The following is a 103,324-nucleotide window of genomic DNA, read 5'->3' as shown; positions in this document are numbered from 1 at the left end:
CACGACTGCGCCGCCCACGACTGCGCCGCCCACGACTGCGCCGCCCACGACTGCGCCGCCCACGACTGCGCCGCCCACGACTGCGCCGCCCACTCCTGGGGCCGGGGCCTGCGCGGTCACCTACCGCAAGACCGGTGACTGGGGTACGGGCGCCCAGTTCGACGTGACACTTGGCAACACCTCGACCGTCCCGGTCGACGGTTGGACACTTACCTGGTCCCTGCCCGGCAGCCAGCGGATCACGCAGTCCTGGAACTCCACGGTCACCCAGTCCGGTGCCGCGGCCACGGCGGTGAACGCCTCCTGGAACGCGGTGATCCCGGCCGCCGGTTCGACGAGCTTCGGATTTGTCACCGACAGCCCGCTCGGCGGAGCGACAGGTTTCGCCCTCAACGGCTCCCCGTGCACCGTCGCCACGTGATGCCGAGCGTCTCCGATCAAGGCAGGAGTAACCCGATGAAGGTTCGCCGATCGCGTCTCGTGGTCCTGGCGGCAACGGCCCTGACCGTCGCGGCCAGCGGGCTCGGCATCGCCACCGCCCAGGCCGCCACCCCGGCGTGCGGTGTCGCCTACCGGGTCACCAGCCAGTGGGCCGGCGGTTTCGGAGCCGACGTCGTCGTCACAAACCTCGGTGACGCGGTGACCAGCTGGGCCGTGGGGTGGAGCCTCGCCCCCGGGCAGGGCGTGACGCAGGCGTGGAACGCCGCCGTCACGGTCACCGGCACGGCGGTGACCGCCACAAACGTGAGCTACAACGGTGCCGTCGGCTCTGGCGCATCTGTCAACTTCGGCTTCACCGGCTCGTGGAGCGGCAGCAACCCGGTGCCGTCGTCGTTCTCGTTCAACGGCACCACGTGTGCCGGCCCACCGGCAGCGACCCCCACCGCGCCGACGCCGACTTCGACGCCGACGCCAATGCCAACGCAAACACCGACGTCGACACCAACGCCGACGGCAACGCCGTGCCCCAGCCCGAGCACGCCGTCGCCGACCCCTTCCACGTCGCCGGCACCCGAGCCGATCAAAGTGTGGATGGCCGGCGACTCCACGATGATGAATGCCAGCTCCTGTCCGATCGGCTGGGGCAGCCAGTTCGCGTCCTATCTCACGTCGGACGTCACCGTGCAGAACAGCGCCGTCGGCGGTCGCAGCATCCAGACGTGGCTGTACGAGGGCAATGTGACCTCCACCAAGAACTCGGCCGGCGAGTGCACGCTCAGCTCGACCGCCTACAGCGCCCGGTGGTCGGCGATGCTGAACACCGACAGCGGCTTCAAGTCCGGTGACTATCTGATCATCCAGTTCGGCATCAACGACGGTGACTCGGCCTGCCCGCGACACGTCGGCGCCAACCGATTCAAGGAACTGCTCGGCGTCATGGCGACGGCTGCCAAAGCCAGAGGCGTGAAGCCGATCTTCGTCACCCCGGTCGCGGCAATCACCTGCAGCGGCAGCACCGCCGTCGGCAATCGCGGTTTCGTCGCCGAGACGACGGCTGCGGCCGCCGCGAACGGCGTACCGGTCATCGACCTGCACGCGAGGAGCGTGGCGCTCTACAACACGCTCAGGCTGTGCCCGAACAACGGCAACTACTCGACGGGCGCGGTCGGTGCGTTCTTCTGCGACGACCACACCCACTTCGAGGCCGCCGGCGCCAGACAGATCGCCGGCCTGATCGCCACCGCCCTCAGGGCGCAGAACATCCCGCTCGCCGCCCACCTGAGGTGACAGCCATCCCGCCGGCGGCGGGTACGGCCGGATCCTGGGCCGCCCAGGCGGGCAACGTGCCCGCCTGGGCGGCCGGTCCCGGCGAGAACACGTCGTCGTCGACCATCTAGAACAGCTTGTCGAGGCGTCCCCGCCAGTCGGCGAGCACCGGGCCCGGGTCGGTGTCCAGCACCCGTTCCAGCAGGGTGGCGTAGACGTCCCGGAAGTCGGTGGTGAACTTCAGGTCGCCGTCGTCGAGATCGGTGAGGCTCGACGGCGCGCCGTGCCAGCCGCCGCGTACGCCGGCGCCCAGCAGCAGGACGTCCGAGGCGGTGCCGTGGTCGGTGCCGTCCGAGGCGTTGGCCCGGACGCGGCGGCCGAACTCGGAGTAGACCGCCACCACCACCTTCCGGCCCGCCTCGGTGCGACTCATCCGGTCGGCGAACCCGGTCAGCGCCCGGTCCAGCTGACCCAGCAGCACGGCCTGCAACTGCTTCTCGTCGGCGTGCGTGTCGAAGCCGCCGAGCGACACCGAGAAGGCCCGGGTGGACACTCCCGCCTCGACGCACTGCGCGACCAGGTCCAACTGCGCGTCCAGCGGCGTGCGTGCCCCACCGGTCGCCGTCGCGGGCGCCTGCTCGCCGTCCGGGTCCGCCGCGTCCGGGTCGGCGGAGTCGCGTACCTGGCGGATCATCTCGTCCACCGACCGCAGGTCGGCGAAGCAGGCGGCGGCCCGGCCGCGGGCCGCCGACTCACCCGCCTCGGCGGCGGCGAGCGCGGTGAGTGTCTCCGCGGGCAGCCCCTTGGCGGCCTTCCGGTCGGTCACCGGCACGGCGGCGCCCGCGCTGCCCGCCCCGGCCAGCAGCGGCGGCAGCGCCGGTTCGAAGGAGACCGCCAGCCGGGGGTCGCCACCTGCGGAGTCCAGCCAACGGCCCAGCCAACCGGTGTTGCCCGGCCGGTCCGGCTGCGCGGTGTGCCAGATGTCCATCGACCGGAAGTGACTGCGGTCCGGCTTCGGGTAGCCGACCCCGCGCACGATCGCCAGCCCGCCGTCGGACCAGCGCCGGTGCAGGCCGGCCAGTGCCGGGTTGAGGCCGAAGCCGTCGTCCAACCGCAGCACCTCGGAGTCCGGGTACGCCAGCTCGGGACGGGCCGCGCGGTAGGCCGGATCGGCGTACGGGATGACCGTGTTGAGCCCGTCGTTGCCGCCGTAAAGGGTCACCAGCACCAGCGTGCGAGCCTGTGGATCACGGTCGCCGCTGGTGTCCAGCAGGTCCCGCAGGCGGTACGCGCCGGCGCCGGCGGCCAGCGCGCCCGCGCCGACCACCCCGCTGGTCAGCAGGAACCTGCGTCGAGTCTGGGTGTCCATGTCGACTCCTCCGCTCAGCTGACTGTGTATTCGGGGCTGACCAGGCCGGCGGCCAGCAGCTTGCGGGGCTCGCCGGCCAGCGGGGTGAGGGCGGCGCGGGTACGTGCGCTCCAGCCGTCCACCACCAGCAGTCGCGCCAGCGCGTCCGGTCGGCCGGCGGTGGGCGCGGCGGTCAGCCGGGTCAGCACCGCCGGGTTCACCGCGGCGGCGAGCGCCCCGGCCGTCCGCAGCCGCGCCTGCAACGACGAGGTGGTCAGCCAGGCGGCTCCGGCCGGCCAGCCGCCGACGCTCGGTGGTCGCAGCGGCACCTGGTCCAGCGCGTTCAGGCCGGCCAGCAGTTGTTTGTGTTGCTGCTCGGGGAGGGCGGAGGGTCGGATGCCGAGCTGTCGCAGCGCGCCGACCAGCCACTCCACCGGCTGTTTGACAAGCGTGCCCCGGGTCTGGGCGAAGGCCGGCGCCGAGAAGATCGCCCGCAGGGTCGCGACGGTGTCCCCTCCGGGCAGTCCCTCCGGCGCCGGGACGTCGGTGCCGGCGTAACGGAACCAGAGCCGCCCGGCCACGAACGTCGCCGCCGCGGGTTGGGCGGCCAGCAGCCCGGCGTACGCCTCGGCGTCGAACCGGCCGTTCTGCCCGAGGATCGTCTTCTCGCCGGGGTCGTGCCGTTTGGCCTCGAAGCGGGCCACCCCGGTACGCCTGTCGACCACCCAGCCGGTCAGGGCGCGCGCGCCGGCCTTCACGTCGGCCTCGGAGTAGGCGCCGATGCCGAGGGTGAACAACTCCATCAGCTCGCGGGCCAGGTTCTCGTTCGGCGCCTTGCGGGTGTTCTTCTGCCCGTCCAGCCAGATGATCAGGGCGGGGTCGCGCACCATCGCGGCGACGAGTGGGGCGAGTGGCCCGCGTCCGTGCCGGCGCAGCGTGTCCAGTTGGCCCTGCATCACACGTGCCGACTTGACCTTCTGCGCGCTCGTCGCCCAGTGCCCGTGCCAGAAGAAGAGCAGCTTCTCGGTCAGCCCGTCCTCGGCGGCCACCATCCGGTCCAGCCACCAGCCGGTGACCTGCTGGAGCTGCTTGCGCCGCTCCGCGTTGGCCTGCTGCCGCTGCTCGCGGGTGGAGTCCTTGGTCAGCTGGGCGTACGGATCCGGGGCCAGCGCCGGCGGCGGGGTGGCCGCCGCGCCACGGTCGGCCCGGGTGGGGGTGAGCAGGTTGTCCAGGGTGGCCGCCGGTCCGGCGCGCTCGGCGGCGTCCACCTCGTCTGCGGTCGGCCCGAAGGTGGCCCGGCGCAGCAGGTGCGCCACCGCTTCACGATCGCTCATGGACGCCGACGCTAGGCGTCAGGTGTTCGAGGACGGTAAGGGTGGCGTGCGAATTGCGTTCAGCGTCCCTCGAAGACCGGTTTCTGCTTGCCGACGAAGGCGAACGTGGCCGCCCGGTGGTCGGCGGTGGCGCCGCAGATCGACTGGGCCTGCGCCTCGGCCGCGAGGGCGTCGGCGAGGGTGCCGGCGTCGGCGATGGAGAGCTGCCGCTTGATCGCCCCGTAGGCGACCGTCGGACCGGCGGCGAGGCGCGCGGCCAGCTCCTGTGCGGTCGGCAACACCAGCTCGTCGTCCTCCACCAGGCGGTTGAGCAGGCCGATCCGGCAGGCCTCCTCGGCGCGTACGGGCTCGGCCAGCATCAGCAGCTCCACCGCCTTGGCGTGGCCGACCAGCCGGGGCAGGGTCCAGGAGGCGCCGGTGTCGGCGGCGAGGCCGACCTTGGCGAAGGCCATCAGGAAGCTGGTGGTCGGGCCACCGATGCGGATGTCGGCGAGGAAGGCGAGCGACGCGCCCGCGCCGGCGGCCATGCCACGGACCGCGGCGACCACCGGCTTGGGCAGGTTGGCGAGCCGGGCGGCGATCGGGTTGTAGTGGGTCCGCACGGTGCCCAGGGGGTCACTCGCGGAGTTTTCCAGGGTCGACACGTGCTCGCGCAGGTCCTGTCCGGCGCTGAACGATCCGCCCGCCCCGGCCAGCACGACAGCCCGGCAGGACCTGTCGGTCTCCAACTCCGCCAGGGCGTCCCGCAGGGCCTCCTTCAGCGCCACGTCGAGCGCGTTCATCGCGTTCGCCCGGTTCAGCGTGAGGGTGACGACGGCGTCGGTCCGGTCGACCAGCAGCGGCTCGGTCACGTGTCTAACGACCCTTCTGTCGGACGAGGCGGTTGCCGGCGTCGAGGCACTGTTCGACGTACCGGTCCGCGGCCGGACGCAGGCGGGCCGCGTGCCGGTCGAAGAAGCTGGCCGCGGCGGTGCCGGGCCAGCGTTCGGGCAGCAGCGCCGGGGGTAGCTGCGGGTCCCGGAAGAGGAACGTACGCCACGCGTGCACCAGCCGGAACCGGGTCGCGTACGCCTCCTCGTCGCTGCTGCGCACGGTGACGGCGGAGAGCAGTGGGCGCTGGTCCGCGACGAACTGCTCGTAGGCGCGGCCGATCTCGGTCAGGTTCCAGGCTCGCCGGACCACGCCCATCGCGCCGGGGGTGCCGGCGAAGTGCGACGCGGTGAACCGCTCGAACCGGATGCCGGCCTCGGCGAGGATCAGGTCGACGTCATCGGCGGGACGGGTGGCGACCCAGGTCTGCTCGTCGAGCGTGCCGTAGCCGAGGAAGCTCAGGTTCGAGGCGAGCCGCTGCCGGTCCCGTCGGGAGCCCGGGGCCTCCAACACCAGCAGATCGAACCGGCCGTCCCAGGTGACCCGGCCGGTCCGGTAGATCCGGGACGCCGCCTCGTCGAGTCGCCGGGCGGCTTTCGGTGTGATCGAATATCCCGGCCCGGAGATCAACCGGAGCGGTTCGAGCCAGCCCTGTCGCACCATCCGGGACACGGCGGTGCGAACTGCTGGCGGTGCGATTCCCAGCGGCGCCAGCAGCTTGACCAGGGCAGCAACCGGTGCGCGGCCACCCCTCGGCCGGAGGTGGTCGCCGTACAGGTCGAAGAGTGCCGACCGTGCCTGCATGACCGCACATTGTGACAGGCCTTCTCAAGATAAGCTAGATGCTGTTACATCAATGCTGCTCCGGTTTGGGTCCGGCGGTGTTCATCAGGGAAAATCGTCAGTCGACACCCCCGCGACCGTTGCGGGTGGTCGTGACGAAGTGGCTGTGGGGCAACCCACCGACCCTGGTGTAGGTCTGAGGGGAGACAACATGGCGGCGATGAAGCCGCGGACGGGCGACGGTCCGCTGGAAGTCACCAAGGAGGGGCGGGGCATCGTCATGCGGGTCCCGCTGGAGGGCGGTGGCCGGCTCGTCGTCGAGATGACTCCCGACGAGGCCAACGCGCTCGGTGACGCGTTGAAGGCGGCGGCCGGCTGAGTAAGGAGTGGTCCGGGCGGCTTCCGCCGCCCGGAGCGTTCTGCGGCCCTGAGCCACCGGTGGTACCGGTGGCTCAGGGTCTTCATCACTGCGGGCAGGCGGCCTGAGTTCCGCTCCGCGACACTTTCCTGGAGGTACGGTTCCGCGTGCTCGCCATCCGTCTGATCGCCGAGCCCGACCGGCTCGACGTCCTCGTCCTGCCTGTCCGTCCCGCCGGTCCGGCAGCCGGAGATGACGCCCCGGCCGAGCCCGTGTCGACCGCCGCGGCCCCGCCGGACGAGACGGCCGACGAGGCGGCCGCGCTGGTGTCGGCGGCGCGACTGAACGGCCGAGCAGGCGAGATCCACACCCAGCTGCGCCCCGGGCGTACCCCCGGCCGGCTCCTGCTGCTCGGCATCGGCGACGGCGGCGAGGCGGCCTGGCGGACGGCCGGAGCAGCCCTGGCCCGCTCCGCCGCGAATGAGACGCATATCACCGTCGCATTGCCGACCGACCTGACCCCGGCCGCGGTGCGCGGGTTGACCGAGGGGCTGCTGCTCGCTCCGTACCGGTACCGGCTGACCGAGGCCGGCGACACGCCGACGCTCGACGGCGTCGACCTGCTGCTCGCCGACCCGGCCACGTTCGAGGCCACGGTCGCCACGGCCCGCACCACGGCGGCGATGACCCACCTCGCCCGTGACCTGACCAACACCCCGTCCTCGGTGAAGACCCCGCAGTGGTTCGCCGACCAGGTGGCGTCCGCCGCGGCCGACCTGCCGGACCTGCGACTGCGGGTCCGCGGCCCGGCCGAGTTGGCCGCCGAGGGCTTCGGCGGGATCCTCGCCGTGGGCGCTGGCTCGGCCAGTGGCCCCCGGCTGGTCGAGCTGGACTGGCACCCCGCCGACGCGCGTACCCACGTGGTGCTGGTCGGCAAGGGCATCACCTTCGACACCGGCGGCATCTCGATCAAGCCGGTGCCGGCGATGAAGCTGATGCGCAAGGACATGGCCGGCGCGGCCGCGGTCGTCGCCGCCACCCTCGGCGCCGCCGCCCTGCGGCTCCCGGTCCGGATCACCACGCTCGCCCCGCTCGCCGAGAACATGGTCAGCGGCTCGGCGTTCCGCCCCGGCGACGTCATCCGGCACTACGGCGGAACGACGAGCGAGACGACCAACTCCGACGCCGAGGGCCGGCTGGTCCTCGCCGACGCCCTGGCGTACGCGGTGCAGCAGCTCAAACCGGACCTGCTGCTCGACCTCGCCACCCTCACCGGCGCCAACGCCGTGGCGCTGGGCAAGCGCACCGCCGCCCTGTACAGCGAGAACGACCAACTGGCCGCAGACGTGCTGGCCGCGACCGAGGCGGCCGGCGAGTCGGCCTGGCGGATGCCACTGCACAACGACTACGCGGAATACCTGGGCAGCGACATCGCCGATCTCTACAGCGCGCCGGCACAGGGCGCCGGCTCGGTGCTGGCCGCGCTCTACCTGCGCGAGTTCACCGGCGAACTACGGGACCGCTGGCTGCACCTGGACATGTCGGCCCCGTCCTGGGCGGACGGCGACCAGGACGAGGTCAGCCGCGGCGCCACCGGCTGGGGCGTGCGCTGGCTGCTGCGCTGGCTGGCCAGCGTCGACTAGCCCAGGTCAGCACTTCACCGCGGCGAGCACCCCGTGCCCGACCGGAAGCAGCGCGGGGATCCAGTGCTCCGACTCCCGGACCGCTTTGATCGTCTCGCGGACCGTCACCGTCTCCGCGTCCCGGGCGGCCGGGTCGCCGATCCGGCCGCCGGCCAACACGCCGTTGAGCGCGAGCACACCGCCCGGGCGCAACAGCCGCAGTGCGGCTTCCACGCAGGCATGGAAGCCGGTCGCCTCCGCGTCCACGAAGACCAGGTCGTACGCGCCGTCGGCGAGCCGGGGCAGCACGTCGAGCGCGCGCCCGGTGATGATCCGCGTACGGCCGGCCGCGAAGCCCGCCTCGGCGAAGATCCGCCGGGCGATCCGCTGATGCTCCACCTCCACGTCGATTGTGGTGAGCACACCGTCGGCGCGCATGCCGCGCAGCAACCACACCCCGCTCACTCCGGTGCCGGTGCCGATCTCCACCACCGCACGGGCGTTGCCGGCGGCGGCCAGCAGCCGCAACGCCGCTCCCGCGCCGGGGGTGACCGCGTCGAGGCCCACCTCCAGGGCCAGGCTACGGGCGGTGCGCAGGACGAGATCCTCGGTGACGTACGACTCGGCGAACTGCTGAGCCTGTGCCGTCGAACTGCCGGTACCGGCGACCGTGGCGATGGGGCACCTCCGGGGGCGGTGCGTGGTGCGGGGGCGGGTGGGCACTGTGAGCGTAGAGGCGACCGCCAGGGGGCGCAGCCGGGCCTCCGCCGGAAGCGATCACCGGGGCAACCGCTGACTCCACCGCGCGCATCCGTGCAATCCTGGAAGCGGTATCCCGTCAGCCGCGACCGAACCGGCCCGTGGCCGGGCGACGCGGCGCGGGATCCGGGGACGGACTGGGAGGCACCGACGTGACCGACGGTTGGGACTGGCGCCGGGGCGGTGAGACTCCGGCTCCGGCGCGACCGCCCGGGGCAGAGGTCCCGCCGGTGGGATCGCCAACCATGCCGGGAGCCGGCAACTCGCCTGCTGTGGTGCCGCCGGGCGGTACGCCCGCTGTGGTGCCGCTGGGTGGCGTACCGCCCGCCGGTTATCCGCAGGCGCCGCCCGTGGCGGGTGTGCCGCTGCGGCCGTCGCCGAGTTGGCCGGCACCGGTAGCGGGTGGGCCCGGCACCGCCGGAGCGTCGCCCTGGTGGTCGGATGCGCTCGCCGATCCCTGGCGGGACCCGGCTGCGCCGACCGCGGTGGTGGTGCCGGGGGTCGTGGCGGCCGGTTCCGAGCCCGAGCCGGTCACCGATCCGGACGCGCCGGGTCGGCCGACGCTTCGCCAACTGTTGCTCATTCCCGTACTCACCGCGCTGCTGGCCGGCACCCTCGGTGGGGCGATGGGGTACGCGTTCGCGGTCCGCGGCGGGGCTGGTGGGGTGGTGCTCGGCGGTGCGCCAGCGGAGGCGCCTGCGCTGGCCCAGCGCAAACCGGAGTCGCTGGCCGGGGTCGCCGAACGTGTCCTGCCCAGCGTGGTCACCGTCCGGGTGAGCAGCCTCGGCGGGACCAGCGAGGGCTCCGGCTTCGTCGCCACCGCCGACGGCCATGTGATCACCAACGACCACGTGGTGGCCGGCGGCGCCGGCAAGGCCTCGGTGGTCTTCAACGACGGCAGCACCGCGCCGGCGACAATCGTCGGTCAGGATCCGGAGTCGGACATCGCGGTGATCAAGGTGAGTCGTAGCGGGCTGCGGCCTGTGGAGTTCGGCGATTCCGACGCCCTGGCCGTCGGTGACCCGGTGCTCGCCATCGGCTCGCCGCTGTCGCTGGCCAACACGGTCACCGCCGGCATCGTGAGTGCCCTGGACCGGACGATGCAGGCCGGTGAGCCGGGTGGACCGATCCGCTACTACGCGGCCATCCAGACCGACGCGGCCGTCAACCACGGCAACTCGGGCGGGCCGTTGGTCGACGGCGACGGACGGGTGGTCGGCGTGAACTCGACGATCAAGTCACTTGTCGCCGAGGGGCAGGAGGCGGGCAACATCGGGCTCGCCTTCGCCATCCCGATAAACCAGGCCAAACGGGTGACCCAGGACATCATCGGCACCGGCAAGGCCCGGCGTACGGTGATCGGCGCCCGGGCGGACGGCCCGGCGGGTGTCGTCGGCGGTGGCCTGCGGCTGGCGGAGGTGGAGCCATCCGGCCCGGCGGACAGCGCCGGGTTGAAGGTCGGTGACGTCATCCTCAAGATCAATGGGCGGCCGATGACCGAGCCGACAGACCTGACCGCGCTGGTCCGCAAGTTCGCGCCCGGCTCGGTGGTATCTGTCGAGTTTCGACGGGGCTCCACCCGGCAGAACACCTCGGTAACTCTCGCGGCGGACGCGAAGTGAACATCGCTCACCCCTTGCCCGGACGCCGTCCGACGTGCGTAGTCTTGCTGCTGACGCGGAGAGGAGGCCTGCGGGATGCTCGACAACCTGAACTGGTGGGAGATCGGTGCGCTGCTGCTCCTGGCGCTGTTGATCTTCGGTGACAAGCTGCCGACAGTCATCAACGACGGCCTGCGGCTGGTGCGCAACCTGCGCAACATGGCCCGTAACGCCACCGGTGACCTCAGTCGTGAGCTGGGCACCGACATCCAGCTGGAAGACCTGCACCCGAAGGCCTTCATCCGCAAGCACCTCCTCAGCGAGGAGGACGAGGCGGCGATCCGCAAGCCGCTGCAGGGCGTCTACGACAACCTGCGTGCGGACGTCGGCGGCGTGCACGACGAGCTGAAGGACGTGGCCAACGCCGCGGACCTGCGGTCGAACGGAACCCGGTCCGGCACCGCCCCCAGCAGTACGGCCACCAGTAGCACGGCCCCCAGCAGTACGGCCACCAGCAGCACCGCCGCCCCGGCGCCCCGCCCCAGCTACGACGACGCCACCTGACCAACCCGCCACCGGCTTGGTCCGCGCTCGCCTGGCTTGGTCCGCGCTCGCCTGGCTTGGTCCGCGCTCGCCGGGCTTGGTCCGCGCTCGCCGGGTCCTCGCTCGGCCCGGCACCTTCCTTGATCGACTCGGTTTCCAGGGAGTCGGCCTTTCAACCGGCCCAGGATGCCCCGACTTCCGGGAACCCGAGTTGACCACGCGGCTGCGCCGCTACGCGGCTGCGCCGCTACGCGGCTGCGCCGCTACGCGGCTGCGCCGCTACGCCGGCCCCGTCGGCTGTGCCGGCCGCGGCCACCCACCGACACGACTCAGCCCGTCGGCCAGCAGCGGCCGACGGGCTGACGGTGCTCGGGTGGTCAGCGGCCGGCGGGCTTGAGGCCGAGCGGCTTGCCGAGCAGCGACTCGCGGCGCAGCGCGAGCCGGTCGGCGACCGCGCCGAGGGCCTGCGCGGCCGGGGACTCCGGCTCGGCCAGCACGATCGGGTTGCCCGCGTCGCCGGCCTCGCGGACCCGGGTGTCCAGCGGGATCTGACCGAGCAGCGGCACCTGAGCGCCGATGGTCCGGCTCAGCGACTCGGCGACGGCCGTGCCACCGCCGGCACCGAAGATCTCCATCCGGGAGCCGTCCGGAAGCTCCAGCCAGGACATGTTCTCGATGACGCCCACCACCCGCTGGTGGGTCTGCAGGGCGATCGCGCCGGCCCGCTCGGCCACCTCGGCGGCGGCGGTCTGCGGGGTGGTGACGATCAGGATCTCCGAGTTGGGGAGCAGCTGGGCCAGCGAGATGGCCACGTCGCCCGTGCCCGGCGGCAGGTCGAGCAGGAGCACGTCCAGGTCGCCCCAGTAGACGTCGGCCAGGAACTGCTGCAACGCCCGGTGCAGCATCGGGCCGCGCCACACCACGGCGGCGTTGCCGGAGGTGAACATGCCGATGGAGATCACCTTCACGCCGTGCGACTGCGGCGGCATGATCATGTCCTCGACGCGGGTGGGCCGGGCCTCCGTGCCGAGCATCCGGGGCACCGAGTGGCCGTAGATGTCCGCGTCGACCACGCCGACGGCGAGCCCGCGCGCGGCGAGCGCCGCCGCCAGGTTGACCGTGACGCTGGACTTGCCGACGCCACCCTTGCCGCTGGCCACCGCGTAGACCCGGGTGCGCGAGCCGGGTTGTGCGAACGGGATGACCGGCTCCTCGGTGGCGCCCCCGCCGCGCAGCTGCGACTGCAACGACTGCCGCTGCTCGGGGGTCATCACCCCGAAATCGATCTCCACGCCGGTCACGCCGGGCACCGCGGCGACCGCGGTGGTGATGTCCGTACGCAGCTTGTCCTTGAGCGGGCAGCCGGCGACGGTGAGCAGCAGCTCGACACGGACGACGCCGCTGGCAGCGATCGTGGCGGAGCGGACCATGCCCAACTCGGTGATGGGCCGGCGGATCTCCGGGTCGTTGACGGTGGCCAGGGCGGCCTGGATCGCGTCCTCGACGGTGCTCACGGGTGCTGACATGCCCGCAATGCTACGTCGCGGGGCATCCGCTGCCGCTGCTGCCCGGGGCGGTGTGAGCCAATCGATGACTCACGGATCAGCTGTCCGGCAGGCGCGGCCCGGTGCCGTCCGGCCGGGCGTCCCGCACGAAGTCGCCGTCCAGGTCGTCACGTGGTTCGTCCAGGCCGACACCGTCGGTCGGCCGGTGGCTCCGCTTCTCCTGCCGGCTGTCCCGGTCCTGCTGGCGGCGTTCCAGGCGTTGCCGGCGCTGCCCCGCCTCGTCCAGCTCCTCGGCCAGCCGGGTCAGCTCGGAGCGGAGGAAGTCGCGGGTCGCCACCTCACCCAGCGCGATCCGCAGTGCCGCGATCTCCCGGGCCAGGTACTCGGTGTCCGCCTTCTGCGCGGTGGCGCGCCGCCGGTCCTCCTCCAGGGCCACCCGGTCCCGGTCGGCCTGCCGGTTCTGGGCCAACAGGATCAGCGGTGCCGCGTAGCTGGCCTGCAACGACAACACCAGGGTCAAGAACGTGAAGGTGTACGGGTCGAAGCGCAGGTCCGCCGGGGCCAACGTGTTCCAGACGAACCAGATCGCGATCACCACCGTCATGACGACGATGAAGTTCGCGGTGCCCATGCCCCGGGCGATGCCCTCCGACCACCTGCCGAACGCCTCCGCGTCGAACCGGGGCAGCTTGATGCCCCGGGGCTCGCGCGGTTGGTCGAGCCGAACGTTGCGCCGCCGCTCAGCCATCCGCGCCGTCCAGCGTGGCGTCGGTGGTGCCCGGGGCGACCAGGGCGTCGCGGTCCCGCCAGTCCCGGGGCAGCGAGTGGTCCAGCACGTCGTCCACCGTCACGGCGCCGACCAGCCGGTTGCTCCGGTCGATCACCGGCATGGCGACCAGGTCGTAGGTGGCCATCCGACGGGTGATCTCCGGCAGCGGGGTGGTCGGGCGCAGTGGGTCGATGTCGTTGACCACCACCTTGCCCAGCAGGTCGGCCGGCGGTTCGCGGAGCAGCGCCTGGAAGTGCACCATGCCCAGGTAGCGGCCGGTCGGGGTGTTCTGTGGCGCCCGGGTCACGAAGACCTGCGCGGCGACGGCGGGGGAGAGCTGCGGCTCCCGGATCCGGGCCAGCGCCTCGGCGACTGTGGCGTCCGGCGGGAGGATGACCGGCTCCGAGGTCATCACACTGCCCGCCGTTCCGGGCGTGTACTTCAGGAGCTGACGCACCGGGTCGGCCTCGTCCGGCTCCATCAGGTCCAGCAGCACGTCCTGCTCCGGTGGGGGCAGCTCGTTGAGTAGGTCCGCCGCGTCGTCCGGGTCCATCTCCTCCAGCACGTCCGCGGCCCGTTCCCGGTCCAGTGCGGCGAGGATCTCCACCTGGTCGTGCTCCGGCAGCTCGCTGAGCACGTCGGCCAGCCGCTCGTCGTCAAGCGCGGCAGCGACCTCGTTACGCCGTGCGTCGGGCAGGTCCTGAAGCGCGTTGGCCAGGTCGGCGGGGCGCATGTCCTCCAGGACGGCGAGCAGGTTCGCCGTACCCCGGTTGTCGGCGATGCCACTGAGCCCGCGCACCCGGTCCCACTCGACCTGGTGCAGGTGGCCGCGGCGGCTGAGCCGACCGGTCTGCTCGCGTACGGCGACACGGGTCAGCGTCCACTCGCCACCCCTGGTGCACTCCATCGCGACGTCCACGACCGCGCCGGGCTGGCCGCCCGGGTCGAGTTGCACCCGACGGTCGAGCAGTTCCTGGAGGACCAGCAGCTCGTTCGGGCGCTTCTCGAACCGGCGCAGGTTGAGGGTGCCGGAGCCGAGCACGACCGCGTCCGCGTCGATGGAGGTGATCCTGTTGATGGACAGGAAGATCCGGCGACGCATCGGCATCTCGGCGACGAGACCCACCACTTCCGGAGGACGCTTGGTCGCCCGGAGCCGGGCCACGGCGTCGCGAACCCGCCCCACCTGATCGCCGTTCGGGTCGAAGACGGCGACTCCGGCGAGACGGGCGATGTAGACCCGGGTCGGCGTGCTCACGGGCACCAGCCTAAGCGCCTAGTGTTTATCAACATGTCGACCTTGGCCTACGAGATCGTGGACGTCTTCACCGACCGCCCCTTCGCCGGCAACCCGCTGGCCGTGGTGTTCGGCGCGGAAGCGCTGGCCACCGAGCAGATGCAGGCGCTCGCGCTGGAGTTCAACCTCTCCGAGACCGTGTTCGTGCTGCCTCCCACCCAGGTCGGCGCCACCTACCGGGCCAGGATCTTCACGCCGGTCGAGGAGTTGCCGTTCGCCGGGCACCCGAGCGTCGGCGCGGCGGTCACCGCGAGCCGGCGGGGCATGTTCGGTGTGGGGCAGGTCACCCAGGAGTGTCACGCCGGGGTGCTGCCGATCGAGGTGACCGCGACCGGGGCGACGCTTACCGGTGGCAGCCCGACCCTCGGCCCGGAGTTGGACCCGGAGCCGTTGCTGGAGATCGCCGGGTTGACCGCGGACGACCACGCCGGGCCTGCCCCGCGCGTCGCGGGCTGCGGGCTGGAGTTCCCGTACCTGCCGGTGCGTCCGGAGTCGGTGGCCCGCGCCCGGGTGGACGCGGCGGCGGCGCAGCGGTATGGGGTGTCGCACGTGAGCGTCTTCTCCTGGGACGCCGCCGCGCAAACCGCGCACGCCCGGGTGTTCGTGCCGGGGATGGGTGTCCCGGAGGACCCGGCGACCGGCTCGGCGGCGCTCGGCCTCGGTGTCTGGCTGGTGGCGACCGGGCTGCTGCCCGGCGTGGGGTTGTCGGAGTACGCGGTGCGTCAGGGTGTGGAGATGCACCGCCCGTCCGCGCTGGCCTGCACGGTCACCGCGGTGAACGGGGTGGCGGTCGGGGCGACGGTCGCCGGTCAGGTGATGCCGGTGGCCCGGGGCGAGATCGCCGTCCCGCCCTTCGTGGGTTGAGCGGAGGTGCCGATGGGGGAGGATGCGGGTGTGACGGACGAGGACGCCCCCGGGGGCAGCACACCGCTTGTCGACGAGGCGATGAAGAAGGCCGCCGTGTGCTGGGTCAGCGTGTCCGGCGGGCCGGCGCTCGCGCTCTGGTGCGCCCCGTTGGAGGGCGCGTTGCTTGTGGTGTCCGGGCCGGGTGAGCAGGCCGCGCCGGGTCTGGCCGACGCGACCGAGGCGCAGGTCACCCTGCGCGGCGATCACGGTGGTCGGATCGTCACCTGGCCGGCCCGGGTGAGCCGGGTGCGGCCGGGCACCGAGGCGTGGGACACCGCCGCGCCGCTGGTGGCGGCGAAGCGCCTCAACGCGCCGGGTCCGACCGCCGACCTGGTGGCCCGCTGGGCGAGCGAGGGGTGCGCGGTGAACCGACTCACCCCGGCCGGTACGCCGCTGGCCGGCACGGACCTGCCCGCCGACGCGCAGACCGAGCCACCCCGGGCCACCCCGGCGGTCCGGGCCACCCGCAAACCGTTCCGCCTGCACCGGGTCCGCCGCCGCTGACGGCGACCGCCCGCGAGAGGGCCGCTCGTCGCTGCTGGGGTCAGCCGGCCGGGACCACGTCGACGTAGCCGTCGACAAGTGTGAGCACCTCACCCAGTGCGGCGAGCGTGGGGCCTCGCCAGTCCAGGTCGGCGTTGAACACCAGGTGTGTGGCCAGGTCCGGCGCGGCGAGTCGGACGGCGGTCATCCCGGCCCGCTCGGCGCCGGTCAGTTCCTGGCTGCCGCCGTCACCGACATAGAGGCAGTCGGCGGGCACGAGCCCGAGCCGCTGGCAGGCGGTCAGGTAGAGCACCGGATCCGGCTTGCAGTGCCCCACCTGCACCGAGAAGACCCGCACGTCGAGCAGCGGGGCGACGGCGAGTTGGGGCAGGAAGGCCGGCAACTCGTGCGTACAGTCGCTGATCACGCCGGTCCGCAGGCCGCGTTGGCGCAGGGCCGCCAGGACGGGCACGGCCTCGGCCCGCAGCCAGGTGTCGGCGCGTACCGCCCGGTGCCGGGACGCCACGGCGGCCCGCACCGCGTGGTCGCTGGGGTGTACGCCGGCCTGGGCGCACACCCAACGCAGGGTCGCCTCCGCGTTGCCGAGTCGGCCGGTGGCCCGCTCGTAGTAGGTGCGGTCCAGCACCTCGGTAAGGGTGTCGGTGTGGCACCCGAGCAACTCGGCGGTGCCGACATGCGCGACACCACGCTGCACCGGACGGGTCAGGGTGCCGAAGAAGTCGAACAACACCGCCTGGTAGCTGGGCATGGGGACGCCTCCGGGCGGTCGGGGGTCGCCGGCGGGACCCGCGTGATCGTAACGGAGCGATGACGGTCCGTGTTGTCCGTCATACGTGTGAGGATTACGTCCCGTGTCCCCACCTCCACACCGTCCGTCCCCGGACCTGCTGACCACCGGCGCGGTCGGCCTGGCCGTGGTCGCCGTGTCGTCGTCCGCGCCGCTGATCGCGTACGCGGCCGCTCCCGCGCTCGCCATCGCGTTCTGGCGCAACCTGCTCGCGGTGGCCGTGCTGAGCCCTTTCTCGCTGGCCCGGCGCCGCGCCGAGTTCCGCAGGCTGACCGTGGGGGCGGGGCGACGCGAGGGCCTGTTCTGCGTCCTGGCCGGGGTCGCCCTCGCCGGGCACTTCGCCACCTGGGTGCCGAGCGCCCAGCTCACCTCGGTCGCCACGTCCACGGCGCTGGTCGCCACGCAACCGGTCTGGCAGGGGCTGATCGCCCGCGTCCAGGGGCGTCGGTTGCCCCGGGTCGTGTGGATCGGCATCGCGGTGGCGGTCGGCGGCGCGGCGATCACCACCGGGACGGACGTGGGCGTCTCCGGCACGGCCGTCCTCGGTGACGTGCTGGCGCTGACCGGGGGCGTGTTCGCGGCCGGCTACACCGCCTTCGGCGAGCGGGCCCGTGCCAGCATCAGCACCACCACCTACACCACCATCTGCTACGGGATCTGCGCGCTGATCCTGCTGCTTGTGTGCCTGGTCGGCGGCGTACGACTGACCGGGTTCGACGGGCGAACCTGGCTGGCCATCCTGGCCCTGGTGGCCGGCGCCCAGTTGCTCGGGCACTCGATGTTCAACTACGCCCTGCGCAAGATCTCGGCGACCACTGTGAGCGTGCTGATCCTGCTGGAAGCCCCCGGCGCGGCCCTGCTCGGCTGGGCCTGGCTGGGTCAGCTACCCCGCCCGTACGCGCTGGTCGGGATGGCGCTGCTGCTGGTCGGTGTGGCGGTGGTGGTGCTCGGCGGTGGTCGGGCCGCTCGCCGGGTCGCGCCGACCGCGCTGCCGACCGACCCGACCCCGCTGCACGACTGACGGCCTCTACAGGTACGCGGCGAAGTGATCCGCGACCAGGTCGGTCAGCTGATCAGCGTCGAGGCCGCCGTCCACCTGGACAACCCGGACGCCCAGCCGCTCAGCCTGCGCCACCGAGTCCGCTGCCACCATTTCGTCCCTTGCCCACCTGTTACGGAGGGCCCGCTCGGGGTCACTGACCCCCGCTACGGCGACGCTGGCACGTGGCAGTCGGGCGATCTGCCGGGCGCGGAACTCGGCAGTGGGCACCAGCACCACCAGCTGCCGTACCGATTCGACGATCGGCGCCACCAACTCCGGTCGCAGCCCCCAGCCTTCGGCGACCACCCGGCGGGCGGGCACCAGTGCGCTGAGGTCGTCGAGCACCCACGCGAAGCGGCGGGGAAAACCTGCCAGTGTCTCGGCAGCCATTCGGGTTGGTTCGGTGCGGACCCAGGTCGTTTCCGGATCCGGGCCGGCCGGCGGCTCGCCGCGCCGGACCCGGTCGGCGATGCGCCGGTCGTCGTGCCCCCGGGCGTCGTGCCGATCGTAGAGGTACGCGGTCAGACCGAACCGTAGGGCCAGGTTGACGGCGACTGTCGACTTGCCGGCCCATTGCCCACCGCCGATCCAGAGGGCCTGGCGCGCGGTGGCGGTCGCATCGAAATCCATGCCTCGATGTTCGTCGTCGACCGCTGCAAGATCAAGTCTTGTTCTCACCCCCCACGCATGCTGAAGTGAGGAAAGGCGCAGGTCCGCACCTTCGAGGGCGCGTGTTGCTGAGGCAATCTTGGACACTTCCCGTTAGCTGGGCGGAAAGTGTCCAAGATTGCCGGAAAATCGGTGGCTCGTCTCGGTCGAGGCTCTGGCGCCGAACGCCGGGGCGACCGCCGCCGCCGAAGGTCAGACCTCGTGCACCTCGATGACCCGGGTGGCCGGGGCGGTGTCGCCGAGGGCGGCGCGCAGCGCGGCCCGGTCCGGGTCGGCGAGGAGGGACTCGTAGCCGGCCCGATCCTCGAAGGTGATCACGTGCACCTCGGTCTGCCCGTCGGTGCCGCGCAACCGGCGTTCCAGGCGGCCGCCGTGCCGCCCGAGCAGGGCCAACACGGCGTTCTCGTACCGCCGCCCGGCGTCCTCGCCCCCGACGGGAAACTCGACGAGCGCGACGAGTGTCAGCATGCCGGCCACGTTAGTCGAGACCGACGGCCTTGGCGCTCGCCTCCCACAGCCTGGCGGCCTTTTGTGGATCAGCTGCTTTCCGGTACGGGCGACGCACCCGGCGGTCGATGTAGTAGGCCCCGTCCACCAGCCGGGCACGGTCCTGGTTGGCCAACCACAGAAGGGTTTCGGCGGCCTTCTCCGGGCTGCGGAACGGCATGACCCGCATGCCGAACGCCACGATCCTGCTGTCGTTCGCGAACCGGGTGCGGACCACCCCCGGGTGGAAGCTGTACGCGGGAATGGCCGGCCAGCGCCGCGCCGCCTCGGCGGTGAACAGGATGTTCGCCTGCTTGCTGGTGCCGTACGCGCCCAGCGGGCGGTAACCGCGCAGCGGGGCGTTCAGGTCGCCCGGGTCGAGGCTGCCGAAGCGGTGTGCGCCGGAGGCGGTCACCACGATCCGGCCCAGCCGGTCGGCGAGCAGATTGGTGAGCAGGAACGGGGCCAGGTGGTTGGCCTGGATCGACATCTCGAAGCCGTCGACGGTGCTCAGTGGTTGCAACGCGATCGCGCCGGCGTTGTTGGCGAGCACGTCGATCCGGTCGTACGCGGCCCGGAGTTGCTCGGCCAGTCGGCGCACGTCGTCGAGGCTGGCGAAGTCGGCCCGGAACAGCTCCGGACGCGCGCCCGAGGTCTCCCGTACCCGCTCGGCGGCGGCCTGTAGGCGGGCCGGGTCCCGCCCGACCAGCACCACCTGGTCACCGCGGCAGGCCAGGTGCACGGCGGCGGCCAGGCCGATGCCGGAACTGGCCCCGGTCACCACCACCAGTCGACGCCCAGTGAGATCTTCCACAGGTCCATTCACCCCGGTCATGGCGCGAGGTTACCGTGGCGTCACAACGCCCTTTGGGATCGTTAAGTTTTCCGCGGGTGGCGTCGGCAGGCCCGCCGGACGCTGGAAGGAGCGCATCCATGGCCGCAGTCGGTCGTCCCCGTAGGTCGTGCCTCGCCGTGCCGGGTTCGAGTGTCAAGATGCTCGGCAAGGCGCAGGGGCTGCCTGCCGACCAGGTCTTCCTGGACCTGGAGGACGCCGTCGCGCCACTGGCCAAGCCGGACGCGCGCAAGAACATCGTGGCCGCGCTCAACGAGGGCGACTGGGCCGGCAAGACCCGGGTCGTCCGGGTCAACGACCTGACCACCCCGTGGACCTACCGGGACGTCATCGAGGTCGTCGAGGGCGCCGGCGCGAACCTGGACTGCGTCATGCTGCCGAAGGTGCAGACCGCCGAGCAGGTGCACTGGCTGGACCTGCTGCTCACCCAGATCGAGAAGACGCTCGGCCTGGAGGTCGGCCGGATCGGCATCGAGGCGCAGATCGAGAACGCCGCCGGTCTGGTCAACGTGGACGCGATCGCCGCCGCCTCGCCGCGCGTGGAGACCATCATCTTCGGCCCGGCCGACTTCATGGCATCGATAAACATGCGGTCGATGGTGGTCGGCGGCCTGATCCCGGACTATCCGGGCGACCCGTACCACTACATCCTGATGCGGATCCTGATGGCCGCGCGGATGCACGACCTGCAGGCCATCGACGGCCCCTTCCTGCAGATCCGGGACGTCGACGGGTTCCGCGCGGTGGCCAAGCGCTCGGCCGCGCTGGGCTTCGACGGCAAGTGGGTGCTGCACCCGGGTCAGATCGACGCCGCGAACGAGGTCTACCAGCCGGCGCAGGCCGACTACGACCACGCCGAGCTGATCCTCGACGCGTACGAGCACTACACCTCGGAGGCCGGCGGCAAGCTGGGCGCGGTGATGCTCGGCGACGAGATGATCGACGAGGCCTCCCGCAAGATGGCGCTCGTGATCGCCGCCAAGGGCCGGGCCGCCGGGATGAGCCGTACCTCGTCGTTCACCCCACCGGCCGAGTGACACCTCGGGCCGGGACGACCGCCGCCGACTGTCGGTCCGGCCCGACAGTCGGCGGTGCGCCGACCCCGCCCGTCGGTCAGTAGCTGTTGGTGCTGCTGCTGTTGTCGCTGTTCGCGATCGCGAAGATGATCGCGCCCACGTAGAAGAGGATCAACAGCCCGAGCAGCCCGGTGAGGATCCAGCCGACGATGATGGCGGCCTTCGCCATCCCCGCGCCGCCCTCGCCGCTGAGCCGGATCTGTTTCTGCGCCACGTGCCCGAGGATCGCGCCGACCGGCGCGGTGATGCAGGACGCGATGCCGACGAGCGCGAGCACAAGCGCCGCGATCGCCATCCCGTTGGTCTTCTGTGGGTAGCCGTAGCCGGGGTACTGCGGTGGATAGCCGGGCGGCGGGTAGCCGGGCGGGGCGTAACCGGGCATCGGCTGGCCCTTCAGCGGTTGCCCCCCGGCGTACGGATCGACCGGCGCGTAGGGGTCGACCGGCGCGTACGGGTCGACCGGGCCGGGTTGGGCGGGCACCGGCTGACCGGCCACGAGGGTCGGATCCGGTGCGGGGCTCGACGGCTGGGCCGACCAGGTGGGGTCGGACCAGTTGCCGGGCGGAGGGGGGTTGGTCATGCGAGCTCTCTCCGTCAGGTCGGGATGCGCTGTCAGGGTAGCCAGCACAACCCAAACCCGACGCCCCCACTACCGGGTGCCGCGTTGCTCGGACCGGTCCTAACGGGCAGGATCCTGGCATGGCATTCGACGCGCGCGCCGCGGACCGTTCCGGCAGCCGACCCAGACGGGACGTCAGCCGCCCGGGTGGGGCCCGGCGTGCCCGCGCGGCCACGCCCGCGGGCAGCCCCGGCCCGGACGAGCCGGTCGCGCTCGCCGACCCGGTGACCATGCGCCTCGACGGGCGGGTCGCCCTGGTGACCGGGGCGGGCAGCCCGGACGGCATCGGGTACGCCACCGCCCGGCGGCTCGCCGACCTGGGCGCGCGCGTGGCCATCGTCTCCACCACCCGGCGCATCCACGAGCGGGCGACCGAGTTGGGGGTGACCGGCTTCGTCGCGGACCTCACCGACGAGTCCGAGGTCGGCGCGCTGGCCGACGCGGTCGCCGAGCAGTTGGGCGACGTCGAGGTGCTTGTCAACAACGCCGGCCTGGCCAGTCGAGCCAGCCAGGGCGTGCTGCGGCCGGTCGCGCAGCTGACCTACGACGAGTGGCGCGGCGAGATCGACCGCAACCTGTCCACCGCGTTCCTGTGCAGTCGGGCGTTCATCGGGGGGATGGCCGAGCGGGGCTGGGGCCGGATCGTCAACCTGTCGGCCACCGCCGGCCCGGTCAACGCCCTGCCCACCGAGGCCGCGTACGCCGCGGCGAAGGCCGGGGTCGTCGGGCTGACCCGGGCGCTGGCCATGGAGATGATCGCGGACGGGGTGACGGTCAACGCGGTGGCGCCCGGCACCATCTACACCGCGGCGTCCACGATGGCCGAGATCAAGCAGGGGCTGGGCACCCCGGTCGGTCGACCGGGCACTCCGGACGAGGTCGCCGCCGCGATCAGCTTCCTCTGCTCGCCGGCCGCCTCGTACATCACCGGTCAGATGCTCGTGGTGGACGGCGGCAACAGCGTCCGCGAGGCCCGATTCCGCTGACCGGCGCGGCGGGTCAGTAGCTCCCGCTGTCGCCGGTGTTGCCGAGGGCCACCAGGGCCAGCCAGCCACAGCAGGCCAGCACGGTGAGTCCGGTGAACACGTACCCGAGGATCAGCCCCCAGGTGGCGAGCTGGTCGCCTTCCTCGCCGCTGGTGCGGATCTGCCGCTTCGCCAGGTGGCCGAGCACGGCGCCGGCCGGTGGAAACACGAAGGCGAAGACCAGCGACAGGATCGCCAGCACGTTCGTGGCCCGGCCCGGTCCGGACGGCGGCGGGCCGTACTGGGCGTAGGGGCCCTGCGGGGGATACGCCGGCTGCTGCGTCCAGTGTCCCGACTGGTGCGGCCCCTGCTGCTGCCCGTACGGCGATGGTTCGTCCGCCGGTGGTCCGTACGGTGAACGGTCCGACGGCAGCTCGAACGCCGGCTGGTCGGGCTGGGGCGCGTACGGCGGCTGGCCGGCCGGCGGTGGCGCGTAGGGCGACTGGTCCCGGGGTGGCTCGTAGGGTGACGGCGGTTGCTCGTCTGCTGGTGGTCCCGACGGCGGCGGGTGGCTCACGCGCTTGTCCTCCTCCTGCCGGTGCCGGAAAAGTCCCTCTTGCCGGACGCTACCCGCAGCGGTGAACCTTTTCACAGCGGTTGTGTGGACTGGTCACCTTGGCCTCGTCGGCCCGGGAGGCCGATACTGACCCAGCGTTCAGTTACCCACGAGTAGTGCGCGGATCCCCGGAGGCTGAGATGGCCCGACTCGCCCAGACGCCCGGCCTGACCGATGTGCAGACGTCGATCCTGGAGACCGTTCGGGACTTCGCCGACAAGGAGATCATCCCGCACGCGCAGCGGCTGGAGCACGCCGACGAGTACCCCACGGACATCCTCGACGGCATGCGCGAGATGGGGCTTTTCGGCCTGACCATCGACGAGGAACACGGTGGGCTGGGCGAGTCGCTGCTCACCTACGCGCTCGTGGTGGAGCAACTGTCCCGGGGCTGGATGTCGATCTCCGGCATCGTCAACACCCACTTCATCGTGGCGTACCTGATCTCCCAGCACGGCTCGACCGAGCAGAAGGCCCGGCTGTTGCCGAGAATGGCCACCGGCGAGGTGCGCGGCGCGTTCTCCATGTCCGAGCCGGAGACCGGCTCCGACGTCTCCGCGATCACGTCCCGCGCGGTGCGCGACGGCGACAACTACGTGCTCAACGGGCAGAAGATGTGGCTCACCAACGGGGCGTACTCCTCGGTGGTGGCCACCCTGGTCAAGACCGACACCGGCGCCGACTCCGTGTACGGCAACATGAGCACCTTCCTGCTCGAGAAGGAGCCGGGCTTCGGCGAGACCGCCCCGGGCCTCACCATCCCCGGCAAGATCGAAAAGATGGGCTACAAGGGCGTCGAGACCACCGAGATGATCCTCGACGGGGTGACCGTGCCCGACTCCGCCATCCTCGGCGGCGCCGACCAGGTGGGCCGGGGCTTCTATCAGATGATGGACGGCATCGAGGTGGGCCGGGTCAACGTGGCCGCCCGCGCCTGCGGCATCTCCATCCGCGCCTTCGAGCTGGCGGTCAGCTACGCCCAGCAGCGCAAGACGTTCGGCCAGCCGCTCGCCAAGCACCAGGCGATCGCCTTCAAGCTCGCCGAGATGGGCACGAAGATCGAGGCCGCGCACGCCCTCATGGTCAACGCGGCCCGACTCAAGGACGCCGGCCAGCGCAACGACGTCGAGGCCGGAATGGCCAAGCTGCTCGCCTCCGAATACTGCGCCGAGGTCGTCCAGGAGGCGTTCCGCATCCACGGCGGCTACGGCTACTCCAAGGAGTACGAGATCGAGCGGCTGATGCGGGAGGCCCCGTTCCTGCTCATCGGCGAGGGCACCTCGGAGATCCAGAAGACGATCATCTCCCGGGGTCTACTCAAGGAGTACAAGCTCTGATCCGCCGGCCAGGTCCTGAGGCCGGCACCGGTACTTCTCGATCGCGGCGATCAGCCGATCCTCCGGCACCGCCGTGTCCCTGCCGCCGACCACCGGGGCAGGTTGCAGCGACCGCCAGACCGCGGGCCGCAACCGGACACCGTTGAGCCGACCGTCGCGCCGATGCGGGCTGACCCGGTCGATGTTCGTCCACTCGAGAACCTGCCGGCCGTGCCGGATGGCGCTGGGCGTCAACGCGAGCTGACCCGTGAACCGCACCTGCGCGTACACCGTCCGACCCAACCAGGCCGCGACACCGACGGCGAGAATCGGCCGGACGACGTCGACCCACCGGCCCTGCTCAGGCAGGCTGAGCAGCAGGGCTACCGCGACCACGAGCAGCATGAACCACTCTGCCGCCAGATCAACCCAGCCGGCGAGCGAACGGCGGGCCACCAGGCCGGGTTCGACCGCGTCCAGGCCGGCGACCCGCTCCCGCCAGCGCAGGTGACCGTCCCGCGGCGGCCACCACCGTCCGGTCAGCCAGCGAACGCCGAGGCCCAGCCAGACGGCCATGCTCATCGAGGCGGAGTCCTCCCGCGGCACCCGGATCAACGCGCCGGCCACCGCCCACACCACCAGCGCCGCGACGGTCAGTGCCAGCAACCGACGAGGCCAGAGCCCGTCGTGCCGCGAAGGCACGCGACGCAGCGACAAAGACACACCCGCACGGTACGACCCCACCCCGCCAAACCCACCCCCGCCCCGCCCCGCCCCGTCTCGCCCCGTTGATCATGATGTTATTGCCACTCCCATCGGCGTGTCGTGGCAATAACATCATGATCAACGCCCGCGGGGCGGAGCGGGAGCGGGAGCGGAGCGGGGAGGGGTGGGGTGGGTTAGGTGAGGCGGGTCAGGTTGGCGGCGGCGCGTTCGACGATGAGGCAGCGGTCCTCGACGTAGTCCATGCCGGCCTCGTCGGCGATCCGCCGCGCCTCGGCCGAGACGATGCCCAGTTGCAGCCAGACCGCCGGGGCGCCGATTGCCGCCGCGTCCCGGACCACCTGCACGGCGTCGGCCGCCGGCCGGAACACGTCCACCAGGTCGACCGGGTGCGGGATGTCGGCAAGCGACTTGTACGCCCGTTCCCCGAACAGTTCGTCGGCCGTCGGGTTGACCGGGATGATGCGCCAGCCGTACCGCTGCATCTGCAACGGCACGCCGTGCGCGGCCTTCGACGGGTCGCGGGACGCGCCCACGACGGCGATCACGGCGGAGTCGGCGAGGATCTGCGAAGCGGTACGCACCCGCCGACTCTAGCTCCGCCCCGGGCTAAGGCCTGTTTCATGAGAACTGGCCGGACTCCGCCTCGGCTCGACCGCCCTCATGAAACAGGCCTTAGAGCAGCGTCAGCTGTTCGGTGGCTGGCGGTGCGGGTGGCTCGGGCAGGCTGCGATTGTCGCCTCGTTCGCCCCGGTGCAGCCCGTGCCTGCGGGACGCGATCCGCACCCGGGCGGTCAGCTCCCGTTGGTAGGCCTGCGGGGCGTACGCGCCGGCCCGGTAGAGCTCGCGATAGCGGGGCACGAGATGCGGATGCTCCCGGGCGAGCCAGTGCGCGTACCACTCCCGGGCCCCGGAGCGCAGGTGCAGGGGCAGTGCGGTCACGCTTGTCGCGCCGGCGGTGGCGATCGCGGACACGGTGGCGTCGATCGACTCGTCGCTGTCGCTGAGGCCGGGCAGGATCGGGGCCATCAGCACCCCGACGGAGAAGCCGGCGTCGGTGAGCGCCCGGACCGCGTCCAGCCGGCGGCGTGGATGCGGTGTGCCCGGCTCGACGGTGCGCCAGAGCTGCTCGTCGACGAACCCCACCGAGAAGGAGATGCCCACGGTGGTGACGTCGGCGGCCTGCCGCAGCAGGGGCAGGTCCCGCAGGATCAGCGTGCCCTTGGTGAGGATCGAGAACGGGTTGGCGAAATCCCGCAGGGCCGCGATGATCTGCGGCATTAGCCGGTAGCGCCCCTCGGCGCGCTGGTAGCAATCGACGTTGGTGCCCATCGCCACGTGCGCGCCCCGCCAGCGTGGCGCGGCCAACTCGCGCCGGACCAGCTCACCGGCGTTGACCTTGACGATCACCTGCCGGTCGAAGTCCGCACCGGCGTCAAGATCGAGATAAGTATGAGTATTTCTCGCGAAACAATAGCGGCAGGCATGAGAGCAGCCCCTATATGGGTTGATCGTCCACTCGAACGGGACGCGGGACTGCCCGGGCACCCGGTTGAGGATCGACTTGGCCTGCACCTCGTAGAAGGTCATCCCGGCGAACTCGGGAGTGTCGAAGGTGCGGGCGATGGCGCCGGGCAGCGCCAGCGGCAGGGGTGGCGTCGCTGGCGCTGCCCGCTCGGGGTCTCCCTCGACCGGGGGAGCGGTGAGGTTGTCCCAGCGCATGGCCACTATTCGAACACGCGTACGAGTGGAGTGCAAGTGACCCGCCGTACACCCGTGGTCGTTCGGGTGGTCGGAGAGAGGAGGATGGACGGCATGGAGACGTCGACCTTCGTCTACGACGGGGACTGCGCGTTCTGTACGCAGTGCGCCGAGTTCATCGCTCGCCGGATTCCCACGGGCGCGCGGGTGGTGCCCTGGCAGTTCTCCGACCTGGACGCGCTCGGCCTCACCGTGGCCCAGTGCGATGAGGCCGTGCAGTGGGTCGGGGCGGACGGCGTACGTGCCGCCGGCCCGGATGCCATCGCGAAGCTGCTCGCCGACAGCGGCCCGGTCTGGCGGATGGCCGGGGCGGGCCTGCGGTTTCCACCGGTGCGTGCGGCGGCGTGGCCGGTGTACCGCTGGGTGGCGCGCAACCGGCACCGCCTGCCGGGCGGCACGGCGGCGTGCTCGCTGCCGCAGGAGGCCCGCGAACGGCTCTACGGCCCGGCGGGACGTCCGACGACCGAGGCCTGATCGCTGGGTGGCGCTGGGTCTGCGCCCGCGCCGACCGGGTCCTGAGCAGGCAGTGTGTCGACATCCGCCGAGGTCGGTGCGGGGGTGCCACGGCCGATGGTCCGGCGCGCCCACACCAGCGGGCGGACCCGCTCCAGCGGCAGGAAGCTGGTCATCGCGGCCAGGTGCGGCGCGAACGAGATGGTGATGGTCGCGATGGTGACCACGTGGAACGAGTAGAAGAAGCCGACCATGGCCAGCCGCCAGCGGGCCGGCAGCAGGAACACCAGCGGGCTGAACAGTTCGAAGGCGACGATGCCGAACTGGGCGACGATCAGCAGGTACGGCACCTGGGCGATGAGGTCGGCCAGGTCGGTGCCGCGCCTGATGATCGCGCGGGCCAGCACCGAGCCGGTCAGCCAGTCCAGGCCGCCGAAGCGCAGCTTGGCCCAGGCGGCCAGGAAGTACGTGCAGATCACCGCGAGTTGGGTGACGCGCAGGGCCCACCCGCCGGCCTCGGTGCGGGTGGTGTCGCCGTGTCGGGCTCGACCGGCGGTGGGAAGGACGGCAAGCGCGACGAGCAACCCGAACCGGTCGTGGTCGACCTTCCCGTAGCTCATCGCGATGATCATCCACTCCAGGTACAGCGCGCAGACCGCCCAGCCGAGCAGTCGGGGCGCACGCCCGGTCGCGGCGAGGAGCGCGAGCAGCAGCAGCGACCAGAAGATGACCGCCACCAGCGCCGGGGTCGGCGTCGGTAGGGGGAGCAGGCGGCCGACCAGCAGCGGCTGGTACAGGTCGCCGGGCACGCTGACCCGGGTGCGCACCCAGGGGGTGAAGAGCACCAGGTCGGCGGCGACGAAGAGGTAGATCACGGTCCGGAACGCAGCGATGCGACCGCGCGGGACGGCCTCGGTCAGCCAGCGGCTCATCGGGGGGCCTGCCAGCGGACCACTGTCTCGTCGGTGTGCCTGCCGGTCGGTCGGCCCGCGCGGATGCCGTGCCGGCGGATGACGATGCGGATCTCGACGAGCGCGGCGGCATCCGGGTGGCGTTCGGCGTACGCGTCGGCGACCTCGGCGAGCAGCGTCGGGTCGGCGGCGTACCGGTCCTGCTGCCCCTCGATCTCGGCCCGGCGGATGCCTGTCGCGTCCTGGTCGAGGTCGACCACGGCGCCCGTGCCGGTCACCCCCTCGACCCGGGTGTCCGGCGCCGGCGCGTTCGGCGGGTTGGAGGTGGAGTACATCCGGAACGGGCCGAACGGAAAGTCGTCGTCGCTGCCCCAGAAGGTGCCGACAAGCAGCAGGACGCCAACGAGTGCGGTCGCGCCCAGCCGGGTCACGCGCCCGCGGGTGGTCAGGGTCTCCATCAGGTCGTGACGATACGGGATGTACCGGCCGCCTCGGGTCCCTCCGACGGTCAGTTGGGCCTGCCCAGGAAGGTGATCACGGAGGGGGTACGACGAAGGCCGGGCCCGCGTCGGGCCCGGCCATCGGATGCCGTCGTGGAGACGACTCAGTGGTTGTGCTCGGCGAGCTGCTTACGGACGTCGTCCATGTCCAGTGCCTCGACCTGCTCGATCAGGTTTTCCAGGGCGGACTCCGGAAGGGCGCCCGGCTGGGAGAAGACGATCACACCGTCGCGGATCGCCATGATCGTCGGGATCGACCGGATGTCGAACTTCGCGCCCAGCTCCTGCTGAGCCTCGGTGTCGACCTTGCCGAAGACGATGTTCTGGTGCTTCTCCGAGGAGCGCTCGTAGACCGGGGCGAACCGCTTGCACGGACCACACCAGTCGGCCCAGAAGTCGACCAGGACGATGCCGTCGTTGCCGGTCACCTCGTCGAAGTTCGTCGAGGTCAGCTCAACGGTTGCCATTGCACTCTCCGATCACCGCGGTTTGTCTGCGTCCCGTAGAACCAGGGCTGACCGTATCGAATTCCCGGGCGGTCGGACCCGAAACGTGCACAGCCTGCCGGGGGGTGCCGAGCGTCATCGACCCACGTCTGTTCATCTCGATCTGCGGAACGCAAATGCATGACGCACTTGCGTGACCTGCGGTGATGGGAGCGGTTCCAGGGAGATCCACCCGATCGCGCACTACGAATCGGTAACTTGGTGCCTGACAAGGAGGTATCCGGCCTGCGAAGATCGCCGATCAACCTCCGCTCCGTTACCGAGAGTAGTGTTACAAAAAGATAAATGTGACCTCGATCTCTGTCGGATCCACCCTTCCGTGGGGCAGAATTCTCCCCATCAGAGCGTGGGCGGCGGGTGCCGGGGAGGGCCCCGCCGCTCATTGCGTCTCCCCCCGGTTGAGTGACAGGCGTGACATTTCCGCCACTGCCGCTCCCGGTCGGTTTCCTTAACCATCGGTAAGGCATGCTGTGCCGAACTCCATCGCCGCCCGTCGAAGGGGACCAGGATGCAGTTCGGCCGCTACTACGAGGAGTTCGAGGTCGGCGCGGTCTACCGGCACTGGCCGGGCAAGACCGTGACCGAGTACGACGACCACCTCTTCTGCCTGCTCACCATGAACCACCACCCGCTGCACCTGGACGCGCACTACGCCGCGACATCCAGCCAGTTCGCGCGCAACGTCGTGGTCGGCAACTACATCTACTCCCTCCTGCTCGGCATGTCGGTGCCGGACGTGAGCGGGAAGGCGATCGCCAACCTTGAGGTCGAGTCGCTGCGGCACGTCGCGCCGACCTTCCACGGCGACACCATCTACGGCGAGACCACGGTGCTGGACAAGCGTGAGTCCGGTTCCAAGCCCGACCGGGGCGTGGTGTCGGTGGAGACCCGCGGCTACAACCAGGACGGCACGATGGTCTGCGTCTTCCGGCGCAAGGTCATGGTTCCCAAGCGGGAGTACGCGGCCGCCACAGTCCCCGAGGGCGTGGATCCGGAGCGGCCCAGCTTCCCCGAGCCACGCTGAGCGGCGCGCCGGGCCGAGGGCTGTCGCACGCCGGACCGCCTCACCCGGCAGCGGGTTCTGCGGTGAAGGGGCGTTGTCCGGGTCGCCTGGGACATATGCTGACGCCGGAGGTTCCGATGAGCCACTCCGTCGCCGGAGAGCCGCCCTCTGCCGGCCGTCGAGCCGCGCCCCTGACCACAGCTGTCTACTCCGCCGCCGAGTGGGACCTGCTCGTCAGCCTGCCGGGCCGGGTTCTCGTGGCCACCACGGCCCCCGACCCCGGTCGCCCGGAACGGGGGGTCAGGGCGGGTCTGGCCGGCCTGGATGCGGTGGCCGCGGGCCGAGCCTCGGACAGCGACCTGGTGCGTGCGGTGGTCGCGGCCATCTACGCCCGCCACGACGGCACCTCGCCGCCCGCCGAACGCCGCACCGATCTGGTGGACGTGCTCGCCGCCTGTCGGACGGCGGGCCGGGTCCTCGGGCGGCGCGCCGACCCCGCGGACTCGGCCGCGTACCGCCAGTGGGTGCAGTCGGTCGCGGCCCGGGTCTGCCGCGCGGTGCCCGGCCCCGGCGAACGCCGGGCGGACCAACCCGCAACCCCGGCGGACCGGCGCTTCCTGGACCGACTCGGTGCCGCGCTCGGGCTGGGCTGACTATGCGGCTGGCGGGGTCGGTCCGTACCCTCTGATGACCGTGACCGACGACCAGCCTGAGGTGGGCGTGGGCCCCTGGCCGGGGGACCCGCCGGACGACAGTCGTTACGACCCGCAGTTGCTGGCGGAGGGGGACCGGCGAAACGTCGTCGACCGCTACCGCTACTGGCGGCACGAGGCGATCGTGGCCGACCTGGACCGGCACCGGCACGGCTTCCACGTCGCGATCGAGAACTGGCAGCACGACTTCAACATCGGCACCGTGGTCCGCAACGCCAACGCGTTCAACGCCGCCGAGGTGCACATCGTCGGGCGGCGCCGGTGGAACCGGCGCGGCGCCATGGTGACCGATCGGTACCAACACGTGCGGCACCACGAGACCATCGAGGAGTTCGTCGCCTGGGCGGCCGAGCGGCGGCTGCCGGTGTACGGCATCGACAACCTGCCCGGCTCGCTCCCACTGGAGACCGGCACCCTGCCCCGGAACTGTGTGCTGCTGTTCGGCCAGGAGGGACCCGGCCTCTCCGCGCCGGCTCGCGCCGCGTGCGACCAGCTCTACTCCATCGCCCAGTACGGCTCGACGAGGTCGATCAACGCGGGCGTGGCCAGCGGTATCGCGATGCACGCCTGGATTCGTGCCCACGCCGGCGCGCCGCCGGACTGAGTCACGCCCGGGTGCCGAATCGGACGTTCCGGCTTGACGTGCCGCCGATGGGGGACGACGGTGGAGATGTGAGTGTCGCGGTGAGTTGTCCGAGATGCGGGAGCCCGGTACGGGCGCCGGATCTGATGCACACCGACTCCAGGTGCCTGCGGTGCGGCCCGGTGCCGCCGCTGCACGTGCCCGAGCACATCGGAGCGGAGATCGTGGCGAGCGTGGTGGAGCGGATCACCGCGACCACGGACCCGCCGGTGACGCCGTTGTGGTGCCCGTGGCCGCTGCCGGCCGGCTGGACGCTCACCGGCGTGGCGTACGCCGGGGACGAGCGGACGGGCGTGCGGGCGACCGCGGTGGCCTGCGCGGGCCCGGCGCCACTCGGCGGTGGCCCGGCGGATCTGGTCTTCGTGGCCGAGGAGCCGGGCGTCGGCCTGGGCACCCGCCTCGCCGGACTCGCCGGCCCGGATCCGGGACCGCAGTTGGCCGGCGCGCTGACCGACCCGGGGCCGGGCCACCCCGACCATGTGGGCCAGGCCAAAATCCGCGTCGGCGGGCATCCGACTCCACTGTGGTTGGTTAATTCTCCGATGGATCGAAGCGCGTACGCCGGCGAAGCTCGGGGAATGTGGCTCCATGCGATAGCCTGGCCGGCGAGTGCGGGTCATCTCCTCGCGGAAGACGTCGTGTTGCACGACCTGACCGAGTGGACTCCGCCCGAGCTCGTGTACGGCGCACCGTCTCCGTACCTACCCGGCAGGGCTTGACAAGCCTTCCGGATTGACGGAGAACGGACGCAGATCTTCACTGTACGACACCACACTGATACTCTGGGTGCCGCTGCGGTAATGGGACCCGGCGCCGCGCGAGAGGATGGCCCGCCATGGTCAAGAAGGTCCTCACCTGGGCCGGAATCGCATTCTTGATCTTCTTCGTCGCCTACCGGCCAAACTCTGCGGCGGACGTGTTCAAGTCGCTCGGCGGCGGGATCATGGATATCGCCCAGGGGTTCGGCGACTTCTTCACCAGCCTCGTCGCTTAACCGCCGATGGGCAGCCCTTCCGGTCCACCCTTCGACCCGGACGACCCCGACCGGGAACGTCGCGAGCGAGACACCGAGCCGATCCCACGGGTCGGGCCTGATGACGGCCCGGACTACGGGGCCGGTCCCGGCCTGTCCGACGGTCCGTCCCTTTCGGACGACGTCGGCTATGGCGACGGGCCCGGCTATGCCGGCCAGGGTCGTTCGGGTCGAACGTGGATGCGTGACCCGGAGGCCGGCTACCAGCAGCCGCAGATCTCCGAGGACGAGCTGGCCGGGTTGCGCGCCGACGCGACAGGCGCGACTCCTCGGCGGGTGCTGCCCCTGGAGGACGAGCCCAGCTCACTTGTCGCCCGCTACCTCTTCCCCACCGAGCGCTACCGGGGTGAGTGGAAGCGGCACTGGATCCACCTCACCAACCCGCTTCTCATCGGCGTCGCGGCGACCTTCGTGCTCGGCTACCTCTCCGGCTTCCTCGCCGGCAACGACGTGGGCGTGTTGACCACCATCGCCGTGCTGCTCTGGTTCGCCGTCATGGGGTGGGTGGCGTGGAAGGTCGCCGACTGGTGGTATGACCGTTTCATCCTGACCAACAAGCGGGTCATGGTGGTCAACGGCATCGTCACCCGCAAGGTGGCGATGATGCCACTGGTCCGGGTCACCGACATGAAGTACGAGCAGACGCCGACGGGGCGTGCCCTCAACTACGGCACCTTCGTGCTGGAGTCCGCCGGCCAGGAGCAGGCGCTCCGCGAGGTCAAGAACCTGCCCAACCCGAACGAGCTCTACCTGCGTGTGGTCGAGGAGATGTACGAGCCGCAGGCAGTCGAGGCACGGCTCGGCAAGGAGGCCGACGAGGCCAAGGCCGACGACGGGGCGTGAAGGTTTCCGACCGAACATCGGAGCAAGAGCGCACCTTTCGCCGTGGACCGGAACGCCTCTGACGTGGCACTCTGCCAGGACGGCTGGGGCGTGGAGGTGGGCGGTGGGGAGCAGGGACCCGTTGGAGGAGCAGTTCCGCGAGTTCGTCGCGGCCCGCTCCGCCGCGCTCCTGCGCACCGCATATCTGCTCACCGGAGACTGGGCCACCGCCGAGGATCTGCTCCAGACCGCGCTGACCAAGACGTACCTCGCATGGAAGCGGCTCGGAGGGATCGAGGCCGTCGAGTCGTACGCGCGACGTGTGATGGTCAACACGTCGACCAGTTGGTGGCGGCGACGCTGGCACGGTGAACGCCCCACCGAGGTGCTGCCGGAACGGGCCGGTGTCGACGAGATCGCGCAGCAACTCGACCGGGACCTGCTCTGGCGGCACCTGCGGGAGTTGCCCACCCGGCAGCGGGCGGTGCTGGTGCTGCGCTACTACGAGGACATGTCGGAGGCGCAGACCGCCGCGATGCTGAACATCTCACCGGGCACGGTGAAGAGCCAGGCGTCCCGGGCACTGGCCACGCTGCGCCGTCGAATGGGCGCCGCCGCACCGGACCTGACCGCCGCAGCCGGCGCTGCCGGTCGGGCGGCCACTGCCGGCGCTGCCGGTCGGCCGGCCACTGCCGGCGGGGCGGCTACTGCCGGCGGGGCGGCTACTGCCGGCGGGGCGGCTACTGCCGGTGCCGCCCGGTCCGGCGGCTCGGGCGTCCCGACCGGAGCGGTCCCGGCCGCCGGTGCCGCCGCCACGCTCAGAGGTCGGCAGGCGTCCGGCCGACCCGTGCCACGCCCGGCCGCCCCCCGCCCGGCCGCGCCGCAGCCGATCGGCCCGCAGGTTGTGCTCCCCTCCGCCCCGGCGCCCGTGCCCGTCGGCACCGGCCCCGGGGAGCAGCAGTGAGCGCATTGCCAGGCCGGCCCGACAACCTGACGGACGGCCCGCGGCGTTCTTATCAGGTGCGGCCTGACGAACTGGAAGGTGCGGTGCGGGAGACCCTCTCGCACCAGGTCGCCGTTGCCCGCCCGCTGGGCGTCGACCCGGCGGGCCAGGCCATCCGCCGCGCGAACCGGATCCGGCGTCGGCGTACCGCGGCCGGTCTCGCCGTCGGGGCGGTCGTCACCGTCGTGCTCAGCGCCGGCATGGCACAGCTCGGTGCCGAGACCGGACGCGACGGGACGCCCATCGTGGTGATCGGTGACCCGGACCCGTCCGGTCGGCCGATCCCGACGGCGAGCGTTCCCGGAGCCGATCCCTCGCCCGGACCGTCGGCGACGCTGCTCGGGACCGAGACTCTGGTCGGCGCCGACGGACGACGGCTGGTGCTGCCCGACGTCGGGGCGGCCGAACACGCCCAGCTCCTGCCCGGCGGCGGCGGTTGGCTGGTGATCAGTACGCAGACCAACTCGGGCCGCTCCCTGCGCGTGCTGCAGAACGACGGCCTGGCGCAGGTGCTGCTGGCCGGGGCGGGTCCGATCGTCCTGGCCCCGGACAGCCGTCAGGTCGCCTGGCGGGACGGCAACGATCTGCTGGTGGCGGGTGTGGTCGGCGGTCAGCTCATCGGTGCGGCGCGTACCCCGGCGCCCGCCGGCGCGGTGCCCGTCCGGTTCGTCGGCGACAGCGTGCTGGTCCGACCCGACCCGGCGGACGCCGGCCACGCCCTCTGGCGGCCCGGCGCGGGGCCGTTGACCGAGGCCGTCGACCAGGAAACCCTCAACTTCTACGGAGGGCTGCCCGACGGGCGGCTCGTCGGGCAGATCTCCACCGATTCGGGCGGGACCTGCCTGGCGGTGCTCGACCCGGCCCGTCACCTGAGCCCGGTCGAGACCGGTTGCGGACCGGACCTCAGCCAGGACGGCGTCGGCGGCATCTCCGCTGACGGGCGGTGGCTGCTGGTGAACGGGCGGATCGGCAAGGCCAGTCGGGCACTGCTGATCGACCTGCGGCGGCTCAAGTCGAGCCCGACCGCCGTTTCGGCCGGGCCACCGATGACCGGCGCGGTCGTCTGGACCGACGCCTCCCACGCCTCCTACCTCGACGCCGCCGGCGAACTGGTCCAGGTCGACGTCCACCGGGTGCGGGCCGGCCAACCCGCAAGCCCGGCCGCGGTTTCCGGCGTGCCGGCCGGGGACCGGCCGGTCCTGGTGGCCGGCCTCTGAGCCACGCGGTCGGGGTGACCTCCGTGAGTCGGGCTCGGTTGTTCCTCGGTAGCGTCGGGCGGTGACCTCGCGTACCGGCGCCGCCCCGCGCATCGACCTGCACACCCACTCGACGGCGAGCGACGGCACGCTGCCCCCGGCCGAGCTGGTACGGGCCGCCGCCGAGGCGGGACTCGACGTGCTGGCGATCACCGACCACGACACCACCGCCGGCTGGGCGCCGGCCGTTCGGGCGCTGCCGCCGGGACTACGCCTGATCCGGGGGGCGGAGCTGTCCTGTCGATGGTCCGGGACCCGGCCGGCGGTGCCGCTGCACCTGCTCGCGTACCTGTTCGACCCGGACCACCCGGAACTGGTCGCCGAGCTGGGCCGGGTGCGGGCCGCCCGGGAGGAGCGCGGCGAACGGATCGTCGGGCTGCTGCGTGCCGACGGCGTCGACGTGAGCTGGCCGGACATCCTGGCCGGTGCCGACGGGGGCACCGTGGGCCGCCCGCACATCGCGCAGGCGTTGATCCGGGCCGGCCTCGTCGGCAGCACCCGGGAGGCGTTCGGCCCGGACTGGCTGGGCGAACGCTACCGGCTGCCCAAGGACGACATCGACGTGTTCCGGGCGATCCACCTGGTCCGGTCGGCCGGCGGCGTGCCGGTCTTCGCCCACCCCCGGGCCACTCGACGCGGTCGGGTGGTGCCCGACGAGTTGATCGCCGAACTGGCCGTCGCGGGGCTGGCCGGGCTCGAGGCCGACCACGAGGACCACAGCCCGGCCGAACGGGAACACGTGCGGACGCTCGCCGCCGAGTCGGGCCTGTTCGTCACCGGCTCCTCGGACTTCCACGGCACCCACAAGACCGTCAAGCTCGGTGCCTTCAGCACGAGCGTCGACGCGTACGAGCGGATCGTGGCCGCCGGGGTGACCGAGGTCGCTTCGGGGTGATCCGGGTATTTTGCCCACTGCGGCGCGGCTAGGTTGATCACGTGGATCTGAAGCTGTTCGGCGAGGTTTTCGTGACCCTGCTGGTGATCACTGACCCGCCGGGCATGATGCCGATCTTCCTGGCGTTGACCGGCCCGCTGCCCGCCCGTGACCGCAACCGGGCCGCCTGGCAGGCCGTCACGCTGGCGTTGGGCGTGATCGTGGTCTTCGCGGTGGCGGGGCAGACTCTGCTGGACTATCTGCACGTCGACCTGCCGGCGTTGCAGGCGGCCGGTGGGCTGCTGCTCGTGCTCGTCGCCCTGGAGCTGCTCACCGGGAAGACCGACGGCCCGAGCTCGGACGCCACCTCGAACATCGCCCTGGTGCCGCTCGGCACCCCGCTGCTGGCCGGTCCGGGCGCCATCGTGGCGACAATGCTCTTCGTCCAACAGGCCGACGGGTGGGGCGACTTCACGGCCATCGCCGTGGCGATCCTCGCCGTGATGCTCGCGGTCTGGATCGTCCTCCGCTTCTCCGGCGGCATCGTGAAGATCCTCCGGCCGGGTGGCATCGAGGTGCTGACCAGGATCGCCGGCCTGCTGCTGGCCGCGATCGCCGTCCAGCTCATCGCCGACGCGGTGTTCGCCTTCGTCACGCAGTACGTCAACATGACCTGACCGGCGTACGCCAGGTGTCGGTGGTGGGTGGCAGGATCGCAGGCGTGCGACGATCCTCCTCAGCGGGACGGCCGGCGGCCGGTGGCCGGGCTCCCCGACAGCGCGCCGGCGATGCCGAGCAGCTTGGCTTCGAAGGCATGCCGGAGCGCCTGTTCGTCTGCACACCGAGCAGACTCGGCGCGTACGCGGACTGCCCGCGCCGCTACCGCTACTCCTACGTCGACCGGCCGGCCCCGCCCAAGGGCCCGCCCTGGGCGCACAACTCGCTCGGCGCCAGCGTGCACACCGCCCTGAAAAACTGGTATGCGCTGCCCGCCGACCGGCGTCGCCCCGAAGCCCTGGCCACCCTGCTCAAGGGCACCTGGGTCCGCGAGGGTTACCGCGACGACGAGCAGGAGCGGGCCGCCTACCGGCGGGCGTTGGGCTGGTTGGAGGCGTACGTCGAAACGCTTGAGGCCGACTCCGACCCGCTCGGCGTGGAGCGGGTGGTGGCGGTCAAGACCGCAGTGCTGGCCTTCAACGGTCGCGCCGACCGGATCGACTCGCGTCCCGGGCCGGACGGGCCCGAGCTGGTCATCGTCGACTACAAGACCGGTCGCACCGGGCTGGACGCCGACGACGCCCGGGGCTCACAGGCGTTGGCGCTCTACGCGTACGCGGCCGAGCGGGTGTTCCGCCGGCCGTGCCGCCGGGTGGAGCTGCACCACCTGCCGACCGGCACGGTCGCCGGCCACGACCACACAGTCGAATCGCTGGCCCGGCAGTTGACCCGCGCGGAGGAGACGGCCCGCGACATCATGGCCGCCGAACGGGCGGTCGCGGACGGCGCCGACGCGGACGAGACGTTCCCGGTGGCACCCGGCCCGCGCTGTGGGTGGTGTGACTTCCGGCGGCACTGCCCGACCGGGGCGCAGGTGCCCGGCAAGGAGCCGTGGGCGGCCATGGAGCGGCACGCCGACGGCTGACCTCCGGTGGCGGCGGCCGGGTCAGCCGGCCAGCGGGGTGGCGGCGTGCCGCGCGGCCCGCTCCTTGGCTGCCTGGATCAACGGCCCCTCCAGATAGCGACGGGGCACGGCGGCGAACGCGAGCCGCAGCGCGCGCACGCTCAGGTCCGCCGACACCGCGGTGGTGGGCAGACCGAGCCCGCCGTACATCCGGTGCGCCCAGGCCGGCAGCAGCGCGAAGGCGGTGCCGGCGATCCCCAGGTACGCCCACCGTGGCGGGCCGAGGGTGAGCCCCAACCGGGCCGGCAGGCTGAGCTTCCACGGCAGCGGCGGGGCGGTGAGGAAGAGCGCCGTCTCGGCGGCCTCCCTGGTCATCCGCAACTGCGGCCGTACGGCGCGGTAGTAGTCGGCGACCTCGGCCGCGGTGCCCGGCACGGTGGCCGGATCCAGACCGACCAGGGCCGCCGAGCGACGCTGCTCGGTGTAGTAGCCGTCCACCTCGTCGTCGGTGAGCGGCAGACCGGCCCGCCGAGCCGTGCTGAGGAACGACTCGACCTCGGTGACATGCACCCAGCGCAGCAGGTCCGGCTCGTCGATCCGGAACTCCTCGCCGGTGTGCGGGTCGGTGGCCCGCAGCCGGTCGTGCAGCCGGCGGAGCCGGGCTCCGGCCGCCTCCGCCTCGGCCGTGGTCCCGTAGACGGTGGTCGCGACGTAGGTGGCCGTGCGGAGCAGGCGGCCCCAGGCGTCGGTGCGGTAGTTGCTGTTCTGTGCGACCCCGGCCATCGCCCTGGGGTGCAACGCCTGGAGATAGAGCGAGCGCAGGCCGGCGACGATCAGGATCGGCTCCTCGTGCACCTTCCACGTGACCGAACCTGGACCGAAGAGGCCGAGGTCATCGGAGTCCACCGCCCAAGAGTGCCACGCGTGGGCCGACCGCGTCGGACACGTCCCGTCGATGCCGCCGGGTCACACGTCGGCGGAGCGGCGCGCCCGGCAGCCCGGGCAGAGACCCCAGAAGGTCACCTCCGCCTCGTCCACCTCGAACCCGTGCGACACGTTGGGCTCCAGACACGGTGCGCTGCCCACCGCGCAGTCGATGTCGGCGATCTCGCCGCAGCCCCGGCAGACCACGTGATGGTGGTTGTCGCCGACACGTGCCTCGTAGCGGGCGGGGCCGCCGGCCGGCTCGATCCGGCGGGACAATCCGGCCCGGGACAACGCGCCCAGCACGTCGTACACCGCCTGGGTGGAGACCGAGTCGAGGCGTTCCCGGACACGCCGGCTGATCTCGTCGACCTCCAGGTGGCCGCCGCCGGCCAGCACGTCGAGCACCGCGAGGCGGGGCCGCGTGACACGCAGGCCCTTCGATCGCAGCAGCTCCTCGGCAGCGGACATGAGCCAATGACAGCACGCGCGACCAGCATCGACAACCGTCGCCAGGTCCGGGTGGTCACCGACACAGCCGATGACAAGATCGGGTCCACGGCCCGCGACGGTGAACCCGATCGACGCGGCGCGCGTGTGACCGGTCGAGAGCCTCGGGACGGCCGGCGGACCGTACGCTGGCCCTCTCCTGACCATGATCCACCTGGAGGGTTCGATGTTCGAGGAGATCCTCGGTCTGCCGGGACACGTCCTGGTGGTCCACGCGGTCGTCGTGTTCGTGCCGCTGCTGGCGGTGCTGGCCATGGCGTACGTGGGGCTGCCACGGTGGCGGCACCGGCTGGACTGGGCCCTGGGCCTCCTCGCCGTGGCGGCGCCGGTGACCGCGTTCGTGGCCGTCAAGTCGGGCGAGGTGTTCACCGACGCGCTTGTCGCCCGGGGTTTCCAGGGACCGATCCTCGACCAGATCTTCGACCACTCCCGCTACGGCGACATCCTGTTCCGGATCGTGGTGCCGCTCGGGATCGCGGCCATCCTGCTGCTGGTGGCGACAAGTGGGCATCCCCGGGTGCCGCGGCTGCCGGCGCTTGTCACCCCCGTGCTGGCGGTGGCGGTCGTGGCGCTGTCCATCGCCGCCCTGGTCTACGTCTACCTGACCGGCCACAGCGGCGCCGAGGCCGTCTGGGGCACCACCCTCTGACCCGCTCGTCAGAAGATGATTCGCGAGCAGAGCAGGCAGACCACGACCACGAGCACCACGCCGGCCGCCACCCCGAAGCCGTAGGTGACCCGCTGCGAGCGCTGCTCGGCCACGTCCAGCTCGGCCATGTCCTGCGGCGGCAGCCGTCGTGGCGGTGCCGGCCGCAGATGGACGGGCGGACGCCAACCGGTCGGCGGCGGCACGCTCGGCGGCGGGCCGGCATAGCCGCTCGCGGGGGTGTTCGTGGACGGGGCGGAGGGCCGGTGCGCCACCGATTCGTCACCGGTGTCGGGCCGTCGCCAGTAGTCGTCCGGGGTGCTGCCACCGCTGGGGGTCGTCACGCCGTCCGACGCTACCAACGCGGCCGGCGGCCCGTCCGCTTCTGCGTGACGCGCCGCCGTCGGTGACCGGTCCGCAGCCCGTCCGCTGCGCTAGTCTTGCCGCTCGTGAGCACCATGGACCCCGGCACCCAGGCCGCGCCCGACGACGACCGCACCGTCGACCTGAGCGAAGACTTCGTGGTGCTGCCCGAGCAGACCTCCGACGACACCGACCGGGGCTGGGGCGAGCGGGCGCGTGGCAACGACGACTGGTTGCTCGCCGAACGCCCTCCGCACTGGGACTGACGCCGCGCGCGGCCGGCTCCCGTCGCTGTTCAGTCGCGTACGACGATCGCGAAGCGGGTGCCCTCCGGCAGCCCGACGGTGCGTTTCGCCTGGTCCGGGCGGAGCGCGAGGTAGAGCGCCGAGGACCCGTCGGTCGTGTCGGCGCCCAGCACGTCGAGCACCAGCGCGGCGGGCGCGAGTAACGCCGCTTCCGTGCCCACCCCGCCCGGCGCCGCGGCGAGCAGATCGACCCGGGCTCCTGGACGGACCACCGCCAGGGCGGCCGGCTCGGCCAACCGGACCGGCACCCCGACAGCGCCGCTCGGCAGCGGCAGTGGACCCGCCGTGCCGCCCCCGGTGGTGGCTCTCGATGGTGGTGGGCCGGCCGATGCGCCTGTGGCGGTGCGGCCTGCCTCGCCGTCGTCCGGTCTGCCGGGGGTGAGCGGGCTGCCGTCGGCGGCCGGTCCGGACGTGGCGACGGCTCCCGTCGGCCCTGCGGCGGCCGGTCCGGACGTGGGTGCGGCTCCCGTCGGCCCCGCGGCGGGCGGCGTCGGCGCGGCGGGCGGCGGGCAGCCGGTCGGAGTGTGGAGGACGGTGGCGGCCAGGCCGAGCAGGGCGGCGACCAGACCGGCCCGGAGCAGGGTGGGCCGGCCGGGCAGGGTGGGTCGGCGCAGCGGACGCAACGCCCGCGCGGAGTCTGGATCGCCCATCGCCTGTCGCCTCCCGCCCACGGGTGTCCTGGTGACGACCCGTGGGCGGCAGACTAGGCGGCGCTCGCTCTGGTCGGTCGGCCGTTCGCCGGCGCCTGTGGATAACCGGACGGCCTGTGGACAACGTCCGAATGCCCGCCCGATCTGCTAGGCGAGGGACGGGCCGAGCCGCGTGGTCTGCTGATCGACTCGGGATCACGGAGGTCGGGGTGTCCGGTCAAGCTGGACAGGCCGACTTCCGTGAATTCGAGGGGATCACCGGTCGCCGAGCGAGTCGGCGCTGGCGGATCAGGACGCGGAGCTGGCCGCCGGTGCCTTGCCGCCGCTCGACCCGCCGGACGAGGACGACCCCGACCCGGACGACCCCGACCCGGACGACCCCGACCCGGACGAGCCCGACGACCCGGAGGACGACCCCGACGACGACGAGCCCGACGACGAGGACGAGCCCGACGACCCGGAGTCCGCACCCGAGGACGACGAGTCGGACTTCCCCGGCTTGCCGCTTGTGCCGCCGGCCGACACCTCGGAGCCGGACGCCCGCGAGTCGGTGCGGTAGAAGCCCGAACCCTTGAAGACGATGCCGACCGAGTTGAAGACCTTGCGCAGCCGCCCCTGACACGCCGGGCACTCGGTCAGCGGCTCGTCAGAGAAGGATTGCACCGCCTCGAGCTGGTGACCGCACGTGGTGCAGGCGTACTGGTACGTGGGCACGTTCTCCTCCGGATCTGGGCTCAGCCAGTTGGCACTCGACGTATTCGAGTGCCAATGGTGCGTCATTCGCCCCGGGTTCGTCCAGCGGACGTGTGGGGCGCGACATCATGCGGCGTACCCGGGCCGGCGTCAAGCGTACGCACCCCGCCGGCGGGGGTGACGACCGCGCGGACACGACGGTCGTGCGGCTCCGCCGGCAGCGCCTCGACCAGCTCGCCGTCGTGCAGGGGCACCACCGTCAGCGTCGCCTCGGGCACCCGGGCGAGGGCCCGGTCGTACGACCCGCCGCCGCGTCCCAGCCGCCGACCGAGGCGGTCGACCGCGAGAGCCGGTACGAGCACCAGGTCCGCCCCCGCCACCGCGGCCACCCCGAGACGGACACCGTCCGGCTCTCGGATACCCCGACCGGCGGCGATCAAGGCCCCGGGCCCGGTATACGCCGCCCAGTCCAGATCCAGGTCGGGGAGGAGGACCGGCAACAGCAGCTCGGCGTCGGCCGCAAGGGCAGCTCGCAGCACCTCCGGCAGGTCCGCGCCGCCCGGTTCGGAGCCGACCGGCACGTACGCCGTCATCCGGCGCGGGCGCAGCCGGCGGACAAGTGTGACCAGCTCGGCCTGCACGCGCCCGGCGGCGGCGGCCCGGGTGGGGCCGCTCAGTGCCCGGCGGCGGGTGAGCAGCTCGACGCGGGCGTCCCGCTTGGCCCCACGGGTCACTTCCGCTTCATCAGAAAATTCCGCCACGCAACACTCCTGACGCAACGCCTCACTCGCGGTTGCACTGTGTCAGCATCGCAAGCAACGGAGGCGGAACTTCCGGGGGGACCGAGTGACGCTACGCGGACGGTTGACGGCAGCCTTCCTCGTGGTGGTGCTCGGCCCGGTCCTGCTCGGCGCGCTCTTCGTCGCCTCCACCGTCAGCGCCGTCGACCGCAGCCGCTCCACCGAGCGCCTGGCGGTGGCGGCGTCCACCGTGCGGACCTCGGTCGACGCGCTCTGCCAGCAGCTCCGCGCCACCGCCGACGTGGTGGCCCTCAGTGCCGATCCGGCCGTCGCCGCCGCCCAACTGATCGGCCGGGGCCTGGTCGCCGCGGTGCTGATCACCGATGTGCACGGCGAGGTCACCTATGTCTCGCCCGGTGCGCCGTCGACCCCGTGGCGGGACTGCTCCGGCGGCCCGACCACGGATGCGACAAGCCCCGTCCGCGCGCTCGCCGCCCACGTCGACCTGCACGACCGTGCCGGCGCGCCGCTGGGCACGGTGACCGCCGCGCACCTTGTCGACCCGGCCTTCGTGGCCCGGCTGGCGGCGGTGACCGGGGTGGCGGTCACCCTGCTCGACGGCGGAGCCAGCGCCGCCCGGGTCACCCACACGACCGAATCCCGCGAGGTACGCGACGCGGTGCTGGCCGCCGCCAGCGCCGTCAACGGTGAGCGGGTGACCGAGACCAGCCAGGGCCGGTACGTGCGCAGGATCGGGCCGTCCGACGCGCAGCCACTGCCGCTCGTGGTCTCCGTGCCCAGTGAGCGCCCGGCGGGGCTGCACGCCACGTTGGTCGGGGTGGTCGTGGTGGCCGCCTTGCTCGCCGTGCTGACCGCCTGGCGGCTGGCCCGGATGACCACCCGACCGCTGATGGAGTTGGCCGGCGCGGTCGACCGGGTGGCTCACGGCGACCTGACCGCCCGGGTCCCGGTCCGCAGCCGCGACGAGTTGGGCCGCCTGGCCGCCGCGTTCAACCGGATGACCCGGGAGACCGGGGCCTACGTCGCGGCGCTGACCAGCAACCGCGACCAGCTCCGCGGTCACCTCGCGGTGCTCGGCGACACCCTCGCCAGCACGCACGACCTGCAACGCATCCTGCGGGTGATCCTGCACAGCGCCATCGGCGCCACCGGCGCGCGTGCTGGCGCCGTGCTGCTCGTGGAGACCGGCGGGATGCTCGTCGCACAGTGCACCGAGGGGTTGGACGGGCGCTGGCCGGAGGCGGACGCGGACGGGCCGTCGACGCTCCGGGTGCCGGTCGGGGTCGGCGTGGTCGGCGCCGTCGCCGCCACCGGGGAGCCACAGCGGGGCAGGGCGGAGCCGACCGACACCCCGTCCATCGAGCCGCGCTGCCGCACGTATGTCGCGGTCCCGTTCGCCACCCCGGGCTCGACCGCGGCCACCCTCAGCGGATCCTCCGGCCCGACCGACGAGGCCGGCTCGGCGGCGGCGCTCGGCGTGCTGGCTCTCTACGACCGCCTGGGCGCCGACGAGTTCGACGACGACGACCTGGCCACCCTGCGCACCTTCGCCGGCCACGCGGCGGTGGCGGTCGACAACGTCCGGGTGCACGAGGAGGCCCAACGGCTCTCCCTCACCGACCCGCTCACCGGGCTGTGGAACTACCGCTACCTGCGCGAGTCGATCCGGCGTGAGGTGGAACGGGCCAGCCGCTTCGGGCGGATGCTCAGCGTCCTCGCCCTGGACCTCGACCGGTTCAAGGACGTCAACGACACGTACGGGCACGCTGCCGGGGACACCGTGCTCGCCGAGTTCGCCAGGCGGGTGCGTGGCGAGATCCGTGAGGTCGACCTCGCGTTCCGGCAGGGCGGTGAGGAGTTCGTGCTGCTGCTGCCGGAGACCGACGCGCGGGGCGCGGCGATCGTGGCCGAGCGGCTCGGCGCGGCGGTCCGCGAGACGCCGATCGCCGTCGAGGCGTACGCCGGGCCGGTGCTGGTGACGGTGTCGGTGGGCATCGCCGTCTATCCGGACAACGGCAGCACCGGGCGGGAGGTGCTGGAGGCCGCCGACGACGCGCTCTACGCGGCCAAGGCCGCCGGCCGCGACACCTACCGCGTCGCCGAGGTACGCCCGGACGTGGCCACCCGGGAGATACCGGTGCTCGCGGGTGCCGTGAGCCCACCCGACGGGCTGCCGCGCGCCGGCCAGCCCGTGCCTGTCAACCGGGAGCCGGGCGGGCCCGCCCGGTCGGGGCCGGCGGTGGGCGTACCGGACGGGTTGCCGCCGCACGCACGGCCGGATCCGACCGACGACCCGGCGGGCATCGACGCTGATGCGGCCCGCGCCGGCCCGGATGCCGCCCGGCCGGGGCCGGGTGGCGGCGCGTCTTCTGGGCCACACCCGCCGCGGCAGAGCCGTGGCCGATAGTCTCGCGGCATGTCGGAGCACTCAGCGAACCCCTCATCGGCGGCCGCCGCAACCGGCCGTCCCCTGGCGGTCAAGGCCGTCATCCCGGCCGCCGGACTGGCCACCCGGTTCCTGCCAGCCACCAAGGCGGTGCCCAAGGAGTTGCTGCCGGTGGTGGACCGGCCGGTTCTGCAGTACATCGTCGAAGAGGCCACCCAGGCCGGCATCGGTGACGTGTTGCTGATCACCGGTCGGGGTAAGACATCGATGGTGGACCACTTCGACCGTCGCCCGGACCTGGAGACCAGGTTGGAGGAGAAGGGCGACTCCGAGCGGTTGGCCGCCGTGCGTCGGCCCAGCGAGCTGGCCGAGATCTACACCGTGCGGCAGCCCGAGCAGCTCGGGCTCGGCCACGCCATCGGGTACGCCGAGTCGCACGTCGGCGACCAGCCCTTCGCGGTGCTGCTCGGCGACGAGTTCGTCAAGCCGTCGGAGCCGCTGCTGCCGGCGATGCTGGAGCTGCAGGCCCGCACCGGCGGTGTGGTGCTCGCCTTCTTCGAGGTCGACCAGTCCGAGACCAAGCGGTACGGCATCGCCTCCGTCGAACCCGCCGAGGCGGAGCTGACCGACATCGGTGAGGTCGTCAAGGTGACCGGGATGGTGGAGAAGCCGCAGCCCGAGGACGCTCCGAGCAACCTCGCGGTGCTCGGCCGGTACGTGCTGCCGGGCAAGATCTTCGACGCGATCCGGCGGACCAAGCCGGGCAGTGGCGGCGAGATCCAGTTGACCGACGCGATGGAGCTGCTGCGTACCGAGGGCACTCCGGTGCACGCGATCGTCTACCGGGGCACCCGTTACGACACCGGCATGCCGCTGGGCTACCTCCAGACGGTGGTGCAGATCGCCGCCGAGCGCGAGGATCTGGGCGCCGAGTTCCGCTCCTGGCTGGCCGACTTCGTCAAGGCCGACGCGGCAGGCGGATCTGGTACATGACCGCGACGGCCGACGCCGAGGCGGCCGCGAACGAGTTGACGCCGCTCGCCGACTACCTGGGCAGCGTGCTGCGCAGGTTGCGCGCGCTGCCGCCACTCGACCTCGACCTCACCCAGGCGCACGGCAACGTCCTCGCCGAGGACGTCGTCGCGCCGCACGCCTTCCCGGCCTTCGACCAGGCGGCCGTGGACGGCTACGCGGCCCGCTGGGAGGACATTTCCGGAGGGGGCCGGGGCCCGAGCTACGTCCCGGCCCCCTCCGGCACGCCCGGCGGGCGGACTATCCGGCTCAACGTCGTCGGCGATCTGGGGGCGGCGAGCTGGCGGCCGGTGCGACTCACCCCGGGCTCGTGCTTCTCGGTGGCCGCCGGGGCGCCGCTGCCGGTCGCCGCCGACGTGGTGGTCCCGGTGGAGTGGACCGACCAGGGCATGGCCGCGGTGGAGATCTTCCGCACCCCCAAGCGGGGGTACGGGGTCCGCCGCGCCGGTGCGGAACTGCCCGCCGGCACCCTGCTCGCCCGCGCCGGCACGTACGTCTCCCCGGCCCTGGTCGCGGTCTTCGCCGCCACCGGCATCGGGCACGTGGTGGTCCGGCCCAGCCCGCGGGTGGTCATCGTGGCCACCGGCGACGAACTTGTCGACGTGGGTCGGGGCAGTCAGCCGGGGCAGGTGGTGGACGCCAACTCGCACGCGCTGACCGCCGCGGCGGCCGAGGTGGGCGCACTCGCGTACCGGGTGGGGATCTGCGACGACGACCCGGAGGGGCTGCGCGGGCTGCTGGAGGACCAGACCCTGCGCGCCGACCTCATCATCACCACCGGGGGCACCGGCACCGGCCCCGGAGACATGGTGCGCCGAATCCTGTCCCGCCGCGAGGGTGGCCGGGTCGGGCCGGTCACGTTCACCGACGTGGCGCTCTATCCCGGCACCGCGCTCGGGTTCGGCACGGTCGGCGCCGAGGAGGTGCCGGTGGTCTGCCTGCCCGGCGACCCGGGTGCCGCGTTGATCGGGTTCGAGGTGCTGGCCCGTCCCGCCATCCAACTGCTCGCCGGCGCCGAGCCGGTCTTCCGCCCCAGCGTGCGGGCGCACCTGCTGGAGACCGTGTCGTCCCCGGCGGGGTTGCGCGAGTTCCGGCCGGCGCACGTCGCCGAGCGGCGCGGGGGCGGATACACGGTGCAGCCGCTCAGCGGTGGGCCGTTCACCCTCTCCGGGCTGGCCGAGGCGAACGGTCTGCTCGTGCTCGGTGAGCGGGTCAACACCGCCGCGGCCGGGTCCACCGTGGATGTCCTGTTGCTGGACCGCCGCCGGTGACGGTGTCCCGGTCGGACGGTTGGCGGGTCCTGGCGGGTCCACTTGCGCGCGTCACCGCCGCGCGCGGGAGACTGTAGGGGTGAGTCTCTTCGGACCCCCGCGGGCACCGGGCTGGCCGGTGGAGCTGGCGGACGGCCCGGTGTTGTTGCGGCCCTACCGACGCTCCGACGCGGCGCCGTGGTCGGAGATCCGGCGGGCCAACCGTGCCTGGTTGGCGCCCTGGGAGTCGTCGTTGCCCGGCGGTTGGGACGACCTGAACTCGCCTGCCGCGTTCCGCTGGGTGCTGCGTGACCAGCGGCGCTCGGCCCGCGAGGGTGACGGCATGCCCTTCGCGGTCTGCCTGCGCGAGGCCGACCGGGACCGGCTGGTCGGGCACATCAACGTGGGCAGCATCGTGCGACGGGCACTCTGCTCCGGCTACGTCGGCTACTGGGTGGACGCCCGGGTCGCCGGCCAGGGCGTGATCCCGACGGCGCTCGCCCTCGCCGTGGACCACGCGTTCGGCCCGGGTGGGCTGCACCGGGTGGAGGTCAACATCCGTCCGGAGAACCGGCCGTCGCGGCGGGTGGTGGAGAAGTTGGGTTTCCGCGAGGAGTCGTACCACGTGCGCTACATGCACATCGACGGCGCGTGGCGTGACCACATCGGATACGCGCTGACGAGTGAGGAGATCGCCGCCGAGGGCGGTCTGCTGGCCCGGTGGCACCGGGTACGCGCCTCCGCCCGCTGAGAGGCTGTCCCACGGACGGGATCGGCGCGGCGCGACGGCTTCCTGGTCGGCGCGCCGTAACCTCAAGTAACTGCAAGTTGCGGCGAGCGCTCTCCGGCCGGACGATCCACGCACCTAGGCGCGATCGGTGGAAGATCCTGCGGTGGGGTGGCGGTTGCTCCGAATTCGGTGACGGGAGGGGTGAGGGTGCCGACCTCGGTGCTCCTCGCCGTCCTCGCCGCCGCCGGCCTGCTCGCCCTGGCCCCGGCGTTGGTTCGCCGGTACGACGCCACCGAGCGGCTGGTGGCGGAGCGGGCGCAGTCGACGGCGCGGGTGCTCCAGCGCCGCCGGCGACGCCGTACTGTCCCGGGACGGCGGCCGGTCCACCCACCGCGCTCACTCGTCGTCACGCTCAGCGCGGATGCGACTACCGGAGCGTTGACCGCGCCGGTCTCCGCGCCTCCGGCCGGCCGCCGCTCCGGTCGCCTGCGCGCGGTGCCACCCGCACCGAAGCGGTCCCGTCGCCGCCCGCCGTCGCGCCGTCAGCACACCCCGGCCGTGTACCGGCGTCGCCGGGTGCTCGCCGCCCTACTGCTGCTCAACGTCGTCGAGCTGATCGGCGTGCTGTTCGCCAGCCCCGGCTTCTGGATCGGCTTCGCGGTCACCTTCCTGCTCCTGGCCGTGTACGTCGTCCACCTTCGCGGTCGCGCCCTCGCGGGACGTCGTCGCCGCCGCGCCCGCGCCCGCGAGGCCGCCTGGCTGGCCGCCCGGCAGGCCGAGGTGCGCCGGGAACAGGCCCGCCGCGCCGCGGCCCGTCGGGAGGCGCAGCGCCGCCTGGCCGCCCAGCGCGAGGGGGTACGCCGAGCCGCCATGGGCCTGGACCGCCCTGGCGACCTCCCGGCGGCGGTCAACGGGGGCTCGGTCTCGTACCGACGGGCCGGCGGGCTACGCGGCCGCCCCTACGAGGCCGGCCGAGGCGCGTAACCGCGTGCTGACCGGCGGCTCGGCCGGGCGCCTCGTGCCGGCGTCTCGGCCGGGCGTCTCGTGCCTGCGTCTCGGCCGGGGGGCCGACCGGCGCTTGATCGACTCGGGTTCCCGGAAGGTGGGGTGTCGAGGCGTCCCGGATGCCCCGGTTTCCCGGAAGCCGAGTGGATCTCCGGGCTCGGTGGAGCGCTGTACCGGGGGCGGATTCGCGGTACGGGCCGGCGACCTGTTAGCCTTGCTGCCGGCCCGCCCGGTGTTAGCCGGGTGGGACCGAAGCCGGTTCGCCGGCGGGGGGCTGTGGCGCAGACTGGTAGCGCACCTCGTTCGCATCGAGGGGGTCAGGGGTTCAAATCCCCTCAGCTCCACCAGCACGACGGTTTACCTGGGGAAACCCGCCGACCAAGATCGGCGGGCACAGATCCGGCACAGATCAGCGAGAACTCGGGGCCTTCGGGCCCCGTTTTCGTTTGGCGCTCGCGTCGCGCAGAGCCCCGCTGATGATGTTGCGGCGGCGGTCCTTCTTCGGCCACCAGTGGACGCAGGTTTCCAGCGTGATCCGCAGGCTGGAGTGCCGAAGCGCGTTGTGCACGTCGATGGGATCGGCACCCGAGGTGATCAGGTGGTAGCGAAGTAGTGCCGCAGAGAGTGGAAGGTGCCCTCGTTTCGCCCATCAGAGTGTGATCCGACAGCTGATGCGCGACACATCTGCGCCAAGTGATGCGGAACCGCGCGATGAAGCTAGGGCGCATCAGTGCCCTCGGGATGTGCGGATCTGTCGATGAGCACCTGCTCACGTGCGCCATGAATCGCTGGACGAGCATGGAGGTATCGCTGGTTTGAAGTCCCTACTGAAAGTCCTCGGCGTGGTCGATGGCCCATTGCGAAAACGGCAAGGCGGGTCGGCCGAGCACCTTCTCCACAGTGCGTTTGGGGCGAGGAGGCTTGTCAACCTGATCACGCGACACGATGAGTTGAATCTCTATGGAGTCCTCGTCGTAACCCAAGGCCCTCCACCGTGCGATGGCCTGATCCTCACTGAGTTGTTCGAGCCGCAGCGGTCGGCCGATCGCCTCCGCCAGATCACGAACCCGGTCGGCAGCGCTGATCGCGGCCGGGCCGGTGGTCAGGTACCGGGCGCCGTCGTGGCGTTGGTCTAGGAGGGCGGCGACCGCGACCGCGGCCACGTCCCACTCGTGCACGTACGGATACCGGGCGGTGGGGAAACCCTCCCGCACCACGCTGTCACTACGAATGTCCTCAGCCCACTGCCACGAGGCGGCCATGAGCCCTGCCGGCCGAATGTGCGTCCAGCCCAGGCCTGTTGCCTCCACCGCCTGCTCCCACGCGAGGAAGTGGCGACTAGCGCGAGGCTGGGCCCGTTCCCACGGTGCGGAGGCCGAGGACAGCACGATGATCCGCCGGAGTCCGGCGGTCCTGATTCGCTCGAGAACTTCGCGATTTGGTGCACCAGTAGGCATAAGCAGCATCGCGTCGATTTCGACCAGAGCCGCATCAAGCGACTCGGGGGCGGTGAGATCGCCGAACGCCACATCGACCGCGTCGGGCACACCAGCCGCTTCCGTCGGCGGCACGAGCGCCCGTGTTCGGACACCAACGTCGAGAAGGCAATCAATGGCAGCCCGGCCGACGACCTCGGTCGCCCCAGTGACGAGGACCCGCGGCCGGACTCCGCCGCTCCCAGTCATTGGTACTTGTCCCCTCGGTAGATTACCGACGTTGACGGATCACCTAATCGACACCGTACATACTGCCGACAGGTATGACACCTCTATACCGACCGCCCTCGTTTGCCGCGATCAGCGCGCGGAGGTGTCGCAGATCAGTTGGCGGACGAGTGTGCGGCCGAGCCAGGTGGCGGTCCGGCGATGTTCCTCGGTCTGCCGCCGCATACCGAACGCCACAGGCTCGCGTACCGAACATCGTCCAGCCGCGGATCGAAAGCGGACCTGCTCGCAAATCGAAACCCCGCCGGCTATCACGACTCGTGCCCCCACCGCACTTGATCCCCCGCCACGCCGCAGCGCAGGTCGACGCAGCACTTGCTGACACCCGGGTCGTGCTGATCAACGGAGCACGCCAAGTAGGCAAGAGCACCCTGGTTCGCATCGTCGCGGGCGACAGGCTCGCCGAGCGCCGCGATCTCGACCGGGCGCAGGACCGAGCCGCGGCGATCGCCGACCCGGTGGGTTTCGTGGACTCCTCCGAACTGCTGGTGATCGACGAGATCCAGCGCGCACCGGAACTGCTGCTGGCGATCAAGACGGCCGTTGACGAGGACAATCGGCCCGGCCGCTATCTGCTCACCGGCTCATCACGGCTGTTCGGCATGGTGGCTGCCCCGGACGCGCTGCCCGGCCGGATGGAAACCGTCGAGCTCTGGCCGTTCTCTCAAGGTGAACTCGGCGGCGAACCGGACGGGTTCGTCGACGCCGTCTTCGCACTCGGGCCCGAACTGCGACACGAGTCGGACGTGACCCGCGCCGAATACGCGGCCAGGATCGTGCGAGGCGGCCTGCCCGAGGCCACGAACCGTGCCGACCCGCGGCGCCGCCAACGGTTCCTCGACGCGTATGTCCAAGCGCTCATCGATCGCGATGTGCGACAACTGTCCGACATCCAGCACAAGGGCGAGCTGCGCAAACTGGTGCGCCTACTCGCCGCCAGATCGGCGACCATCATCGCCGCCAACGCCCTCGAATCCGCCCTCGGACTGAGTCGCCCGACGATCGCACGATACTTCCAGGCACTGGAAGAGATCTTCCTCATCAAGCGGATCCCCGGTTGGTCCCGAAATCTTGGCACCCGTCCAACTGCCGCGCCGAAACTGATCTTTGTCGACTCGGGCATCGCCGCCAACTAGATCGCGACCGACGCTCGCGCACTGCTCCGGCCGGGCGCATCGTTCGGCGCACTGCTCGAATCATTTGTCTTGTCCGAGCTGTCCCGCCAGCTCACCTGGTCGGAGCAGTCTGCCGACCTCTTCCACTACCGCGACCAGAGTAGGTATGAGGTCGACGCGGTGCTCGAGAACAGATCCGGGCATGTGGTCGGGATTCAGATCAAGGCAGCCACAACCGTCGGACCTGACGATTTCCGCGGGTTACGTCGACTCGCCGACCGCCTCGGCGACGACTTCATCGCCGGCATCGTCCTCTACACCGGGACCTCGACACTGCCGTTCGGCGCCAGGCTCCGCGCATTGCCGGTCAGTGCCTTGTGGCAGGTTGCCGGCCCACAAACAGGCTGACCGGGGCGCTCGCCGCTGGCGCGACGGCGCCAGTGCGAGCCGGGCCGAGGTCTGCCGTCGCCTTGTCCGTGGCGGCGCGGTGCAGCCCGTCATCTAGCGTCGGTCATAACATCGGTCGGCTTGACCACCCCTACGTGGCGTGGATGCTGTCGAGGCGGCCTGCGGCGATCGAGTAGCCGGTCCCCCTGTCGTGCTGGACCTTGCCCCTGGGTCAAGCCCCAGCATCGTCGGTGCCGGGCACAGCCGGCGTGAGCCGACTGGAGGTCAGGGCATGGGAGCGCCGACGACGACGGCGGCAACCACCAGCGTCGGGGGACGCAGACCGGGCGCGTATCTGGTGGACCGGCGTCCACTGGCCATCCCCGCGTACCGGCGGCTGTGGGTCGCGTCGTTGATCGCCGCGGTGGGTGGGTCGTTCGGTGTGCTCGCCATCCCCACGCAACTGTTCACGTTGACCGGCTCGTCCACGTCTGTTGGCGTCTCGGCGGCGGTGTCGCTGGTCGCGCTCGTGGTCTCGGCGTTGTGGTGTGGCGCCCTCGCCGACGTCACGGACCGGCGTCGGCTGCTACTCGTCGCACACGGGTGCCTGGCTCTGACGTACGCGGGGCTGTGGGCGCAGGCGGCACTGGACCTGCGGTCGGTGCCGGTGTTGATGGGACTTGTCGCCTGCCAGGGCCTCAGCTACGGCGCGGTCATGGTGACGATGGGGGCGGCGGTGCCGCGCGTGGTGCCGGCCGATCTGCTGGCCGCCGCGAACGGATTGAGCTCGCTGGTCCGGTATACCGGGTCGATCGTGGGCCCGCTGCTGGCCGGGGTGCTGATCCCGGTGCTGGGACTCGGTGCGTTGTACCTGTTGGACGCGCTGGCGCTGGTGGTCGTCCTGTGGTCGGCGTTCCGACTGCCCCGGCTCCCACCGCGATCGCCGGCGCCGGCGCCGACGCCGACGCCGACACCGACACCGACACCGACACCTGTCGCGGTCGGCGCGAGGGCCGCGCCGCGTCGGTCGACGGTTGGCCAACTGCTGGACGGCTTCCGGTATCTCTTCTCCCGGCCGCTGCTGGTGGGGCTGATCGGCGTGGACCTGGCGGCGATGGTGTTCGGGGCGCCGTGGGCGCTCTACCCGGAGCTTGCCCAGCGCGAGTTCGGCGGCCCGGCCGGGGGTGGGTTCGCGCTCGGGGTGCTGTACGCCAGCTACCCGGCAGGTGTGTTCGCGGTCGGGATGGTGTCGGGTGTGTTCACCCGTGCGCGGCGGCACGGCGTGCTGATGGTGTCCGCCGCTGCCGCCTGGGGTGTGACAGTCGTCCTGCTGGGGCTCGCGCCCCAGCTGTGGTTCGCCGTCGCGGCGCTGCTGGTGGGCGGTGGCGTGAACTTCGTGCTCAGCATGTTTCGGCGGGCCATCAGCCAGGCGAGTACCGACGACACGCTGCGCGGCAGGATCGAGGGCTCGATGATCGTCGTCACGATGGGCGGCCCACAGGTCGGCAATCTCCTGCACGGCGTGACGGGCGCGGCGTGGGGACCGCGCTTGGCGATTTCCGTGGGAGGAGTGCTGACCATCCTGTCCGTGGCAGGCATCGTCCGGGCGGTGCCGCAACTGTGGCGGTACGACGCGGCGCAGCGGCCCGAGCAGGGGCGACGCTCGGCCGGACCGCGCGACAGCTAACTGAACCGCTCGGTCGTCACGGGTATCAGACCGTGCCGTCGCAGGACTGTCGTCAGGTCGGAGAGGGTCGAACCCACCGCGTCGTCGGCGGCAGCGCCCAGCAGGACTGTCACGTCGAGGGCCCAGGCGCGGGTGTGGCCGACCCGCCGTAGCTCCCAGCTGAACCGGTCGCCGCCCTTTTCCAGGTGACCGCTCGCGGCTGATGCGCTCGTGGCGTCGACAGGCGTACGCCAGCACGCTCGGAGGCTCGTCACCTGGTCCGGGTGGAGGTCCTTGGCGAAGAGGACGCGGTAGACGCGCCGCTCGTGCCACCCGGCCGGCGGCTGTGCGGGGCCGAGCCGCAGCGGCGCGGCGGTCGCGATCGGCTGGTGGACGAGGAAGTACGAGCGCAGCACCGTGTCGTCGGGCAGTTGCCCGCCACCGAGGGTGCGGTAGTGCCCCTCGGCCTCGGCGCGAGAGGTGGGAACCACCCGCGCCACCATGTCCGGGACGGTGCGGATGCTTCGGCTGAGGGCCGCGGAACTCCACCAGCCGGCGGCCGGCGTCCAGCCCGCGCTGTCCAGACCCGTGCTGACGTGGTCGCGTTCCCGGGTGAACTCCTCGACGACGAGCCCCGCGACCGCGCTGGTCGGGTCGGTGTCGTCGGGTCGAGGCAGGACCAGGTAGTAGTCCAGTGAGGACGGTGACTGGTGCGCCGTGGTGACCGCCGGACGAGGCGCGGCGCGCACGGGGTTGGCAGCCATCGGTGACATCTTTCGTCGTGTTTCCGTCGCGGACCCGGCAACCGTAGCGCCTGGCGGCCGGGTCGTGCCCGGCCGCCAGGCCGGACGGGTCAGGAGCGGGTGAGCCGGACGGTCGAGGTGTCGGTCACGAAGACGTACTCGTCGTACGGGGTGTCGTAGCCGATGGCCCGGGTGATGGCCTCGGCCAGACCCTTGCCGAACGGGGTGGTGCCGGTCGGGACGGCCGCGGCCGTCCACGGGGTCGGGCTGCCCGGGGTGCAGGTCACTCCGGTGGAGAAGCTGCCACGAACAATCACCTTCCTGACGATCTGGGTGACCGTGCCGTCCAGCGACACCGAGACGGGCTTGTTGCAGGTCACCGTGCCGTGCAGGACCGCGTTGCCGTTCACCCGGTGGGCGATGCCGTCGGTCGCCACGGCGAGGGCGAGCTCCAGCCGCTCGGGCGGCGGCGGGTTGGCGATGTGCACCTCGCCGCGAGCAGCCGCGGTCGCGCCGTTGCAGTACTGCTCGAAGGTGGCGTCCAAGGTCTGCACGTAGCCGTTGAAGCCGAACACCGCGTTGCTGATCGTGAAGGTGCCGGTCGCATCGTCACAGCCCCGCCCGTTGCCGGACAGGTCGAGGCCGGGGCCGGCCCCGTTGTACGGGTATCGGTTCGTCGTCTCGTAGGTGCCGGGAACCAGCGCGGCGCTGCCGGGCGCGTCGAAGGTGAGGGACCACTGGTCGCCGTTGTAACCGCTGATGCTGACCGTCACGCGGCTGTTGTCGCGTGGGCTGTCCGCCGTGAGTTGGTCGCTGTCGTCGGTGGAGTACGAGTAGGAGCCGCCGCCGGTGATGTAGTCACCGGGGTCGCCGCTGAAGGAGACCGAACCGGATTCCACGGTCTGCGCCTGTGCGGGTGCCGCCAGGGCCATCCCGCCCGACACACCGACGATCGACAGGGCGGCTGCGAGTGCCGCCTTACGCCAGGATCCTTGCATCCCCGTTCCTCTCTGAAGCGTGACAGCCGCACGGGCGGTTGCCCGGCGGTTACTGTCAGCTCATTACGGCACGGATCGATTGTCACAACCGGCCGGTGCGACAAGCCGTACAAAGAGGAGTGTCCCGCCACCAGTCGCCGCGTACGGCCCGAATCCGGCGAGAGGTGCCCGGGTGACAGCGGCGGCACCAAATCCCCTGGCCGAGGTGTGTCCGGGCCATCGAAGCTTCGGTACGCAGCGGTCGTGGCCGCTCCCCAGCCGTGGGCACCGTAGGCCAGCCCGATTTTGCTGTTGTCTCTTCTCCGACACGCCGCAACCGGCCGGCCCGCTCAAGGGTGCCTCAAGTAGTAATCGGCGCCCGGGATCAGCCGGGCTCACACGGGGAGTGAAGATGACTCACACCGCTCGACGCACGCTGGCCGGCATCACGGCCGCCGGCCTGCTGACCACCGCTCTCGGCGTCGCTGTCTCCGCACCGGCGACCGCCGCGCCGAGGAGCACCGCCCTCGGCGCCTGCACGATCAGCACGCTGCCGTACCCGACCGACACCTATCGGGCCGACGCGTCCGTCATCGACCCGTCCGGCCGCTACATCGCCGGCGACGGGCTGCGCAAGACGGAAAGCGGCAACCAGTACCTGCTGCTGTTCTGGGACCGGAATCGGCTCACCGAGGTCGAGGCGCCGAGCATGGCGACCCCGGTCGACGTCAACGCGGACGGCGTCGCGATCGGCAACGGCTGGGGCAACAGCGGCCAGCCGTGGCGGTACCGCGACGGCAGGATCGAGCAACTGCCACTGGTGCCGTCCGCCTACGGCCTCTCCGTCACCGCCATCAACAAGGCCGGCGACATCGTCGGCCTCGGTAGTGACATCGACACCGGGGAGTTCTTCGCGGTGCGCTGGCCGGCGGCGCGGCCGGGCACGGTCGAGGTGCTCGACGCCCCGGCCAATGCCCAGCCGACCGGAATCACTGACAACGGGACCATCGTCGTCACCGCCGGTGACTTTGGGTCCTGGACCAGTTGGGTCCGCCGGCCGAGCGGCCGTTACGACGCACTCACGGTTCCCGGCGCCGAGGTGGCCCATGTCGACGCGGCGGCGGGTCGCTGGGCGATCGGCCATGTCGACCTGGTCGGCAGCGGCTGGGTCAAGGTGCGGTGGAACCTCCGGGACGGCTCGTACACGACGCTCGACCAGCAGTTGCCGTTGTCGGATGACGTCAACGCCAAGGGCGTCGTGGTGGGCGGCGACCGGGTCGCGCGCGGTACCACCTCCCGGGTGCTGCCGGGAGGCGGCGACGGGGTTGGCGTCGGCGCACGCTCCATCTCCGACACCGGCACCATCGTCGGGTTCCGCAACGGGGAGCGACTCACCCCGGTGCGCTGGACGGGCTGCTGACCCGGCCGGCAACGGCACCTGTTCGTCACTGAGGCGGGCGAGCATCCGAAACGGATGCTCGCCCGCTTCGCGTGCGGCTACGGGGGCGTTACGAGGTCCAGGAGCCGGTGGCTCCGATCGCGTTTGCGCTTGTGTGGTCGGGCCGGTTGGTGCCGATGACGACCGCCACGATGCCGCCCGCACAGCAGAGCAGGGTGAGCACCGCCGCGCTGACCGCGACGACCACGGCGGTCGTCTTGGCGGTGTTCGTCCGCTCGGTCGCGGGTGGGACGAGCGGATAACCCGGCATGCCCGTCACCGGGAACGCGCCGCCAGCCGTCGGGTACGCGGCGCCCGAGAACGGTGGCTGCGGTGTCGCCGCGAACGGATGGGTAGGCGCCGCGTTCGGCTGCTGGCGATGGTGCGGCCCGACGGAGGGCTGGGGGTGGGTCACCGTACTCCTTGACGCCTCGGTACGTGCGGTTCGAGAACTCCATCGACGCTACCGTGCGTGGCCGATGGCCCGGCCGTCGCGCCGGACCGTGCCGACCGGCGCCGACGGTGCGCCCCTCCGGCCAGCCTGGACGGAGACGGCCCGGCGGCGCGCCACCATGGACTGTCCGCCCACCCGCCGCGGTGGGTGACCTCGCAGGTCAGCGAAGCGGCAGCACGGCGGCGGTGCGGACCAACCCGTCGGCGACCACGAAACGGCCGCTTATCGATGCCGGCGGGTCGTCGACACCCGCCTCGTCCACGCGGGCCGGCGCGATCCGGGCCGTGAACGTGCCCGCGTCCGGATCGATGTCGAGCCGGGCGTCGTGGAAATCCAACCAACTCCCGACGACCGGATGCCAGACCTTGTAGACGGTCTCCTTGGCACTGAACAGCACGATCGGCCAGAGGATGTCGCCGGGCAACCGTGCCACGTCGGCCTCCTCCTCGGGCAGCAGCACGAGTCGGCGTACTCCCGGGCTTATCTCGCGGTGCTGCTCGGCATCCATGCCGACGGACCGGATGTCGGTCGCGTGCGCCGCCGCGGCGGCGCAGTAGCCGTCGGTGTGCGTGATGCTGCCGACCACCCCCGCCGGCCAGACCGGCGCGCGGTCGGCGGCGGCCGGCACGGCGGTGGGTGGCAGGCCAAGCTCGGTCAGTGCCCGGCGGGCGCAGACCCGCCCGGCGGTGAAGTCCCTCCGACGGGTCTGCACGGCCCGTTCGCTGAGGCACGCCCGCTCGGCGGCGAGCAGCTCGCCGACCCAGTCGTCGGGCCGGGCGACGGCGACGGCGACCGTCGCCGGCAACAGGTCACGCATCGCGCTGGATTACCCGTCGGTAGGAATGGCGCATCGGGTCAACAGTCAAATTTCCGACTCCCACAACCGGAGAAGGTACCGCAAGGATGTAACACCGGAGGGCCGCGCATCGCCCTCTCTGATGGCTCCGGGGGGACCACCATCGAACCCTGGCCGGGCACCGCTGCTGGCCAGACCCGTGGACATCTGGAAGGACGTGCGATGACCGACAGTGCCGAACGGTCGGGGGTGCGAGCCGATGATCACGCCCCGAAGACCCCCTGCTGGAGCTGCGTCTCGTGCGGTGACGAGTGGCCGTGTGCGACGAAACGCAGCCGGTTGTTGGCCGAGTACGGCAGTGACCGGGCAATGCTCAGCGTCTATCTGGGTTCCTGCCTCGCCGCCGCCACGGAGGATCTGCGTACCGCCCCGGGGATGTCTCTCCAGGACCGGTTCATCGGCTGGCTGCCCCGCGGCCCTCGACGCGGCTGAACCGCTGGTGGCCCCACCGTCGGGCGGGGCCACCAGCGGGGCCGGGCGTCGTTCAGCGGCGCCGGGGCCGCCGGGTCACCGTGAAACCCAGCACGCCGGCCACCGCGGCGAGCACGCCGCCGATTCCGGTCCAGACCCAACGCGAGCCGAGGTCCGGCAACCAGTCCGCGAGCGGGTCGCTCTCGTCGTCGGCATCCGGCCCGTCCGGCGGTACGGCGGTGAGCACCGTGCCCGCCTTGGTGTTCGGCACCAGCGGTGCGGCCAACTCGCCGTCGTCGGCCGAGGCGCCCCGATCGGCGGTCGTGCCGACCAGCAGGTCCACGTCGATCGGCGCGCCCAGATCCGGCTCCGGCAGGTCGATCACCGAGAGCCGGACGACGTACGTGCCGGGCAGCGGGTCGGCCGACCAGGGCTCGGCCCATGGCCGTACCTCGCGCAGCGTGCAGCCGAGCGCAACGTTCGTCGCCGCGGCGTCCACGGTCGGGGTCTGCGCTCCCGCCGTGCACGCCTGACGCCGACGCAGCCCGTCGAAGACGTCGACCGTCCAGGTGGATGCGCCGCTGCGCCCCTTCGGGAAGGTGACGGTGGCGCTGATCTCCTGCACCTGACCGGCGGTCGCCGGGAACGACCAGTAGAGGTGGTCGCCGATCGAGGCGTCCACCCGCACCGGTTGTCCGGCGGCGATCGGGGTAGCGCCGAGGAACGACGTGCCGGCCCGGTTCACCGGCGTGGCTCCGGGGGAGGGGCTCGGCGCGGCGACGGCCGCGGCCGGGAGCAGCGCGGCCCCGCCGGCGGCGAGCAGCGCCGCCAGCGAACGCGACAGTGGGGTACGCATCAGTTCTCCCTCCAGGTGGCGACCCACCAGCGGCTGAGCAGGCCGACGAGCAGGCCGGTGAGCAGCCCGGCGATGGTGAGCAGGGCGAGCAGGACCCAGCCCCGGCCGAGGTCCGGTCCGTTCGGCGTGGGCGCGGCGGCGACCACGTCGATGGTCAACTCCACGGGCATGCCCGGAGTCGCCGCGGTGCCGGGTCGCGGGGCGAACGAGTTGCTCACCACCAGGCAGACGGTGGTGGGCTCGACGACCGGGTTGGCGCTCTCCTCGGCTCTCGGTGCGTCCTCGTCGTCGGCGGTGGCCGACCAGCGAAGCCCGGCGGAGAGCACGTCGGCTCGCCCGCTGCCGGCGTCCGCGCCCCGGACCAGTTCCCGGCCGTCCGCCGCGGTGGCCCGCAGCAGCACCCCGTAGTCCCGGTTGACCGCTCGGTCCAGCGCCATGCTCACCGACGCCCGCAGCTCCTGCCCGGGGCGTACCGGCACCCGGTAGTAGCGGTGCTCGGAGAACGCCTCCCGGTCGGCGTAGACGCCGGGGGCGAGCAGTGGCGCCGAGGCGCAGGCGTTCGCGCCGCCGACGACTGTCGGTGCCCGGGTGTTTGTGGCGCCGGCCCGCTCGACGAGCTGCTTGATCCGGCCGGTCAGCTCCTCGGCGCTCTGAGCGGCGGTGTAGGTGCCGCCGGTCGCGCTGGCGATGCAGAGCAGTTGCCGGCGGACCTTCTCGTCGGGGGCCAGGCCGAGGGTGTCGACGACCAGGCTCGTGCCCTGGGCGGCCAGTTCGCGGGCCACCTCGCACGGGTCCGGCGGGGCGCAGGTGTCCTCCCCGTCGGTGATCAGCACGATCCGTCGGGTGGTGGCCCCGGTGCCCAGGTCCTGTGCGGCCGAGCGCAGTGCGAGGCCGACAGGTGTGAACCCGGTCGGTCGCAGCGTCGCCACCGCGGCCTTGGCCGCGGCGCGGTCCACCGGACCGACCGGGACGATCTGCTGGGTGTCCTGGCAGCCGACCTTCTTGTCCTTGCCGCGGTAGGTCGCGCCGAGCACCCGGATGCCGAGCTGGGTGTCCTCCGGCAGGGCGTCCACCACCTCGTTGAAGGCCTGCTGGGCGACCGAGATCCGGCTGCGTCCGTCGATGTCGGCGGCGCGCATGGAGCCGCTGACGTCGAGTACGAGCTCGACCCGGGGAGGCTCGGGCACCTGCTCCTCGTCGGCCTGCGCCGGGACCGGCCCGGCCAGCGCGGTGGTCGCCAACAGTCCGAGAAGGACAGCCGCCGATCGTTTGAAGTTGATCACGGCCCGCAGTGTAGTGAGATCCACTTTGGATGATCACTGGGGTTGGTGCGGGTTTTCCGGCCTGCCGTCCCCGGCCGAGTCGACAAGCACCGCTGGTCGGCCGCCTTCGCGCGCTGGGTCCACGCCAGGTCACCCTCGGTCAACTGCTCGATGGCAAGCATCGGTTCGGTCGCCATCGGTCGGAAATCTGACTTAAGTTGACCCGTTGTGCCGGTGGTGCACGGTGGTTAAGCTCTTCATGCGCGCCCCAATCGCCCGCTTCCCCCGTGGCAGGCGATCGGGGCGCGCGTCTATGTCAGAAGGGCCCGCACGCTTCGGCGTGCGGGCCCTTCTCCGTCGCGCTGTGCGGCGCGTCGCCTGTCGGTGCTTATATCCACCGGCCGTCGAGCCACATTCGGGACAACCAGTCCGAGTACGCGATGCTCTTGCCGACGAAGATCGGATAGAAGTACGCGAAGCAGAGCGCCACCAGCAGCACGTACGCCCCGGCCGCGATGCCGCCCACGAACCGGCGCTCGTAACTCGGGTCGCCGGGCACCAGCGGCGCCACCGTGCCCACCTCACTCCCGGCGGGGGCGATCAGCGCGCCGAGCACGTACACCACCGCCAGCACCAGGAAGGGCAGCGCCGGAGCGGCGTAGAACGAGAACATCGTCCGGCCGTCGAGGGCGAACCAGAACCACGGCAGCAGCCCGGCGGCCACGGTGAGCAGGATCGCGCCGGCCCGCCAGTCGCGACGGGCCACGCCCAGCCAGGCCAGCGCCGCCAGGGCGGGCAGGAACGACCACCAGAGCAGCGGAGTGCCCAGCAGCAGGATCTCCGAGGCCCAGTTCGTGCCGTCGCCGGCCCAGTGGAACGCCACCGGGCGACCGAGCAGCAGCCACTGCCACGGCCACGACTGGTACTTGTGCGCATCGTCGAGCTGGGCATGGAAGCCGTACGCCGCCTTGTGGTACTCGAAGAGGTTGATCAGCGGGCCGACCACCGGGCGGTCACTGAGGTGGGCGGCGGGGTAGGCGGACGCGAGCCGGTAGTAGCCGTCATCGGTGATCAGCCAACCCGACCAGGTGGCGACATAGGTGCCGATCATGAGCACGCCGGCCAGCAGCAGCCAGGGCAGCTCGTCGAGCAGGGCGTCCCGCCAGGGCCGGCGGGCCCCCGCCGAGCGGCGGACGCCGACCTCCCAGAGGACGACGAGCAGCGCGAAGGCCGGGACGAAATACAGTGCGCTCCACTTCACCGCGCAGGCGCAGCCGATCAGCACCCCGGCGGCCAGCCGCCACCACGGCCAGGTGCGCCAACCGGTCGGCGGTCGGCCGGCCCGACCCGGCTGACTCGGGTCGAGCCCGTCGTCCAGGGCCCGCGCCCAGCGGCGACGGCGGGCGTCCCGATCGAGCACCAGCGCGCCGAACGCGGCCAGCACGAAGAAGAGCAGGAAGATGTCGAGCAGGGCCGCCCGGGACAGCACCAGGTGGAAGCCGTCCAGGGCGAGCAGCAGGCCGGCGGCGCAGCCGAGCACCGTCGAGTGGAACATCCGCCGACCGATGCGCACCAGCAGCAACACCGACAGCGTGCCGATCACGGCCGCCGAGAACCGCCAGCCGAACTCCGGCGCGGTGGTCATCAGGTGCCCGGGGACCGAGACCTTCGAGTCGGCGTCCTGATAGCCGAAGGCCCACTCGCCGAGGCCGATCAGCCACTTGCCCAGCGGCGGGTGCACGACGTACGACGGGCCGTTGTCCTTGTAGTTCCATTCGACGCCCCGGCTGATCAGCCCGTAGCCGTCCTTGGCGTAGTACGTCTCGTCGAAGATCTTGCCCTTGATGTCGGAGAGACCGACGAAGCGCAGGATCGCCGCGATGGCCACGACCACAGCCGTGGCCGCCCAGGAGAACCGGTCCAGTTGGCTGTCGACGGTGGCGAACCGTCGTCGGATCTGGGCGGGCGCGCCGCCCGCACCGGCGGGCGGCGCCGTCGGCTCCTGGTTGGGGCTGGGCTCGCCCGTCACCTCGACCATCTTGGCAGGATCGGCGCTCGGGCTCTGCGCAGTCGACGCACTCGTCACCCGGCGATCGTAGGCTGCCAAGGTGCTCGGTGGCGCCCGTCGTCCCCGATACCGGTACTCGCTGTCGATGAAGGAGACGAATTCGTGGGTGAAATGTCCGAAGCTGGGCGCCTGATCCTGCTCGGTGCCCCGCTCGGCAACCCCGCCGACGCCTCGGCCCGACTCCGGGAGGTGCTGAGCACTGCCGACGTCGTCGCGGCCGAGGACACCCGCCGGCTCACCCGACTGGCCCGCGATCTCGACATCACCGTCGGCGGTCGCATCGTCTCCTACTTCGAGGGCAACGAGGAGCGGCGTACGCCCGAGCTGGTCGAGGTCATCCTCGGCGGGTACGTGGTGGCCCTGGTCACCGACGGGGGGATGCCGAGCGTCTCCGACCCCGGCTACCGGCTGGTCCGGGCCGCGTTGGACGTCGGGGCGCCGGTCACCGTCGCTCCCGGCCCGAGCGCCGTCACCACCGCCCTGGCGGTGTCCGGGCTGCCCTGCGACAGGTTCTGCTTCGAGGGCTTCCTGCCCCGCACCCCCGGCGCCCGCCGATCCCGGCTGCGCGCCCTCGCCGCCGAAGAGCGCACGCTCGTCTTCTTCGAGGCCCCGCACCGGATCGGCGCGGCGCTCACCGACCTGGCCGACACGTTCGGCGCGGACCGTCCGGCCGCGCTCTGCCGCGAGCTCACCAAGACCTACGAGGAGGTGCTCCGGCGTCCCCTCGGCGAGTTGGCCAGGTGGGCCGCCGAGGGCGACCCGCGCGGCGAGATCACCCTGGTGGTGGCCGGGGCGCCGGTGACCGCCCCGGAGCGCCCCGACGACGACACCCTGCGCGCGGCGGTCGCCGAGCGGGAGGCCGGCGGCAGGTCCCGCCGCGACGCCATCACCGACGTCGCCACCGAGTACGCGCTGCGCCGCCGGGACGTCTACACGATCGTGCACAGCTGACCGGAGCCGCGCTGCCGCGCACCGGACGGCGGGTTCACCAGGCGGCGGCCAGGAAGCCGACGGTGATCAGCACCGGGCCGGTGACGGCGACCGCCACGGCCCAACGGCGGTGCCGGCGACCGGGCAGCCGGGCCGACCCGGTCCACCGCACGATGCCGGCGACGCAGCCCAGCACCACAAGCAGGCCGGGCAGCCAGCGCAGGTGCTGAACCACCCCGGTGTCCGCGTACGCGGTGCCGCCGTCGGGGCCGGTCATCCGCGCCGGTAGCGGTGTGCCGGTCGCGTCCGCGCCGGCGGGCACGCCGCTGACCCGTACCCCGTGCGCGACGAACCGCCCGTCCTGCGCCGTGAAAATCCCTCGGCACCGCTGGGTGAGCCCGCTGCCGGTGCACTCGGCGATCACCACGGTGCCTGCCCGCGCGTGCCCGACCGCCAGCCAGAACGGGACGGCGCTGACCCAGGCGAAGAAGGCCGTGACCAGGGCCAGCGCCACGAGCGCGGCGAGCCCGGGCAGGGGATCCGGAGGTGGGACGGCACGGCTCGGAACGCGGCGCCCTGCCGCTCGTGAGCCGCGGTCGCGCTCCGGCGACGGGTCCTCCCGGACCGGGGTGCCGTCCCAGTGCACCTGCTCGATCGGCGCCCAGAAGGCGCCGTCGTCGTCCGGTTGGTCACCGCCGGGCCGGTGGCCCCGCTGCCTGCCGCTCTGCTGCCGGACGGGCACCCGACTCGGCACCGCGTCCACCGGCGCCCCGGTCGTCGGCTCCACCTCGACGGCCTCCGCGCCGACCGGCGGGACCGGCGGGCCGGGTCGGGCCGGGCTGGGTGTGGGCGCCGGGGTCGGACGGACGGGGGTGGGCCGGGCCGGTGCGGCGGCGAGACTCGCGGGGTCGTCGCGCCTCGGCGCGACCGCCCGTCCGGACGGCGGGGGCCGCTGGTCCGCCGGCCGGTCGGCGGCAGAGCCCGGTCGTGGGGCCGGGCTCGGTCGCGGCGCGAAACCCGGGTCGACGCCGGGCAACGGCCGGGGCTGGGGCGCGACCCCGGCGTCGCGGGGGGCGGCCGGGTCGGGGTCGCCGCCGGCCGTCGGGCCGGTGGGACGGTCCTCGCGGTCCCGTGCCGCTCGTCTGCCAGTCACGAGGTTCATTGCACACCGCTCGGGAGGGCGGATCGGGCAGTTGAGCCGCGTGTCGGCGACAAATCGGACCATTGGGCGGGTGGTCGGTCCGGTCCGCCGGCCCGGCACCCCCTATTGGTTCGCGGTCACCCCGGCCGGGTCACTAGGCTTGCTGCTCATGAGTCACGTTCTCGCGGCAGTGGCCTGGCCGTACGCCAACGGCCCCCGCCACATCGGCCACGTCTCCGGTTTCGGCGTTCCCTCCGACGTCTTCGCCCGGTACATGCGGATGGCCGGCCACGACGTGCTCATGGTCTCCGGCACCGACGAGCACGGCACCCCGATCCAGGTGCAGGCCGACGCCGACGGGGTGACCCCGCGCGAGCTGGCCGACAGGTACAACAGGGTGATCGTCGAGGACCTGCACGGCCTCGGCCTCTCCTACGACCTGTTCACCCGCACCACCACCCGCAATCACTACGCGGTGGTGCAGGAGCTGTTCGAGGGGATGTACCGCAACGGCTACATCGTGCCGAAGACCACCATGGGCGCGATCTCGCCGTCCACCGGGCGCACCCTGCCCGACCGCTACATCGAGGGCACCTGTCCGATCTGCGGGTACGACAGCGCGCGCGGCGACCAGTGCGACAACTGCGGCAACCAGCTCGACCCGATCGACCTGATCGACCCGAAGTCGCGGATCAACGGGGAGACCCCGAAGTTCGTCGAGACCGAGCACTTCTTCCTGGACCTGCCGGCCCTGGCCGAGGTGCTGCGGCAGTGGCTGGACACCCGGGACGGGTGGCGGCCCAACGTGCTGCGCTTCTCCCGCAACCTGCTCGACGACCTCCAGCCCCGGGCGATCACCCGGGACCTGGAGTGGGGCGTGCCGATCCCGCTGGACGGCTGGCGGGACCGGTCCGACAAGCGGATCTACGTCTGGTTCGACGCGGTGATCGGCTACCTGTCCGCCTCCATCGAGTGGGCCCGCCGCTCCGGCGACCCGCAGGCGTGGCGCAAGTGGTGGTCGACCGACGCGGAGGGCAAGGACTCCCGCTCCTACTACTTCATGGGCAAGGACAACATCGTCTTCCACTCGGTGATCTGGCCGGCGCTGCTCTCCGGATACTCCGGCGAGGGCTCCCGCGACGGTGAGCCGGGCGAGCTGGGCCGGCTCAACCTGCCCACCGAGGTGGTCTCCAGCGAATACCTGACCATGGAGGGGCGCAAGTTCTCCTCGTCCCGCAAGGTGGTCATCTACGTTCGCGACTTCCTGGAGCGCTACGACGCCGACGCGCTGCGCTACTTCATCGCCGCCGCCGGCCCGGAGAGCAACGACACCGACTTCACCTGGGCCGAGTTCCTCCGCCGCAACAACGACGAGCTGGTCGCCGGCTGGGGCAACCTGGTCAACAGGTGCGTGTCGATGGCGGCGAAGAACTTCGGGGCGATCCCGCCGGTCGACCCGGACGGGCTCACCGAGGCTGACGAGGCGCTGCTCGCGGTGGCCCGCGCCGGCTTCGCGGGAGTCGGCGACCTGATCGGCCGGCACCGGCAGAAGCAGGCCATCGGCGAGGCCATGAAGGTGGTCGCCGAGGCCAACAAGTACCTCTCCGAGCAGGCGCCCTGGAAGCTCAAGGCCGAGGCGGACAAGCCCCGGATGGGCACCATCCTGCACGTCGCCCTGCAGGTGATCAGCGACGCCAACACGCTGCTCACCCCGTTCCTGCCGCACTCCGCCCAGCAGGTGCACGAGCTGCTCGGTGGCACCGGCGTGCACGCGCCGATGCCCGTCATCGAGCAGGTCGACGACCTGGACGGCGGTCCGGCGTACCCGGTGCTGACCGGGGACTACACGGTCGGCGCGCGCTGGGAGTCCGTGTCGATCGAGGCGGGCCGACCGTTGGCCACGCCGAAGCCGGTATTCCGCAAGCTCGACCCGTCGATCGTCGACGAGGAGTTGGCCCGGCTGGCCGACTGAACGCCCGACGCCCCGGGCGGCAGGGCATCCTGCCGCCCGGGACCGTCACATCGCGTACCGGGCGTCCATCACCTGGTCGTCGGTCACCTCGGCACCCGGCGCCCACGCCTCGTAGACCCCCCGTTCGTGGCACTGCGCGCCGGTCGTGACCACCGCGTCCGGGTTCGGGTAGCGCAGCCGCACCCGCAACCAGCCGGCCTCCTCCCGCAGCACCAGGCACGGCACGCCCCGCCACTGAGCGAACCGGACCCGGCGGGCCACCGCGCTCACCGGGTAACGGGCCGCCCGGGTCATCGCCAGCACCCGGAACCCGCCGGGCAGGTCGGCCACCGCCTCGTACTCGGTGTCGCCGTACCAGCCGACAAGCTGGGTGGAGCGCGGCGCGTCGGCGTTCGGCACGTACTCCTGGTCCGGGGAGAGGCCCGGCACCGCGGCCAACAGGTGTCGCCACTGCGGGCCCACCATCCGCAGCCACCCGCGCTGCTCGGCCTGGTAGGTGTAGAGCACCACCTCCACCCCCTCCGCCGGGTAGGCGATCAGGGCGGCGTTCGCCGGCATCGGCAGGTCGGCGAAGTCGCGGGTGACGAACTCCGGGATGAGCTGACCGTTGCTCGGCACGAAGCCCGTGCCCAGCACCGGCGCGCCGAGCCGGTCGCGGGATCCCAGCGCGGTCAGGCCGCGGTGTGCCTCGCCCACGGGCACGTCGTAGTCACCCGGGTCGGACGCCCGCCAGCGCAACGCGTACGCCACCTCCGGACCGTCCCTGCTGACCTCCCCGTCGGTACGCAGCACCGTCGTCGTCGCCGGCGTCCGCAGATGCGCCACGTCATGCTCGCGGTAACAGAAGCCGTGCGGCAACCAGCCACGTAGGTACCCGGCGAGCTGCTGGGCAGAGAGCACCTTCACCATTCGGGTGCCCCGCCGGACCACCGCCGACGCGCGTGCCATCGTCAGCGTCGGGTCCGCCGCGGCGGCCGGCTGCTGGCTGAGCTGGTGCAGGTACGCCCAACCCCGCTCGCGGTGCGCCGGCACCATCAGCGGCGTCTCCGGCTCGTCGGCCGGCTCCGTGGCCCCGTGCACCGCGGTCACCTCGCTGACGTGCACGAACCGGTGCCACGGCAGCGCACTGCCCGGTCGGGGCGCCCACTCGAAGCCGGCCACCTCGTCGGCGCTGAACAGCTCGTACGCGGCGCCCCGGGCGATCTCCTCGGCCGGGTAGACACCCCCGCCGAACGCCACGCGCAGCCCGGTGCGTTCGTCGGCCGCGCCGCTCGCGTGGGGTGTGATGCTCATGCTGCCACCTCCCCCGGTTCGGTTCGCTCGCTGCGCTCGCTCACGCCACCGCCTCGCTACGCTCGCTCACGCGGCGACGGTAGAGTCGCGCGGCGTAGCCGGGGTGAACGTCAGGTGGCGGGCAGATGGACAGGCCCGGTGTGTGATGCTGTCGCTGATGAGCGAGCCCACTGAATCCCGTCGAGAGCGTGCCGCCCGGCGGGCCGGAGAGTTTCCACCCGCCCCCGAGCCGCTGCCCCGGCCGGTACTGGACAGCCACACCCACCTGGACATCACGGTCAGCGAGGCCGGCGTCCCCGGCGGTGGGCCGGCCGACGACCCGGTTGCCGTGGCGATCGCGTTGGCCACCACGGTCGGCGTGGACCGGCTGGTCCAGGTGGGGGTCGACGTCGCCTCCTCGCGGTGGGGCGCGGACACCGCCGACACATATCCCGCCGTGCTGGCCACCGTGGCGCTGCACCCCAACGAGGCGCCTCGCCTCGACGACCTCGACGAGGCGCTGCGGGAGATCGAGTCCCTCGCCGCCCGCGACCGGGTCCGGGGGATCGGCGAGACCGGCATGGACTTCTTCCGGACCGGTGACGAGGGGCGTGCCGCGCAGGAGGCCAGCTTCCGGGCGCACATCGCCATCGCCAAGCGGTACGACAAGGCGCTCGTCATCCACGACCGGGACGCCCACGCCGACGTGCTGCGAATCCTCGACGACGAGGGTGCTCCGGACACGGTCGTGCTGCACTGCTTCTCCGGCGACGCCGAGTTCGCCCGCGAGTGCGTCCGCCGCGGCTACCTGCTCAGCTTCGCCGGCACCGTCACCTTCGGCAGCGCCACCGCGCTGCGCGAGGCCGCCGCGCTCACCCCGCTGGACCAGTTGCTGGTGGAGACCGACGCCCCGTACCTCACGCCGACGCCGCACCGGGGACGGCCGAACGCCTCGTACCTGATCCCGGTCACCGTCCGCGCGCTCGCCGCGACCACCGGCAGCGACCTGGACGAGGTGTGCGCGGCCATCTCCGCCACCGGCGACCGGGCCTTCGGCCCGTGGTGAGCCCGGCCCGCCGGTCGGCGCCGACCCCGTCGGTACGCTGCCAGCCATGACCGGTCTCCTCGGCCCGGCGGAGATCCGGGAACTTGCCGCCCGGCTGGGCGTCGCGCCCACCAAGAAGCTGGGCCAGAACTTCGTGCACGACCCGAACACCGTCCGCCGGATCGTCACCGCCGCCGGGCTGACCCCCGACGACGTGGCCCTGGAGGTCGGCCCCGGGCTCGGCTCGCTGACCCTGGGGCTGCTGCCGGTCGCCGGGCACGTGCACGCCGTCGAGATCGACCCGGTGCTCGCCGGGGCGCTGCCGGAGACCGTCGCCCGGCACGCCGGCGCGGACGCCGGCCGGCTCACCGTGCACCGGGCCGACGCGCTGCGCGTCGACGCCGCCGAGCTGGCCGACCCGCCGCCGACCGCGCTGGTGGCGAACCTGCCCTACAACGTGGCGGTGCCCGTGGTGCTGCACCTGCTCGCCGTGCTGCCCACCCTGCGGCACGGGCTGGTGATGGTGCAGAAGGAGGTCGCCGACCGGCTGGTCGCCGGCCCCGGCTCCAAGGTGTACGGCATCCCGTCGGTAAAGCTCGCCTGGTACGCCCAGGCCCGAGGTGCCGGCAAGGTGCCGCCGAACGTGTTCTGGCCGGTGCCGAACGTCGACTCCGGTCTGGTCGCCTTCAGCTGCCGCCAACCGCCGCGCGCCGACGTACCCCGGGAGCAGGTCTTCGCCGTTGTCGACGCGGCGTTCGCGCAGCGCCGCAAGACGCTGCGCGCCGCCCTGGCCGGCTGGGCCGGCGGCCCGGACCGGGCCGCCGCCGCCCTCACCGCGGCCGGCGTCGACCCCGGCGCCCGGGGAGAGTCGCTGACCGTCGAGCAGTTCGCCGCCATCGCCGCGTCGGCTCCGGCCGGTACGCGTACCGCGAAGTAGGCTGACGCCGTGCCCGCCGAGGAGGTGTACGAGTGACCGCGCAGCCGATCGAGCCCACCGCCCAGGGGATATGGGGTCCGGATCCCGTCCGGCAGCGACTGGCCAACCACACCATCGAGGACGTGCTGGCCCTGCCCGACGATGCCCCCCGCGTCGAGCTACGTGACGGAGTCCTCGTCGTGGTCCCTTCCCCCACCTATGACCACCAGAACATCAGCAGCCTGCTCTGGATGTGGCTGCGACAGCACGCCCCGCTGGATCTGTCGCCAGCTACCGCCATCGGAGTGGCGATCAGCCACCGCAACACCCTTGAGCCGGACGTGGTGCTGTTGCGCCGCCCTCTCGTTGGCACCAGCCACTACTTCGATGCTGAGCAGGTCATGCTGGCCGTCGAGGTTGTCTCGCCCGGCACCCGACGGCGGGACCGGCTGGAGAAGCCGGCCGACTACGCCGATGCCGGGATTCCGCACTACTGGCGGATCGAGCAGAATCCGGTGCACGTGTACGCGTACGACCTGGTCGACGGCCGCTACGAGCTGGCCGCCGACTCTGCCGAGGAGCTGATCGTGGCCAAGCCGTTCGACATCCGCCTGCGCGTGCGGGACATCACCCCGTGACCGAGGCCTGGCGACCGGACGGCGAGGACGAGCGGCGTGGGGCCATCGGGCCGGTGAAGGTCCGGGTGCCCGCGAAGGTCAACCTGCACCTCGGGGTGGGCCCGCTGCGCCGCGACGGCTACCACGAGTTGAACACCGTCTACCACGCCATCTCGATCTACGACGAGTTGACGGCCCGCCGGGGCGACACGCTCGCCCTGACCATGGAGGGCGAGGGCACCGGTGAGCTGGCGCTCGACGACAGCAACCTGGTGATCCGCGCCGCGCACGCTCTCGCCGGGTACGCCGGGGTGCTGCCGCACGCCCGACTGCACCTGCGCAAGCAGATCCCGCTCGCCGGAGGGCTGGCCGGCGGCAGCGCCGACGCGGCTGCCGCCCTGGTGGCCTGCGACGCGCTCTGGGGCACCGGGCTGTCCCGCGACGAGTTGGCCGGGATCGCCGCAGACCTGGGCTCCGACGTGCCGTTCCTGATCTACGGCGGCACCGCGCTGGGCACCGGCCGGGGCGAGGCGATCAGCCCGGTGCTGGTCCGCCCCACCTCCTGGCACTGGGTGGTGGCGATCGCCGACGTCGGCCTGTCCACCCCGGCCGCGTACCGGGAGTTGGATCGGCTCCGCGACACCGGCGCCGCCGGTGCCCCGTTGGGCAGCACCGACGGGCTGCTGGGCGCGCTGCGCCAGCGCGACCCCCGGGTGCTGGCCCGGACGCTCGGCAACGACCTCCAGGACGCCGCGCTGGCCATGCGCCCGGCGCTCGCCGACACGCTCAAGGCCGGTGAGGCGGCCGGTGCGCTCACCGGCATCGTCTCCGGATCCGGGCCGACCTGCGTGTTCCTCGCCACCGGCGCGGCCGACGCGGAGCGGATCGCCGCCGAGCTGACCGCTGCCGGCGTGTGCCGCCAGGCGCGGGTCGCGCACGGTCCGGTCGCCGGCGCCCGCGTCGGCTGACGCGCGTCCCCGCGCGGCGCGGGCAGCGCGGGCGTCCGCGTACCCTTGGGTCAGGCGTCCAGGTGCCCGCCGGCACCCGGACGCCTTGATCATGAAGGGTGGATCGTGGCGAACATCGTCAATCTGGACCGGGTGTCCAAGGGGTATGGCGCGGCAGGGCGGCTGCTCACGGACGTCTCGCTCGGCCTGGACGACGCCGACCGGATCGGCGTGGTCGGCCTCAACGGCGCCGGGAAGTCCACCCTGCTGCGCCTTCTCACCAAGCAGGAGGACCCCGACGACGGCCGGGTGACCCACCGCCGTGACCTCCGTGTGCTCTGGCTGCCGCAGCAGCTCACCCTCGCGCCCGACGCCACCGTCCGGGATGTCGTGCTCGGCACCGCCTGGCTCAACGAGGGCATGGGCGCCGAGCACGAGTGGGCCGGCGACGCCGGTGTCCGGGGCATCCTCGACGGCCTCGGCATGCCGCACCTCGGCCTCGACCAGCCGGTCGGCCCGATGTCCGGTGGCGAACGGCGGCGGGTGGCTCTCGCCGCGCTGCTCGTCCGCGACTCCGACCTGCTCATTCTCGACGAGCCCACAAACCACCTCGACGTCGGCGGTGTCGACTGGCTGGCCCGGCACCTGGTGGGGCGCAAGGGCTCGCTGGTCGTGGTCACCCACGACAGGTGGTTCCTGGACGCGGTCTGCACCTACACCTGGGAGGTCGCCGACCAGACCGTCCGCGCCTACGAGGGTGGTTTCGCCGCCTGGACCCTCGCCCGCGCCGAGCGTGACCGCGTCGCCGCCGCGACCGAGGCCCGCCGGCAGAACCTGCTCCGCAAGGAGATTGCCTGGCTGCGCCGTGGGCCGCCGGCCCGGACCTCCAAGCCCCAGTTCCGCATCGACGCCGCGAACGCGCTGATCGCCGACGTGCCACCGGCGCGCGACACCATGTCCCTGCAGCGCATGGCCACCTCCCGGCTCGGCAAGCAGGTGTACGACCTGGAGAACGTCGAGCTGCACGCCGGCCCGAAGGAGATCCTGCGCGACGTCACCTGGCTGGTCGGCCCGGGTGACCGGATCGCCATCCTCGGTGCCAACGGCGCCGGCAAGACCACGCTGCTGCGGATGCTCGCCGGCATCACCCGCCCCGACGGTGGTCGCCTCGGCACCGGCTCGACGGTGCGGCCGGCGTTCCTGTCGCAGGAGCTCACCGAGCTGCCCGGGCACCTGCGGGTGCTCGAAGCCGTCGAGGAGGTCGCCCGTCGGGTGCAGCTCGGCGACCGGGAGGTGTCCGCCGCGCAGCTCGCCGAGGTGTTCGGCTTCGACGACCGCCGGCTCTGGACCCCGGTCAGTGACCTCTCCGGTGGGGAGCGCCGCCGGTTGCAGATGCTGCGGTTGCTCGCCGGCGAGCCCAATGTCCTGCTCTTCGACGAGCCCACGAACGACCTGGACACCGACACCCTCGCCGCGCTGGAGGACCTGCTCGACTCGTGGCCCGGCACGATCATCGTGGCGAGCCACGACCGCTACCTCATCGAGCGGGTCACCGACACCGCGTACGGGATGTTCGGCGACGGCCGGCTGGTGCACCTGCCGGGCGGTGTCGACGAGTACCTCGCCCGGACCGCGGAGCGGGCCGGCTTCCCCCGGGCGGGCGTCACCTCGTCCTCCGCGCCCGCCGCTGCATCGGGAGGCGGCATGTCCGCCGCCGAGGTCCGCCAGGCCCGCAAGGAGTTGACCCGACTGGAACGGCAGCTCGGCAAGCTCGACCAGCGCGAGACCACCCTGCTCGACCAGCTCGCGGCGGACGCCACCGACTATGCGCGGGTCGCCGACCTGGACGCTCAGCTCAAGGATCTGCGCGCCGAGCGGGAGCGGATCGAGGAGACCTGGATGACGCTCGCCGAAGAGCTTCCGGAGAGCTGACCGGGCCGGACGCACGGGCCCGGGGGCCGTGTGCGGCGTCACACCGCCACATGCGGGACAATCGTCGGCGACACCTACCCCACGGCGTTGGAGACTCAGACATGGCCCACACCCCCGTCAACCACCCCGCGCGGCCGATCTACCGGGCGATCGGCGGGCTGACCGGTCTGTACCTGGTGGTCTTCGGCGTGCTCGGCATCATCGCGAGCACCGGCAACGAGATCCTCGCCCAGGACGACACCCGGGTCCTCGGTCAGGGCACGAACCTCGGCTTCTCGCTGATCAGCGTGCTGCTCGGGATCGTCGTGCTGGTCGGCACCGCGCTCGGCCGCAACATCGACGTGGCGATCAACCAGTGGCTGTCGTACGCCCTGATGGTGATCAGCCTGGCCAGCCTCGCCTTCATCCGGACCGACGCCAACGTCCTCAACTTCAGCATCGTCACCGTCATCGTCGTGATGACCGTCGCCCTGCTGCTGCTCATGGTCGGGATGTACGGCAAGGTCGGGTCGGAGGACGAGGCGGAGGCTTTCCAGAAGGCTCGGCTCGTTCTCTGAGTTTGCTTTTGGTCGCGGTTGTGGTTTTCGCCGGAGCCCGAGTTTGGTCGCGGTTGTGGTTTTCGCCGGAGCCCGAGCTGCTCCGGGCGGTCAGGCTTGATCCCTGCGCAGCTCGGGCTCCGGCGAAAACCTGACCTGGTCCTGCCATTCGGCGGACCCCTTCGGCTTTCCGGTTCTTCGGACAGTTGGCTCTTACCTGGGCGACAATCCTCCTGAAACCGGTCAATCAGGGGGTTGGGCATGCCGCACTTTCCGGTCAACCATCCGGCACGGCCGCTCTACCGGGTCCTCTCCGGTTTGATCGGCGTCTACATCCTGGTGTTCGGCGTCTGGGGCGTTGCCGAGACGATCGGCGACCCACTCTTCGACCGAAGCAGCACCTGGGCCCTCGGCCTGCGGACCAACCTGGCCTTCTCACTCGCCTCGGTGGTCTTCGGCGTCGTCCTGATCATCGGGGCGTCCCGCCGCACGAACCTCGGCCACTACATGAACCTCACGGCCGGTGTGGTGTTCCTGGTGACCAGCATCCTGATGATGTCGGTGCTGCAGACCGGGGCGAACTTCCTCAACTTCTCGATGTCGACAGTGGTCGTGTCGATGCTGTTCGGCCTGATCCTGCTCGGCACCGGCCTGTACGACAAGGTCGGCCCGGCGGAACACGCCGAGGCGGAGCTGGCGAACCGCAAACACCCGGTGGCCGACGTGCACCGCGGCTGACGAACGGTCAGGAACGCCGGGCGGTGATCAACGTCGGCTTCGCCTCCAGGTGCGACAGCCCGTTCCAGGCCAGGTTGACGAGGTGCGCCGCCACCGTCTCCTTGCGCGGCTTGCGCACCTCCAGCCACCAGCGGCCGGTCAGTGCCACCATGCCGACAAGCGCCTGCGAGTACAGCTCGGCAAGCTTCGGGTCGTACCCCCGGCTCTTGAACTCGGCGCCCAGGATGTGCTCGACCTGGTGTGCGACGTCGTTCATCACGCTGCTGAAGTTGGCCGTGCCGGACATCAGCGGCGACTCGCGGACCAGCACCCGGAAACCGCTGGTCTCCTCCTCGATGTAGGTCAGCAGGGCCAGCGCCGCCTGCTCCAGCAACTCCCGCGGGTGCCCGGCGGTCAACGCCGTGGTGATCCGGTCCAGCAGGGCCCGGACCTCCCGGTCCACCACCACCGCGTAGAGCCCTTCCTTGCCGCCGAAGTGCTCGTAGACGACAGGCTTGGAGACCTTCGCGCGGGCCGCCACCTCCTCGATGGAGGTGGCGTCGAAACCGCGCTCGGCGAAGAGTTGCCGACCGGTCGCGATCAACTGCTCGCGTCGCTGAGCCGCCGACATGCGGATTCGGGAGGTGGGTTTGGGTTTGGGCGCCGGGACCGACGGTGTCACCCGCCGGCCGCCGACACCGTCACCGTCACTGACCTCAGGCATGTCGCCGCCTCGCTGGCGCTCGGTGACGCCCTGCCGTGGAATGGTGCCTCCGCTGTGCCCGTTCACGTCGTCGCCTCACTGGCCGGCGGTCCGACCGCTCTGCCGCCCGTCCGACCGTACCCGGATCGGGCCCGGCCCCCGTCTGCCGAACCGTCCGGTCCCCCGCGTGGCTCGATCATCCGGCCATCCTGCCAGGCGGCTCCCCGGCGTACCGCCCGCTTTTAGGGCGTGTGTCAAAGTCCTCGGTCGAGCCGAGGCGGAGTCCAGGCGGCGGTCCGGCAAGGCGGAGATTGGTCCGGATACCGGTGTTGTATCCGGACCAATCTCCAACGCGGCCGGTCGTCGTCTGGGCCCGCCGCAGGCCGGCCAGGGGCTTTGACACACGCCCTAGTGGGGTGCGACAGGCTTCACCAGCTTGGCGGCGAGGCGTTCCGGCTTTGGCCAGCGCACCTGCGTCGCCGCGCCGGTCTTCTCGAACAACCAGATCACCCGCGCCGAGATGTCCACCTGACCGCGCAGCACGCCGTGCCGGGCGCTGGTCGGGTCGGCGTGGTGCAGGTTGTGCCAGCTCTCGCCGAACGACAGGATCGCCAGCGGCCAGAAGTTCGACGCGCGGTCGCCCTGGCGCATCGCGAACGGACGCTCGCCGTAGACGTGGCAGACCGAGTTGATCGCCCAGGTGACGTGGTGCAGCAGGCCGATCCGGACCAGCCCGGCCCAGAAGAACGCGGTGAGCGCACCCTGCCAGGACCAGGTCACCAGGCCGCCGATCAGCGCCGGGCCGAGCAGTGAGATGACCACCAGCACGGGGAAGAGCCGGTCGACCCGACTGATGTCCCGGTCGGCGATGAGGTCCGGGGCGAAACGCTCCCGGTTGGACAGCTCTCGGCGGAACAGCCAGCCCACGTGCGCGTGGAACAGGCCTCGGGTCAACGCCCAGAAGCTGGTGCCGAAGCGCCAGGGGGAGTGGGGGTCACCCTCCAGGTCGGAGAACGCGTGGTGGCGCCTGTGGTCGGCGACCCACTGGATGATCTCGCCCTGCACCGCGAGTGACCCGGCGACCGCCAGCGTCACGCGCAGCCAGCGCTTGGCCTTGAAGGAGCCGTGCGTGAAGTAGCGGTGGAAGCCGACGGTGATGCCGAGCCCGGAGACGACGTACCAGACCAGGCCGATGACCACGTCGCTCCAGCCCAGCCAGCCACCCCAGGCCACCGGCACGGCGACCAGCAGGGCGACGAAGGGGATCACCACGAAGGCCCAGAGGGCGGCCAGGATGCCGGTGGCCTGACTGCCGTCGGTGAGTGGTTTGGGACCGCTGGCGGCCGGGTTCGGATCGAGCAGGGTGGTGGACATGAGACCTCGCAGGGGGACGGGGGAGGACCACAAAGCTACGCCTACGTCACCGTAACTTACGGCACCGTAGATCGCACGGGGAAGTTTCGAAACCTCCTCACGAAGCCGACCAGAGTCCCAGGTGGGATGCCCTGCAGAAGGCGGGTCAGGTCCCCCACCCACCCCCACCCCGCCGCACGCGTTGATCATGGAGTTGTCCGCGCGGGTTGTCGGCGTGTCGGGCGATAACTCCATGATCACCGGGGTGGTGGCAGGCGGGAGTCCGGCGCTGGGATGCCTCGGGCGCGGTGGGGGCGGAGTTGATCAGTGCTTGCGGGGCGGGGATGAGCGATGGCCTCCGGCGGCGGGGGCGCTAAGGTGTAGCGGCGGGTATTCGTCACCCGCGCGACGTCCTCGCGTCGCTGATCGGCCGTGGTGTAATTGGCAACACCCGGGTCTTTGGTACCCGTATTTCAGGTTCGAACCCTGGCGGCCGAGCTGCCCACCTACGTCCGTTTTCGGCTGGGGTGGGGGTAAGAGGGAGAGGTGCCGGGCCTCGCGGTTAGCATGGCCGCGGAAGTGTCCACCGTCCCGACGGGAGCCACGTCGTGCCCCAGCCCCACCTTCGTACCGTCGTCGTGCTCGCCGCCGGTGAGGGCAAGCGGATGAAGTCGACACTGCCCAAGGTGCTGCACCCCCTGCTCGGTCGGACGCTGCTCGGTCACGTGCTGAGCGCCGCCGCGCCGTTGGCCGCGGACCGGACCGTCGTCGTGGTGGGGCACGGCGCCGACCAGGTTCGGGGGCACCTGACCGAGATCGCACCCGAGAGCACGCCCGTGCTCCAGGCCGAACAGCTCGGCACGGGACACGCCGTGCGGATCGCGCTGGACGCCGTCCCGGACGGCGCCGGGACGGTTGTGGTGATCAACGGGGACGTGCCGCTGCTGCGTCCCGAGACGGTCGGCGCGCTCGTGACGGCGCACGAGGAGGCGGCTGCGGCCGCCACCGTGCTGGCCGCCGAGGTGCCCGACCCGACCGGGCTCGGGCGGATCGTCCGGGACGCCGACGGCCGCCTGGAGCGGATCGTCGAGGAGCGCGACGCCGACGCGACGCAGCGCGCGATCCGAGAGATCAACGCCGGCATCTACGCGTTCGACGCGGTGCGGCTGCGCGAGGCGCTGGGCAAGCTCTCCACCGACAACGACCAGGGCGAGGAGTACCTGACCGACGTCTTCGGCCTGCTCCGTTCCGCGGGTGAGCCGGTCGCCGTGCACATGGCCGTCGACCACGTCGAGACGCTGGGCTGCAACGACCGGGTGGAGTTGGCGGCGCTGCGCCGGCTGCTGCGCGACCGGGTCAACGAGGCGTGGATGCGTACCGGGGTGAGCCTGCTCGACCCCGTGACCACCTGGATCGACGTGACGGTGGCGCTGGACCGCGACGCGGTGATCGACCAGAACACCCAGTTGCGCGGCGCGACGGTGGTCGGCGCGGGAGCGTCGGTCGGGCCGGACGTCACGCTTGTCGACACGATCGTCGGCCCCGGCGCGTCAGTGGTCCGCAGTCACGCCGTCGGCGCCGAGGTCGGCGCGGGCGCCAGCGTCGGGCCGTACGCGTATCTGCGGCCCGCCGCGCGGCTCGCCGCCAAGGCGAAGGTCGGCACGTTCGTCGAGGTGAAGAACTCCGAGATCGGCGCCGGCTCGAAGGTGCCGCACCTGACCTACGTGGGTGACGCGACAATCGGCGAGCAGACCAACATCGGTGCGGCGTCGATCTTCGTGAACTACGACGGGGTCAACAAGCACCGCACGGTGATCGGCAGTCACGCCCGGACGGGCGCGGACAACATGTTCGTGGCGCCGGTCGAGGTGGGCGACGGCGCGTACACGGCGGCCGGCTCGGTGATCGTGGACGACGTGCCGGCGGGCGCGATGGGTGTCGCCCGGGCACGCCAGCGCAACATCGAGGGCTGGGTGGTGAAGCGGCGGGCCGGTACGCCGGCGGCCGAGGCCGCGCAGCGGGCCGGCGACGCGAAGGGCGCGCAGCGGGCCGGCGACGCGAAGGGTGCGTCGGAGGTGGCCGGCGCCGCAAGCGACAGTGAGGCAATGCACGGCGTGGCCGAGACGGTGGGCGGCACATCCGGCGCGGGAGATACTGCAACCGAATAGTCCCCGACCCACCACCACCGGGTCGGGTACCGCCGACATAACGGGAGCAGACGGGCCCATGGGCAGCATCGTCGCCGAAAACCGCAAAAGCCTGATGCTCTTTTCCGGACGTGGCTTTCCGGAGTTGGCCAAGGAGATCGGTGAGGTGCTCGGCGTCGCGCCGACCCCGGCCGACGCCTACGAGTTCGCCAACGGCGAGATCTTCGTACGGTTCAGGGACTCGGTGCGTGGATCGGACGCCTTCGTGGTGCAGTCCGTCACGCACGGGGTGAACACCTGGGTCATGGAGACCCTGATCATGGTGGACGCGCTGAAGCGGGGGTCGGCCAAGCGGATCACCGTGGTGCTGCCGTTCTACCCGTACGCGCGACAGGACAAGAAGCACCGCGGTCGGGAGCCGATCTCGGCCCGTCTCGTGGCGGACCTGTTGAAGACCGCCGGCGCGAACCGCATCCTCACCGTCGACCTGCACACCGCGCAGATCCAGGGCTTCTTCGACGGCCCGGTGGACCACCTCTTCGCCATGGACATCCTGGCCGAGTACGTGGAGCACAAGTACGCCGGCCGGCCGATGACAGTGGTGGCACCGGATTCCGGCCGGGTACGGGTGGCCGAGCGGTGGACCGACCGGCTGGGCGGTTGCCCGCTGGCGTTCATCCACAAGACCCGTGACCCGATGAAGCCGAACCAGGTCGTGGCCAACCGGGTGGTCGGCGAGGTGGAGGGCCGGGTCTGTCTGATCGTCGACGACATGATCGACACCGGTGGCACGATCGCCAAGGCCGCGGACATCCTCAAGGAGTCGGGAGCGGCGGAGATCGTTGTCGCGTCCACCCACGCGCTGCTGTCCGATCCGGCGACTGAGCGCCTGAAGAACAGCTCGATCAGCGAGATCGTGGTGACGAACACGTTGCCGCTCCCGCCGGAGAAGCAGCTGGACAAGCTCACCGTGCTGTCGATCGCGCCGCTGCTGGCGCGGGCGATCCGGGAGGTCTTCGACGACGGCTCGGTGACCACCCTCTTCGGCGGCCTGAGCTGAGCGCGGCCTGAGCTGAGCGCGGCCTGAGCTGAGCGCGGCCTGAGCTGAGCGCGGCCTGAAGTGAGCGCGGCTTGAGCCCCGTTTCCGCCAGTCGACACGCCGGTGGGTCTCCGGACTGACAAACTGGGGGAAACGGGGCTGGTGCGCTGGCGGGAACACCGTCGGCGCGACGGCTTGGAGCCGTGACCGGGGACTGCCGGAAACCCTGGAAACAGCTCGGGTAGACTGGTGCGGTTGCCACGGCGAGGGTGCCCGGCGGGCCGCTGAAAAGCGCCGCACGGAGGCACCGTCATCGACGCGGTGCTCCGGGCAGTCGTTCATGACGCATGAGCCCCAGCGAGCCCCTCGCCCCAGCACCGCCAGACGACAAGCCGCCGCAGCGAAAAGCATCAGGAGTTTCCCCGTGTCCGAGGTAAAGATCAGCGCCGAGCCCCGCACCGAGTTCGGCAAGGGTGGTGCCCGCCGTACCCGCCGGGCCGGCTTGGTGCCCGCCGTGCTTTACGGCCACGGCGAGAAGCCCAAGCACATCGCGCTGCCGTCGCGGGAGTTCGCCGCCGCGATCCGCAAGGGCGGTGCCAACCAGCTCTTCGCGATCGACATCACCGACGGCACCCAGGTGCTGGCGCTGCCGAAGGCGATCCAGCGGGACCCGATCCGGGACACCTTCGAGCACGTCGACCTGATCCTGGTCCGCCGGGGCGAGAAGGTCACCGTCGACGTTCCGGTGCAGCTGACCGGCGAGGCCGCCCGGGACACCCTGATCGTGCACGACCACGACACCCTCTCGGTGACCGCCGACGCCACAAAGGTTCCGGACCACCTCGAGGCGTCGATCGAGGGCCTGGAGGCGGGCAGCCAGGTGACCGCCGCCGACGTCGAGCTGCCGTCCGGCGTCGAGCTGGTCGCCGATTCGGAGCTGACCGTCGCATCGGTGACCGCTGCCCCCACCGCCGAGCAGCTTGAGGCGACGCTGCCCGAGGTCGAGGTGGCCACCGACGAGGCTGAGGCCGAGGTTGGCGAGACGACCGAGGGCTCCGAGGGCGCGGACACCACCGAGGGCGGCGAGACCACCGAGGCGCGTACCGAGGCCTGATCGGTTCGAACTTTGCGACAGGCGCTCCCGGACGTTCGGGGGCGCCTGTCGGCGTATCGGGTGGGATGAGCGTCGAAAGGGACGGGTCGTGACGGACGAGGTGGCGGGGCCGTGGCTGGTGGTCGGCCTGGGCAACCCGGGTCGGGAGTACGCCGGGAACCGGCACAACGTCGGGTTCATGGTGGTCGACCTGCTGGCCGGGCGACTGGGCGCGCGGTTCGGCAGGCACAAGCGGGCGGTGGCCGAGGTGGCCGAGGCGCGACTGGGATTCGGTGGGCCGAAGCTGGTGCTGGCGAAGCCACTGACGTACATGAACCTCTCCGGTGGGCCGGTGGCCTCCCTGGCCCAGTTCTACAAGGTGCCGACGGGCCAGGTGATCGCGGTGCACGACGAGCTGGACATCGACTTCGGCCAGGTGCGGATCAAGTTCGGCGGCGGCGAGGGCGGGCACAACGGCCTGCGCTCGATGTCGAAGTCGTTGGGCACGAAGGACTACGCCCGGGTCCGGTTCGGCGTCGGCCGACCGCCGGGGCGGCAGGATCCGGCGGATTACGTGCTGTCGGATTTCGGCACGGCAGAGCGCAAGGAAGTGGATTTCCTTGTCGACCGGGCTGCTGACGTGGTGGAGTCGGTGATCGTCAAGGGCGTGGAGCCGACGCAGAACCTCTACCACGGGGGCTGAGCCGGGCGAGGCGTACCGGATCGGAAACGGTTGGCCGGTAGTCTGCGCCTTTCGGCGTGCCGCGATCGGCGACGTGGTCGCGGCGAATCGGTCCGTGCGGGCACGGGTCGCGGCGAGGCGACAGGAGCGGGCAGATGACCAGTCCTCCGATGATCGACGGCGCGTTCGCCCGATGGTTGGCGTCCCGGGCCGGGCAGGCGCTGCTCGACCTGCGCGCCGAGATGGGCTTCGCGGACGGCGGCGCGCTGAAGTCGGCCGGGGACAAGGTGTCGCACGACCTGATCCGCACGGAGTTGGCGAAGTGGCGGCCCGGCGACGCGGTGCTCTCCGAGGAGGACGAGGGGTCGCGGTTGGCCTGGGCGGCGGAGGTGAACGCCGGGGCGGTGTCGCGGTTGACCTCGGACCGAGTGTGGATCATCGATCCGCTGGACGGCACCCGCGAGTTTTCCGAGGAGGGCCGCTCGGACTGGGCGGTGCACGTGGCGCTCTGGGCGCGCAGCGCGCCGAGCCCACACGGGCTGGTCGCCGGGGCGGTGGGGCTGCCGGCGCAGCACCGGGTGCTGGGCACGGACTACCCGCCGGCGTACCCGCCGATGACGGTGGAGGCCGCGACGGCCGGCGTGCGGAAGATCCGCCTGGCGGCCAGCCGGAGCCGACCGCCCGTCTTCCTGACCGACCTGGCCGAGGACGTCGGCGCGCATCTGGTGCCGATGGGCTCGGCCGGCGCGAAGATCGCCGCCGTGGTCACCGGCGAGGTGGACGCGTACATCCACGCCGGTGGGCAGTACGAGTGGGACTCGGCGGCCCCGGTGGCTGTGGCGACGGCCACCGGACTGCACGCTTCCCGGATCGATGGATCTGCGCTGAAATACAACGAGGCGGATCCGCGCCTGCCGGACCTGCTGGTCTGTCGCAAGGATCTCGCCAGCCGGTTGCTTGCAGCGTTGCAAAGACATTCCGGGTAGCCTGAGCGCACTTTCTTGACATGTCCGACCGGAAAGGTCTGGAAATCGGATGAGCGAGCGAATCGAGCCGGTGTCATGACAACCCCCGCCGCCTACCGGGTCTCCCACCTGGACGCCCTGGAGGCGGAGAGCATCTTCGTGATGCGCGAGGTGGTCGCCGAGATGGAACGCCCGGTGCTGCTCTTCTCCGGCGGCAAGGATTCGATCGTCATGCTGCGGTTGGCGCAGAAGGCGTTCGCCCCGGCCAGCATTCCCTTCCCCGTCATGCACGTCGACACCGGGCACAACTTCCCCGAGGTGCTGGAATACCGCGACCAGCGGGTCGCCGAGCTGGGGTTGCAACTCGTGGTCGCGAGCGTGCCGGAGGCGCTGGCCAGCGGCATGGTCCGGGAGTCCGGCGACGGGATGCGCAACCGGATTCAGACGCCGGTGCTGCTGGACGCGGTGGAGAAACACCGCTTCGACGCGCTGTTCGGCGGCGCGCGCCGTGACGAGGAGAAGGCGCGGGCCAAGGAGCGGGTGTTCAGCTTCCGCGACGAGTTCGGCCAGTGGGACCCGAAGAACCAGCGGCCGGAGTTGTGGTCGCTCTACAACGGCCGCCACCACCCGGGCGAGTCGATCCGGATCTTCCCGCTGTCCAACTGGACCGAGCTGGACGTCTGGCACTACATCGCCCGGGAACACATCCCGCTGCCCTCGATCTACTACGCGCACGAGCGCGAGGTGATCGAGCGGGACGGCATGGTCTACGCGGTGAACGAGTTCTTCCGCCCCCGCGCGGGTGAGGAGCGGTTCAAGGCGCAGGTGCGCTACCGCACCGTCGGCGACGCCTCCTGCACCGCGGCGGTCCGCTCCGACGCGGACACCGTGGAGAAGGTCATCGAGGAGGTGGCGGCCACCCGGATCACCGAGCGCGGCGCCACCCGTGGTGACGACCGGGTCAGCGAGGCCGCCATGGAGGACCGCAAGCGGGAGGGCTACTTCTGATGAGTACCGAGATCATGGCCCCGGCCGCCGAGGCGCGGGCGATGGACCTGCTGCGCTTCGCCACGGCCGGCAGCGTGGACGACGGCAAGTCGACACTTATCGGCCGGCTGCTCTACGACACCAAGTCGCTCTTCACCGACCAGTTGGCCGCGGTGGAGGCGGTCAGCGCGGCCCGCGGTGACGAGTACACGAACCTGGCACTGCTCACCGACGGTCTGCGGGCCGAGCGGGAGCAGGGCATCACCATCGACGTGGCGTACCGGTACTTCGCCACCCCGCGCCGCAAGTTCATCATCGCCGACACCCCCGGGCACATCCAGTACACCCGCAACATGGTCACCGGGGCGTCCACCGCCGACCTCGCGTTGATCCTGGTGGACGCGCGCAAGGGCCTGGTCGAGCAGTCCCGCCGGCACGCGTTCCTGTGCTCGCTGCTGCGGGTGCCGCACCTGGTCCTCTGTGTCAACAAGATGGACCTGGTGGACTGGTCGCAGGAGGTCTACGAGCAGATCGCCGACGAGTTCACCGCGTTCGCCGCGAAGCTCGACGCACCGGACCTGACAGTGGTGCCGATCTCCGCGCTGCGCGGCGACAACATCGTCGCCCGCTCGGAGAACATGCCCTGGTACGAGGGCCCGTCGCTGCTGCACCACCTGGAGCGGGTGCACATCGCGAGCGACCGCAACCTGGTCGACGTCCGGTTCCCGGTGCAGTACGTGATCCGGCCGCAGTCCACCACTGTCACCGACTACCGCGGCTACGCCGGTCAGGTGGCCTCCGGGGTGCTCAAGCCGGGCGACGAGGTGATGGTGTTGCCGTCCGGCTTCACCAGTCGGATCTCCGCCGTGGAGACCGCCGACGGGCCGGTGCCGGAGGCGTTCCCGCCGATGTCGGTGACGGTACGGCTGGCCGACGAGATCGACATCTCCCGGGGTGACCTGATCTGCCGGCCGAACAACGCGCCGGCGGTGGCCCAGGACATCGAGGCGATGGTCTGCTGGATGGACGAGACGGCCCCGCTGCGGGTCGGCGGTCGCTACGCGATCAAGCACACCACCCGGTCGGCACGGGCGATCGTGCGGGGGTTGCACTACCGGTTGGACATCAACTCGCTGCACCGCGACGAGTCGGCCGACGAGCTGCGGCTCAACGAGATCGGCCGGGTGCGGCTGCGGACGACGGTGCCGCTGCTCGCCGACGAGTACCGCCGCAACCGCACCACCGGAGGCTTCGTCATCATCGACGAAGCCACGAACCGCACGGTGGGCGCCGCCATGATCGTCGAGGCCACCTGACCCGACGCCCGGCCCACCGCCCGCCCGCGCCCGCCGCCGGCAAGATCGCGCTCGATCCACGAAGTAGTGGCCTCGCCCAACGGGTGAGGCCACTACTTCCATGTTCGAGCACGTTCACCCCGACGGGGTGGGTGGTCAGGACAGGCGGGTGGCGCCGGGAGAGGGGAGGACCGTCAGGGTGCCGGGGGCCGTGAAGCCTCGCTCGGCGTAGGCGGCCTCGACGGCGGCGGCGGTCTCGTCGGCGCGGTCGACCTCGATCAGGGCCAGGACGCAGCCGCCGAAGCCGCCGCCGGTCATCCGGGCGCCGAGCGCGCCGGCCGCCAACGCCGCCTCGACCGCCGTGTCGATCTCCGGCACGGTGATCTCGAAGTCGTCGCGCATGGAGACGTGCGACGCGGTGAGCAGCGGGCCGATGTCGCGGACCCGGGCCGCGCGCAGCAGCGCCACCGTGTCCAGTACGCGTTGGTCCTCGGTGACCACGTGCCGGACCCGTCGCCGAGTCTCCTCGTCGTCGAGCTGGGCCAGCGCGGTGTCGAGCTGGTCGACACCCACGTCCCGCAGCGCGGCGACGCCGAGCGCGGCGGCCCCGGCCTCGCAGGAGCGGCGGCGGGCCGCGTACTCACCGTCGGCGTGCCGGTGCGGCGCCCGACTGTCGATGACAAGCACCGCCAGACCGGCGGCGTCCAGGTCGAACGGGATCTGCTCGACCGACTCGTCGCGGCAGTCCAGGAAGAGGGCGTGCCCGGCACGGCAGCGGATCACCGCGGACTGATCCATGATCCCCGTCGGGGCGCCCACGTAGACGTTCTCCGCCCGCTGCGCCAGCCGGGGCTGGAGCTCCGCGGGCAACTCCAGCCCACCCAGGTCGAGCAGGGCAGCCAGCACGGCCGACTCCAACGCGGCCGAGGAGGAGAGCCCGGAGCCCAGCGGCACGTCGGAGGCGATCGCCAGCCGTGCGCCCGGGACCGGATGGCCGGCCTCGCGCAGCGCCCAGACCACCCCTGCGACGTACGCGCCCCAGCCGGTCACCCGGCCGGCCTCGGCGACGTCGTCCGCCCCGAAGGTGATCGTCTCGTCGGACAGCTCGGACCAGACCGTCCACTGCTCCGCGTCCTGCCGGTCGGCGGCGACGACGGTCCGCAACGGCAGCGCGAAGGGCAGCACGAACCCTTCGTTGTAGTCGGTGTGCTCGCCGATCAGGTTGACCCGGCCGGGAGCCGCCCAGCGGCCGGCGGCCTGGCCGCCGTACCGCGTGGTGAAGCCGGCGGCGGCCCGGTCGGCGACGGCACGCGTGGGGTCGGTCACGGCTGCTGCTCCAGGATGTGCGTGCGGTAGAAGGCCCAGGCGTCGCCGACCATGTCGTGCAGGGTCGGCTTCTGCGGCACCCAGCCCAGCTCGTCGCGGGCCAACGCGGAGGAGGCGACCAACTCGGCCGGGTCACCCTCGCGGCGCGGGGCCACCTCGACGGGCAGGTGGTGCCCGGTGACCTCGCGGACCACGTCGGCGACCTGGCGGTTGGTGAAGCCGTTGCCGTTGCCCAGGTTGTAGATCCGGTGTTGGCCGCTGGTGGCCGCGTCCAGCGCCAGCAGGTGCGCGCGGGCCAGGTCGGCGACGTGGATGTAGTCGCGGACGCAGGTGCCGTCCAGAGTGGGGTAGTCGTCGCCGAAGAGCTGGAGCTTCTCCCGCCGGCCGGCGGCGACCTCAAGCGCGATCGGGATCAGGTGTGTCTCCGGGTCGTGCCGTTCGCCGAGCGCGACGTCGCCGTCGAGATGGGCGCCCGCCACGTTGAAGTAGCGCAGCGACACGGCGGCCAGCCCGTGCGCGATCGTCTCGGAGGTGAGCGCCATGTCGGCGGCGAGCTTCGTGGCGCCGTACGTGTTTGTGGGCGCCTTGACCGCGGTCTCCGGAATCGGCAGTTGGGTGGGGTTGCCGTAGACGGCCGCGGTGGAGGAGAAGACCATGCGGGGCACCCCGGCGGCCCGGACCGCGTCGATCAGGGCGAGCGTGCCGACCGTGTTGTTCTGCCAGTACAGCTCCGGCTTGACCATCGACTCGCCGGCGGCGATCAGGGCCGCGAAGTGCAGCACCCCGTCGAAGCCGGCGTCGGGGGTGAGGACGCGGGCGGCGTCGTGGATGGACGCCTCGACGTGGGTCGCGTCCGGGGCGAGCGACTCGCGGTGCCCGGTGCGCAGGTCGTCGAGGACGACCACCTGGTGACCCGCGTCGAGCAGCATCCGGGTCACTACGCTGCCGATGAAGCCGGCGCCCCCGGTGACGAGCAGTTTCACGTCGTTTGCCTCCTGCCTGGCCCGCCCGGGACGTGGCCTTCGCTGATCACCCTAGGGTGGCGGCCGGTGCCCGTACCGACGGCACCGCCAACCTCATTCCATCATAAACTCTCATGATTAAACAGAGCCGAACATGCGGGGTACGCTCCGCCCGATCCCCGGTGCGGCGAGCAAACGGTGTCTACCATCTCTGTCATGCGGGAAGCGGCCCGTAGCGGGCTCCGGCGACACGTGCGGGTGCGACCCCGCCGCGACCCCGGGCCGCTCGCCCGAGCCGTCGCCCGCGTGCTGGTCCGCACCGCCGACGGCGCCTCCCGACTCGTCACCGACCTGCTCGGAGCCGGGCCGGCGGCCGGCCGGGAGCGCATCACCGAGGCCGAGTTGCGGGACCTGGTCGCGGCGAACACGCTGCTCGACCCGGACGAGCGGCGGATCATCGACGAGGTCCTGGTGGCCGGCGCCAGCCTGATCCGCGAGGTGATGATGCCGCGTACCGAGGTCGTCTTCCTCCCGGCGCGGCTCACCATCACCGAGGCTGCCCGGCTGGTCCGCGCCGAGACGCACACCCGCTACCCGGTCACCGACGGCACCCACGACGACGTGGTCGGCTTCGTGCACCTCCGGGACGTGCTGCTGCGCCCGGACGCCGATCCGTGTGCCACCGTCGGCGAACTGGCGCGGGAGGTGAAGCGACTTCCCGGAAGCAAACGGGTGTTACCCGCGCTGACCGAGATGCGCCGGGAGGGCCAGCACCTGGCGGTGGTGGTCGACGAGTACGGCGGCACCGCCGGCATCGTCACGCTGGAGGACCTCATCGAGGAGTTGATCGGCGAGATCCGCGACGAGTACGACAACCCGCCGGACCCGGTGCACGCCGGCCTGCCGGCCGTGGTGGACGGCCGCCTCAACCTCGCCGACTTCGCCGAACGGACCGGGGTGGCGCTGCCCGCCGGGCCGTACGAGACGGTCGGCGGGTTCGTGATGGCCGCGCTGGGTCGGCTTCCGGTGACCGGCGACGAGGTGCCGGTGCCCAGCGAGCCGGCCGACGTCGGCGGGCCGGATCCGGCCGACCCCCCGGAGGGCTGGCTACTGCGGGTCCTCGCGCTGGACGGCCGTCGGGTGGCGCGGCTCGCGGTCTCCGCCGTCCGCGTGCCGGACCAGCGCCGCGAGCAGGACACCGGGCAGCGCCGCGAGCAGGACACCGGGCAGCGCCGCGAGCAGGACACCGGGCAGCGCCGCGAGCACGGTGTCGGGCCGGCGCGGGAGACGGTGGCCGGGCAGCGCCGTGGGTCGCCGGCCGGGCCGACGCGCCGGGTTGGTCCGGGCGCGCCACCCGAGGTCAGCACCCCGACACCGGCGGGCCGTGGCCGACCCGCCGGCCCGTCATGACGGACCCGCTTGCTTGCTGACAGAATTATCGCCATGTCCGACGTTCCCGCCCGTCCCCGCGTCTTCTCCGGCATCCAGCCGACGGCCGACTCGTTCCATCTCGGCAACTATCTGGGTGCGGTGCGGCACTGGGTGGCGTTGCAGGACACCCACGACGCGTTCTACTGCGTGGTGGACCTGCACGCCATCACCGCGGGGCACGACCCGGCGCTGTTGCGGCAGCGGACGCGGGTGGCCGCCGCCCAGCTCTTCGCGGTCGGGCTCGACCCGGACCGCAGCACCCTGTTCGTGCAGTCGCAGGTGCCCGAGCACCCGCAGCTGGCCTGGGTGCTCGGCTGCATCACCGGCTTCGGCGAGGCCAGCCGGATGACCCAGTTCAAGGACAAGTCGCAGAAGCAGGGCAACGAGCGGGCCAGCGTAGGGCTGTTCACCTACCCGGTCCTGCAGGCCGCCGACATCCTGCTCTACCAGGCCAACGCGGTGCCGGTCGGCGAGGACCAGCGCCAGCACCTGGAGCTGTCCCGGGATCTGGCCCAGCGGTTCAACTCGCTGTTCGGCCCGACGTTCACGGTGCCTGCGCCGCACATCGTCAAGGACACCGCGAAGATCACTGACCTTCAGGACCCGACGGCGAAGATGTCCAAGTCGTCGTCCTCGCCGGCCGGCATCATCGACCTGCTGGAGGATCCGGCCCGATCCGCGAAGAAGATCCGGTCGGCGGTGACGGACACCGGTCGGGAGATCGTCTTCGACGCCGAGACGAAGCCGGGTGTGTCCAATCTGCTGACCATCTACTCGGCGCTCAGTGGCCGCGGGATCGACGAGTTGGTGGCCGCGTTCGCGGGCCGCGGCTACGGCGACCTGAAAAAGGAGCTGGCCGAGGTGGTGGCGGAGTTCGTCCGTCCGGTCCAGGAACGCACCCGCGCCTACCTCGACGACCCGGCACAGTTGGACAAGCTGCTCGCCGCCGGCGCGGAGAAGGCCCGCGCGGTGGCGGCGGCAACCCTGCGGTCCACGTACGAGCGGGTCGGTTTCTTCCCGCCCGTGCGCGGCGAGTAGCTCCGCGGGACAGGTGGACGGGTCGGTGGCCGGAGGGGCGGCGCGAAGCGTGGATCGCAGTGGCGGGGTGCCGCCGACCGGCGACACCATCCAGATCGGCATCGCTGTGGACATTCCCGAGCCCTGGGGTGCCCAGCTCACCCGGCGGCGGGTCGAGGCCGGCGACCCGCTCGCGGTGCCCGCGCACGTGACGTTACTCGGGCCCACCGAGATCCGGTCGGCCAGCCTGCCCGCCGTCGAGCGGCATCTGGCCGACGTCGCCGCCACGCACCTGCCGTTCGCGCTGCACCTGCGGGGCACCGGCACGTTCCGTCCGGTCACCCAGGTCGTGTTCGTCGCGGTGGCCGCCGGCATCAGCGAGTGTGAGTTGCTGGCCGCCGCCATCACCGCGACGCCGGACCTTCACCGCAAGGCCCGCTTCCCGTACCATCCGCACGTCACCGTGGCGCAGGACGTGGCACCGGAGACCCTGGACCGGGTGTACGAGGATCTGGCCGACTTCTCCGCGATGTTCGAGGTCGACGCGTTCACTCTCTTCTCGCACAGCGGGGAGGCCCGGTGGCAGCCGCGTCGGGACTTCCGCCTCGGCATCTGAACCGTCGGCGACGCGCCGGTCGGTGCGCATCGGAAGCCGGTTGCCACTACGGCGGTGGGAGATCGGCGAGGATGATCGCGTGAACGTGATCGGCTGGATCGAAGCGGGCATCGACCGCTGGGTGAGCACCGCGCGCCGCCGGTCGGGGCTCTTCGATCACGTGTGGCGTGCCGGCGCCCTGTACGGGGAGGTGCTGGCCGGGCGGCTGGCCGCCGCGATCGCCTACTACGGCTTCTTCGCGGTGTTCGCCCTCGCCCTTGTCGCGTTCTCCATCTTCGGCGCGATCCTGGAGGACAACGACGACGTCAGCGCCGCGGCAGCCGACTTCCTCAAGGAGAACCTGCCTTTCCTGGACGCCGAGCAGATCGCCAACTCCAGCGGCACGGTCGGTGTGGTCGGCCTGGTCATCCTGGTCTTCACCGGGATCGGCTGGGTGGAGGCCATCCGGTCCTCGCAGCGGCTGATGTACCACCTCAACCAGCAGCCGGGAAATCTGGTGATCCGGCGGTTGGTCGACCTGGGCGTGATGATCGGCATCTTCGTGCTGCTCGGCCTCTCGGTCGCGGCGGTGGACGCGCTGGAGTCGTTGCTGCGTTTCCTGTTGCGCAGCACCGGGTCGGTCGGTCTCACCACGATCAGTGCGGTGCTCAGCGTGCTCGTCAACGCGGTCCTCGCCACCGCGTTGCTCCTCGCGGTGCCCCGGCTGCGGATGAGCCGGTCCCGGCTGCGTCCGGTGGTGCTGCTGGTGGCGGTCGGCATCACCCTGCTGAACACGGTGGGGCGGTACTACGTGGTGCGTACCGAGCGCAATCCGGCGTACACGGTGGTGGCCGGTGCCGTCGGTCTGCTGCTCTACCTCTATCTGCTCAACCAACTTGTGCTGTTCGGTGCCGCGCTCCTCGCCACCAGCAGGAACGGGCGGGTGGTGGACCTGGCCGAGGCCGCCGCCCCGGCGGGCGTGGTGGACGACGACACCGATCCCGGCACGCCAGGTGGCGCGAGTTGAGGACGGAAGGTGTGCGGATGCTGATCTCGGTCGACCCGGACTCGTCGGTGCCCCCGTACGAGCAGGTCAGGGGGCAACTCGCCGAGCTGATCGGCGACGGTCGACTGCCGGTCGGGTGCCGACTGCCCACCGTCCGGCAGCTCGCCGCCGACCTGGGTCTGGCCGCGAACACGGTGGCTCGGGCGTACCGGGAGTTGGAGGCCGCCGGGCTGCTGGAGACCCGCGGGCGCAACGGCACCTTCGTCGCCCCCGGCCGGGACGACGCCGTCGATCGGCTCCAGCGGGCGGCGGCCGGCTACGCGGCCGAGGCGGCGCGGCTCGGCGTACCGCCGGCCACCGCGCTCGCGCTGGTCCGCGCCGCCCTGGATGCCGTCCGCCCCGGCTGACCGCCGCAGGTCCGCCACCGGACAGGGGAAAACTGAGCCGAAAGCCGTCGGCGCTCGCGTTGGCGGACCATGATGAGCCGGTGGGCGCACTCATGACACTTGACCTGCCGGCCGACTCGCCGCTCCTCGGGCTGCCCTGGATCATCACCTTCGGTCCGCTCGGTGACCTCGACGAGTGGGAACCGGTGGTCTGCGGGCCGTACGAGCGGCCGCACGCGTTGGCGCTGGCCGAGGCGGTGGTGGCCGAGGAGCAACTGATGGCGGTGGTGGAGCCGCTGCTGCCGGCGCTGTCCGCCGACGAGATCCGCAGCGAGATCGCCGCCGCCCAGGTCGCCGCCGAGGACGAGGCCCGCCAGGTCGAGGGGGCCGATCTGTACGGCGACTTCGAGGACGTGATCGACGAGGAGTTGGACGCCGCCGCCGACGAGGCTGGCCACGGCGCGCCCGCCGAGCCGCCGGACGAGGCCGAGGTACGCGCCGGCCTCACCCGGATCGCGGCGCTGCTCACCGCGAAGTGATCCCGGCGGGCGTCAGCGGGTCGGCGGGCCGTCCAGCACGCAGAACGGCGGCACCACGCAGAACGGCGGCACACGGACACCGGCGCCACGCGGAGCGGACTCCGCGTGGCGCCGGTGACACCTCACCCCCCACCACAAGGGGCCGGTAGCCCAGCCGCCCGTCGGCGCGGGGCACAACGAACGACCAGGTCGAGAGGTTGTTACCCGCTCAGCGCCGTTGTAACCAGACAGCCGCGTCAACGGGCAGCAACCGGCCGGCGTCCGGCCCGGTGAGCGCGTCGCTGGCGACGAGCGGCAGACCGTACCCGTCGATCGGGACCGGGACGCCGCTGAGGTTGACCACGCAGGTCAGTGCGGTGTCGCCGGCGTTGCGGGCGAAGGCCAGCACGCCCGGCTCGCTCTCCAGCCAGGTGATCCCGCCGGTCTCGTCGGCCAGCGCCGGGTGCTGGTGCCGGATCCGTAGTGCGGTCCGGTACAGCTCCAGCGTCGAGTCGGGCACGCCGGTCTGCGCGGTGACGGACAGGGCCCGCCAGGTTGCCGGGGTGGGCAGCCAGCTCAGCTCGCTGCCGGCCGGGCCGAAGCCGTACGGGGCCAGCTCGCCGCTCCACGGGATGGGCACCCGGCAGCCGTCGCGGCTCTCGCCGGTGCGCGGGAACGCCGGGTCCTGGCGCAGCTCGTCCGGAAGGTCGAGGACCTCCGGCAGGCCCAGTTCCTCGCCCTGGTAGAGGTAGGCGCAGCCGGGCAGGGCGAGCATCAGCAGGCTGGCGGCGCGGGCCCGGCGCAGCCCTTCGACGCCGTCGCCGTAACGGGTGACGTGCCGCTGCTTGTCGTGGTTGGACAGTACCCAGGTGGTCGGCGCCCCGACGACGCTCGCCTCGGCCAGAGCCGTGTCGATCACCTTGCGGAACGAGTCGGCCGACCAGGTGGCGTCGAGGAAGTCGAAGCTGAACGCCTGGTGCAACTCGTCCGGGCCGATGTAGCGCGCGAGGCGCTGGGGCGTCTCGGCCCACGCCTCGGCGACCGCCATCCGACCCCCGGGGTAGCTGTCCAGGATGGGTCGCCAGGCGCGGTAGATCTCGTGCACCTCGTCCTGGTCGAAGTAGGGGAGCCGGCCCTTGCCGAGCAGTTCGACCTGGCGCTGGCCGGTGGTCGTCGTGCTGAAGCCGACGTCCGGCAGCCCCTCGGCCTTGATCATGCCGTGCGCCACGTCGATGCGGAATCCGTCCACGCCCCGGTCCAGCCAGAACCGCAGCACGTCCTCGAACTCGGCGCGGACCTCCGGGTGCCGCCAGTTCAGGTCCGGTTGCGCGGGGTCGAAGAGGTGCAGGTACCACTGGCCGTCCGCGACCCGGGTCCAGGCGGGGCCTCCGAAGATGCTCTCCCAGTCGTTCGGGGGCAGCTCGCCGTGGGTGCCCTGGCCCTCGGCGAAGAGGTAGCGGGCCCGCTCCGGCGAGCCGGGGCCGGCGGCGAGCGCGGCGGTGAACCACGTGTGTGCGTGGGAGGTGTGGTTGGGCACCAGGTCGACGATGATCCGCAGACCGAGGGCGTGCGCGTCGCCGATCATCGCGTCGAAGTCCGCGAGGGTGCCGAACATCGGGTCGACGTCCCGGTAGTCGGCGACGTCGTACCCGCCGTCGATCATCGGGGAGGTGTAGAAGGGTGTCAGCCAGAGCGCGTCCACCCCGAGGTCGCGCAGGTACGGCAGGCGTTGCCGGATGCCCTGGAGATCGCCGGTGCCGTCGCCGTCGCTGTCGGCGAAGCTGCGGACGTACACCTGGTAGACGACCGCGGAGCGCCACCAGTTGTGATCATCGGTGCGGGGTGGGGTGGCGGTGCTGATCATCGGAGCAATATGCCGCCCGGCAGCTGCAAGAGTCAAGCAGATCTTGCGTAAGGCAGACGTGCGGCGCTCGGCACGACGGCGGTGGAGCCGCGCACCACCAGCTCCGGGCGGAACAGGTACTCCGAGTGCGGAGCGCCGTACCCGTTGATCTCGTCCACCAGCGCGCGGACGGCGGCCACCGCCATCGCGGCGACCGGCTGCCGCACGGTGGTCAGCGGCGGGTCGGTGAAGGCCATCAGCGGCGAGTCGTCGTAGCCGACCACGGAGACGTCGGCGGGCACGCGGAGGCCGCGTTGGCGGGCCGCCCGGATCGCGCCGAGCGCCATCAGGTCGGAACCACAGACCACGCCCGTGACACCGCGGTCGAGCAGTCGCCCGGCCGCCGCCTCGCCACCCTCCACACCGAACAGCGACAGCTCGGCGAGTGGGTCGAGGTTGGCCTCCGCGACACCCGCGAGTCGGGTCATCGCGGAGCGCCAGCCGGCCACCTTGCGCCGTACCGGAACGAACCGGTCCGGGCCGGTGATCAGGCCGATCCGTCGGTGCCCGAGCGCGACCAGGTGGGCGACGGCCAGCTCGGCGGCCTCCCGGTCGTCACAGGAGACGAAGGGGGCGGCGACGTCCGGCACGTGTCCATTGATCATCACGATCGGCAGCGGTCGGGCGATCAGCGCCCGGTAGCGGTCGTGGTTGGCGGCGGTGTCGGCGTGCAGACCGGAGACGAAGACGATGCCGGAGACCTGCCGGTCCAGCAGCATCTCCACGTACTCGTCCTCGGTCACGCCGCCGGCGGTCTGGGTGCAGAGCACCGGGGTGAACCCGCTCTGCGCCAGGGTCGACTCGATGACCTGGGCGAAGGCCGGGAAGATCGGGTTGTCCAGCTCCGGCACCACAAGGCCGACCAGTCCGGCGCTGCGCTTGCGCAGCCGGGCCGGGCGCTCGTAGCCGAGCACGTCAAGTGCGGTGAGGACGGCCTGCCGGGTTTCCGCTGCCACGCCGGGGCGGTCGTTGAGCACCCGCGACACCGTGGCCTCGCTGACTCCGGCCTGCTGGGCGATGTCGGACAGTCGAGCGCGCATGGCGGCACTTTAGCCCACCGGCAAGTTCTTGCGAGGCGCCCTGCAAACCATTGCAATTCCGGCAATAAGTTGCCGGCTGCGGCTTCCCTGGCTCGCCGACACGACTCGCGGCCGGAGCCGGCGGCAGCGCCGAGGGGCGCCGACGCGCCGACCGGTTGGTCCCCCTACTACAAAGTGTCGTTGATGGGGGAGGATGAGCGACGTGGAAGCGCTGCGACTCATCCTCCTCTATGTCCATCTGATCGGCTTCGCCCTGCTGCTCGGCGGCTCGATCGCCCAATACATCAGTGGCCGGCTGCGGATCAACCCGGCGATGCTCTGGGGGGCGGTGATCCAGTTGCTGACCGGGCTCGGCCTCTCCGCGCCGCTGCGCGACGGCGACGAGCCGGCACTCGCGAAACTTGTGACGAAGTTGGTCATCGCGTTGCTGATCTTCGTCATGGTCTTCTTCTCGCGGAAGCGGGACGTGGTAAATCGCGGTCATTTCCTCGCGATAGTCGGTCTGACCCTGGTCAACGCGGCGGTCGCGGTCTTTTGGCGGTAACGTCCGAGGGGGGCCGCCGCCCCCGGGAAACGGACGTTACGGACGCCTGGACACGCCGTTACCAGCACCAGGAGTGACGTGCCCCACGCAAGGGTTACACCCGGGTAACAGGCGCTCAACAGTCGTGCACGATTGTCGGCCGGTGGGTGGGCGCGGGCGTACGCTCCCGTCCGTAACGTGGGACAGCCGGCGGCACACCGCAGGTCGGCTGATGGGCTGCCACCGCACTAGGCGCGGTGAGCAATGGGAAGGAGACGTCTTGCGCTCGGTGCGTGGGATGCGGATCGCCTCGATCGTCGCGGTGGGTGGGCTCGCGCTCACCGCCGCCGCTTGTGGCGAGGCCCCCAAGGATGACAACAACGCCGGCAGTGGCGCCAAGAAGTTCAGCGCCTGCATGGTGACCGACGTCGGCGGCATCGACGACAAGTCGTTCAACGCCTCGGCCTGGCAGGGTCTGAAGGACGCCAAGGCCGCCAACGACAACATCGACATCAAGTTCGTCGCGTCGAAGGCGGAGGCCGACTACGAGCCGAACCTGACGCAGTACGTCAACCAGAAGTGTGACTTCATCCTGGCGGTCGGTGGCCTGATGGCCAACGCCACCTCGAAGATCGCCAAGGCGAACCCCAACCAGGAGTTCGGCATCGTCGACGCGAACCCGGGTGACGCCAACGTCTACCCGATGCAGTTCGACACCGCCCAGGCCGCGTTCCAGGCCGGTTACCTGGCCGCCGGGATGACCAAGAGCGGCAAGGTCGCCACCTACGGCGCCCTGCCGATCCCGCCGGTCACCATCTTCATGGACGGCTTCGTCGACGGCGTGGCGTACTTCAACACCACCAAGAAGAAGAGCGTCCAGGCGCTGGGTTGGAACAAGGAGACCCAGAAGGGTTCCTTCACCAACGACTTCGCCAAGCAGGACGAGGGCAAGAAGGTCTCCGACGCGCTGGTCGCCCAGGGTGCGGACATCATCATGCCGGTCGCCGGCGGCTCCGGCCTCGGCACCACCGCCGCGGCCAAGGCCTCGGGCGGCAAGTACAGCACCATCTGGGTGGACGTCGACGGCTGCCAGAGCACCCCGGACTGCTCGGCGATCATCACCACGGTCGTCAAGAACATCCCGGAAGCCGTCAAGGAGGCCGTGGTCAAGGCCGCCGGCGGTGACAAGCTGCCGGCCAAGCCGGGCTTCGTCGGCACCCTGGCCAACACCGGTGTCTCGCTCGCCCCGTACCACGACTTCGACAGCAAGGTCCCGGCCGAGCTGAAGGCGGAGATCGACAAGATCAAGGCCGACATCGCCGCCGGCACCATCACCGTCACCTCGAAGGCCCAGCCGACCAAGTGACAACCGGCCGGCCCCTCCGGTGAGATCATCGGGGGGTCGGCGGGGGACAGGTACGACCGACCGGCCGCTCTGGCCCCGCGGGTGACCGTGGGGTCGGAGCGGCCGATCGCGCACCACGTCAACCAGGCCGCTCCGGTCGGGTAGACGGCAGCTAGGCTGCACCATCGCTCGCACTCCAGGAGGTTGCGCTGAGACTCGAACTGCGCGGCATCACCAAGCGGTTCGGTGATCTGGTCGCCAACGACCACATCGACCTGACGGTGGAGCCTGGAGAGATTCACGCCCTGCTCGGCGAGAACGGCGCGGGCAAGTCGACACTGATGAACGTGCTCTACGGGCTCTACCAGCCCGACGAGGGCGAGATCCTGGTCGACGGCAAGCCGTTGAAGCTGAAGGGCCCGTCCGACGCGATCGACGCCGGGATCGGCATGGTGCACCAGCACTTCATGCTGGTGCCGGTGTTCACCGTCGCCGAAAACATCATGCTCGGCGCCGAGCAGACCCGGGGCGGCATCGCCGGCTTCCTGGACCGGCGTCGCGCCCGGCGCGAGGTCACCGAGGTGTCCGAGCGCTACAACCTGCGGGTCGACCCGGACGCGGTGATCGAGGACCTGCCGGTCGGCATCCAGCAGCGCGTCGAGATCGTCAAGGCGCTCACCCGCGACGTCGACCTGCTCATCCTGGACGAGCCGACCGCCGTGCTCACCCCGCAGGAGACCGAGGAACTGCTGACGGTCATGCGGTCGCTCAAGGCGGCCGGCAAGTCGATCGTCTTCATCACCCACAAACTGGGCGAGGTCAAGGCCATCGCCGACCGGATCACGGTGATCCGACGCGGAAAGACCGTGGGCACCGCGTCGCCGGAGGCCAGCCGGGACGAGCTGGCGGCCCTGATGGTCGGGCGCAACGTCCGGCTGACGGTGGACAAGGCCCCGGCCACTCCCGGTGAGCCCGTGCTGGAGGTGGCCGGGCTCGTCGTCGACGACGACCGGCAGATCCGCGCGGTCGACGGGGTGGACCTGACCGTGCGCGCCGGTGAGGTGCTCGGCGTGGCGGGCGTACAGGGCAACGGTCAGACCGAACTGATCGAGGCGATCATGGGCCTGCGGCCGGTGCTCGCCGGCACGGTCAGCCTGGTCGGCGACCGGATCGACGGCTGGAAGCCCAAGAAGGTGCTCCGGGCGGGCGTCGGCTACGTGCCCGAGGACCGCAGCGTGGACGGCCTGGTCAAGGAGTTCAGCGTCGCGGAGAACCTGGTGCTGGACATCTACGACCGACCGCCGTTCGGCGCCGGGCTCGCGCTGAAGCCGGACGCGATCGCCGCCTCGGCGAAGGAGCGGATCGAGCAGTTCGACGTCCGCACCTCATCGGCCGACGCGGCGGTGGGCACCCTCTCCGGCGGCAACCAGCAGAAGGTGATCGTGGCCCGGGAGCTGTCCCGGCCGCTGAAGCTCTTCATCGCCGCCCAGCCGACCCGTGGCGTCGACGTCGGGTCGATCGAGTTCATCCACAGCCAGATCATCCGCGAGCGGGACATCGGCACCGCCGTCATGGTGGTCTCCAGCGAACTCGACGAGGTGATCGGGCTGGCCGACCGGATCGCGGTGATGTACCGCGGTCGGATCATCGGCATCGTCGGCCCGGACACCCCGCGTGAGGAGATCGGCCTGTTGATGGCCGGCATCAGCCCGGACGTGGCCCACGAGGCCGGCGCGCCACCGGCTGCCGGCAAGCCCGGCGCGCCACCGGCTGCCGGCAAGCCCGGCGCGCCACCGGCCGCCGGCAAGCCCGGCGGTGCAGACGGGAGCCCGGCGCGCGACGCGGGCTCCGCGAGCGAGGACGAGGCATGACCAACCCCCCCAACCCGCAGTCCGGCTCGCCGGACAAGGAGCCGGCGAGCGAGGCGCAGGCCGCGCAGAACACGCTCGGCAACACCGAGCGTGCCGAGACGGCGACGAAGCCAGGCAGCCCGGCGCCGCAGCAGAAGCCGAGTCTGGGTCGGTTGTTCATGGACAACCTCTGGGCGGCGAACACCTTCACGGTGACCCTGCTGTCGCTGGTGTTGGCGATCGTGGTCGGCGCGGTGCTGATGATCGTTTCTGATCCGACGGTGCTGTCCACCTACTCGTACATCACCTCCCGACCGTCCGACGCGATCAACTCCAGCTGGACCCTTGTCAGCGAGGCGTACGCGAACCTGTTCAAGGGCTCGGTCTTCGACCCCGAGGCGTTCGCCGCCTGGGCGGACGGCACCGGTAGCTGGCAGGCAGTGCTCGCGCCGATCTCCGAAACGCTCACCTACGCCGCGCCGCTCGTCTTCACCGGCCTGTCGGTGGCGCTGGCCTTCCGGGGCGGCCTGTTCAACATCGGCGCCCAGGGTCAGGCCACCATCGGCGTGATCATGGCGGCCCTGGCAGGCTTCCTGCTGCCCCTGCCGCCCGGCCTGCACCTCCTGGTGGCGGTGCTGGCCGGCGCGCTGGGCGGGGCGATCTGGGGTTTCATCCCCGGCATCCTCAAGGCCCGCGCCGGCGCGCACGAGGTGATCAACACGATCATGCTCAACTACGTCGCCACGTACTTCCTGACCTGGTTGATCGTGCAGAACGGCGTGCAGGACCCGACCCGTACCGACGCGATCAGCAAGGCGGTGGACACCTCCGCCCAGCTGCCCCGACTGCTCGGCGACAACCTGCGGGTGCACGCCGGCATCCTGCTCGCCGTGCTGGCCACCTGGGCGGTGGCCTGGCTGCTGAACCGCTCGACGCTCGGCTTCGAGCTGCGCGCGGTCGGCGCCAACCCGGACGCCGCCCGCACCGCGGGCATCAGCGTGACGCGGACGTACATCCTGATCATGGTCTTCGCCGGCATCCTGGCGGGCCTCGGCGGCTCGAACATGGTGCTCGGCTCGACCGCCAGCGCGTTGACCCCGCTCGTGGTCGCGCAGATCGGCTTCGACGGCATCCTGGTGGCCCTGCTGGGGCGGGTGAAGCCCTGGGGGGTGCTGCTCGCCGCGTTGCTGTTCGGGGCGCTGCAGGCCGGTGGCAACCGGATGCAGTCGTACTCCGGGATCTCGCTCGAGCTGGTGACCGTGCTGCAGGCGCTGATCGTCATCTTCATCGCCGCGCCGGCCCTGGTGAAGGCGATCTTCCAGCTCCGGGCCGCGCGCGCCGCCCGGTTGCAGACGAGCCTGGCGAAGGGCTGGTAACTCATGTCCACCATGGCTGTCCCCGACATCGCCGTCGCCCCTGTCGACGAGGGCTTCTGGACCCGGAGCCGAAAGGTCGGCCTCACCCTGCTGGGGCTCGGCCTGCTGGCCGCGGTGCTCTTCGGCGCGCTCGCCACCGACCAGCAGGCCCGGTTCACGCTCAGCGACGACGCGGCTGGCGCCGCACTGGAGATCAACGGCACGATCGGGGCGATCCTGTTCGGGATCATCACCATCGCCGCCGGTGCGGCCCTGCTCGCCGGAGTGCCGAAACGATGGTTCCTCCCCGTGCTCGGGGTGGGGCTCGTCGGCTTCGTGCTGTCGTTCCTCTGCTGGCAGGTCTCCGCCGCGCCGGCCGGGCAGAATTTCATGCCGCTCGTCAACATCATCCGGGGCACGTTCATCCTGGCCCTGCCGCTGATCTTCGGCGCGCTCGCCGGTGTGCTCTGCGAACGATCCGGCGTGGTCAACGTGGCCATCGAGGGCCAGTTGCTGATGGGCGCCTTCAGCGGCGCGCTCTTCGGCAGCATCTCGGGCAACGTCTGGGTGGGTCTGGTCGCCGCCGCCATCGGCGGCGCGTTCATCTCGCTGCTGCTGGCCGTGTTCGCCATCCGCTACCTGGTCGACCAGGTCGTCATGGGCATCGTGCTGAACCTGCTCGCGGTAGGCGTCACCGGGTTCCTCTACGAGCGGCTGATGCAGACCGACGCGGCGAAATACAACAGCGCGCCCCGGTTCAGCAACTGGGAGATCCCGCTGCTGAAGGACATCCCGGTGCTCGGGCCGGCGCTGTTCCGCGGCAACATCTTCCTCTACCTCGGCCTACTGCTGGTCCTGGTGATCCACATCGGGTTGTTCCGGACCCGGTGGGGGCTGCGGACCCGTTCGGTGGGCGAACACCCGATCGCCGCCGACACGCTCGGCGTCAAGGTGCTGCGGGTGCGCTACCGCAACGTGCTGCTGGCCGGGGTGGTGGCCGGCATCGGCGGCGCGTCCTACACGCTGGCGCTCTACTCGTTCACCAAGAACATGATCGGCGGTAAGGGCTTCATCGCGCTTGCCGCACTGATCTTCGGCCGATGGAACCCGACGGGTGCGCTGCTCGCCGCGCTCTTCTTCGGGTTCGCCGACCAACTCGCCACCTACCTGGGCGCGATCAGCAGCTCGATCCCCAGCCAGTTCCTGGCCATGCTGCCCTACCTGGCCACCATCCTGGCGGTCGCCGGCCTGGTCGGTCGGGTCCGGGCACCGGCCGCCGACGGCAAGCCGTACATCAAGGGCTGACGCCTGGGCCGTGCCCGGCGGGCCTCCCCGCCGGGCACGGCCCGCGTCCATCCAGCCCCTTCCAGGAGTACGCCCAGACGTGGCGCATCGTGAATACGGCTGTGCAGACGCAAGAAAGGCCGCCAGCGAGCACGAGCACGACGTTGGGCAGGTTGTCGGCCACCTCGTCCCATGATCAGGTGATGGAAAGTAGGTGTCAGGGGCGACTCTGACCTACTTTTCATCACCTGATCATCGAAGCGGGTGCGGTGGCGCGGCCGAGTTTCCGAAGGGTGCCCGTGCAGCCGGCCCTGCTCGCTTCTGACCTGGGCTCCTTGGGCAGAATGGTGGCATGACCGACATTGACTGGGCGCGGCTGCGCGCCGCCGCAACCGAGGCGATGCGGCACGCGTACGCGCCGTACTCCACGTTCCCCGTCGGCGCGGCCGCGCTTGTCGACGACGGCCGCGTGGTGGTCGGCTGCAACGTGGAGAACGCGGCGTACGGGGTGACTCTCTGCGCCGAGTGCGGGGTGGTCTCCAGCCTGCACGCCACCGGCGGGGGTCGACTCGTGGCGCTGTCCTGCGTCGACGCGACCGGTGAGCCGCTGATGCCGTGTGGTCGTTGCCGGCAACTCCTCTGGGAGCACGGCGGGCCGGAGTGCCTGATCGAGAGCAAGACCCGCCCGCTGCGGATGGCCGAGTTGCTGCCGCACGCCTTCGGTGTGGAGGACCTGGAAGCCGTCACCGGGGAGACGCCGGTGCCTGTGGTGCCGGAGCGGCTGGCCGCCTGGCGCGGGCGCGGCACCGTCTTCGTACACCCGGACATGTCGGCCGGGCAGCAGGTCTGGACCGCGTACTGGGAGCGGTCGGCCGGAGACGACGTCGGCGCCGAGACCGGGGTGCTGGAGGAGGCCCCGAGCTGGGACGACCCGGCCGAGGCGATCACCTGGGGCCTGGCCCGGACACCGCGTGTGGTGGTGGTCGACGCGACCGGCACCATCTTCTGGGCCGGCGAGGGTGAGCCGCCTTTGGAGATCCCGGTTCGGTGGGGTTGAGCTTTGGGGATGGGGCCGACCGTGCCCGGCTCCGGGCGGTCAGGCTTGATCCCTCCGCCGGGCACGGT

At 71.7% G+C, this 103,324-nt stretch carries 103 protein-coding genes, 2 tRNA genes and 3 pseudogenes; 66 read left to right on the top strand and 42 right to left on the bottom strand.

The features are described from left to right. The coding region (locus tag ACLQ29_RS03105) for a cellulose binding domain-containing protein (protein WP_425770124.1) at positions 1-421 on the top strand (421 nt) is incomplete at its 5' end. 35 nt (positions 422-456) lie between these two features. Further along, positions 457-1,728: a cellulose binding domain-containing protein gene (locus ACLQ29_RS03100; protein WP_425770123.1), complete on the top strand. Its 1,272-nt coding sequence runs from the start codon at positions 457-459 to the stop codon at positions 1,726-1,728. Positions 1,729-1,834: 106 nt separating this feature from the next. On the opposite strand, the gene ACLQ29_RS03095 is transcribed toward ACLQ29_RS03100, so the two are convergent. Genes ACLQ29_RS03095 through ACLQ29_RS03080 form a run of 4 tightly spaced genes read right to left on the bottom strand, consistent with a single transcriptional unit; the run spans position 1,835 to position 6,063 of the window. After that, positions 1,835-3,076 (bottom strand): DUF1501 domain-containing protein, encoded by a 1,242-nt coding sequence (locus ACLQ29_RS03095; RefSeq protein ID WP_425770122.1) that lies wholly within the window; start codon positions 3,074-3,076, stop codon positions 1,835-1,837. 14 nt (positions 3,077-3,090) lie between these two features. Beyond that, positions 3,091-4,389 carry a DUF1800 domain-containing protein gene (locus ACLQ29_RS03090; RefSeq protein WP_425770121.1) on the bottom strand — a complete coding sequence of 433 codons (1,299 nt, stop codon included), beginning with the start codon at positions 4,387-4,389 and terminating at the stop codon, positions 3,091-3,093. Between the two features lie 59 nt (positions 4,390-4,448). After that, the gene (locus ACLQ29_RS03085; RefSeq protein WP_393366080.1) at positions 4,449-5,240 is read right to left on the bottom strand and encodes an enoyl-CoA hydratase-related protein; all 792 of its coding nucleotides are present in this window, start codon (positions 5,238-5,240) and stop codon (positions 4,449-4,451) included. Positions 5,241-5,244: 4 nt separating this feature from the next. Beyond that, positions 5,245-6,063, bottom strand: coding sequence for a PaaX family transcriptional regulator (locus tag ACLQ29_RS03080; protein ID WP_393366081.1), 819 nt, complete (start codon positions 6,061-6,063; stop codon positions 5,245-5,247). Positions 6,064-6,253: 190 nt separating this feature from the next. Between ACLQ29_RS03080 and ACLQ29_RS03075 the strand changes: the two genes are divergently transcribed. Continuing rightward, positions 6,254-6,421, top strand: a complete 168-nt coding sequence (locus ACLQ29_RS03075) for a DUF3117 domain-containing protein (protein WP_007455245.1) — start codon at positions 6,254-6,256, stop codon at positions 6,419-6,421. A gap of 146 nt (positions 6,422-6,567) precedes the next feature. Beyond that, positions 6,568-8,043 (top strand): leucyl aminopeptidase family protein, encoded by a 1,476-nt coding sequence (locus tag ACLQ29_RS03070; protein ID WP_425770120.1) that lies wholly within the window; start codon positions 6,568-6,570, stop codon positions 8,041-8,043. Positions 8,044-8,049: 6 nt separating this feature from the next. Here the strand turns inward: ACLQ29_RS03070 and ACLQ29_RS03065 are convergent, their stop codons facing one another. After that, positions 8,050-8,619, bottom strand: coding sequence for an O-methyltransferase (locus tag ACLQ29_RS03065; protein ID WP_393312754.1), 570 nt, complete (start codon positions 8,617-8,619; stop codon positions 8,050-8,052). Between the two features lie 299 nt (positions 8,620-8,918). On the opposite strand from ACLQ29_RS03065, the gene ACLQ29_RS03060 reads away from it, so the two are divergent. After that, positions 8,919-10,403 (top strand): trypsin-like peptidase domain-containing protein, encoded by a 1,485-nt coding sequence (locus ACLQ29_RS03060; RefSeq protein WP_425770165.1) that lies wholly within the window; start codon positions 8,919-8,921, stop codon positions 10,401-10,403. A gap of 75 nt (positions 10,404-10,478) precedes the next feature. Beyond that, positions 10,479-10,946, top strand: coding sequence for a preprotein translocase subunit TatB (locus ACLQ29_RS03055; RefSeq protein WP_425770119.1), 468 nt, complete (start codon positions 10,479-10,481; stop codon positions 10,944-10,946). A gap of 356 nt (positions 10,947-11,302) precedes the next feature. On the opposite strand, the gene ACLQ29_RS03050 is transcribed toward ACLQ29_RS03055, so the two are convergent. The 3 genes from ACLQ29_RS03050 to ACLQ29_RS03040 all read right to left on the bottom strand — a co-directional run bounded on the left by ACLQ29_RS03050 (position 11,303) and on the right by ACLQ29_RS03040 (position 14,457). Further along, positions 11,303-12,451, bottom strand: a complete 1,149-nt coding sequence (locus ACLQ29_RS03050) for an Mrp/NBP35 family ATP-binding protein (protein WP_425770118.1) — start codon at positions 12,449-12,451, stop codon at positions 11,303-11,305. Positions 12,452-12,527: 76 nt separating this feature from the next. Continuing rightward, the gene (locus ACLQ29_RS03045; RefSeq protein ID WP_425770117.1) at positions 12,528-13,178 is read right to left on the bottom strand and encodes a DUF1003 domain-containing protein; all 651 of its coding nucleotides are present in this window, start codon (positions 13,176-13,178) and stop codon (positions 12,528-12,530) included. Beyond that, positions 13,171-14,457 (bottom strand): magnesium transporter MgtE N-terminal domain-containing protein, encoded by a 1,287-nt coding sequence (locus ACLQ29_RS03040; protein ID WP_425770116.1) that lies wholly within the window; start codon positions 14,455-14,457, stop codon positions 13,171-13,173. The genes ACLQ29_RS03045 and ACLQ29_RS03040 overlap by 8 nt, the downstream gene beginning before the upstream one ends. A gap of 33 nt (positions 14,458-14,490) precedes the next feature. Between ACLQ29_RS03040 and ACLQ29_RS03035 the strand changes: the two genes are divergently transcribed. After that, entirely contained in the window at positions 14,491-15,360 is an 870-nt protein-coding gene (locus ACLQ29_RS03035) for a PhzF family phenazine biosynthesis protein (RefSeq protein WP_425770115.1), read from the top strand. A 12-nt stretch (positions 15,361-15,372) separates the two neighbouring features. Then, complete coding sequence (locus ACLQ29_RS03030) at positions 15,373-15,906, top strand: hypothetical protein (RefSeq protein WP_425770114.1); 534 nt, start codon at positions 15,373-15,375, stop codon at positions 15,904-15,906. A gap of 40 nt (positions 15,907-15,946) precedes the next feature. Here ACLQ29_RS03030 and ACLQ29_RS03025 read toward each other — a convergent pair whose 3' ends face one another. Beyond that, the gene (locus ACLQ29_RS03025; RefSeq protein WP_425770113.1) at positions 15,947-16,654 is read right to left on the bottom strand and encodes an HAD family hydrolase; all 708 of its coding nucleotides are present in this window, start codon (positions 16,652-16,654) and stop codon (positions 15,947-15,949) included. Positions 16,655-16,757: 103 nt separating this feature from the next. Here ACLQ29_RS03025 and ACLQ29_RS03020 point away from each other — a divergent pair, with 103 nt between their 5' ends. Then, positions 16,758-17,714: a DMT family transporter gene (locus tag ACLQ29_RS03020; protein WP_425770112.1), complete on the top strand. Its 957-nt coding sequence runs from the start codon at positions 16,758-16,760 to the stop codon at positions 17,712-17,714. 6 nt (positions 17,715-17,720) lie between these two features. Here ACLQ29_RS03020 and ACLQ29_RS03015 read toward each other — a convergent pair whose 3' ends face one another. The 3 genes from ACLQ29_RS03015 to ACLQ29_RS03005 all read right to left on the bottom strand — a co-directional run bounded on the left by ACLQ29_RS03015 (position 17,721) and on the right by ACLQ29_RS03005 (position 19,704). Beyond that, positions 17,721-18,365 carry a hypothetical protein gene (locus ACLQ29_RS03015; protein WP_425770111.1) on the bottom strand — a complete coding sequence of 215 codons (645 nt, stop codon included), beginning with the start codon at positions 18,363-18,365 and terminating at the stop codon, positions 17,721-17,723. Positions 18,366-18,596: 231 nt separating this feature from the next. Then, on the bottom strand, positions 18,597-18,872 hold the full coding sequence (locus tag ACLQ29_RS03010; protein ID WP_425770110.1) for a hypothetical protein: 276 nt from the start codon (positions 18,870-18,872) through the stop codon (positions 18,597-18,599). 10 nt (positions 18,873-18,882) lie between these two features. Beyond that, positions 18,883-19,704, bottom strand: a complete 822-nt coding sequence (locus ACLQ29_RS03005; protein WP_425770164.1) for an SDR family NAD(P)-dependent oxidoreductase — start codon at positions 19,702-19,704, stop codon at positions 18,883-18,885. 119 nt (positions 19,705-19,823) lie between these two features. Here ACLQ29_RS03005 and ACLQ29_RS03000 point away from each other — a divergent pair, with 119 nt between their 5' ends. After that, positions 19,824-20,780: an HpcH/HpaI aldolase/citrate lyase family protein gene (locus ACLQ29_RS03000; RefSeq protein ID WP_425770109.1), complete on the top strand. Its 957-nt coding sequence runs from the start codon at positions 19,824-19,826 to the stop codon at positions 20,778-20,780. Between the two features lie 76 nt (positions 20,781-20,856). Here ACLQ29_RS03000 and ACLQ29_RS02995 read toward each other — a convergent pair whose 3' ends face one another. Then, the gene (locus ACLQ29_RS02995) at positions 20,857-21,399 is read right to left on the bottom strand and encodes a DUF4190 domain-containing protein (protein WP_425770108.1); all 543 of its coding nucleotides are present in this window, start codon (positions 21,397-21,399) and stop codon (positions 20,857-20,859) included. Positions 21,400-21,518: 119 nt separating this feature from the next. On the opposite strand from ACLQ29_RS02995, the gene ACLQ29_RS02990 reads away from it, so the two are divergent. Further along, the gene (locus ACLQ29_RS02990) at positions 21,519-22,424 is read left to right on the top strand and encodes an SDR family NAD(P)-dependent oxidoreductase (RefSeq protein ID WP_357241149.1); all 906 of its coding nucleotides are present in this window, start codon (positions 21,519-21,521) and stop codon (positions 22,422-22,424) included. 13 nt (positions 22,425-22,437) lie between these two features. On the opposite strand, the gene ACLQ29_RS02985 is transcribed toward ACLQ29_RS02990, so the two are convergent. Continuing rightward, on the bottom strand, positions 22,438-22,980 hold the full coding sequence (locus ACLQ29_RS02985) for a DUF4190 domain-containing protein (protein ID WP_425770107.1): 543 nt from the start codon (positions 22,978-22,980) through the stop codon (positions 22,438-22,440). Positions 22,981-23,159: 179 nt separating this feature from the next. Between ACLQ29_RS02985 and ACLQ29_RS02980 the strand changes: the two genes are divergently transcribed. Then, positions 23,160-24,356 carry an acyl-CoA dehydrogenase family protein gene (locus ACLQ29_RS02980; RefSeq protein WP_425770105.1) on the top strand — a complete coding sequence of 399 codons (1,197 nt, stop codon included), beginning with the start codon at positions 23,160-23,162 and terminating at the stop codon, positions 24,354-24,356. Here ACLQ29_RS02980 and ACLQ29_RS02975 read toward each other — a convergent pair. From ACLQ29_RS02975 to ACLQ29_RS02965, 3 genes are all read right to left on the bottom strand, one after another. After that, positions 24,333-25,001: a hypothetical protein gene (locus ACLQ29_RS02975; protein WP_425770104.1), complete on the bottom strand. Its 669-nt coding sequence runs from the start codon at positions 24,999-25,001 to the stop codon at positions 24,333-24,335. The two genes, ACLQ29_RS02980 and ACLQ29_RS02975, sit on opposite strands and share 24 nt — an antisense overlap. Before the next feature lie 233 nt (positions 25,002-25,234). Then, entirely contained in the window at positions 25,235-25,642 is a 408-nt protein-coding gene (locus tag ACLQ29_RS02970) for a CoA-binding protein (RefSeq protein ID WP_425770103.1), read from the bottom strand. A gap of 91 nt (positions 25,643-25,733) precedes the next feature. Continuing rightward, positions 25,734-26,780 carry an Rv2578c family radical SAM protein gene (locus ACLQ29_RS02965; protein WP_425770102.1) on the bottom strand — a complete coding sequence of 349 codons (1,047 nt, stop codon included), beginning with the start codon at positions 26,778-26,780 and terminating at the stop codon, positions 25,734-25,736. A gap of 93 nt (positions 26,781-26,873) precedes the next feature. Here ACLQ29_RS02965 and ACLQ29_RS02960 point away from each other — a divergent pair, with 93 nt between their 5' ends. Further along, entirely contained in the window at positions 26,874-27,293 is a 420-nt protein-coding gene (locus ACLQ29_RS02960; protein WP_425770101.1) for a thiol-disulfide oxidoreductase DCC family protein, read from the top strand. Here ACLQ29_RS02960 and ACLQ29_RS02955 read toward each other — a convergent pair. The 3 genes from ACLQ29_RS02955 to trxA form a co-directional block, all read right to left on the bottom strand. Continuing rightward, the gene (locus tag ACLQ29_RS02955) at positions 27,257-28,204 is read right to left on the bottom strand and encodes an MFS transporter permease (protein ID WP_425770100.1); all 948 of its coding nucleotides are present in this window, start codon (positions 28,202-28,204) and stop codon (positions 27,257-27,259) included. The two genes, ACLQ29_RS02960 and ACLQ29_RS02955, sit on opposite strands and share 37 nt — an antisense overlap. Beyond that, positions 28,201-28,641: a hypothetical protein gene (locus tag ACLQ29_RS02950; protein WP_425770099.1), complete on the bottom strand. Its 441-nt coding sequence runs from the start codon at positions 28,639-28,641 to the stop codon at positions 28,201-28,203. The genes ACLQ29_RS02955 and ACLQ29_RS02950 overlap by 4 nt, the downstream gene beginning before the upstream one ends. Positions 28,642-28,787: 146 nt before the next feature. Then, positions 28,788-29,150, bottom strand: a complete 363-nt coding sequence (gene trxA, locus ACLQ29_RS02945) for a thioredoxin (RefSeq protein WP_425758309.1) — start codon at positions 29,148-29,150, stop codon at positions 28,788-28,790. 547 nt (positions 29,151-29,697) lie between these two features. Between trxA and ACLQ29_RS02940 the strand changes: the two genes are divergently transcribed. The 11 genes from ACLQ29_RS02940 to ACLQ29_RS02890 all read left to right on the top strand — a co-directional run bounded on the left by ACLQ29_RS02940 (position 29,698) and on the right by ACLQ29_RS02890 (position 38,178). Next, complete coding sequence (locus ACLQ29_RS02940; protein WP_425770098.1) at positions 29,698-30,213, top strand: MaoC family dehydratase; 516 nt, start codon at positions 29,698-29,700, stop codon at positions 30,211-30,213. A gap of 116 nt (positions 30,214-30,329) precedes the next feature. Continuing rightward, positions 30,330-30,845, top strand: a complete 516-nt coding sequence (locus tag ACLQ29_RS02935; RefSeq protein ID WP_425770097.1) for a hypothetical protein — start codon at positions 30,330-30,332, stop codon at positions 30,843-30,845. Between the two features lie 40 nt (positions 30,846-30,885). After that, positions 30,886-31,509, top strand: coding sequence for a TrmH family RNA methyltransferase (locus tag ACLQ29_RS02930; RefSeq protein WP_425770096.1), 624 nt, complete (start codon positions 30,886-30,888; stop codon positions 31,507-31,509). Positions 31,510-31,556: 47 nt separating this feature from the next. Next, complete coding sequence (locus ACLQ29_RS02925) at positions 31,557-32,267, top strand: DUF6758 family protein (protein WP_425770095.1); 711 nt, start codon at positions 31,557-31,559, stop codon at positions 32,265-32,267. 116 nt (positions 32,268-32,383) lie between these two features. Continuing rightward, complete coding sequence (locus ACLQ29_RS02920) at positions 32,384-32,542, top strand: hypothetical protein (RefSeq protein WP_007455302.1); 159 nt, start codon at positions 32,384-32,386, stop codon at positions 32,540-32,542. Positions 32,543-32,548: 6 nt separating this feature from the next. Then, on the top strand, positions 32,549-33,424 hold the full coding sequence (locus tag ACLQ29_RS02915) for a PH domain-containing protein (RefSeq protein ID WP_425770094.1): 876 nt from the start codon (positions 32,549-32,551) through the stop codon (positions 33,422-33,424). 103 nt (positions 33,425-33,527) lie between these two features. Beyond that, positions 33,528-34,367: a SigE family RNA polymerase sigma factor gene (locus ACLQ29_RS02910; RefSeq protein ID WP_425770093.1), complete on the top strand. Its 840-nt coding sequence runs from the start codon at positions 33,528-33,530 to the stop codon at positions 34,365-34,367. Beyond that, positions 34,364-35,623 (top strand): hypothetical protein, encoded by a 1,260-nt coding sequence (locus ACLQ29_RS02905; RefSeq protein WP_425770092.1) that lies wholly within the window; start codon positions 34,364-34,366, stop codon positions 35,621-35,623. Before ACLQ29_RS02910 ends, ACLQ29_RS02905 begins: the two co-directional genes overlap by 4 nt. A gap of 61 nt (positions 35,624-35,684) precedes the next feature. After that, positions 35,685-36,557 (top strand): PHP domain-containing protein, encoded by an 873-nt coding sequence (locus ACLQ29_RS02900; RefSeq protein WP_425770091.1) that lies wholly within the window; start codon positions 35,685-35,687, stop codon positions 36,555-36,557. 41 nt (positions 36,558-36,598) lie between these two features. Beyond that, positions 36,599-37,213 carry a MarC family protein gene (locus ACLQ29_RS02895; protein ID WP_357411638.1) on the top strand — a complete coding sequence of 205 codons (615 nt, stop codon included), beginning with the start codon at positions 36,599-36,601 and terminating at the stop codon, positions 37,211-37,213. Between the two features lie 44 nt (positions 37,214-37,257). Then, positions 37,258-38,178: a RecB family exonuclease gene (locus ACLQ29_RS02890; RefSeq protein ID WP_425770090.1), complete on the top strand. Its 921-nt coding sequence runs from the start codon at positions 37,258-37,260 to the stop codon at positions 38,176-38,178. 21 nt (positions 38,179-38,199) lie between these two features. Here the strand turns inward: ACLQ29_RS02890 and ACLQ29_RS02885 are convergent, their stop codons facing one another. Next, a complete protein-coding gene (locus ACLQ29_RS02885) occupies positions 38,200-39,063 on the bottom strand; it encodes an oxygenase MpaB family protein (RefSeq protein WP_425770089.1) in 864 nt (287 codons plus the stop codon). Positions 39,064-39,123: 60 nt separating this feature from the next. Next, positions 39,124-39,552 carry a Fur family transcriptional regulator gene (locus tag ACLQ29_RS02880; protein WP_393366137.1) on the bottom strand — a complete coding sequence of 143 codons (429 nt, stop codon included), beginning with the start codon at positions 39,550-39,552 and terminating at the stop codon, positions 39,124-39,126. 205 nt (positions 39,553-39,757) lie between these two features. Between ACLQ29_RS02880 and ACLQ29_RS02875 the strand changes: the two genes are divergently transcribed. Continuing rightward, positions 39,758-40,240 (top strand): DUF2231 domain-containing protein, encoded by a 483-nt coding sequence (locus ACLQ29_RS02875; RefSeq protein WP_425770163.1) that lies wholly within the window; start codon positions 39,758-39,760, stop codon positions 40,238-40,240. An 8-nt stretch (positions 40,241-40,248) separates the two neighbouring features. Here the strand turns inward: ACLQ29_RS02875 and ACLQ29_RS02870 are convergent, their stop codons facing one another. After that, positions 40,249-40,581: a hypothetical protein gene (locus ACLQ29_RS02870; RefSeq protein ID WP_425770088.1), complete on the bottom strand. Its 333-nt coding sequence runs from the start codon at positions 40,579-40,581 to the stop codon at positions 40,249-40,251. A gap of 105 nt (positions 40,582-40,686) precedes the next feature. On the opposite strand from ACLQ29_RS02870, the gene ACLQ29_RS02865 reads away from it, so the two are divergent. Then, positions 40,687-40,866, top strand: coding sequence for a hypothetical protein (locus tag ACLQ29_RS02865; RefSeq protein ID WP_425770087.1), 180 nt, complete (start codon positions 40,687-40,689; stop codon positions 40,864-40,866). A gap of 29 nt (positions 40,867-40,895) precedes the next feature. On the opposite strand, the gene ACLQ29_RS02860 is transcribed toward ACLQ29_RS02865, so the two are convergent. Beyond that, a complete protein-coding gene (locus ACLQ29_RS02860) occupies positions 40,896-41,555 on the bottom strand; it encodes a flagellar biosynthesis protein FlgA (RefSeq protein WP_425770086.1) in 660 nt (219 codons plus the stop codon). Between the two features lie 316 nt (positions 41,556-41,871). Between ACLQ29_RS02860 and ACLQ29_RS02855 the strand changes: the two genes are divergently transcribed. Then, on the top strand, positions 41,872-42,114 hold the full coding sequence (locus ACLQ29_RS02855; protein WP_425770167.1) for a hypothetical protein: 243 nt from the start codon (positions 41,872-41,874) through the stop codon (positions 42,112-42,114). A 62-nt stretch (positions 42,115-42,176) separates the two neighbouring features. Here ACLQ29_RS02855 and ACLQ29_RS02850 read toward each other — a convergent pair. Together ACLQ29_RS02850 and ACLQ29_RS02845 are read right to left on the bottom strand one after the other, a co-directional pair. Next, positions 42,177-42,335: pseudogene (locus ACLQ29_RS02850) on the bottom strand (FmdB family zinc ribbon protein); the annotation flags it as partial. Continuing rightward, complete coding sequence (locus ACLQ29_RS02845; RefSeq protein ID WP_425770085.1) at positions 42,332-43,009, bottom strand: 5-formyltetrahydrofolate cyclo-ligase; 678 nt, start codon at positions 43,007-43,009, stop codon at positions 42,332-42,334. The gene ACLQ29_RS02845 and the pseudogene ACLQ29_RS02850, both read right to left, overlap by 4 nt. Before the next feature lie 85 nt (positions 43,010-43,094). Between ACLQ29_RS02845 and ACLQ29_RS02840 the strand changes: the two genes are divergently transcribed. The 6 genes from ACLQ29_RS02840 (at position 43,095) to ACLQ29_RS02815 (ending at position 49,759) form a co-directional block, all read left to right on the top strand. After that, complete coding sequence (locus ACLQ29_RS02840; protein ID WP_425770084.1) at positions 43,095-45,416, top strand: diguanylate cyclase; 2,322 nt, start codon at positions 43,095-43,097, stop codon at positions 45,414-45,416. Between the two features lie 9 nt (positions 45,417-45,425). Then, positions 45,426-46,388 carry a UTP--glucose-1-phosphate uridylyltransferase gene (locus ACLQ29_RS02835; RefSeq protein WP_425770083.1) on the top strand — a complete coding sequence of 321 codons (963 nt, stop codon included), beginning with the start codon at positions 45,426-45,428 and terminating at the stop codon, positions 46,386-46,388. Beyond that, the gene (gene glp / locus ACLQ29_RS02830; protein WP_393366151.1) at positions 46,385-47,698 is read left to right on the top strand and encodes a molybdopterin molybdotransferase MoeA; all 1,314 of its coding nucleotides are present in this window, start codon (positions 46,385-46,387) and stop codon (positions 47,696-47,698) included. The genes ACLQ29_RS02835 and glp overlap by 4 nt, the downstream gene beginning before the upstream one ends. Positions 47,699-47,777: 79 nt before the next feature. Beyond that, positions 47,778-48,428: a GNAT family N-acetyltransferase gene (locus tag ACLQ29_RS02825; RefSeq protein WP_425770082.1), complete on the top strand. Its 651-nt coding sequence runs from the start codon at positions 47,778-47,780 to the stop codon at positions 48,426-48,428. A gap of 180 nt (positions 48,429-48,608) precedes the next feature. After that, a complete protein-coding gene (locus tag ACLQ29_RS02820) occupies positions 48,609-49,391 on the top strand; it encodes a hypothetical protein (protein WP_425770081.1) in 783 nt (260 codons plus the stop codon). A 291-nt stretch (positions 49,392-49,682) separates the two neighbouring features. Then, positions 49,683-49,759, top strand: a tRNA-Ala gene (locus tag ACLQ29_RS02815). Positions 49,760-50,236: 477 nt separating this feature from the next. Here the strand turns inward: ACLQ29_RS02815 and ACLQ29_RS02810 are convergent. Then, positions 50,237-51,097 carry an NAD(P)H-binding protein gene (locus tag ACLQ29_RS02810; RefSeq protein ID WP_425770080.1) on the bottom strand — a complete coding sequence of 287 codons (861 nt, stop codon included), beginning with the start codon at positions 51,095-51,097 and terminating at the stop codon, positions 50,237-50,239. A 299-nt stretch (positions 51,098-51,396) separates the two neighbouring features. Between ACLQ29_RS02810 and ACLQ29_RS02805 the strand changes: the two are divergent. After that, positions 51,397-52,659: pseudogene (locus ACLQ29_RS02805) on the top strand (ATP-binding protein). 271 nt (positions 52,660-52,930) lie between these two features. After that, positions 52,931-54,325, top strand: a complete 1,395-nt coding sequence (locus ACLQ29_RS02800; protein ID WP_425770079.1) for an MFS transporter — start codon at positions 52,931-52,933, stop codon at positions 54,323-54,325. Here the strand turns inward: ACLQ29_RS02800 and ACLQ29_RS02795 are convergent. Further along, entirely contained in the window at positions 54,322-55,068 is a 747-nt protein-coding gene (locus ACLQ29_RS02795; protein ID WP_425770078.1) for a hypothetical protein, read from the bottom strand. The genes ACLQ29_RS02800 and ACLQ29_RS02795 overlap by 4 nt on opposite strands. Positions 55,069-55,157: 89 nt before the next feature. Then, positions 55,158-56,045, bottom strand: a complete 888-nt coding sequence (locus ACLQ29_RS02790; protein WP_425770077.1) for a hypothetical protein — start codon at positions 56,043-56,045, stop codon at positions 55,158-55,160. 391 nt (positions 56,046-56,436) lie between these two features. Here ACLQ29_RS02790 and ACLQ29_RS02785 point away from each other — a divergent pair, with 391 nt between their 5' ends. Further along, positions 56,437-57,444: a hypothetical protein gene (locus ACLQ29_RS02785; protein WP_425770076.1), complete on the top strand. Its 1,008-nt coding sequence runs from the start codon at positions 56,437-56,439 to the stop codon at positions 57,442-57,444. Between the two features lie 88 nt (positions 57,445-57,532). Here ACLQ29_RS02785 and ACLQ29_RS02780 read toward each other — a convergent pair whose 3' ends face one another. Next, entirely contained in the window at positions 57,533-57,877 is a 345-nt protein-coding gene (locus tag ACLQ29_RS02780; protein ID WP_425770074.1) for a hypothetical protein, read from the bottom strand. 199 nt (positions 57,878-58,076) lie between these two features. Next, positions 58,077-58,733: a 4'-phosphopantetheinyl transferase family protein gene (locus ACLQ29_RS02775; protein WP_425770073.1), complete on the bottom strand. Its 657-nt coding sequence runs from the start codon at positions 58,731-58,733 to the stop codon at positions 58,077-58,079. Between the two features lie 201 nt (positions 58,734-58,934). Here ACLQ29_RS02775 and ACLQ29_RS02770 point away from each other — a divergent pair, with 201 nt between their 5' ends. Beyond that, positions 58,935-59,204 carry a hypothetical protein gene (locus tag ACLQ29_RS02770; protein WP_425770072.1) on the top strand — a complete coding sequence of 90 codons (270 nt, stop codon included), beginning with the start codon at positions 58,935-58,937 and terminating at the stop codon, positions 59,202-59,204. A gap of 52 nt (positions 59,205-59,256) precedes the next feature. Here ACLQ29_RS02770 and ACLQ29_RS02765 read toward each other — a convergent pair whose 3' ends face one another. From ACLQ29_RS02765 to ACLQ29_RS02755, 3 genes are all read right to left on the bottom strand, one after another. After that, positions 59,257-60,039, bottom strand: a complete 783-nt coding sequence (locus tag ACLQ29_RS02765) for a peptidase (protein WP_425770071.1) — start codon at positions 60,037-60,039, stop codon at positions 59,257-59,259. After that, positions 60,039-61,322 carry a VWA domain-containing protein gene (locus ACLQ29_RS02760; RefSeq protein ID WP_425770070.1) on the bottom strand — a complete coding sequence of 428 codons (1,284 nt, stop codon included), beginning with the start codon at positions 61,320-61,322 and terminating at the stop codon, positions 60,039-60,041. The genes ACLQ29_RS02765 and ACLQ29_RS02760 overlap by 1 nt, the downstream gene beginning before the upstream one ends. A 367-nt stretch (positions 61,323-61,689) precedes the next feature. Next, a complete protein-coding gene (locus ACLQ29_RS02755) occupies positions 61,690-63,339 on the bottom strand; it encodes a dolichyl-phosphate-mannose--protein mannosyltransferase (protein ID WP_425770069.1) in 1,650 nt (549 codons plus the stop codon). Positions 63,340-63,480: 141 nt separating this feature from the next. Here ACLQ29_RS02755 and rsmI point away from each other — a divergent pair, with 141 nt between their 5' ends. Continuing rightward, a complete protein-coding gene (gene rsmI / locus ACLQ29_RS02750) occupies positions 63,481-64,320 on the top strand; it encodes a 16S rRNA (cytidine(1402)-2'-O)-methyltransferase (protein WP_393367077.1) in 840 nt (279 codons plus the stop codon). A 34-nt stretch (positions 64,321-64,354) separates the two neighbouring features. Here the strand turns inward: rsmI and ACLQ29_RS02745 are convergent, their stop codons facing one another. Continuing rightward, entirely contained in the window at positions 64,355-65,452 is a 1,098-nt protein-coding gene (locus ACLQ29_RS02745) for a hypothetical protein (RefSeq protein ID WP_425770068.1), read from the bottom strand. 157 nt (positions 65,453-65,609) lie between these two features. On the opposite strand from ACLQ29_RS02745, the gene metG reads away from it, so the two are divergent. Further along, complete coding sequence (gene metG / locus ACLQ29_RS02740; protein ID WP_425770067.1) at positions 65,610-67,412, top strand: methionine--tRNA ligase; 1,803 nt, start codon at positions 65,610-65,612, stop codon at positions 67,410-67,412. 45 nt (positions 67,413-67,457) lie between these two features. Here the strand turns inward: metG and ACLQ29_RS02735 are convergent, their stop codons facing one another. Then, entirely contained in the window at positions 67,458-68,705 is a 1,248-nt protein-coding gene (locus tag ACLQ29_RS02735) for a hypothetical protein (protein WP_425770066.1), read from the bottom strand. A 145-nt stretch (positions 68,706-68,850) separates the two neighbouring features. On the opposite strand from ACLQ29_RS02735, the gene ACLQ29_RS02730 reads away from it, so the two are divergent. From ACLQ29_RS02730 to ACLQ29_RS02700, 7 genes are all read left to right on the top strand, one after another. Next, positions 68,851-69,750 carry a TatD family hydrolase gene (locus ACLQ29_RS02730; protein ID WP_425770065.1) on the top strand — a complete coding sequence of 300 codons (900 nt, stop codon included), beginning with the start codon at positions 68,851-68,853 and terminating at the stop codon, positions 69,748-69,750. 46 nt (positions 69,751-69,796) lie between these two features. Next, entirely contained in the window at positions 69,797-70,666 is an 870-nt protein-coding gene (gene rsmA / locus ACLQ29_RS02725; protein ID WP_425770064.1) for a 16S rRNA (adenine(1518)-N(6)/adenine(1519)-N(6))-dimethyltransferase RsmA, read from the top strand. A 32-nt stretch (positions 70,667-70,698) separates the two neighbouring features. After that, positions 70,699-71,283 carry a Uma2 family endonuclease gene (locus tag ACLQ29_RS02720; RefSeq protein WP_425770063.1) on the top strand — a complete coding sequence of 195 codons (585 nt, stop codon included), beginning with the start codon at positions 70,699-70,701 and terminating at the stop codon, positions 71,281-71,283. Beyond that, positions 71,280-72,230, top strand: a complete 951-nt coding sequence (locus ACLQ29_RS02715) for a 4-(cytidine 5'-diphospho)-2-C-methyl-D-erythritol kinase (protein ID WP_425770062.1) — start codon at positions 71,280-71,282, stop codon at positions 72,228-72,230. The genes ACLQ29_RS02720 and ACLQ29_RS02715 overlap by 4 nt, the downstream gene beginning before the upstream one ends. A 105-nt stretch (positions 72,231-72,335) precedes the next feature. Further along, positions 72,336-74,141, top strand: a complete 1,806-nt coding sequence (locus ACLQ29_RS02710; protein ID WP_425770061.1) for an ABC-F family ATP-binding cassette domain-containing protein — start codon at positions 72,336-72,338, stop codon at positions 74,139-74,141. A 101-nt stretch (positions 74,142-74,242) separates the two neighbouring features. Then, a complete protein-coding gene (locus tag ACLQ29_RS02705; RefSeq protein WP_425770060.1) occupies positions 74,243-74,698 on the top strand; it encodes a DUF4383 domain-containing protein in 456 nt (151 codons plus the stop codon). Between the two features lie 240 nt (positions 74,699-74,938). Beyond that, complete coding sequence (locus ACLQ29_RS02700) at positions 74,939-75,415, top strand: DUF4383 domain-containing protein (RefSeq protein ID WP_357075661.1); 477 nt, start codon at positions 74,939-74,941, stop codon at positions 75,413-75,415. Positions 75,416-75,422: 7 nt separating this feature from the next. Here ACLQ29_RS02700 and ACLQ29_RS02695 read toward each other — a convergent pair whose 3' ends face one another. Both ACLQ29_RS02695 and ACLQ29_RS02690 read right to left on the bottom strand, forming a co-directional pair. Further along, entirely contained in the window at positions 75,423-76,118 is a 696-nt protein-coding gene (locus ACLQ29_RS02695) for a TetR family transcriptional regulator (RefSeq protein ID WP_425770059.1), read from the bottom strand. A 387-nt stretch (positions 76,119-76,505) separates the two neighbouring features. Further along, complete coding sequence (locus tag ACLQ29_RS02690) at positions 76,506-77,471, bottom strand: acyl-CoA desaturase (protein ID WP_425770058.1); 966 nt, start codon at positions 77,469-77,471, stop codon at positions 76,506-76,508. Positions 77,472-77,876: 405 nt separating this feature from the next. Here ACLQ29_RS02690 and ACLQ29_RS02685 point away from each other — a divergent pair. The 8 genes from ACLQ29_RS02685 to ACLQ29_RS02650 all read left to right on the top strand — a co-directional run bounded on the left by ACLQ29_RS02685 (position 77,877) and on the right by ACLQ29_RS02650 (position 85,679). Next, a tRNA-Gln gene (locus ACLQ29_RS02685) sits at positions 77,877-77,948 on the top strand. Positions 77,949-78,058: 110 nt separating this feature from the next. Next, complete coding sequence (gene glmU / locus ACLQ29_RS02680; protein ID WP_425770057.1) at positions 78,059-79,618, top strand: bifunctional UDP-N-acetylglucosamine diphosphorylase/glucosamine-1-phosphate N-acetyltransferase GlmU; 1,560 nt, start codon at positions 78,059-78,061, stop codon at positions 79,616-79,618. Positions 79,619-79,676: 58 nt separating this feature from the next. Then, positions 79,677-80,657, top strand: coding sequence for a ribose-phosphate diphosphokinase (locus ACLQ29_RS02675; RefSeq protein ID WP_393366200.1), 981 nt, complete (start codon positions 79,677-79,679; stop codon positions 80,655-80,657). 403 nt (positions 80,658-81,060) lie between these two features. After that, entirely contained in the window at positions 81,061-81,750 is a 690-nt protein-coding gene (locus ACLQ29_RS02670; protein WP_425770056.1) for a 50S ribosomal protein L25/general stress protein Ctc, read from the top strand. Positions 81,751-81,838: 88 nt separating this feature from the next. After that, positions 81,839-82,432 carry an aminoacyl-tRNA hydrolase gene (pth, locus tag ACLQ29_RS02665; protein WP_425770055.1) on the top strand — a complete coding sequence of 198 codons (594 nt, stop codon included), beginning with the start codon at positions 81,839-81,841 and terminating at the stop codon, positions 82,430-82,432. A 134-nt stretch (positions 82,433-82,566) separates the two neighbouring features. Beyond that, positions 82,567-83,397 (top strand): inositol monophosphatase family protein, encoded by an 831-nt coding sequence (locus ACLQ29_RS02660; protein ID WP_393366206.1) that lies wholly within the window; start codon positions 82,567-82,569, stop codon positions 83,395-83,397. A 75-nt stretch (positions 83,398-83,472) separates the two neighbouring features. Next, a complete protein-coding gene (gene cysD / locus ACLQ29_RS02655; protein WP_425770054.1) occupies positions 83,473-84,384 on the top strand; it encodes a sulfate adenylyltransferase subunit CysD in 912 nt (303 codons plus the stop codon). Next, the gene (locus tag ACLQ29_RS02650) at positions 84,384-85,679 is read left to right on the top strand and encodes a sulfate adenylyltransferase subunit 1 (RefSeq protein ID WP_425770053.1); all 1,296 of its coding nucleotides are present in this window, start codon (positions 84,384-84,386) and stop codon (positions 85,677-85,679) included. The genes cysD and ACLQ29_RS02650 overlap by 1 nt, the downstream gene beginning before the upstream one ends. A gap of 135 nt (positions 85,680-85,814) precedes the next feature. On the opposite strand, the gene galK is transcribed toward ACLQ29_RS02650, so the two are convergent. Both galK and galE read right to left on the bottom strand, forming a co-directional pair. Then, positions 85,815-86,984 carry a galactokinase gene (gene galK / locus ACLQ29_RS02645; protein WP_425770052.1) on the bottom strand — a complete coding sequence of 390 codons (1,170 nt, stop codon included), beginning with the start codon at positions 86,982-86,984 and terminating at the stop codon, positions 85,815-85,817. Further along, a complete protein-coding gene (galE, locus tag ACLQ29_RS02640; RefSeq protein WP_425770050.1) occupies positions 86,981-87,967 on the bottom strand; it encodes a UDP-glucose 4-epimerase GalE in 987 nt (328 codons plus the stop codon). The genes galK and galE overlap by 4 nt, the downstream gene beginning before the upstream one ends. A gap of 195 nt (positions 87,968-88,162) precedes the next feature. Here galE and ACLQ29_RS02635 point away from each other — a divergent pair. The 6 genes and pseudogenes from ACLQ29_RS02635 to ACLQ29_RS02610 form a co-directional block, all read left to right on the top strand. Next, positions 88,163-89,137 (top strand): annotated as a pseudogene (locus ACLQ29_RS02635) (hemolysin family protein); the annotation flags it as partial. A 252-nt stretch (positions 89,138-89,389) separates the two neighbouring features. Then, positions 89,390-90,415, top strand: coding sequence for a tryptophan--tRNA ligase (gene trpS, locus ACLQ29_RS02630; protein ID WP_425770049.1), 1,026 nt, complete (start codon positions 89,390-89,392; stop codon positions 90,413-90,415). Positions 90,416-90,428: 13 nt separating this feature from the next. Continuing rightward, a complete protein-coding gene (locus ACLQ29_RS02625; RefSeq protein WP_425770048.1) occupies positions 90,429-91,010 on the top strand; it encodes a 2'-5' RNA ligase family protein in 582 nt (193 codons plus the stop codon). Between the two features lie 79 nt (positions 91,011-91,089). Beyond that, complete coding sequence (locus tag ACLQ29_RS02620; protein WP_425770047.1) at positions 91,090-92,016, top strand: YihY/virulence factor BrkB family protein; 927 nt, start codon at positions 91,090-91,092, stop codon at positions 92,014-92,016. Positions 92,017-92,033: 17 nt separating this feature from the next. Beyond that, on the top strand, positions 92,034-92,402 hold the full coding sequence (locus tag ACLQ29_RS02615; RefSeq protein WP_425770046.1) for a GntR family transcriptional regulator: 369 nt from the start codon (positions 92,034-92,036) through the stop codon (positions 92,400-92,402). 80 nt (positions 92,403-92,482) lie between these two features. Further along, complete coding sequence (locus tag ACLQ29_RS02610; protein WP_393366222.1) at positions 92,483-92,920, top strand: hypothetical protein; 438 nt, start codon at positions 92,483-92,485, stop codon at positions 92,918-92,920. Between the two features lie 208 nt (positions 92,921-93,128). Here ACLQ29_RS02610 and ACLQ29_RS02605 read toward each other — a convergent pair whose 3' ends face one another. Together ACLQ29_RS02605 and ACLQ29_RS02600 are read right to left on the bottom strand one after the other, a co-directional pair. After that, positions 93,129-94,763, bottom strand: coding sequence for a glycoside hydrolase family 13 protein (locus tag ACLQ29_RS02605; RefSeq protein WP_425770045.1), 1,635 nt, complete (start codon positions 94,761-94,763; stop codon positions 93,129-93,131). Between the two features lie 32 nt (positions 94,764-94,795). Next, a complete protein-coding gene (locus ACLQ29_RS02600) occupies positions 94,796-95,842 on the bottom strand; it encodes a LacI family DNA-binding transcriptional regulator (RefSeq protein ID WP_425770044.1) in 1,047 nt (348 codons plus the stop codon). 202 nt (positions 95,843-96,044) lie between these two features. Here ACLQ29_RS02600 and ACLQ29_RS02595 point away from each other — a divergent pair, with 202 nt between their 5' ends. From ACLQ29_RS02595 to ACLQ29_RS02570, 6 genes are all read left to right on the top strand, one after another. Beyond that, positions 96,045-96,386, top strand: a complete 342-nt coding sequence (locus ACLQ29_RS02595; RefSeq protein WP_357559606.1) for a hypothetical protein — start codon at positions 96,045-96,047, stop codon at positions 96,384-96,386. A gap of 277 nt (positions 96,387-96,663) precedes the next feature. Continuing rightward, on the top strand, positions 96,664-97,731 hold the full coding sequence (locus ACLQ29_RS02590) for a BMP family lipoprotein (protein ID WP_425770162.1): 1,068 nt from the start codon (positions 96,664-96,666) through the stop codon (positions 97,729-97,731). 188 nt (positions 97,732-97,919) lie between these two features. After that, positions 97,920-99,581, top strand: a complete 1,662-nt coding sequence (locus tag ACLQ29_RS02585; RefSeq protein ID WP_425770161.1) for an ATP-binding cassette domain-containing protein — start codon at positions 97,920-97,922, stop codon at positions 99,579-99,581. Then, positions 99,578-100,936, top strand: a complete 1,359-nt coding sequence (locus ACLQ29_RS02580) for an ABC transporter permease (protein WP_425770043.1) — start codon at positions 99,578-99,580, stop codon at positions 100,934-100,936. The genes ACLQ29_RS02585 and ACLQ29_RS02580 overlap by 4 nt, the downstream gene beginning before the upstream one ends. A 3-nt stretch (positions 100,937-100,939) precedes the next feature. Next, complete coding sequence (locus ACLQ29_RS02575; protein ID WP_425770042.1) at positions 100,940-102,220, top strand: ABC transporter permease; 1,281 nt, start codon at positions 100,940-100,942, stop codon at positions 102,218-102,220. A gap of 331 nt (positions 102,221-102,551) precedes the next feature. Then, positions 102,552-103,256: a cytidine deaminase gene (locus tag ACLQ29_RS02570; protein ID WP_425770041.1), complete on the top strand. Its 705-nt coding sequence runs from the start codon at positions 102,552-102,554 to the stop codon at positions 103,254-103,256. The last annotated feature ends 68 nt before the right edge of the window (positions 103,257-103,324 follow it).

This window comes from Micromonospora sp. DT228 (assembly GCF_049841595.1).
Lineage (GTDB): Bacteria > Actinomycetota > Actinomycetes > Mycobacteriales > Micromonosporaceae > Micromonospora.
This window is presented reverse-complemented; position numbering and strand designations above follow the sequence as displayed.

Excerpts from the sequence above, each read along its gene's own strand:
- ACLQ29_RS02920 (WP_007455302.1), top strand. The coding sequence starts at position 32,384 with ATGGTCAAGAAGGTCCTCACCTGGGCCGGAATCGCATTCTTGATCTTC.
- ACLQ29_RS02950 (WP_425770099.1), bottom strand. The coding sequence starts at position 28,641 with ATGGAGACCCTGACCACCCGCGGGCGCGTGACCCGGCTGGGCGCGACC.
- ACLQ29_RS02875 (WP_425770163.1), top strand. The coding sequence starts at position 39,758 with ATGTTCGAGGAGATCCTCGGTCTGCCGGGACACGTCCTGGTGGTCCAC.
- ACLQ29_RS03025 (WP_425770113.1), bottom strand. The coding sequence starts at position 16,654 with ATGCCCAGCTACCAGGCGGTGTTGTTCGACTTCTTCGGCACCCTGACC.
- ACLQ29_RS02915 (WP_425770094.1), top strand. The coding sequence starts at position 32,549 with ATGGGCAGCCCTTCCGGTCCACCCTTCGACCCGGACGACCCCGACCGG.
- ACLQ29_RS02770 (WP_425770072.1), top strand. The coding sequence starts at position 58,935 with ATGACCGACAGTGCCGAACGGTCGGGGGTGCGAGCCGATGATCACGCC.
- ACLQ29_RS02575 (WP_425770042.1), top strand. The coding sequence starts at position 100,940 with ATGTCCACCATGGCTGTCCCCGACATCGCCGTCGCCCCTGTCGACGAG.
- ACLQ29_RS02695 (WP_425770059.1), bottom strand. The coding sequence starts at position 76,118 with ATGCCTGAGGTCAGTGACGGTGACGGTGTCGGCGGCCGGCGGGTGACA.
- ACLQ29_RS02690 (WP_425770058.1), bottom strand. The coding sequence starts at position 77,471 with ATGTCCACCACCCTGCTCGATCCGAACCCGGCCGCCAGCGGTCCCAAA.
- ACLQ29_RS02980 (WP_425770105.1), top strand. The coding sequence starts at position 23,160 with ATGGCCCGACTCGCCCAGACGCCCGGCCTGACCGATGTGCAGACGTCG.
- cysD (WP_425770054.1), top strand. The coding sequence starts at position 83,473 with ATGACAACCCCCGCCGCCTACCGGGTCTCCCACCTGGACGCCCTGGAG.
- ACLQ29_RS02960 (WP_425770101.1), top strand. The coding sequence starts at position 26,874 with ATGGAGACGTCGACCTTCGTCTACGACGGGGACTGCGCGTTCTGTACG.
- ACLQ29_RS02615 (WP_425770046.1), top strand. The coding sequence starts at position 92,034 with ATGCTGATCTCGGTCGACCCGGACTCGTCGGTGCCCCCGTACGAGCAG.
- ACLQ29_RS02705 (WP_425770060.1), top strand. The coding sequence starts at position 74,243 with ATGGCCCACACCCCCGTCAACCACCCCGCGCGGCCGATCTACCGGGCG.
- ACLQ29_RS02795 (WP_425770078.1), bottom strand. The coding sequence starts at position 55,068 with ATGGCTGCCAACCCCGTGCGCGCCGCGCCTCGTCCGGCGGTCACCACG.
- ACLQ29_RS02650 (WP_425770053.1), top strand. The coding sequence starts at position 84,384 with ATGAGTACCGAGATCATGGCCCCGGCCGCCGAGGCGCGGGCGATGGAC.
- ACLQ29_RS02755 (WP_425770069.1), bottom strand. The coding sequence starts at position 63,339 with ATGGTCGAGGTGACGGGCGAGCCCAGCCCCAACCAGGAGCCGACGGCG.
- ACLQ29_RS02995 (WP_425770108.1), bottom strand. The coding sequence starts at position 21,399 with ATGACCAACCCCCCTCCGCCCGGCAACTGGTCCGACCCCACCTGGTCG.
- ACLQ29_RS03015 (WP_425770111.1), bottom strand. The coding sequence starts at position 18,365 with ATGGATTTCGATGCGACCGCCACCGCGCGCCAGGCCCTCTGGATCGGC.
- ACLQ29_RS03035 (WP_425770115.1), top strand. The coding sequence starts at position 14,491 with ATGTCGACCTTGGCCTACGAGATCGTGGACGTCTTCACCGACCGCCCC.
- ACLQ29_RS02925 (WP_425770095.1), top strand. The coding sequence starts at position 31,557 with ATGGGGGACGACGGTGGAGATGTGAGTGTCGCGGTGAGTTGTCCGAGA.
- ACLQ29_RS02675 (WP_393366200.1), top strand. The coding sequence starts at position 79,677 with ATGGGCAGCATCGTCGCCGAAAACCGCAAAAGCCTGATGCTCTTTTCC.
- rsmA (WP_425770064.1), top strand. The coding sequence starts at position 69,797 with ATGACCGGTCTCCTCGGCCCGGCGGAGATCCGGGAACTTGCCGCCCGG.
- rsmI (WP_393367077.1), top strand. The coding sequence starts at position 63,481 with ATGTCCGAAGCTGGGCGCCTGATCCTGCTCGGTGCCCCGCTCGGCAAC.
- ACLQ29_RS03000 (WP_425770109.1), top strand. The coding sequence starts at position 19,824 with ATGGCCGCAGTCGGTCGTCCCCGTAGGTCGTGCCTCGCCGTGCCGGGT.
- ACLQ29_RS02860 (WP_425770086.1), bottom strand. The coding sequence starts at position 41,555 with ATGGGCGATCCAGACTCCGCGCGGGCGTTGCGTCCGCTGCGCCGACCC.
- ACLQ29_RS02955 (WP_425770100.1), bottom strand. The coding sequence starts at position 28,204 with ATGAGCCGCTGGCTGACCGAGGCCGTCCCGCGCGGTCGCATCGCTGCG.
- glp (WP_393366151.1), top strand. The coding sequence starts at position 46,385 with ATGACCGCGACGGCCGACGCCGAGGCGGCCGCGAACGAGTTGACGCCG.
- ACLQ29_RS03100 (WP_425770123.1), top strand. The coding sequence starts at position 457 with ATGAAGGTTCGCCGATCGCGTCTCGTGGTCCTGGCGGCAACGGCCCTG.
- ACLQ29_RS02785 (WP_425770076.1), top strand. The coding sequence starts at position 56,437 with ATGACTCACACCGCTCGACGCACGCTGGCCGGCATCACGGCCGCCGGC.
- ACLQ29_RS02940 (WP_425770098.1), top strand. The coding sequence starts at position 29,698 with ATGCAGTTCGGCCGCTACTACGAGGAGTTCGAGGTCGGCGCGGTCTAC.
- ACLQ29_RS02600 (WP_425770044.1), bottom strand. The coding sequence starts at position 95,842 with ATGCGCGCTCGACTGTCCGACATCGCCCAGCAGGCCGGAGTCAGCGAG.
- metG (WP_425770067.1), top strand. The coding sequence starts at position 65,610 with ATGAGTCACGTTCTCGCGGCAGTGGCCTGGCCGTACGCCAACGGCCCC.
- ACLQ29_RS02580 (WP_425770043.1), top strand. The coding sequence starts at position 99,578 with ATGACCAACCCCCCCAACCCGCAGTCCGGCTCGCCGGACAAGGAGCCG.
- ACLQ29_RS03055 (WP_425770119.1), top strand. The coding sequence starts at position 10,479 with ATGCTCGACAACCTGAACTGGTGGGAGATCGGTGCGCTGCTGCTCCTG.
- ACLQ29_RS02935 (WP_425770097.1), top strand. The coding sequence starts at position 30,330 with ATGAGCCACTCCGTCGCCGGAGAGCCGCCCTCTGCCGGCCGTCGAGCC.
- ACLQ29_RS02730 (WP_425770065.1), top strand. The coding sequence starts at position 68,851 with ATGCTGTCGCTGATGAGCGAGCCCACTGAATCCCGTCGAGAGCGTGCC.
- ACLQ29_RS03010 (WP_425770110.1), bottom strand. The coding sequence starts at position 18,872 with ATGCTGACACTCGTCGCGCTCGTCGAGTTTCCCGTCGGGGGCGAGGAC.
- ACLQ29_RS02990 (WP_357241149.1), top strand. The coding sequence starts at position 21,519 with ATGGCATTCGACGCGCGCGCCGCGGACCGTTCCGGCAGCCGACCCAGA.
- ACLQ29_RS02800 (WP_425770079.1), top strand. The coding sequence starts at position 52,931 with ATGGGAGCGCCGACGACGACGGCGGCAACCACCAGCGTCGGGGGACGC.
- ACLQ29_RS02965 (WP_425770102.1), bottom strand. The coding sequence starts at position 26,780 with ATGCGCTGGGACAACCTCACCGCTCCCCCGGTCGAGGGAGACCCCGAG.
- ACLQ29_RS03090 (WP_425770121.1), bottom strand. The coding sequence starts at position 4,389 with ATGAGCGATCGTGAAGCGGTGGCGCACCTGCTGCGCCGGGCCACCTTC.
- ACLQ29_RS02765 (WP_425770071.1), bottom strand. The coding sequence starts at position 60,039 with ATGCGTACCCCACTGTCGCGTTCGCTGGCGGCGCTGCTCGCCGCCGGC.
- ACLQ29_RS03045 (WP_425770117.1), bottom strand. The coding sequence starts at position 13,178 with ATGGCTGAGCGGCGGCGCAACGTTCGGCTCGACCAACCGCGCGAGCCC.
- trxA (WP_425758309.1), bottom strand. The coding sequence starts at position 29,150 with ATGGCAACCGTTGAGCTGACCTCGACGAACTTCGACGAGGTGACCGGC.
- trpS (WP_425770049.1), top strand. The coding sequence starts at position 89,390 with ATGTCCGACGTTCCCGCCCGTCCCCGCGTCTTCTCCGGCATCCAGCCG.
- ACLQ29_RS03050 (WP_425770118.1), bottom strand. The coding sequence starts at position 12,451 with ATGTCAGCACCCGTGAGCACCGTCGAGGACGCGATCCAGGCCGCCCTG.
- ACLQ29_RS02660 (WP_393366206.1), top strand. The coding sequence starts at position 82,567 with ATGACCAGTCCTCCGATGATCGACGGCGCGTTCGCCCGATGGTTGGCG.
- ACLQ29_RS02605 (WP_425770045.1), bottom strand. The coding sequence starts at position 94,763 with ATGATCAGCACCGCCACCCCACCCCGCACCGATGATCACAACTGGTGG.
- ACLQ29_RS03030 (WP_425770114.1), top strand. The coding sequence starts at position 15,373 with ATGGGGGAGGATGCGGGTGTGACGGACGAGGACGCCCCCGGGGGCAGC.
- ACLQ29_RS02835 (WP_425770083.1), top strand. The coding sequence starts at position 45,426 with ATGTCGGAGCACTCAGCGAACCCCTCATCGGCGGCCGCCGCAACCGGC.
- ACLQ29_RS02570 (WP_425770041.1), top strand. The coding sequence starts at position 102,552 with ATGACCGACATTGACTGGGCGCGGCTGCGCGCCGCCGCAACCGAGGCG.
- ACLQ29_RS03080 (WP_393366081.1), bottom strand. The coding sequence starts at position 6,063 with ATGCAGGCACGGTCGGCACTCTTCGACCTGTACGGCGACCACCTCCGG.
- ACLQ29_RS02810 (WP_425770080.1), bottom strand. The coding sequence starts at position 51,097 with ATGACTGGGAGCGGCGGAGTCCGGCCGCGGGTCCTCGTCACTGGGGCG.
- ACLQ29_RS02775 (WP_425770073.1), bottom strand. The coding sequence starts at position 58,733 with ATGCGTGACCTGTTGCCGGCGACGGTCGCCGTCGCCGTCGCCCGGCCC.
- ACLQ29_RS03075 (WP_007455245.1), top strand. The coding sequence starts at position 6,254 with ATGGCGGCGATGAAGCCGCGGACGGGCGACGGTCCGCTGGAAGTCACC.
- ACLQ29_RS02790 (WP_425770077.1), bottom strand. The coding sequence starts at position 56,045 with ATGCAAGGATCCTGGCGTAAGGCGGCACTCGCAGCCGCCCTGTCGATC.
- ACLQ29_RS03095 (WP_425770122.1), bottom strand. The coding sequence starts at position 3,076 with ATGGACACCCAGACTCGACGCAGGTTCCTGCTGACCAGCGGGGTGGTC.
- ACLQ29_RS02590 (WP_425770162.1), top strand. The coding sequence starts at position 96,664 with ATGCGGATCGCCTCGATCGTCGCGGTGGGTGGGCTCGCGCTCACCGCC.
- ACLQ29_RS02880 (WP_393366137.1), bottom strand. The coding sequence starts at position 39,552 with ATGTCCGCTGCCGAGGAGCTGCTGCGATCGAAGGGCCTGCGTGTCACG.
- ACLQ29_RS02735 (WP_425770066.1), bottom strand. The coding sequence starts at position 68,705 with ATGAGCATCACACCCCACGCGAGCGGCGCGGCCGACGAACGCACCGGG.
- ACLQ29_RS02700 (WP_357075661.1), top strand. The coding sequence starts at position 74,939 with ATGCCGCACTTTCCGGTCAACCATCCGGCACGGCCGCTCTACCGGGTC.